This window comes from Biostraticola tofi, from assembly GCF_004343195.1.
Classification (GTDB): Bacteria; Pseudomonadota; Gammaproteobacteria; order Enterobacterales; family Enterobacteriaceae; genus Biostraticola; species Biostraticola tofi.
Genome location: NZ_SMCR01000008.1, coordinates 1 through 115,343 on the forward strand (window position 1 = coordinate 1; position 115,343 = coordinate 115,343).

The following is a 115,343-nucleotide window of genomic DNA, read 5'->3' on the forward strand; positions in this document are numbered from 1 at the left end:
GATGGCGGCAGTCAGGGTAGTTTTACCATGGTCAACGTGGCCGATAGTACCGACGTTAACGTGTGGTTTTGTGCGTTGAAACTTTTCTTTAGACACGGCTATATTCCTTACTCTTATGCTCTCCCCCATTGGAGAGAGCACGGGATATTAATTTTAAACCCTTAATGCTTATTTAGCTTTACGGGCTTCGATAATGGCCTGAGCAACGTTGTTCGGTGCTTCATTGTACTTCAGGAACTCCATGGAGTAAGAAGCACGGCCCTGAGTCTGTGAACGCAGATCAGTAGCATAACCAAACATTTCAGACAAGGGGACCTGCGCACGAACGGTTTTGCCGGTCGCGGTGTCTTCCATGCCGTCAATCATACCGCGACGACGGTTCAAGTCACCGATTACGTCACCCATGTAGTCTTCAGGCGTTTCAACTTCGACTTTCATGATTGGCTCCAGCAGAACTGGTTTCGCTTTCATGAAGCCTTCTTTAAACGCCATGGAACCTGCGATTTTGAACGCCATTTCAGAGGAGTCGACTTCGTGGTAAGAACCATCGAAGGCGGCAACGCGGACGTCAACAATCGGGTAACCGGCCAGAACACCGCTTTTCAGCTGTTCCTGAACGCCTTTATCCACCGCAGGGACGTATTCCTTAGGAACAACACCACCGACGATTTCATTGACGAATTCGTAACCTTTACCACCTGGTTCCATCGGTTCGATACGTAACCATACGTGACCGAACTGACCGCGACCACCGGACTGGCGAACAAATTTACCTTCCTGTTCGACCGTGTTGCGGATGGTTTCGCGATAAGCTACCTGCGGTTTACCTACGTTGGCTTCAACGTTGAATTCGCGACGCATACGGTCAACGAGGATTTCAAGGTGAAGTTCGCCCATGCCCGCGATGATAGTCTGGCCAGACTCTTCATCAGTCCATACACGGAAAGACGGATCTTCCTGTGCCAGACGGCCCAGAGCCAGACCCATTTTTTCCTGGTCAGCTTTGGTTTTCGGTTCAACGGCAACGGAGATAACCGGTTCAGGGAACTCCATACGCTCAAGGATAATCGGTTTGGCCTGGTCACACAGGGTATCACCTGTGGTTACGTCTTTCAGACCGATGGCTGCAGCGATATCGCCAGCACGAACTTCCTTGATTTCTTCACGTTTGTTGGCGTGCATCTGAACGATACGACCGAAACGCTCACGCTTGTCTTTCACGGAGTTCAGTACAGTATCGCCCGAATTTACCACACCTGAGTAAACGCGGAAGAAGGTCAGGTTACCAACGAACGGGTCGGTAGCAATTTTAAATGCCAGCGCGGAGAACGGCTCGTCGTCGCTTGAATGACGCTCAGCGTGAGTTTCGCCATCTTCCAGCACGCCATTGATAGACTCAACGTCCGTCGGCGCCGGCAGATACTCGATAACCGCATCCAGCATCGCCTGGACACCTTTGTTCTTGAATGCAGAACCACAGGTAACCAGGATGATTTCGTTATTCAGCACGCGCTGACGCAGACCCGCTTTGATTTCAAGCTCGGTCAGTTCTTCGCCGCCCAGGTATTTGTCCATCAGCTCTTCAGAAGCTTCCGCTGCGGACTCGACCAGGTGCTGATGCCATTTCTCAGCCAGTTCAGCAAGCTCAGCCGGGATCTCTTCATAAGTGAAGGAAATACCCTGATCCGCTTCGCTCCAGTTGATAGCTTTCATTTTCACCAGGTCGACAACGCCAGTGAATTTTTCTTCTGCGCCGATAGCCAGCTGAATCGGAACCGGGTTAGCGGCCAGACGGGTTTTCAGCTGCTCAACAACGCGCAGGTAGTTAGCGCCCATACGGTCCATTTTGTTAACGAACGCGATACGCGGAACTTTATACTTGTTGGCCTGACGCCATACGGTTTCAGACTGTGGTTGCACACCGCCTACCGCACAGTAAACCATGACCGCACCATCAAGAACACGCATGGAACGTTCTACTTCGATGGTGAAGTCAACGTGTCCCGGGGTGTCGATGATGTTGATGCGGTGGGCATCAAACTGTTTGCCCATGCCTGACCAGAAACAGGTGGTCGCGGCGGAGGTAATGGTAATACCACGTTCCTGCTCCTGCTCCATCCAGTCCATAGTGGCTGCGCCGTTATGGACTTCACCGATTTTATGGTTTACACCGGTGTAGAACAGAATACGTTCAGTAGTGGTAGTTTTACCGGCGTCGATGTGTGCACTGATACCGATATTACGATAGCGTGCAATAGGTGTTATACGAGCCATTTGTATCCTCGATTACTGGGGCGTTCGTTCAAATCTCGCTACCCAAGCGGGCAACTGTTGAAGCGCCCGCCTGGTTAGCATAACTACTGAAGGTAATTACCAGCGGTAGTGGGCGAACGCCTTGTTGGCATCTGCCATACGGTGAACGTCTTCACGTTTCTTAACAGCAGTACCTTTGTTCTCTGCTGCATCGGAAAGCTCGTTCGCCAGACGCAGAGCCATTGATTTATCACCGCGTTTACGAGCAGCTTCAACAATCCAGCGCATTGCCAGGGCATTACGACGGACCGGACGAACTTCTACTGGCACCTGATAAGTAGAACCACCGACACGGCGCGATTTGACTTCTACAGTCGGGCGCACGTTGTCCAGCGCTACTTCAAAAGCTTCCAGATGGCCTTTACCTGAACGCTGAGCCAGGGTCTCCAGCGCGGTATAGACGATTGCTTCTGCGGTAGATTTCTTACCATCTACCATCAGGATGTTGACAAATTTCGCCAACAGCTCAGATCCGAACTTAGGATCCGGCAGGATTTTACGTTGACCAATGACGCGACGACGTGGCATGGGATAACTCCGTTGTTAATTCAGGATTGTCCAAAACTCAATGAGTTCTTTGACATTAAAAGTAAAAATGTTTGGCCTTACTTAACGGAGAACCATTAAGCCTTTGGCTTCTTCACGCCGTACTTGGAGCGGCTCTGCTTACGGTCTTTAACACCTGAGCAGTCAAGCGCGCCACGAACGGTATGGTAACGCACACCGGGAAGGTCTTTTACACGACCGCCGCGGATAAGGATTACGGAGTGTTCCTGCAGGTTATGACCTTCACCGCCGATATAGGAGGTAACTTCAAAACCGTTAGTCAGGCGAACACGGCAAACTTTACGCAGTGCGGAGTTTGGTTTTTTCGGGGTGGTGGTATATACACGGGTACATACGCCACGTTTCTGCGGGCAGGCTTCCAGCGCCGGAACGTTGCTTTTTGCAACCTTCATGGTGCGTGGTTTGCGTACCAGCTGATTAATCGTTGCCATTCAATAAAGCTCCTGGTTTTTGCTTCGTAAACACGTAATAAATCGCCTCGTTATGCCGCAAGGCAAAGTACGAGGACGCAGAATTTTATGGCTCATAGGTGAGGGTGTCAAGAAATATACAATAATCCCGCATTACCAAGCCATTTGCTGACGGTGTTTTACCGTCAGCTCAACAAACTCATTATAGCTTACCAGCGCGACATTGTCTGAAAAATGAGCAGCCAATCCTCTGGCTTCTACATCGTTTTTGAGGGCATACAGGCCTAGCGGCGTCTGGCATAACTGCGCCAATGCCGCGCAATCCTTAAGCCCAGCCATGACACCATCCTGTATTAACAGCAGATCATCGCCCTCGGCGACAATGCGCAGGAGAGGCTCAAGACTGCATTGGAACGGGGAAAGACGTAAAGTATGAAGCATATGGGTCCCGACTCCGCTCAGAAAGTCACTATCCGGTCATAGCCGGACAACTGCTGCCGCCATTCGACAGGCGGCAGGATGCGGGCATCCAGCACCCATTGCGTTACCGAGGCCAGGCCGCGTTCTGCGAGCGATGCCGCACAAATATAGCATTGATCGATGTCATAAACGGGTAATACGCCGAAGGTGGCGATAAAATTGCGGGCGAGGATCTTTTCCGGCTGCTGCTCAGGCAACAGGCACAGAACGCCATCCGCGATAAAAAAGACGCCGATTTCATCGGTCAGAGCAGAGAAGGCCAGTACCGCATCCAGTCCTTCTCTGCCGGCGGCGATACCATGCGGCGCGTGGGTGAATACCACGGCGATCCGGTTCATGATGCTACCTTAAAACTGGACAAAGCGATCACTTTCAAGCAAAGACTGGGCCAGCGCGCCGAGACCACTCAGGGTAAATCCCGGCTGCAGGTTGTCGCCAACCAGTGACAGCGCCCGCGCTTGATGGCTATCAGTCACGCCGCGCCGCAGCGCCGCCGCCACGCAAATATGCAGTCCAATCTGATGGTCGTGGCCGAACTGCTGCCACTCGCGCACCATATCCACTTCATCGGTAGCCGGAGCGCTGAGTCGGTTGCCGTTAAGTACACCGTCCTGATAAAAGAAGACTTGATGGATGCAGTGACCGCAGTCCAGCAACGCCCTGGCGAACTGCAATGCGCTGGCTGACTGCTGTGACCCATAGGCAGGGCCGCTTACCATCAGGCAGTAGGATAAACTCACCGGTCCAGACCCAAAAAGTCACCGCTTTTAAACTGGCGGATGTACAGATAGACCGTGTGTTTGGAAATATTCAACCGATCGGCGACCTGATTGATGGCGTCTTTAATGTCGAAAATGCCCTTCTCATAAAGATTGAGTACGATCTGCCGGTTCTTGGCATTGTTGGTGACGCTGCGATCGGCATTGACCTCTTCAATAGTGAATTCAAGCGTCTGGGCTACCAGATCGTCTACCGAAGAAGCGAAATTGACCGAGGGTGGATTCTCCTGTGTCTCCGGCGGAATGAAGGTCTGCATAATTTGTGAAAAAGGCACATCCAGATTCATATTGATGCACAGCAGGCCAATGACCCTTTTTTCCCGGTTACGGATGGCAATCGTGACTGATTTCATCAGCACGCCGTTTTTAGCGCGGGTAAAATAGGCCCTTGAGACACTGGTATCTTCATCAGCCATATCATGGAGCATCCGCAGCGCCAGGTCTGAAATGGGTGATCCTACCTTGCGCCCGGTGTGTTCGCCGTTGGCAATCCTGATTGCGGAACACTTCAAATCTTCGAGGGAATGCAGCACGATTTCACAATGTTCGCCGATAAGCATCGCCAGGCCATCCACTACGGCCTCATAAGACTTGAGTATTTCGTGATCGACGGAACTGAACGGCCGTTCATCCATTAAATCAAGCTCGCTGAACTCATGGCTCGGAAGAGAACTAGACATGTGAGTTTACCACCCGTTAAACAGAGCCTGTCTCGACATGGTTGGGCAGACTCAGCTTCTAAATATATTATCTGGGCGCTAGTCTAGCAAATCAGAGAAAAAACTGTCCTGGTGTCAGGCCGGTTTTTTACAACCAGATCACTGTTCTGTCGAATAAAAGCAATATTAGCCCTAAATTAAGTGATGACATTCACATTTACCGCTTATGCGCTTTCCGGCGAATAGCCGTCAGCATCCGCCGGGAAAGCGAATAATTCCCTTTTTACCTCGCCATGAGCGGTGCGATTTACGTTAGTGTCCGCACCCTGGGGCCGGGTTATCGCCATCTTGTACTGCAGAGGCGAATGTCCCAGCACGCGCTTGAAAGCCGTGGAGAATGCACTTATCGATTCGTAGCCCAAGGACAATGCCAGCTGTGTAATCGGTTCAGCCGAATGTTCCAGCCGATCGCAGGCCAGCAACATACGCCAGCGGGTCAGATACTGCATTGGCGTCTCGCCCATCACCGCGCGAAAGCGCGTGGCAAACAGCGTCCGGGACATTCCGGCCTCTAAACCCAGCCCCTGTATTGTCCAGCGCCGAGCGGGTTCGGCGTGCATCATCTGCAGCGCACACCGCAAACGCTTATCCGCCAGCGCTGCCAGCCAGCCGGTCTCCAGCGTACTCGCATTGGCCAGATGGGACCGCAGCGCCTGCACCAGCATCATGTGCGCCAGATCCTGCACCAGCGCATGGGTGCCGGGCATTGCCTGGCGCAATTCCTGCCTCATCCGTTCAACGGCCCATTGCAGCGCGGCCTGTTCGGTTTGCCCGCTCAGGTGCACCACCGGCGGCAAAAGGCCCAGCAGCAATTCCGCCTGGTTATTGTTCACCGCAAAACGCGCGCCCGCCAGCGAGAAAGTCTTCCCGGTTCCCAGCACCACCGTACCGCCCGGGCCGGCCGCAGGAAATAGCGTGGAGGCATTGACTGCAGGCAACGACAGGTCGCTGGCCAGCCTGAATGGCCGCCCGCGAGGCAGCACGAAGGCATCTCCCTGTTGCAGGCGTATCGGCTGTTTAACGCCATCGACCGCCATCCAGCAAACGCCGGCAAGGATGCAGTAACATTTGATCTGGCCGTGCTGGTGAGCAAAGTCGACTGACCAATCGCCGCCAGCGATGAAGCCCGATGAAATCGTTGCTCGGGGACGCAACAGCGAAAGCAGGTCGGAAAGAGGATCCATGACACCACCGAACGATCGATAAAATAATAAGGACTATAAACGATGAATCGTTCAAACCGCAAGGATTGGGATCACAGCCTAGACGTCATCGCGGCCAGCAGACTCATCTTTATGTCGTGTGCGCCCGCTGAAATAAAAGCGGCCTCCGTTAACAGGAGGCCGCTGAGAGGCGACGTTGCCGTTTATCGGCAGTCATTCTCTGCCGGGGTGCCGCAAAAGGTTACTGATTGGTTTCGGCGGCAGCGGGTTTGCCGTCAGCAGGTTTTTCACTCTGCGCTGGCGTGGCTTTGATATCCAACAGTTCTACGTCAAATACCAGGGTAGAGTTGGCAGGGATGCCGGGCACGCCGGTTTTGCCATAGGCCTGTTCTGGCGGGATGACCAACTGAATCTTGCCGCCTTTCTTGATTTGCTTCAGGCCTTCGGTCCAGCCCGGAATAACGCCGTCAAGACGGAATGACAGCGGCTCGCCACGTTTGTAGGAGTTGTCGAATTCAGTACCGTCGGCCAGGGTGCCTTTATAGTTCACAACCACGGTGTCGCTGTCGGTCGGCGCTTTGCCAGTGCCGGCTTTCTCAACTTTGTACAGCACACCGTTTTCAGTTTTTTTCACGCCTTTCTGCTTGGCGTAGTCGGCGCGGTATTTATCACCCTTGGCGGCGTTTTCTTTGGCTTCCTGCTCCATTTTGGTCTGGGCAGCCTGCTTAACGCGGGCTTCAAAGCCCTGCAAGGTAGTCTCAATTTCCTGATCGGAAAGTTTGCTCTGATTGGCAAAGGCATCCTGGACACCTGAAATCAATTGGTTTTTATCCAGTTTGACGCCCAGTTTTTCCTGCTCTTTAAGCGAGTTATCCATGTAGCGGCCAAGAGAAGCGCCCAACGCATAAGCCGCCTGGTCTTCGCTGCTCTTAAATTTGTCCGAGCTTGCAGTGGCCGGTGCATTGGCCGGAGTCGTCGCTGCGGTACCCGCTGTGGCACTCTCCGCTGCCATAACCTGTGACGAAGCTAAGGTAAGCGCCATAGTGGTTGCTAGCAGCGTGATGTTAAACAGTGATTTCATCCATTTCTCCATATCCTGGGTTATCGCTTCCCAGATTCGATACCTAAATTAAGCAGACACTATAGCTGCGCGGGCAATCACAACACAATCTCTATACCTGTCGATTGAGTCTAACTGGGACTTTTTTTGCCACAAGAAGTTTCCTTTAAAAATTGATAGCGTTGCATATGCGTTTGGATTGCCTGGCGGATTATCGCTTAATACGCGCAATATCCATGATTTACGGGTAGAATTGCCCAAGAACAGCATCGGTTACATTAACCTAGGATAAAGATTGGCGATTTGTCTGAAAAGAGAGGTGAACACAATGGAACTTTCGGTACTCGAGCATCGATTAGATGAGTTGGAAGGCCGCTTGGCATTTCAGGAAGTAACCATAGAAGATCTCAACCAGACCCTGGTGGCGCATCAGCGAGATATCGGCAGGCTGCAGGAGCAGTTGCGCTTACTGTCGGAAAAACTGCGCAATCAGCAAAGCTCGATCATTGCGTCGCAATCTGAAGAAACCCCTCCCCCTCATTACTGAAAAAAGGGGCGCATCACTGCGCCCCTTGCTGTCTGATTAATGGCAACCACAACCGCCGCCGCCACAGCCGCCTTTCTTGTGCTCATGGTCGTGGTCATGGCCATGTCCGCCACAGCAACCGTCGCCGTGTTCATGATCATGGTCGTGATGATGATCATGCTCGCCATGCACATGGCCGTGCGCAAGTTCTTCAGCAGTGGCCTCGCGGATAGCCATAACCTCTACGTTAAAACGCAGGTTCTGGCCGGCCAGCATATGATTGCCGTCGACAACCACATGGTCGCCATCAACTTCGGTGATTTCGACCGGTACCTGGCCCTGATCGGTTTCCGCCAGGAAGCGCATGCCGACTTCCAGCTCATCCACACCCATAAAAACATCCTTGGGTACGCGCTGAACCAGGTTTTCGTCATATTGGCCATAGGCGTCATTGGCACCGACGCTGACATCGAATTTGTCGCCGACGGCTTTGCCGTCAAGGGCATTTTCCAAACCTGAAATCAGCGAGCCGTGACCATGCAGATAGTCCAACGGCGCGCTCACCGGAGACTCATCAACCAATACACCATCTTCTGTACGTACCTGGTAGGCCAGGCTGACCACCAGATCTTTTGCAACTTTCATGATATCTCCTACCGTTGGAAACGAAATTGGCGCAGATTCTAACGAAAAACCACGCCCTTGTATCCTTCAGCATAAAAAAATAGCGTCAATAACGCTACTCGGGATGGAAAATACCGATAATCTGATCCGGCGCCGGGTGCTTTTCACCGAGTGCGATAGACGTCTGGCGTTGGGTAAAGCCGCACGCCACACAGATGACACTTTCGATATTATTGTCCAGCCACACTGCCAGGGTATCGGCACTCTGGCAGGAGGGACAAACGGCACCGGCAATAAAACGCTTACGCTTTGCCGTCATAATTTTTATCTCCTGCATGTTCGTGCTCATCCCAGCCGTCCGGTTGCCGGCGCTCCGACTGCATCTCGCGCTGGAAAATATCTTCCAATTCCCGGCGCGCTTCCTTAAGACGGGATATATGGGCTACGTCACCCTGTAATTGTGGCATCAGCTCACGCAGCATACGCATATCCAGCCGGCGAAAATGCTGCTGGGCCCGATGTGCTTGATGGGGATGCATTCCCAATTCAAGCAGCGTTTTGCGTCCCAGCTCGAGCGCGCTGGAAAAGGTTTCACGCGAAAATTGCGTCACGCCGGCCAACAGCATCTCATGGGCTTCAACACGCCCGCGAGCCCGGGCCAGAATCCTGAGATGCGGAAAATGCTGCTGGCACAGACGCACGATAACCATATTATCCTCCGGCGTATTGGCGGCGATGACAATGGCTTTGGCTTTTTCCGCCCCCGCCGCCCGCAGCAGTTCCAGCTCGGTGGCATCACCGTAATAAACAGTATAGCCGTAACTTCGCATCAGGCTGACTACTGCAATATCACGTTCCAGCACCGTGATACGCATTTTATTCGCCATCAGCAAGCGGCCGATAACCTGTCCAAAGCGGCCAAACCCAACGATAATCGCCTGCGGTTCGTCGTCTTCGACATGGGGCGTTTCTTCGTCTTCATCCGGGGCGTTATAACGCCGCACCAGGATACGGTCAATCAATTGCATCAGCAGTGGCGTGGCCATCATCGACAGCGTGACCGTGACCAGCAGCAGTGACAGCATGTCCGGCGCCAGGATCTTCTGGGCGGCGGCGGCGGAAAACAGCACAAAGGCGAACTCTCCGCTCTGGCTCAGCACGCCGGCAAACTGCAGCCTGACGGAGCGGCGTAATCCCAGTCCCCGGGCCAGCGCATACAGCACCGTCCCTTTAACCGCCAGCAGGATAACCAGTCCTGCCAGGACGGTAAACAGATGGACATACAGAATGCCCAGGTTAAGCGCCATCCCAACCGAAATAAAGAACAAGCCGAGCAACAGCCCCTTGAAGGGTTCGATGGCGATCTCTAGCTCGTGGCGATACTCGCTTTCAGCCAGCAATACACCGGCGATAAAGGTGCCGAGCGCCATGGACAGCCCCAGCATATCCATGAACAGCGCAGACCCCAACACCAGCAATAAAGCGGCGGCGGTAAAAACCTCACGGACGTTGGCCAGGGCAATATAGCGAAAAAGGGGTCGCAGCAGATAGCGGCCGCCAACCAGCATAACAGCGAACGCAATGACTTTGAGACCGATACGCATCCAGTCACTGGGTTCCTGGCCGCCGCTGGCCAGCAGTGGTATCAGCGACAGTGCGGGTATGACCGCCATATCCTGAAACAGCAGCACCGAGAAGCCGAGCTGTCCACCCTCGTTACGGTTCATGCCCTTATCGCGCATCAGTTGCAGAGCCACCGCGGTAGAGGACATGGCCAGCCCGATACCGCCAATCAGCGCCGATTGCCAGGGGGCATGGGTCAGGTAGAGCAGTCCGCCAAGTATCGCAGCGGTGATCAATACCTGGGCGGCGCCGGCACCGAAAATCGAACGCCGCAGTTGCCAAAGTTTGGAGGGATTCAGCTCAAGGCCGATGATAAACATCAGAAACACGACGCCAAGCTCAGAGAAGTGCAGTATTTCATCCACATCGCGGATAAACCCCAACCCCCACGGACCGATGGCGATACCGGCTACCAGGTAACCAATGACCGCCCCGACGCCAAGCCGCCGGGCGATCGGTACGGCGACAACGGCGGCAAACAGAAAAAGCACCACGGCGGTAAGAAATGACGGACTGCTACTTTCCATGTGGCATTCCTTTATCCCGGGCAAAGGGGTTGCTCAGCCAGTGATGATATTCACCTGCATGCCATGCGAGCCGGTCCGGCTGCTGGCGCCGGGCCCAGTAGATAATCATCGGGGCGATCCACATCATGTGGCAAAGCGAGGCGGTGAGTTCAAAAGGGCGCAATATGTCTTCCATGCTGCATCTGCGGCTGCCGGTTACCGGGTACATTCTTTCAGGCTCGCCGGTGGTAATTACCGAACGCCAATATTTACCGGCCAGGGCACTGCCGCCGCTGCCGTTGGCGAAACCGCGCGCCAGCACCCGGTCCAGCCACTCCTTGAGCAGTGCCGGGCAACTATAGGTATACAATGGATGCTGGAAAACGATAATGTCGTGCTCGCGTAAAAGCTGCTGCTCAGCATGAACATCGATAAAGAAATCCGGATAATGCCAGTAAAGATCATGTACCGTAACATGCTCCAGCGAGTTAGCCGCACTGAGCAAGACCCGGTTGGCCACCGACGCCTGAGGTTCAGGATGGGCGTACAACAGTAAAATTTTCGGTGGTTGCGGGATCAATTCCCCTCCAAAGCGTCGTCAGGCCGCAGCATTTCCGCTACCATGCTCCGCAAAGTCAACGAGCAGGATGCAGAATCCTGCCTGGCATTTAACGATGATATTTTAACATACTCTTAAACGATGGCGCTTTATGATTGTCTTCTCCGCACTGCAAATTCGCCGCGGTACTCAAGTACTGCTGGATAATGCCACCGCCACGGTAAACCCTGGCCAGAAGGTAGGGTTGGTCGGTAAAAACGGCTGTGGCAAGTCCACCTTGCTGTCGCTGCTGAAAAATGAGCTCAGCGCCGATGCCGGCAGCGTCACCTTCCCGGGTAACTGGTCAATGGCCTGGGTCAATCAGGAGACCCCTGCTCTCGATGTGCCGGCTATTGAGTATGTTATCGACGGCGATCGCGAATATCGTCAGCTTGAGTCTGAATTACAGGCCGCCAATGAAAAAAATGATGGCCATGCCATCGCGGTGCTGCACGGAAAACTCGATATCATCGAAGCCTGGACCATCCGTCCGCGCGCCTCGAGCCTGCTGCATGGTCTCGGATTCAGCCAGGAACAGCTCGCCATGCCGGTGCGCGATTTCTCTGGCGGCTGGCGTATGCGGCTTAACCTGGCGCAGGCACTTATCTGCCGCTCGGATTTGCTGCTGCTTGATGAGCCGACCAATCATCTGGATCTCGACGCGGTCATCTGGCTGGAAAAATGGCTGAAAAGTTACAGCGGTACGCTTATCCTGATTTCCCATGACCGTGATTTTCTCGATCCGATAATCAATAAAATATTGCATATCGAGCAACAGGCATTAAACGAATATACAGGTAACTACTCCTCCTTTGAGCTGCAACGCACCACCAAGCTGGCGCAACAGCAATCGCTGTATCAGCATCAGCAGGAAAAAGTCGAGCACTTACAGAACTATATCGACCGGTTTCGCGCCAAGGCCAGCAAGGCCAAGCAGGCTCAAAGCCGGATAAAAATGCTGGAAAGGATGGAGCTTATCGCGCCTGCCCATGTGGATAATCCGTTTCAGTTCAGCTTTCGTCCCCCGGAAAGCCTGCCCAATCCGCTGCTGACCATGGAAAAAGTCTCTGCCGGCTATGGCGATCGGGTGATCCTGGATTCCATCAAGCTCAATCTGGTGCCGGGCTCGCGCATTGGACTTCTTGGCCGTAACGGCGCAGGCAAATCGACGCTGATAAAACTGCTGGCCGGTACGCTAGCGCCGAAGTCCGGTGTCGTTGCCCTGGCCAAGGGTATCAAGCTCGGCTACTTCGCCCAGCATCAATTGGAATTCCTGCGGGCCGACGAATCGCCCTTACAGCATATGAGCCGTCAGGCGCCTAAGGAATATGAGCAAGCATTGCGGGATTACCTGGGGGGGTTTGGTTTTCGCGGCGATAAGGTCACTGAGCGTACCGAGCGTTTTTCCGGGGGAGAAAAGGCCAGGCTGGTCCTGGCACTGATCGTCTGGCAGCGCCCCAATCTTTTGCTGCTGGATGAACCGACCAACCATCTGGATCTGGATATGCGTCAGGCGTTGACCGAGGCATTAATCGACTTTGATGGCGCGCTGGTGGTGGTCTCCCATGACCGGCATCTGCTGCGTTCAACTACCGATGAATTTTATCTGGTTCATGACGGCCGGGTTGAACAGTTTGATGGTGATGTGGAGGATTATCAGCAGTGGCTGCTCGATTATCAGCGCCAGCAGGCCCAGACCGAGGGCGGTGCGCTGGAAAATGCCGCCCCTTCGGCCAACAATGCACAATCCAGGAAAGATCAGAAGCGGCGCGAAGCCGAGTTGCGCAACCTGACCCAACCGCTGCGCAAAGCCATCACCGGGCATGAGAAGCTGATGGATAGTCTCGCTTCGGAGCTGGCGGCCATCGAGCAGACGTTGGCAGACTCAGCGCTCTATGATATCAGCCGCAAAGCCGATCTGACCCGCTGCCTGGCACAGCAGGCCGCAGTCAAAGCCAGGCTTCTGGAAGTGGAGCTGGCCTGGCTCGACGCTCAGGAACAGTTAGAGTCCCTGTCGCGGGATTTTGAAGCCAATGAATAAAGCGGGAGCACCCGCCAGGCACCGGCGGAGTTAGCGGCTGTGGCGGAGCTGGGCCGGCAGGCACCCAATAAGCGTCGGACCGGCCATGCTCTGCTCAATGCCAGATTAGCAGCACGCAGGCCGCCGTCAGCAGCCCCATGCTGACGTTAAACATTTTCCAGGCCCGCCGGCTTCGCAGCAACCGTCCTATCAGGGTGCCAAAGCCCAGCCAAATCGCCCCCGAGACAATATTTACCGACGCAATGCCGATGCTGATTGCCACCACTGACGCAACATAGGCATTGCCGCCAAGGCTGAAGCTGGCAACCGCGCCGAGAGCCATCAGCCAGGCTTTGGGGTTGAGGAACTGCAGCAGCCCCCCCTGATAGAAAGGAATCGGTTTAGGCGGCGGCGAGTCAGTATCCAATTGTTCATAAGCCGCGCTGGCGATTTTCCAGGCCAGCCATAGCAGATAGAGGCTGCCGGCGATTTTCAGCAAAAGGTGCAAGGCCGGATAGAGGTTAATCAGTCCACCCACGCCAAAAGCGACCAACAGCAGCATGCACTGCATGCCGAGCATAATCCCCAGCATCAGCGGCATTGAGCGCCAGAAGCCGAAATTAGCCGCCGAAGCGGTCAGCAGCATATTGTTTGGCCCGGGTGTGATGGCGGCGACCCACAGAAAACCCAGCATGGATAAAAAAAGACTCAATTCCATATGACAAATACTCTATAGACCCGGAAAGCGGATGGGGAACCTTACTGTCGGATCATTATTACACAACCAAATATCATTGAATATTCAACATCACTGACATCTTACGAGGGGGAGTATATTATTGCTGAACCCGTCATCGCTATCCCCTTCGATAGTGACTGATGCCATTGGCTGCAGGTGATAAATGGGAGGCAACACCGTGATTATTCCCTGGGAACAAATAGACCCTGAAACCCTTTCTCGGCTTATTGAATCTTTTGTGCTGCGCGAAGGCACCGATTATGGCGAGCACGAGAAAACCCTAGAACAGAAAGTAGAAGATGTTCGGCGTCAGCTGCGCTGCGGTGAGGCAGTACTGGTATGGTCAGAACTCACGGAAAGTATCAACATCATGCCGCGTGGACAGTTTCGGCCCGATTAAGGCCCCTGGCCCGGCCCGCACTGGATGTGATAACACTAAAAGCTTTTGCGTCATCGTCAAGACCGTCTGCCGGCGATGAAATAACAATCAAGTACAGGGTTAACATGTCAGCAAAACATCCGATCATCGCCGTTACCGGTTCTAGCGGTGCAGGGACAACAACCACCAGCCTGGCCTTTCGCAAGATATTTCAGCAGTTAGATATTCATGCCGCTGAACTGGAGGGCGACAGCTTCCACCATTTTACCCGCCCGGAAATGGATATGGCGATCCGCAAAGCGCGCGACCTGGGTCGCCATATCAGCTATTTCGGGCCCGATGCCAATAACTTCGGCTTGCTTGAAAGCACGTTTAACCAGTATGGGCAAACCGGACGCGGCCAATCACGCAAGTATCTGCATACCTATGATGAAGCGGTGCCCTACAACCAGATGCCGGGGACGTTCACCCCCTGGCAACCACTGCCTGAACCGACCGATGTGCTGTTTTATGAAGGACTGCACGGCGGCGTGGTCAACGACACCCATGATGTGGCGCAGCACGTTGATTTATTGGTAGGCGTGGTGCCGATTGTCAATCTGGAATGGATTCAGAAACTGGTGCGCGATACCGGCGAGCGCGGCCACTCCCGTGAAGCGGTGATGGACTCGGTGGTACGCTCGATGGAGGATTACATCAACTACATCACCCCGCAGTTCTCACGTACCCATATCAATTTCCAACGGGTGCCTACGGTTGATACCTCGAATCCGTTTGCCGCCAAGTCGATACCGACTTTGGACGAGAGTCTGGTGGTCATCCACTTTCGCGGCATGACTGATATAGATTTTCCCTATCTACTGGCAATGCTGCAGGGATCGTTTATTTCCAGTATCAATACGCTGGTGGTTCCCGGCGGGAAAATGGGACTGGCGATGGAGCTTATCATGGGACCGCTGGTACAAAAGCTGCTAGAAGGCAAACTCATCCGCTGACCGGAACTCCCCCCCGACCGGCGGCGCGGCTAATGAAGCCCCAGTGCTCCCCAGCACCGGGTTTTGGCGAATTTACGCCAGAATTTCAAAGCTGTGGGTGATATTGACCGACTTGCCCAGCATCAGGGATACCGAGCAGTATTTCTCTGCTGATAGCTGCACCGCCCGCTCAACGGATTTTTCCGTCAGGTCGTCCCCGCTGACAATGAAATGCAGGTTGATATCGGTAAACAGACGAGGTGCTTCGTCCCGGCGTGTCGAGGTCAGCTTTACTTCGCAATCGCGGACATTTTGCCGGCCTTTTTGCAATATCGATACAACGTCAATAGCGCTGCAACCGCCCGCTGCTATTAATACCATTTCCATTGGGCTCGGCGCTTTTTCGCCGGCATTGCCGTCCATCAGAAGTTGGTGGCCCGACGCCGACTCGCCGATAAAGGACAGACCTTCGACCCATTTAACCCGTGCCTGCATAATTAATAACTCCTTGATGAAAATCCATTGCAATCAGACTACATTTTTGCGGGAAAAGTGGCAATGTAATGGCACATACTTCATGCTGAAGCGAGACAACAGAAGACAGTCTCTTAAAGCTATGCTAAAAACAGGGTTGTATTGTCCTGATTGACAATGACAATAGAAATTGAGCGATAGGAACGTCACCCATATTGGACCCTAATATGTTCCCTTACGTCGCTTTGCCACCGGCGAAGTGAGAGTATAAAGTACCGCGCCGTAAAGGGAATACGATGTCCTGAGTCAATGGACAGCGATGACAAAAGAGGATAACAGCGAATGGTTCTCGGCAAACCGCAAACAGACCCGACTTTAGAATGGTTCCTGTCTCATTGCCATATTCACAAATATCCATCAAAGAGCACCCTTATCCACCAGGGTGAGAAAGCGGAGACGCTTTACTACATCGTGAAAGGCGCTGTGGCAGTGCTGATAAAAGACGAAGAAGGCAAGGAAATGATCCTCTCCTATCTCAACCAGGGAGATTTTATAGGTGAGCTGGGACTGTTCGAAGAAGGTCAGGAACGCAGCGCCTGGGTCCGGGCAAAAACTGCCTGTGAAGTGGCCGAAATTTCTTATAAAAAATTTCGTCAGCTGATACAGGTCAATCCCGACATTCTGATGCGCCTGTCCTCGCAGATGGCCAGTCGCCTGCAGGTCACCTCAGAAAAAGTCGGTAACCTGGCTTTCCTCGATGTGACCGGGCGCATTGCCCAGACGTTGCTAAACCTGGCCAAGCAGCCGGACGCCATGACTCATCCGGACGGCATGCAGATCAAAATAACCCGTCAGGAAATCGGCCAGATAGTCGGATGCTCCCGTGAAACGGTTGGCCGCATTCTTAAAATGCTGGAGGATCAGAATCTGATCTCCGCCCACGGTAAAACGATTGTCGTTTACGGCACCCGATAACGCCATCATTACGCCAGGCGTGGTCATCTGCACCACGCTTTTATCACGGCCGTTATGTGGCGACGACTGATCTACCACCCCGAAGTCAACTATGCCCTGCGCCAGACCATAGTGCTGTGCCTGCCGGTCGCCGTTGGTCTGCTGTTCGGCAGTCTGCAGCAGGGACTGCTGTTCTCATTGGTCCCCGCCTGCTGCAATATCGCCGGCCTGGATACCCTGCATAAGCGCTTTTTCAAACGTCTGTTAATCGGCGGCACGCTGTTTGCCCTCAGCAGCATACTGATACAGTGGCTGCTGCAGGTCCCGGTACCTCTGCCGATGATTTTGCTGGGACTGGCGCTGCTGTTCGGGGTCACCGGTGAAATCAGCCCTCTGCACGGTCGCCTGTTGCCAGCCTCGCTTATCGCCGCCATATTCACCCTCGGACTGACAGACCATGTGCCTGCCTGGGTTCCGCCGCTGCTGTATCTTGCCGGTACCGCCTGGTACGGGCTGTTTAACGCGCTTTGGTTCAGGCTGTGGAAAGAGCAACCGATGCGTGAATCCCTGAGTCTGCTGTATCGGGAACTGGCGGATTATATCGAAGCCAAATACAGCATGCTCACCCAGCATACCGATCCGGAAAGCGCCCTGCCGCCGCTGTTTGCCCGTCAGCAGAAAGTGATCGATTTGATTGCGCAGGTTTATCAGCAGTCCCATATGCTGTCAGCCAACCATCAGGACCAGTACAAGCGGCTGGTCAGATCTTTTCAGGTGGCGCTGGATTTGCAGGAGCATATTGCGGTAAGCCTTCATCAGCCGGATGAAGTGCAAAAGCTGGTTCAGGAAAGCCATGCCGAAGCGGTTATCCGCTACAACGCCCGCGTCATCGCCGCCAGGCTGCGGGTGCTGGCGGATGATATCCTCTATCACCGGGCTCCCTCGCGGTTTACCATGGCTCCCGCATTGTCCGCTTTGGGCAAGATTGCTCATCGTAATCCGGACAATCCGGTCGGCCACTTCTGTTATTACCACTTTAGCCGCATCGCACGGTTACTGCGTACCCAGCGCCCACTTTATCGCCGCGACATTATGGAAGATAACCAGCAGCGACTGCCTTTGTGGCCTGCGCTCAAAAGTTACTGCTCATTCAAATCGATGGCGCTGCGCAATGCCGGGCGGCTTGGCATCATGCTGGCCATCGGCAGCAGCCTGGGGCTGGTGTTCCATCTCCCCAAACCTTACTGGATCCTGATGACGGTGATGTTCGTCAGCCAGAATGGCTATAACGCTACACGGGTACGTATCCAGCATCGAGCGCTGGGTACCTTGGCTGGACTGGTGATCGCTGCCGCCACGCTGCGCCTGCAGGTTGCCGATGGGGTGATTCTACTGTGCATGCTGGTGGTAACCCTGGCCGCCTATCTGGTACTGCGTAAAAACTACGGTCTGGCCATGACCGGCATGACGGTGACCGCCGTCTATACCCTGCAGCTGTTGTCACTGAACGGGGCTCACTTTCTGGTGCCGCGGCTGGTGGATACGCTGATAGGATGCATGCTGGCATTTGGCGGCACGCTATGGCTCTGGCCCCAGTGGCAAAGCGGGCTGCTGCGCAAGAATGCTCATCAGGCACTGGAGCAAGATCAGAATGCCCTGCGGCGGCTGCTCTCGCCCGATACCACTGCGGCGCAACTGGCCTATGCCAGGATGCTGGCCAATCAGGCGCATAACGCGTTGTTTACCGCCCTCAGCCAGGCGATGCAGGAGCCCGGTTTCAATTCCCGCTATTTATCGGATATGCGCTTGTGGGTAACCCACAGCCAGTTCATCATCGAGCATATCAATGCCATGACCATCTTGGCTCGCGACCATTATATGCTGACCGCAATACGGGCCGCTGAGTATCTGATGTCCTGCGAGGTGGCGTTGCAAAGCTGCCAGCAAAGACTGGAATACGACGGGCCGAGCGGTGAAATGCCCCTGGCAGGCCTCAGCGTATCGGCTGAGGGAGCGGCTACGCCGATGGAGCGCCATTTACAGCGGATTCTGTTTCACCTGGGGGTGATGCATACCATCTCGTCGGTAGCCTGGCGGCAGAGGCCACACCACGGTCTATGGCTGTCCAGAAGACTGGGGGAAAGAAAAACGCCGGGCTGAAACAGTACCGGCATTCAGAGCGATGCCTGTTTTCAGACAGTTGGCGTGATGACTCGGGCAACTGCTTTTTCAAAGCGAGCCATGCCGGCGTCTATATCCTCGATATCGATAACCAGTGAGGGGGCGAAGCGCACCACGTTGGGACCGGCGTTTAACACCATCACACCTTCTGTGGCGGCGGCATGCAGGAATTCACGCGCTCGACTCTGATAGTTGGCAGTCAACTCGGCCCCTATCAGCAAACCAGAACCTCGAACGTCGGCGAAAACAGCATATTTGTCATTTATTGCGTTTAAGGCGGCATGGAAACGGTGGTGCCGTTCTTCTATGCCGGCCAAGACTTCCGGGGTATTAATCAGATCCAGGGCGGCCTCAGCCACCGCGCAGGCAAGTGGATTACCCCCATAAGTGGTGCCATGGGTGCCCACCGCCATTACCGAGGCAACGTCCTCAGTGGCCAGCATGGCGCTGACCGGGAAACCGCCGCCCAGCGCTTTGGCCGTGGTCAGGATATCCGGGGTGACGCCGTAATGCATATAGGTGAACAGCTTACCGGTACGGCCCATGCCGCACTGCACTTCGTCCATGACCAGCAGCGCCTGATGCTGGTCGCAAAGCTCACGCAGGCCCTGCATGAATTCAGGGGTAGCTGCGGTAATCCCCCCTTCACCTTGAATCGGCTCAACCACGATAGCGCAGGTGTGATCATCGATAACCGCTTTTACCGCAGCCAGATCGTTAAAGGGAACATGGACGATATCCGCTGGCTTGGGCCCGAAACCATCCGAATACTTGGGCTGGCCGCCTACTGAAACGGTGAACAGCGTACGTCCATGGAACGCATTGTGAAAAGCAATGATTTTGGTTTTGTAAGGGCTATGGCGGGTAACCGCATAATGCCGTGCCAGCTTAAAGGCCGCTTCGTTGGCTTCACCGCCGGAGTTGGCAAAAAAAACGCGATCGGCAAACGTCGCCTCTATCAGCTTGCTCGCCAGACGCAGTGCCGGTTCATTGGTGAAGACATTGCTGGTGTGCCACAGTGTCTGTCCCTGCTCTATCAATGCCGAGACCAGCGCCGGATGACAGTGACCCAAGGCAGTCACCGCAATTCCGCCGGCAAAATCAATATATTCCTTGCCCTGCTGATCCCAGACGCGGCTGCCCTTGCCTTTAACCGGGATGAAATTCGCCGGTGCATAAACGGGCAAAATAACCTGGTCAAATGTTTGCCTGGTGACTGCAGCTTGCTCTGTTTTCATAAATAATTATCTCTATGCGCAAAATTACTCAAGTGAAAGTTTAATCATAAAATATGCATAATTAATCATATTCATGCAAACGTTATTTGCTCTGCCCGACAAAAAGTTTTTTAGCGCTGGTGCAAAAAGTTGTTAAGCAGTAGCAGCCCATGCTGGCTGAGGATGCTTTCCGGATGGAACTGTACGCCCTCAAGTTTCAGACTTCGATGGCGGATGCCCATAATTTCATCATGTTGCTGTTGTTTCAAGCTCCATGCCGTGACTTCTAGACAATCAGGCAGGCTTTCAGGGTCAACGATCAGGGAATGATAACGGGTCACGGTGAAAGGGTTTTCCAGTCCGCTGAATACCCCTTTGCCGTCATGACCGACGGCAGATGTTTTGCCGTGCATCACCTGGCGGGCGCGTATGATCCGGGCACCAAATGCCTGGGCTATGGCCTGGTGTCCCAGGCAGACGCCAAGAATCGGAATCACGCCAGCGAAATGGCGGATAGCGTGGAGGGAAATACCCGCGTCATCTGGTGTCCCCGGGCCGGGTGAAATCACCAGCTGGGTCGGGGCCATTCGTTCGATAGCCTGGATATCCAGGGCGTCATGCCGCCTGACCTCAACCTCTGCTCCCAGCTGGCAGAAATACTGATAGAGGTTGTAGGTAAATGAATCATAATTGTCGATTATCAGCAGCATAAACAAATCATCATGTGATAAATATCCATTTTATCATCAGCGTATACCTTTTACGCGTCCCGCGGCTGCGGTTCTCTGACTGCCTGGCGAAAAATATCGGTCAGCAGGCTCAGGTCACCGAGGGCCCCCGCCCGGTTGGCTTCAAGCCATGCCTGACGATCTATCCCCTGCCAACTGATGTCAAAACCCGCATGGATGACCAGTTGCTCAAAGAAAATGCGCTGGGCACGGCCGTTACCCTCACGAAAAGGGTGGAGCATATGAATATCGGCATAATATTCCGCCAGACGAGGGCAGATTTGCTCAAGGGTCAGTCCCAGCAGATACTCCTCATCTTCCAGTCTCTGCATCACCGCATTGCCCTCCTTTTCCAGATAGGCGAAGTGGCAATAACCGGTGTCATCCTGAGAGATATCGACCAGCCGCAATTCGCCGGCCCAGTCAAAGATATCCTGGAACAACGTCCGATGGATGGCGCAAAGACGTGGCAACCCCATTGTAGGAGCGGCCAGTTCAATGGTTGAGGCCCGTAGTCTGCTGAAGGCAATTTCAGCTTCAATCAGGCGCTTGCTGTCGGTAATATTCAGTTTGTTGGCCAAAACCTGGCTGCCGGCAATCACATAAGGATCCAAATCATTTACCCGTTTATCGTTCATAGCGGGCCCTCAGCTGCTGGATCTGCTGCTCTGTTTCACTGGCATCCAGGGTTACCAGCGGCAGGTCATGGCCGTCCAGGCGCAGGCTTTCACGGTAATTCTCATTGCGGCGCGCAAGGAAATGTCGTTCCTTCTGCTTTTCGGTGATCTTTTTCATTGAGCTCCTCCACTTTGCCGTGCTTCAGGGCGAGAAATGGCGCGGTATAGTCTGAAGTATAATCAGCATTGGCGGTTTCGCAGGGAGCAATGAAGGGGGGGGGCAACAGCCAGAAGACAATGAAACGTGAGAAAGGCCGCAAAGCCTTTCTGGACGTTAGCAGAAGGAAGGCAGGCCAATCATCGGGCCTATCATTATCAGGGCATGATTTTCATCAGGGCATGATTTTCGCCGACAGGATGACGATAGGTTTTACCGGCACATTCTGATAAGGCCCCACATTTTTGGTAGGTACCTGGGCTATTTTGTCGACCACGTCGATGCCTTTGACAATCTTGCCGAACACCGCATAGCCAAAATCACGCTGCCCATGGTCAAGAAACGCGTTATCCGCTACGTTTAAAAAGAACTGGCTGGTGGCACTGTCTTTATCAGCGGTACGGGCCATGGAAATCGTGCCGCGTGTATTACGTAATCCATTGTCGGCTTCGTTTTTTATCGGCGGCCGGGTTTGCTTTTGTGACATATCTTCCGTGAAACCACCGCCCTGAACCATAAAGCCGGGTATGACGCGGTGAAAAATAGTGTTGTTATAAAAACCGCTGTTAACGTACTCGACAAAATTCTGGCTGGAAACCGGCGCTTTTTGATTATCCAGCGCTAATTCGATATTGCCGGCGGAGGTGGTCAGCAGAACATGGGTCTCCTGAGGTGCGGCAATGGCGGATGAAGACATCATGGCAAGGGCGACAACGGTCGCAGCGGTTGCCAATGTTCGTTTCAGCATGAAAGGATCCTTCTTTGAAAGATAAGTCGCAGGGAGCGATTAGATTCTAAAGAGCGTCTATGCCTAACGCTACCCATTTACCTATTTTTACGTAATTCAGCGCGGAAAACGCCTCTAGCCGCAAAATTGCTACCCGTTACACCATGACAAAATAAGCTAAACCGACATTACGTTTATGTCTTAATTTCGGAATACGCCGAAGGTAAACCATTACTTGCTCATAGGGCCATGATACCATTTGGGTTCGTTTGGGAAGAACTCATTTACCCTTTAACAGCAAAGGGTGAAGCGGTCATTTGTTTCTTTTGAACAGGCCTATTATGACTAACAGTAATCGACTGCGTTTAACATGGATCAGCTTTTTTTCATATGGACTAACTGGAGCTTTGGTTATTATCACCGGAATGGTGCTCAGTAATATTGCTGAATATTTTCAGTTGCCGGTTTCCAGCATGAGTAACACCTTTACCTTTCTGAACGCCGGCATTTTGATAGCCATTTTCCTCAATGCCTGGCTTATGGAAATAATTCCGCTTAAAAAGCAGTTGATCGCCGGCTTTGTGCTGATGCTGCTGGCAATAGCCGGACTGATGAGCGGCAATAACCTGGCCGTGTTCTCCCTGTCGATGTTCATATTGGGTGTGGTAAGCGGCATTACCATGTCGATAGGCACCTTCCTGATAACGTATTTGTATGAAGGGCGCCAGCGCGGATCCCGGCTGCTGTTCACCGATTCGTTCTTCAGCATGGCCGGCACGCTGTTTCCCATCCTGGCCGGCGTGCTGCTGGCACGGCATATTCAATGGTACTGGGTGTATGCCTGCATCGGCATCCTGTATGTGGCGATTTTTATCCTGACGCTGATATCCGATTTTCCGATTCTGGGTAAAAAACCGGGTACGGCGATGAACAAAGAGGCGCCAGTCAAAGAAAAATGGGGAATGGGGGCCCTGCTGCTGGCAATTGCCGCTCTGTGCTATATTCTCGGCCAGCTTGGCTTCATCGCCTGGGCCCCCCAGTACGTGACCGGCACCTTCGGCATGGATATCCAGCAGGCAGGAGGTTTGGTCGGCAATTTCTGGACCGCCTATATGGTCGGCATGTGGGTATTCAGCGCGGTATTGCGCTTTACCGATCTGCAGCGCATCGTGACGATCCTGGCGGGCTTGTCGGCAATCCTGATGTACCTGTTCCTGGCCTCCGGCGAGGCAACTCATCTGCACTACTATCTGCTGGCTCTGGGCTTTGTCTCCAGCGCAATCTATACCACTATCATTACCCTGGGCTCTCAGCAGACCCGCGTGACCTCGCCAAAGCTGGTCAACTTTATTCTGACCTGCGGCACCATCGGCACCATGCTGACTTTCGTGGTCACCAGTCCTATCGTGTCGACCTATGGCCCCAAAGCGGCGCTTTACACCGCCAACGGACTCTACCTGACGGTGTTTGTTCTATGCCTGCTGCTGGGTTTCGTCACCCGACATCGCCAGCATAGCCTCTAAGTCCCTTCCCTGCCCGCTGACTCCTTGCGAGAGATGGGCAGGGTTCCCCTGCTTTCCATGAATGGCCGACTCAAAATGGTGGATAGCTGCCGCCTATGATGTGCCTGAAGCGATCACTGTCAGCCAGTTGAATATCTTCACGCTTTAACCCGATATCTTTTAATTGACTGTCATTGAGCGCCAGCAGCAGGTTTTTGTTCTTTCGAAAGGCGCGCCAGGCTGAAAGCCGGTTGAGCCATAGCGTCAGAAAAAAAAGCCTGGGTTTATTTTGCTGCTCCAGGCTGCAGGTCTGCCGTAGCGTATCGATACCGTTCAAAGGCGGATTTTTCATGATAGTTCCTCATCAATTAGGGTTTAACCATCATGTAACATTCAACCGGCTACCGTACAGATTCAGAAAAGAATAATTTTCTCCATACAGATTGCCCAATTCAGCTCTGTACTGCTACTATATCCGCCAATCTGTATTGTTTTTTTCTTGAACCGCGTATGGGGGCAGTATGACGCGCTATTACCGGCTGGCCGATATAATCGGCGAACGCATAGAGCAGGGCCTGTACCAGTGCGGTCAGCGGCTTCCTTCGGTGCGATCCCTTAGTCAGGAACATGAAGTCAGTATCAGCACCGTGCAGCAGGCTTACCGGGTATTGGAACAGCGTCAACTGGTCGAGCCCCGGCCCAAATCAGGCTATTTTGTCAGTCAGAAACACGACCTTCCTGCCTTGCCCGCCATGTGCCGCCATGCTCAGCGACCAGTGGAGATTTCCCAGTGGGATTTGGTGCTTAATCAGCTTCAGGGCCGGGCACAGGGCGTCACCCAGCACATGGGCATGGGCATTCCGGATGTGACGGTACCCAGCCTGAAGCCGCTGACAAAATATCTGAGCCGTATCGCGCTTAATACCGATCTGAGCAGCCTGAACTATGATGAAATCAGCGGTTCTCTCAGCCTGCGCGAACAGATTTCACGCCTGCTGGTGGACAGCGGCAGCCATATCTCCCCGGACGGTATCATGGTGACCACCGGCTGCCATGAGGCACTGTCGATAGCCATTCATGCGCTTTGCCAGCCGGGGGATATTATCGCGGTTGATTCGCCCAGTTTTCACGGTGTAACCCAAATCCTGAAGGGATTTGGCATGAAGGCGCTGGAGATCCCGACCGATCCGCTGACTGGCATCAGCCTGGATGCCCTGTCCCTGGCGCTGGAACAGTGGCCGATTAAAGCCATACAGCTAACGCCAAACTGTAATAATCCCCTGGGTTACATCATGCCGGATGCGCATAAACAGGCCCTGCTGACACTGGCGCAGCGCTATGACACACCGATTATTGAAGACGATGTGTATGCTGACCTGGCTTACCACTATCCGCGCCCCAGGACCATCATGTCATTTGACGAGGACGGACGGGTATTGCTTTGCAGCTCGTTCTCAAAGACGCTGGCACCGGGGCTGCGGGTTGGCTGGATAGCACCTGGTCGCTATATGGATCAGGTGATACATATGAAATACATCGGCACCGGCGCTACTGCTACCCAGCCGCAGCTGGCGGTAGCGGAGTTTATCCGGCGCGGCGATTACCATAAGCATCTGCGTGCCGTCCGCACCCGTTACCAGTTGAATCGCGACATTATGACCGACTGGATTTGTGCCTATTTCCCGAAGGCATCAAGGGTCAGCCGCCCGCAGGGCGGTTTTGTGCTGTGGATAGAAATGCCCGAACGTTTTGATAGCCTGCGTCTCAATCGGCAATTGGAGGGAAGCGGCATCAAGGTGGCCGTCGGGCCGGTATTTTCCGCTTCGGGAAAATACCGCAACTGTATCCGTATCAGCTATGCCCGCCCGCTCACCGCTGAGGTCGAAGCGGCGATAAAGCACATCGGTAAGTTGATGCAGCAACAGATGGACGAATTCACTGCCTGAAACTGACTTTTTCGGCTTTTTCCAGATAGATCATCGATTGACTGGGCGGCGTTTCGCTAATAAGCCGACCTTGGCGAATCACATAACGTGGCGCCGTCTGCCGCCTTACGGCATCAAAACCATTTTCTGCCGGTAGTATCACCAGATTGGCTTCATGGCCGCTTTTGATGCCGTAATGTTCCAGGTTCATGGTTTTGGCACTGTTAGAGGTAATCAGATTCAGCCCTTGGTTTATTTGCTCGTAGCCCATCAACTGGCAGACATGCAGTCCCATATGCAGTACCTGGAGCATATTGCCGGTGCCTAGCGGATACCAGGGGTCGAAGACGTCATCGTGACCAAAGCAGACGTTGATACCGGCTTCCAGCATCTCTTTTACCCGTGTCACGCCGCGGCGTTTGGGATAATCGTCAAACCTGCCTTGCAGATGGATATTGACCAGCGGATTGGCGACAAAGTTGATGCCCGATAATTTCAGCAGTCGGAACAGCCGGGCGGTATAGGCTCCATTATAGGAATGCATCGCTGTGGTATGGCTTGCGGTTACTCTGGCGCCAAGACCATCGCGATGAGCCAGGGCGGCGACCGTTTCGACAAAACGTGATTGTTCGTCATCAATTTCATCGCAATGCACGTCAATCAAACGTTGGTATTTATCGGCCAGCGCAAATGCCTTGTGAAGTGATTCGATGCCGTACTCACGGGTGAACTCGAAATGCGGAATAGCCCCCACCACATCTGCGCCCATCCTCAGCGCTTCTTCCAGCAGGGCCTCTCCTTGAGGATAGGAAAGAATGCCCTCCTGGGGAAAGGCCACCAGTTGCAATTCGACCCAGGGAGCAACCTCCCGTTTCACTTCAAGCATTGCCTTCAGGGCGGTCAGCGACGGATCGGAGACATCCACATGGCTGCGCACGTGCTGAATGCCATTGGCGATTTGCCATTTCAGCGTCTGCCAGGCCCGAGCCTTGACATCTTCAACCGTCAGGCTGGCCTTTCTCTCTGCCCAGCGGGCAATCCCTTCAAACAGAGTACCGGATTGATTCCAATGGGGATCGCCGGCGGTCTGAGTGGTATCAAGATGAATATGAGGCTCAACAAAGGGCGGTACCGCCAGCCCGCCGCCCCCATCCAAGACTTCGGGGCTGTCGGGCTGCCCCTGGTTCTGCGGCGCCAGCTGGCGGATTTTGCCGTTCTCTATAGTTATCTGCCATAAACCTTCCCGCCACGGCAGGCGGACATGGGTGATAGTTTGCAGGGGTGGCTTGGGCACGGATTACCTCGCTGTGTCATGGTCATGATTAATCCATAGCGTAAAGGCGCTGGAATAACAACCGGCAATCTTAAAAAGCGATGCTTCCAGGCCTTAAAGAGGTTAAAAAAAAACAGGGCGTCAGGCCATTACGCCTGACGCCCTGTTTGACAGTGCACGATAGCAGCCAAGGCGGTTATCAGCAGCGGGCGACCATCCCCACGGCATCATAAACCCTGGCCAGGGTGGCAGCGGCGCGCTGCCCGGCTTTGTCCGCCCCGTCGCGCAATACCTGATGCAGGAAAGCTTCATCGTTGCGCAGCTGATGATAGCGCGCCTGGAAATCGACCAGCATAGCTGACACCGCATCAGCGACTTCGGTCTTCAGATGGCCGTACATTTTGCCTTCGAATTCGCGCTCCAGCTGTGCGATAGGTTTACCGTTTACCCCGCTCAGTATATCCAGCAGATTGGAAACGCCCGGCTTGTTGGCGGTATCGTAGCGCACCATCGGCGGCTCTTCTGAATCGGTAACCGCACGCTTAAGCTTTTTGACTACCGATTTTGGGTCTTCCAGCAGAGTGATGACATTATTGCGGTTATCATCCGACTTGGACATTTTCTTGTTCGGCTCAAGCAGCGACATGATGCGGGCGCCGGACTTGGGAATAAATGGCTCAGGGATGGTAAAAATCGGGCCATAGAGACTGTTGAAGCGCTGGGCGATATCGCGGGAAAGTTCAAGATGCTGTTTCTGGTCTTCGCCAACCGGCACTTGCTGGGTTTGATAGAGTAAAATATCGGCAGCCATTAATACCGGATAATCGAACAGCCCGGCATTGATGTTCTCCGCATAACGGGAGGATTTATCCTTGAACTGCGTCATGCGGCTGAGTTCGCCAAAATAGGTGTAGCAATTTAGCAACCAGCCGAGCTGGGTATGCTCCGGAACATGAGACTGGACGAAAATGGTGCTTTTTTCCGGGTCGATGCCGCATGCCAGATAAAGGGCCACCAGGTCCAGCGTCGCTTTGCGCAGTTTTTGTGCATCCTGACGGACGGTGATTGCGTGCAGATCGACGATGCAGTAGATACAGTCATAGTCGTTTTGCATATTCACCCACTGACGCAGCGCACCCATGTAATTGCCGATGGTCAATTCACCTGATGGCTGCGCGCCGCTGAAAACGATGGGCTTACTCATGTTATACGTCCTGATTAGCTAAAGATGACAACCCGAGAATGGGCAGAAGATCGGTAAAACGATCGAGGACATAGTCTGGTTCACTCAATGCGATCGCTTCGCCATAGTTATAGCCATAGGTCAGACCGACCGACGGGCAACCGGCCGACCTGGCGGCCATGATATCATTACGTGAATCACCGACGAACAGCAACTGATCGACATACAGCCCCAATGTGCCAAGCACCAGATACAGCGGCGCCGGATGCGGCTTCTTCGCCACCACATCATCACCGCCGATAATCAATGAAAAATAGCGGTCGATATTCAACGATGCCAGCAGCGGAGCGACAAACGGGGTTGGCTTATTGGTGACTACCGCCATCGGCAGGTGCAGGCTCGCCAGTTGCGCCAGCGTCCGTTCAACGCCTGGGAATAGGGTGCTGCCGGCGTCCACCGTATCGGCATAATGCCGGTCAAAGCGCTGGCGGGTCTGCAACTGCTGTTGCGGGTCTGGCTCGACGCCAGCCCAGGCGAGGGCGCGCTCGACCAAAATATCGGCACCGTTGCCTATCCAGGTAGACACTCTTTGCTGGCCTGGAGCCGGGAAGCCCAGTTCGGTCAGGGTCAGGTCCATGGCACGGCTGAGACCGGGTGCGCTGTCTATCAGAGTGCCGTCGAGATCAAATGCCAGACCGCGTATCGTTTCAAGATTGGCCATTGGCGACTCCTGCCAGTTCACGCTTCATGTCGCTTATCACCGATTGATAGTTTTCATGACCAAAAATGGCTGAACCGGCGACAAACATATCCGCGCCGGCGGCGGCGATAGCGCCGATATTGTCTACCTTGACCCCGCCGTCGATTTCCAGGCGAATATCCAGGCCGCTGTCGTCGATAATACGGCGCGCCTGACGGAGTTTGTCCAGCGTGCCGGGAATAAACGACTGGCCACCAAAGCCGGGATTGACCGACATCAGCAATATGACGTCGATTTTATCCAGTACGTAGTCGAGATAGTTGAGCGACGTGGCCGGATTAAACACCAGGCCGGCTTTACAGCCATGATCGCGTATCAGTTGCAGGGAGCGGTCCACATGTGCAGAGGCTTCGGGATGAAAGGTAATATAGCTGGCCCCTGCCGCGGCGAAATCCGGGATCAGGCGGTCAACTGGCTTGACCATCAGATGAACGTCTATCGGTGCGGTGATGCCATAATCGCGCAGGGCTTTTAATACCATCGGCCCCATAGTGAGGTTGGGCACGTAGTGGTTGTCCATGACATCAAAATGCACCACGTCACCGCCGGCTGCCAGGACTCGGGCGGTATCCTCACCCAGGCGGGCAAAATCGGCCGAGAGGATGGAGGGGGCTATCAAGAAATTTTTCATCCGCTGCTCCAGTGATTAGTGTGTAAAGTTCAGCTATCGGTTTTTCCGGGATAGTGAAAAAGCGCCAGCAGTTCGTTGACGCTGCTGCGGCCCAGGGTATTGCGGCTGATGGTGCGGCGCACCTTGACCTCATGCAGTTGCGCCTGCCGGTACCATTGGCGGGTTTCAGGCGTATCATGATTGGAAATCAGTACCGGTACCTGGGCAGCGCCGCTGGCCAGCTGGTAGGCCTGGACTGCCAGATCCTGCTGCTCCACTTGGCTGAAACTGTTGGTATGGTAAGCCGTGAAATTTGCCGTTGCCGAAAGCGGTACATAAGGCGGATCGCAATAGACCACTGAACCTGATGGCGCATTGGACAACGTCTTGCTGTAGGGTTCACAGACGAAAATTGCCCGTTGCGCCTTGTCCGCAAACCGATACAGTTCGGTTTCCGGAAAATAAGGTTTTTTGTAGCGGCCGAAGGGAACGTTGAACTCCCCTCTCAGATTGTAGCGGCACAGCCCATTGTAGCAATGGCGATTGAGATAGAGAAACAACAGCGCGCGGCGGTAATCATCGGTGCAGAGATTGAACTCGGTACGATAAAGATAGAACACATGCGCCTGGTTGGCTTCATCATCAAACAACAGGCGGGCATCGCGGATAAACTCTAGGTGCCGCTCTTTTACGATCCCATAGAGGTTGATGAGATCGCGGTTGATATCAGCAAGAATATAGCGATCATAGTCGGTATTGAGGAACACCGATCCGGCGCCGACAAAGGGCTCGATAAGGCAATCCCCCGCCGGCAGATGGCGGCGGATGTCCTCAATCAGCGGGTACTTGCCGCCAGCCCATTTTAAAAACGCGCGGTTCTTCTTCATGCCTTCAACTGTTACTCACACACTTTTTTGAGCCGCGAATTGTACCCTGTTTAATTAAACACATCAGTGCTTAATTCAGAGACTATTTATTCTGGTCTTGTTTTACCTGGCCCACCTGCCGCGCCCACGGTTTTTTAGCCTGCACATCTGCCGGCAGTTGCGCTACCGCGCTTTTTGCCTGCGAGGCGGTCGGGTAAACGCCGCTGACCAGGACATACCACGGCCTGCCGTCGCGACGGGTTTCGTACACCCAGTACTGGCTCAACTGCTGTTTTTTCGCATAGGCATTCAGAGTAGCCGGCTGCGATGCGCTGCTGAGCTGCAAAGTATAGTAGCCTGAAGGCGCTGATTGTACTGCGCCGCCAGCGCTGGCTGTTGCTGATGATGCGCCAGCAGCTGGCACCGTCGGAGCAGCAGCGGCGGCCCGGTTGGCCGGAGCTTTGGCTGCCGGTGCGGCAGCACTGGCTGAGCGGCTGTTGCCGTTAGTCGCGCTCGGCACCATCGTTGTCGGCCGGTTCGATTTCGGCGTGGTGCTGGCAGGGGCCTTGTGAGCCGATTCTCTGGCTGAAGGCGCCACGGTCGCAGGTGCGGTAGGCAAAGTCGATGAGGCGCCCTGACGCGTCATTTGCGAGGACATGCCATTAACCCGGTCGCCCTGCTGAGAAAGCGCGTCGGTCATATTACCTGGTAATTCAATACGCTGCTGGCCGCTCGGCGTCGTTATTGGCGGTGCCTGGGTAGGACTGGAAGCGACCGGCGGCGCGCTGAGCTCCTGTGGCTGGGAAGGTTGGCCGTTGCTGCCGTTGACGGTGTTAGGCATGCCGGCATCAGGCACCGCACCGGGCGCGGTTAGCGCGCCGGACTGAGGAGCGTCCGGTGTCGGTGTGACGCTGTTGCCGCCCTCAGTGGTCTCGCCGGATAAGTTGATATTTTTCTCGCCGCCGGCCGCGTTGGTCGGCTGGCGTGGATCGCCCGAAGGCGTCGGCGATTTCAGCGCCGAACCGATACTGATAACCAGCAGCAGCAGTACCAGAATGCCGATACCGATCATCAGATGCTGCCTGGACATGGCCACCTTGGGTACCGACGGCCCTTTACGCTGACGGGGGGCGCGGCGATCGCTGCTGTCCGGTCTCAGTTCGTCTTCCGATTTGAACTCATCCATATATCACTCTCCGACCCAGAGAAGCATCCCCGCGTCATTTTGACGCCGGGACGGTTAAGGTAACAATGCATCCGGTCGCTGCCATATCCTGTGGATAGTCAAGGCTAGACGGACAGATTCAGTCTTGGCAGTCCGCGATAGACGCCAAAACGATGTTATTTTCGATGCCGGTGCGGACTTCGGCGCTGCCCAGGCCGAGCGGCAATACCAGTCTGAGCTTGCCGGACAACACTTTCTTGTCGCGCATCATATGCGGCAGATAATCTTCAGGGGCCATCTGTTCCGGCCCGCTCACCGGCAGACCGGCGCGCAACAGCAATTTTCGGGTCCTGGCCAGATCCTCGTCAGAGAACTGCCCTAGACGACGTGCCGCATTGGCCGCCATCACCATACCGGCCGCCACCGCTTCGCCATGTAGCCAGTTGCCGTAGCCCATGTGAGTCTCGATGGCATGACCATAGGTATGACCCAGGTTCAGTAGCGCACGCAGTCCATGTTCGCGCTCATCGGCAGCGACAACCTGCGCTTTCAGTTCGCAGCAGCGGCGGATGCAGTAGGCCAGCGCGCCGGGATCCAGCGACAGCAGTTCATCAAGATGGTCTTCAAGCCAGACAAAAAAATCATAATCCAGGATGATGCCGTACTTAATCACTTCAGCAAGCCCCGAGGCCAGTTCATTCGCCGGCAGCGTTTTCAGGCTGTCGATGTCGATGACCACGGAAGCAGGCTGATAGAAGGCGCCGATCATGTTTTTGCCGAGCGGATGGTTTACGGCCGTCTTGCCGCCGACCGAAGAATCGACCTGGGACAGCAGAGTAGTGGGAGCCTGAATAAAACGGACGCCGCGCTGGTAGCTGGCGGCGGCAAAACCGACCAAATCACCAATAACGCCTCCGCCCAGCGCAATCAAGGTGGTATCTCGGCCGTGAGGCTTTTGCAGCAACGCCGTGAACACCTGATCGAGCACCGCCAGCGACTTGTGCTGTTCGCCATCCGGCAGGATCACCTGATCAACTATCACCCCGGCCTGCTCAAGCACGGAACGGACCGGCTCCAGGTAAAGAGAAGCCAGCGTATCGTTAGTTACCAGCATCGCCAGGTCGCCACGTTGAAGCGGCATGAAAGAAGCCGGGTTGCTGAATAACCCGGCTGCTATGGTGATTGGGTAGCTGCGCTCCCCTAGTGTAACGGTAATGCTATCCATGGGGCGCTCAATGACCTTTTAGGCATCTCATCACAGGCTAGATCAATTGCTTTCCAGCATATTAATAATTTGGTTAGCAACTACTTTAGCACTTTGTTCGTCGGTACGGATGGTGACATCCGCAATTTCTTCATACAAAGGATTGCGTTCACGCGCCAGCGCTTCCAGAACTTCACGCGGCGGAGCTTCAACCTGCAGCAAGGGACGTTTTTTGTCGCGCTGGGTTCGAGCCAGCTGTTTTTCAATGGTGGTTTCAAGATAGACAACCACACCGCGGGCTGAAAGGCGGTTACGAGTTTCGCGAGATTTTACCGAGCCACCGCCGGTTGCCAGCACGATGCCCTGTTTTTCGGTCAGTTCGTTGATGACCTTTTCTTCACGATCGCGGAATCCATCTTCGCCTTCCACGTCGAATACCCAGCCTACGTCTGCCCCGGTGCGCCGCTCAATCTCTTGATCAGAATCGAAAAATTCCATATTAAGTTGTTGAGCCAACTGCCGCCCAATAGTGCTTTTGCCGGCACCCATAGGCCCAACCAGAAAGATATTGCGTTTCTCTGCCATGTTTTTCGGTATTACTAGATTATTCGTTAATGACAACCCGCCCCGCCAATCAAATTAGCGGCGGGACCTAAACTGAAACCTCATGAGCGATAGTGCGAGAATCAGACGAAAATTATCTCAACACTACGGGTAGTTTGGCAACCGATTAAATCGATGCTCACACCGCAAGAAAGAATTCCGATCTGTGGACCGAAATTACAGAATGACGCAAAACCAGCGATGCTCAATGGGTTACCCTTGTAAGCGAAATCGGACACAGCGTCAAATTGATCGCGAAAAAAACGCATAAATTGTTGCTTGAATGGCTATTTTGCCCGATTTGCTGCTGGGGACAGTTTATCCTGATATCCGATTGGGTGTAATAAAAATAACTAATTCACGCTGTTTATATTGATTGCGCTCTCTTTTGAACAAATGTCCGATGATCGGAATATCAGCCAAAAGCGGAATTTTATCCTTTGTTTGTTGTTTTTGATGCTGAAAAACACCACCTAAAACCACGGTTTCACCATCGGAAAGCGTTACTTGTGTCCTTATTTCTTCCTTATCAATGGAAACACTTTCATTTTCGCCTTGTTTCATCAGCCGCCCGGGTACGTTCTGGCTCAGGCTGAGATCCAGGGTTATCCTGCCGTTGCGCAGCATCCTTGGGGTCACTTCCATACTGAGTACCGCTTCCTTGAACTGGATTGAAGCGCCTCGGCTGCGGCCGCTCGATACCTGGTAGGGAATTTCGGTGCCCTGCTTGATGCTGGCTTTCTGCATATGAGAGGTATAAAGGCGCGGGCTTGCCAGAATATCGACTTTGTTTTCCTGCTCAAGGGCGGTGAGTTCGAGTTCCAGTACCCGGCCTCCCAGGCGAGCCAGCCGGAAACCTGAGCGGGCATAATGTTCGCCGAGCGGCAGATGCAGAGACATCATATCCAGGCGCCCGCCTGCGCCTGACGGATAGCTCCAGTTAACGCCGATTTCGCGCAGATTATCCCGGCTGATGGTCACGATATGCGCAGTGATCATCACCTGATCGAGATGCTGATCCCAGATATCTATCCAATCCTGCAGGCTGTCCAGGGCTTCAGCGGTATCTCGCAGCACCAGTGAATTGGTGCGTGGATCCGCCATCACATTCCCCCGCGGGGTCATCAGATCTTTTTTCTGCAGACGGATATTCTTAGCCACCTCGCGGGCATCAGCATATTGGAGAGTAACCAGGCGATTGGATAAAGGCCCGCCGGCGTGAGGTGGCGATTCAACCTCGGTTGCTGGCGGCGATGCAGCCGGTGGGGATAATGTTTCACCGACCCCGGCCGTTGAAGCTGGCATAAAGGGATCGCGGTCGGCTGCGGCAGCCGATGACAGGCCGGCGGCCCAGCAAATGGGCAGCAGCAGGATGATGGCGCCAGCGTTACTCATACGGCAGGCCTTCCGCTGTCGGCACCGACCGGGCTGCGCTCGGCGGCATCAGCACCGTCATGGTTATCTGTAGCCTGCCCTGGTGGGCCGATGCCGTCAGAGAATCAATTGGCATGCAGGCGGCCGGACCCGCCAGGTTGTTCAACACCCGCAGCAGTCCGGCAAAATCGGTGGTAAGCGTTAACGTCCGGCGAACGGCTCCCTGCGCTGTCCCTGGACCGCCTTCCGTATGGCTGCGCCAGGCGATATGTCCAGCCCCGTCGTCCATGACGGAGGTAAATGCGCCCGGATCATCGGTCAACTGCTGACATCGGTTGCCCTGCAGCAGCGCCATCGAGTCTTCATCAGCGGTATGCATCGGCTTCAGCGCCTGTGATGCAAGGAGGTTTTCGCGGCGGCCGATTTGCCGCTGTAGCTGCAGGTTAGCCTGGTGAGCAGGCCGCAGCTCCAGCAGGAACACCGCGGCTGACAGCAACAGAAACACAGCGACCTGAAGCGCCGGCGACTGCCAGCCATGAGCGCCGAGAACGCGTGCGACGCCGGTTTCAATTACGCTCATCGCCGCCTCCATGGAGTGGCCAGTAGAGATCGAGCTTGAATAGATAGCTGCCGTCCTGCTGGCGGATTATTTCCTGCCACTTGAGCGCGGTAAAAAGCGGGCTGGCCGCTAGCCGCCGGTGGGCGAGGCTAAAATCATCCTGAGCTGTCCCCCGGCCGCTCAGCCTTAAGCATCCGTCACGCTGGCTCAACCCTGTCAGCCACAGTCCTGGCGGCAGCAGCTGTGGCAGCTTGGCGGCAATGCGTAGATAGTGACGGTTGTTATCTTTTATTGCCCGATAATCCGCCGGCGCGCCGGGGATCGGCAGGCGCAGTTCTGCGGCGGCAAGCTCATGAAGTCGGCGGTCGACATCTGCCAGACGTCGGCTGAGCGCGGAGCGCTCCTGACGCAGTCCATAAGCCTGCACAGCGCCAAATGCGGCGACAAGACTGATTTGTGCCGCCAACATTCCCCAGAATAACAGCCGTCGGCGACGCTTCAGTCGCTTTCGCCACGGCAGAATATTAACCATATACATCAGCAGTCATCCTGGCGCAGCGCCAGACCGCAGGCGAGAGAAAAAGCGCCTGGCATCTGCGGCAAAGGCCGACAGGATTGTTTAAATACGCTAAACGGCGACCAGCGGCTTATGCCGACAGGCAGCGGTCCGCACTCCCGTCCGCTGAGGTAGGTTTTACTGTTGGCCTGCAGAGCGGTCGGCAAATTTTCGGCCATCCAGTGCAGCGCGGCGTTAACATCCGGCGCCTGAGTCGCCTCGATGAAACCCGACTCCATCGGATAATCCGCCGGCGACGCCCACAACCAGCCGGCGCCATCGCGATGCAGCAGCCAGCGGTCAGGCTTGAGGCCGGCGAGAGATGCCATGCGGCGCAGGGAACAGCCGGCGGTTTCCCACACCTCTGGCAACAGGTCTGCATCCAGCAATCCCTGGTGCCAGAGGCTGACATCCTGCTTACGCGCTGCGGTTATCAGCATCGTTTGCGGCAGCAGCGGATCACGACGGTAATCGAGGGTCAATGGGCCGCCGGCTTCAGGAAAGAGACGCGTTGACTGCCCGCTGAGATACCAGCCTAGCGCAGGTTCAGCCAGGCGCTTATCCGGCAGGCTGATGCGTTTCTGGAAAACAGTCAGGCCCGAGAAACAGACCCTGAGTGAAATACGCCGGCGCAGCGTCCCGCAGCACCGCTGCAGCAGACGGCATACTTTTGGCGGCATCGGCCGACCGGCCGGCATTTCCGGCAGAGGGTGCTGCTGCCACTGAATCAGTTCCCATGCCTGACGCAAAGGCCGCGCCACCACCACATGCAATGCCCGATTCTCCAGCGCCAATCCAACCTGCAGGGCGCAAAATGCCATAATGAGTGATCTCCTTATCCGACTTAGCTTAAAAGTACGTATCCAACGTGCAGGCTAACCTTTATACTATCGCGCGGTTGTTTATAAACTGCCCAAATGACATTGAATGGGAAATCTCAGGTGAAGTTCGTAAAATTTTTATTAATGTTTGCAGTGAGTTGCATTTTGCTGGGCGCGGCGATGATATTTGGCATGTACAAATACATCGAACCGCAATTACCCGATGTGGCTACGCTGAAAGACATTCGTTTACAGACCCCTATGCAGGTCTACAGCGCCGACGGTGAACTGATAGCCCAGTACGGCGAGAAGCGTCGCATCCCGTTAAAGCTTGAACAAATGCCGCCGGAGCTGGTCCACGCTTTTGTCGCGACCGAAGACAGCCGTTTCTATGAACACCATGGTGTCGATCCGGTGGGGATCCTGCGCGCATCCTCTATTGCACTGATGTCAGGGCATGCGTCCCAGGGCGCCAGCACCATCACCCAGCAATTGGCACGCAACTTCTTCCTCAGTCCGGAACGCACCCTTATCCGTAAAATCAAGGAAGCCTTCCTGGCGGTACGGATCGAGCAATTGCTGACCAAAGATGAAATCCTCGAGCTTTACCTCAATAAAATTTACCTCGGTTACCGCGCCTATGGTGTGGGTGCTGCCGCACAGGTCTATTTCGGCAAGAATGTCGAGGATCTTACACTGAGCGAAATGGCAGTGATCGCCGGGCTGCCCAAAGCCCCCTCCGTGCTCAACCCGCTCAGCTCTCACAGCCGGTCGCTGGCTCGACGCAACCTTGTCCTGAGCCGGATGCTGGATGAAAACTACATCACCCGCGCACAGTATGATGAGGCGCGCAGCCAGACGCTGGTGGCAAATTACCACGCCCCCGAAATCACGTTCTCAGCGCCCTACGTGTCGGAAATGGTGCGTCAGGATATGATCAAGCGTTATGGCGAGAATGCCTATACCGATGGCTACAAAGTCTATACCACCATTACGCGCAGGCTGCAGCAGGCGGCCCAGGAGTCGGTGCGCAACAATGTGTTCGCCTATGATATGCGCCATGGTTACCGCGGCCCTTCCGAGGTGCTGTGGAAAGTCGGCGAAAGCGCCTGGAGCCAAGACAGGATCATCGAATCGTTGAAAAAACTGCCGGTCTATGGCCCATTGATGCCGGCAGTGGTCACCCAGACCGATACCGACCATGCCGTGGCTATGCTGGCGGACGGCAGCAACATCAGCATGCCGATGGCGGGCATGCGCTGGGCGCGGCCGTTCAAGAGCGATACCCAGCAGGGGCCGACGCCCAGGAAAGTGACCGACGTGGTGCTGGCAGGCCAGCAGATCTGGGTACGTAAAGAAAACGAAACCTGGTTACTGAGCCAGGTACCGGACGTCAATTCGGCGCTTATCTCAATCAGCCCTAACGATGGCGCCGTGAAAGCACTGGTCGGCGGTTTTGATTTCAACCAGAGCAAGTTCAACCGAATTACCCAGGCGCTGCGCCAGGTCGGCTCCAATATCAAGCCCTTCCTGTATACGGCGGCAATGGATAAAGGGCTGACGCTCGCCACCACCCTTAATGATGTCCCTATTTCACGCTGGGATGCAGGCGCTGGCTCAGACTGGCGTCCCAAGAACTCACCGCCCACCTACGATGGGCCGATACGTCTGCGCCAGGGGCTGGGCCAGTCCAAAAACGTGGTAATGGTGCGCGCCATGCGCGCCATGGGCGTCGACTATGCCGCAGAGTATCTCCAGCGCTTCGGTTTTCCGGCTCAGAACATTGTCCATACCGAATCGCTGGCGCTGGGTTCAGCCTCGTTTACCCCGCTGCAGCTGGTGAGGGGCTATGCGGTACTGGCGAATGGCGGCTATCTGGTCGATCCGTACCTTATCACCAGGATCACCGATGAAGCAGGCAATGCGCTGTTTGAAGCCAAACCCAAAGTGGTTTGCAGCACCTGTAACCTGCCGGTGATTTACGGAGAAACCAATAAGGCGGCCGCATTGTCCGATGACAGCATGGAGAATGTCGCCGTATCCCGTCAGCCGGAAAACGGCGCGCCGCCGATGCCGCGGCTTGAAAATGTCGCTCCGCCGCAGGTCGCGCCTGACGGAGAGCACCACTATGCTCCACACGTCATCAATTCAGGACTGGCATTCCTTATCCATGACGCGCTGAATTCCAACATATTCGGCGAACCTGGCTGGATGGGCACCGGCTGGCGCGCCGGGCGGGATCTGAAACGCCGCGATATTGGCGGTAAAACAGGTACCACCAACAGCTCCAAGGATGCCTGGTTCTCCGGCTATGGCCCCGATACGGTGACCACTGTTTGGATTGGATTCGATGACCATCGCCGGAATCTGGGCCGCGCTTCGGCATCCGGCGCTATTGAAGATCAAATCTCCGGTGGCGAGGGCGGTGCCAAGAGCGCCCAGCCGGCATGGGATGATTTCATGAAAGTCGCGCTGGAGGGGATCCCTGAACAAAAAGTGACGCCACCGGAAGGCATTATCACCGTCAATATAGACAAAAGTTCAGGCAAACTTTCGGATGGCGGCGGCAACAGCCGGGCGGAATATTTCATCAGTGGTACCGAGCCAAAAGACCGAGTGGTGCATGAAGTAGGGACCACGCTGATGGACAATGGCCAGAGTCAGGAACTGTTCTGACCAAGGCGTGCCAGGGGAGCCGGTCTCCCCTTCGGCACCGCCGTCCGATGATGCCGGCGTTTACCCGCGGTTCAACCATTGATGCGCCAGGAACAGCGCGCTGACGTTGCGAGCCTCATTAAAATCGGGCTCGTTCAGCAACGCCAGCATATCGGCCACCGGCCAGCGGATCTGAGGCAGCGGTTCTGGTTCGTCTCCCTGCAGCCGCTTGGGGTAGAGTTCACGGGCCACCACCACGTTCATTTTGCTGGAAAAATACGAAGGCGCCATGGTCAGCTTGGAAAGCGTATCCATCCGGCCGGCACCAAACCCCGCCTCCTCCATCAATTCCCGATTGGCGGCCTGAAGCACCGTTTCCCCCGGATCTATCAATCCCTTAGGGAAGCCCAGTTCGTAATCTTCAATGCCCACCGCATATTCATAAATCAGCACCAGATGGTCATCGATAATCGGTACGATTAAAACAGCTTCGCGACCGGACGGCTGCATCCGTTCATAGAGCCGCCTTGCACCATTACTGAATTCAAGGTCAACTGATTCGACAGTGAAAAGCCGTGACTTCGCGATGGCTTCAACATTGTGTATTTTAGGTTTTTGCAGGTGTTTAGCCATAAGTAATCCCGAAGAAAGCCAGCACGGGTAACAGCATAACCGCCCGACTGGAGAAACAACAGGAGAAGCATAAACGCAGTCGCTTATTCGATCGGCGAATTAAAGAATAAAATAGGAAAATACCGATATATGCCTGCGCCGAGGATTGTTAATCTAGTTTAAGGGTTAAAATCGTAATTGAATGTGTCGCCCTTTTCGGGATATTCTAGTTAAATCAGTCGGTTCCTGATAGTTGTACATTCAGTTCTGTATATAAAAGTGGTTTTTCGCGTATCGATGGGGATGGCATGAGCGCAATAGTGGTTGTATTGGCCGTACTGTTTACCTGCGCTATTGGCTATGCGGGATACCGGGTATATAGAAAGCCGCGCATCATAGCTTCGATCAAACGGGTAGATTCCCTGCATCCGGTTCCCCGCAAACTGTCAAACGATGAACGTGCCGCTATCGAGCGCTATTTTCAGGTTAATAAATACCTGCAGCAGACCTCTCCTCAGGCGACGCCTCTACCAGAGTCCGGATCGCTGGCGCTGACCGCCCAAAGCGATAATATCTACGCAGTCACCCATGCCATCACCCGTTACGGCCTGGCTTCAGATGCGCCGCATAAATGGCGTTACTTTCTCGATAGCACCGAGGTACATCTGCCCCCGCTTTGGGAGCAATACATTGCTGACGACAACTATGTCGAACTGATTAAAACCGACAGCATACCGCTGGTCATTTCCCTGAACGGCCATTCCCTGGTGGACTATCTTTACGCCGCACCGCTGGTGGCGCCAAGTGCGCCGCAGCTGATGCCGAACTCATCGATGCGCGAGCAGGAAAACGAGCAGGTAGAGCTGCTTGATATCCGCAAGGAAACGCCCCAGGAACACGCGGTTAATCGCACTGCCGGCATCCGCGAAGCCGCCCTGTTCAGCCTGGTGCTGATACTGATGTTCCTCAGCCTGCTGGCGCCGGTAAGCGTGGTGCCCTGGCTTGCCGCCGCAGCAGTGATTTTTGCTGTCTGGGGCGGATGGCATCTTTTCCGCCGGCCTTCCGAGCGATCGCGCCAGGATATTCACTGCCTGCGCGGCACGCCCAAGCGCTGGGGTCTGTTCGGCGAATCGGACCAGGGCCGAATGAGCAGCGTTTCTCTCGGTATTATTGATCTTATCTATCCGCCACACTGGCAGCCATTTATCGATGCCGATCTGGGCAAAAAAACCGACGTCGACATTTACGTCAACCGGCAGGTAGTCAGACAAGGCCGTTTCCTGTCGTTGCATCATGAAATGATCAATTTCCCGGTACAGCGTTACCTGAAGAACTTAATACTGCTTTGCAGCTCAGCGCTGGTGCTTTGCCTGCTGCAGGCTTATGTACCGCTGGCTTTGCCGTTGAAGCTGAGCATGGCCTGGCTGCAGGGCGCGCAGCACGTCCAGGCCATCGATGTCGATACCATGGAAAAGGCTGACCTGCGTATCGGCGATGCGCTTAATGCCAAGGGCAACGGTATGTGCCTGGTGGACTCGGGGCCGCCAAACGGCCCCGGAACACCATTTATGCCGTTTGACTGCTCTGGTATCTACTGGAATAAAGCCGCCCCACTCCCTCTGCCAGACTCCGATACGGTGGAGAAAGCCGAAGCCCTGCTGACGACCGCCAAACTGCAACTGCATCCGGTTCAATCCACCGATGGAAAAATCAATCCGGGCCTGGCCAGCGCCATTCAGAAATCCGGTATGACCCTGCTGGACAACTTTTCAGATATTGTGCTTAAAACCGATGCGTTATGTCATGATGAAGGGGACTGCCTTCGGTTGAAGAGCGCACTGGTCAATCTGGCCAACGGCAAAAACTGGCCGGCAATCGTCAAGCGCGCCCATAACGGCTCGCTGCGGGGAATCAATGTCCTGCTGCGTCCCGTCAGCGCCGCCAATCTCGAGAACCTGATCGCCAACGCCACCTCCTCTTTTATCGTCAGCGAAACCCGAAGCGCCATCAATACGCTGAACAGCCCCTCCCCGGGCGGGTTCCTGATTCGCAGTGACGAAGGCAATACCCTGGTGAATCATCCCCAGCCGTCGGGTTCGCTGTATGACTACAGCGGGATTGAACAATGGCGCGAACTGCAGCGCCGGTCATCCATGCTGCTGCATACGCCGTTTCAGGCTCAGGGTATCATCACCCACCTCGGCACCGATGCCAACGGCACCCGCCACATCTCGTTACGCAGCGAACCCGACATGGTGACCATATGGCGCTTTATCGGCACCAGCCTGCTGCTGCTGGTGGTGGTGGTCAGTATTGTGGTCAATGGCGTATTGCTGATAAAACGACTGCGCAAAAGTCGCCACCGTACGCGTGATATCCAGCGCTACTATGAAAGCTGTTTCAATCCGGACCTGCCCGAAGCCCGACTGAAGTAACCGCTCTCGGCGCCCCTTACCGCCTGATTTATGCTACCCTGTCAGCATGCACTGGCCCTCGGGCCGACCCCGCGTACGCAAACGTCCAACAGCCATACACCCTTTCTGGAGTTATCATGCCATCAGCCGTCGACTGGCGTAACATTGATACCGTCATACTGGATATGGACGGTACCTTGCTGAATTGGCGTTCGACAGCCATTTCTGGCTGACGCTGGTGCCGCAGGCGCTCAGCCAGCAACGTGATGTTCCCCTTGAGCGCGCCCGCGAGCTTATCCATGACGAGTATCTGTCGGTACGCCACACCCTGAACTGGTATTGCTTTGATTACTGGAGCCAGCGCCTGGGACTGGATATCCGCCGGATGACCGCTGAACTGGGGCATACAGTGCGCCTGCGCGAGGATACCCTGCCCTTTCTGGCGGCCCTCAGGCAGCACGGACGGCGCACACTGCTGCTGACCAACGCCCATCCTGACGGGCTGGCGGTAAAAATGACGCACACCAGACTCGACCAGCACCTTGATATAATACTTTCTACCCATACATTTGGTTATCCGAAGGAAGATCAGCGTCTGTGGCGGCAGGTCCGGCAGCAGACCGGTTTTGATCCAGAGCGGACCCTGTTTATTGATGACAATGAAGCCATTCTCGATGCGGCCACTGCCTTTGGCATACGCTATTGCCTTGGCGTGAGTAATCCTGACTCAACCGTCAACGCTCAGGTCTTCCAGCGACACAGCGCGCTTGATGATTATCGTACGCTGCTGCCGGCACTGGCTCTGGCCTTCACCGCAGCGGTAACATCGGAGGGGTAATGAAAAACAGCGATAAAGATCAGGAGCAGGCTCTCAGGCTCGACAAATGGCTTTGGGCCGCCCGATTTTACAAGACTCGTGCCATCGCCCGCGAGATGATTGAAGGCGGTAAAGTCCATTACAACGGTCAGCGTACCAAACCAGGAAAAGTCGTAGAAACCGGTGCCCGGCTTACGCTTCGCCAGGGCAACGAAGAACGCACAGTGGAAGTGCTGGCGCTAACGGCACAGCGACGGCCGGCAAAAGATGCGCAACTGCTCTACAGTGAAACGGCCGAAAGCATTGTAAAACGGGAAAAAGTGGCGGTGGCTAGAAAAATGAATGCGCTGACCATGCCCCATCCAGACCGGCGTCCGGATAAAAAAGAGCGCCGTAATCTTATCAAATTTAAACATGGCGAATCGGAAGAATGATCCTCCGGTCGCCCCGTCAGAGAGAAAGCTATGACTATTCGTGACCAGTTACACCGTTATCTGTTTGAAAATTATGCCGTGCGCGGTGAACTGGTTTCACTGTACGACACCTATCGGCAGGTATTGGGGCAGCATGATTACCCGGCGCCGGTCAAGTCGCTGCTGGGCGAAATGCTGGTCGCCACCAGCCTGCTTACCGCAACGCTTAAGTTTGATGGAGAAATCACCGTGCAGCTGCAGGGCGATGGCCCGCTGCGCCTGGCGGTGATAAACGGCGATGATAAGCAGAACATGCGCGGCGTGGCGCGCATCAACGGCGACATCGCCGATGATAGCAGCCTGCATGAGATGGTCGGCAAAGGCTATCTGGTGATTACGCTGACGCCGAAGGAAGGTGAACGTTATCAGGGCGTGGTTGGGCTGGAAGGGGATTCGCTGGCGGAATGCATTGAAAACTATTTTATGCAGTCCGAACAGTTGCCGACCCGTCTGTTTATCCGCACCGGTATGCTTGATGAGCAGGTCGCCGCTGCCGGCATGCTGCTGCAGGTTCTGCCTGCCCAAGAGACCAGCCCTGACGACTTCGATCATCTGGTACAGCTGACCGCCACCGTCAAAGGCGAGGAACTCTTCGCCCTGCCGGCCAACGACGTGCTTTATCGTCTTTATCATCAGGATGAGGTTACGCTTTATCCCCCGCAACCGGTACAGTTCCTCTGTACCTGTTCGCGCCAGCGCTGCGCTGATGCACTGATGACGCTGTCAGAGCAGGATCTGCAGGAAATGCTGACTGAAGATGATGTCATTTCAATGAAGTGTGACTTTTGCGGTACCAGCTACAGCTTCAATGCGGCGGAAGTCGCCGAAATAAAACAGTATGGCGCGGACGATAATACTACCGTGCATTGATTCAAATAGAGCAATAAGGTGCCCATAACGTCAGTGAATGGGCACTTTTTTTTATTTCTAACATCTGCAAAAAAATCCCTGCGCCAGCTCTCATATCGGATTAAATCCCCCCTTAAGTAAGTTAATTCATGACGGACTTCCCAGCTAAATAAGGGATAATGCCTAGACTCTTAGCCAGAACTTATTTGCAAACTAAGGAGCAGTGCCATGGCAAGTAACGGTATTACTTCGCATGATTTGCTCGGTTACGGAATTACCGACAGCAGCGAAATTATCTACAACCCAGACTACGCGCTATTATTCCAGGAAGAGACCGCGCCTTCCCTGGAAGGATTCGAGAGGGGCACCGTCACCCAATCCGGCGCCGTAGCGGTGGACACCGGTATTTTTACCGGGCGCTCTCCAAAAGATAAATATATCGTCCGTGATGACCTTACGCGCGATACCCTGTGGTGGTCTGATCAGGGCAAAGGCAACAACGATAATCATCCGCTGAGCCAGGAAACCTGGTCTGAACTGAAGCGTCTGGTCGCACATCAGCTGTCAGGCAAGCGCCTGTTTGTGGTCGATGCCTTTTGTGGCGCCAACCCCGACAGCCGGCTGAAAGTGCGCTTCATTACGGAAGTGGCCTGGCAGGCGCATTTTGTCAAAAACATGTTCATCACGCCCAGCGATGGGGAACTGGCCGGCTTCACGCCGGACTTCGTGGTGATGAACGGGTCCAAGTGCACCAACCCGCGCTGGCAGGAACACGGGCTCAACTCGGAGAACTTCGTCGCCTTCAATCTTACCGAAGGGGTTCAGCTGATCGGCGGAACCTGGTATGGCGGCGAGATGAAAAAAGGGCTGTTCTCGGTGATGAACTACCTGCTGCCCCTTAAAGGCATTGCCTCCATGCACTGCTCCGCCAACGTCGGCAATGATGACGATGTGGCGGTATTCTTCGGCTTATCCGGCACCGGTAAAACCACACTGTCGACCGATCCTCATCGGCGTCTTATCGGCGATGATGAGCACGGCTGGGACGATGACGGGGTATTCAATTTTGAGGGCGGATGCTATGCCAAGACCATTCGCCTGTCAGAGGCGGCGGAACCGGAGATTTTCAAAGCCATCAGGCGAGATGCCCTGCTCGAAAACGTGGTGGTGCGGGCTGACGGCAGCGTTGATTATGACGACGGCAGCAAAACCGAAAATACCCGCGTTTCCTATCCGATCCATCACATCGATAATATCGTCAAGCCGGTGTCTAAAGCAGGCCACGCCTCGCGGGTTATTTTCCTGACAGCGGATGCCTTCGGCGTTTTACCGCCGGTAGCCTGCCTGTCGGTGGAACAGGCCCAATATCACTTCCTGTCAGGCTTTACCGCCAAGCTGGCCGGCACCGAACGCGGCGTTACCACCCCGCTGCCGACCTTTTCGGCCTGCTTCGGCGCCGCTTTCCTGTCCCTCCACCCGACCCAGTATGCGCAAGTGCTGGCCAAGCGGATGAACAGCGCCGGTGCCAGGGCTTACCTGGTCAATACTGGCTGGAATGGAAGCGGCAAGCGTATTTCCCTGAAGGATACCCGAGCCATCATCAATGCAATCCTCAGCGGTGAAATTGACGATGCCCCGGCCGTTACGCTGCCGATATTCAACCTGCAGATACCCACCGGGCTTTCAGGGGTAGACAGCCAGATCCTCGATCCACGCCTGACTTACCCGTCAGCGGCACAGTGGCAGGAGAAGGCGCAAGACCTTGCCAAGCGCTTTATCAACAACTTTGATAAGTATACCGACACCCCGGCTGGACAGGCGCTGGTGCAAGCGGGTCCGGTGCGTTGAGTTTCTGTCCGGGTCCTGCAGAGCCCGCTCCCGCCCTGGCGCATGACCGCCTGGTTAAATCGGCGGCTTAACGCTCGGCAGCTGCCTGGTCAGAGTGTGACCGCGGGTGCGGCGGCGGGCGATACGGGCATAGGCAGATAGGCACGGATACGCAGTCCGCCACGGCTGCTGGTACCTATTTCCAGCGAGCCCGAATGGGCATCGATAATGCGTTGCACAATGGCCAGTCCCAGGCCGGTGCCGCTGGTACTGCGGGCACTGTCGCCGCGAACAAAAGGCTGGAACAGATACTGCAACTGCTCAGGGTCGATACCCGGACCGTCATCCTCCACCTCGAACCACACCCGGTGCATATCCTTGCCGCTGTTGACTTTTATCCATCCGTTGCCGTACCTGGCGGCATTAACCACCATGTTCAGGGCGGCGCGCTTGATGGACAGCGGGTTCGCATCGACCGTCAGTACACCTTCGGCAATGTCGGTATCGATCTCACGCTCGTAGCCGCTTTCAGCAGCGACCACTTCGGTGAGGATGGCGTTAAGATCCGCCATTTCGGTCTGCATTTCCTGGCCGGTGCGCAGATAATCCAGGAATTGCTCGATAATGGCGTTGCACTCTTCGATATCTTTATTGATTGACTCGGACAGATAGCCGTCTTGGGCACTCATCATTTCGGTCGCCAGCCGGATACGCGTCAATGGGGTGCGCAGATCATGACTGACGCCGGCCATTAACAGGGTACGATCGTCCGCCAGCATTTTTACCCCTGAGGTCATCTGGTTAAACGCCCGAGTAACCGAGCGCACCTCCGACGCGCCGTATTCACGCAGCGGCGGCGGAATAATACCTTTGCCGACCTGCAGCGCCGCATGTTCCAAATCGACCAACGGTCGGTTCTGCAGACGAATAAACAGCCAGGCGCCACCGATAGCCAGCAGCATGATTGCCAGGGTATAGCGGAACAGTGGCGAAAAATCGCCTTGGTGGATTTCAGTCAACGGAATGCGCACCCAGATATCCGGAGATAGCCAGGTCTTGAGCCATACCACCGGTGAATTCTTCGTCATTTCGACGCGAACATCGGTTTCGCCGCCCAGCTGCTGGGCCATCTGCTGACTGAGGAATTCGTAATGCTGGGCCCAGCGCAGGCCGCTTTCTTCGGCGGCCGCGTTGGTATAAAGGGAAATACCGAGTTCACGGTAAATTTCACGACGAAAAGCCGGCGGAACTTCCAGCAGCGTACCGTCTTCGAGCTGCAGCCGGTCGGTCATCAGCATTCTGACCTCATAGGCCAGCACTTTATTGAACTGCTGCAGGCTGGGCAGTATGGCGAAATTAAGCACCACCAAATAGGTCGTTACCAGGCTGACAAACAGCAAGGTAACGATCAATAGCAAACTTCGCGCAAACGAACTGCGCGGAGATATGCGCCATCGCCTCATGCTTTACTGCCGTCCGGTACGAATACGTAACCCAGGCCCCATACGGTCTGAATATAACGCGGATGGGCCGGATCTTCCTCCACCATGCGGCGCAGGCGGGAAATCTGGACGTCGATGGATCGTTCCATGGCGCTGTATTCCCGGCCGCGGGCAAGGTTCATCAGCTTGTCGCGAGATAACGGCTCGCGGGGATGGCTGACCAATGCCTTGAGCACAGCGAACTCACCGCTGGTTAACGGCATCGGCTCATCTTCGCGGAACATTTCGCGAGTCCCAAGATTCAGCTTGAATTTGCCAAAGGCAATGATGGCCTCTTCCTGGGAAGGCGCGCCGGGCAGTTCATTGGCCTGACGACGCAGTACCGCACGAATACGTGCCAGCAGCTCACGAGGGTTGAACGGCTTGGGGATGTAGTCATCAGCGCCGATTTCCAGGCCAACGATACGGTCGACTTCCTCACCCTTGGCGGTGACCATGATAATCGGCATCGGATTGCTCTGGCTGCGCAGACGGCGACAAATCGACAGGCCATCTTCGCCAGGCAGCATCAGATCAAGGACCATCAAATGAAATGATTCGCGCGTTAGCAGGCGGTCCATCTGTTCGGCATTGGCGACGCTTCTGACCTGGAAGCCCTGTTCGGTCAGGTAACGCTCCAATAACGCCCGTAAACGCATGTCATCGTCCACCACCAGAATTTTATAATTTTCTTGCATTGATTCTCTCCTGAAGGCGATACGCCCCTAATGGGTATTGTTCAAAAAGGTGTGTAACACTGACAGCGGTTTCAGATGTATATTCTTAGTGAAATTGTTACAAAGCATATGAAAATACGTGTTTCTCAACACTTCTCTCTATTTTTATCTCTGATGATACCATTAGCTGGGTAAATGAAACGCCACTCATCGGCTAATTCTCATTATTAAAAATATTATTAACAGTCAATTAATCTGTTTCTATCGGACCCGTGTAGGAAATGGCCGTAACGTACCAGGTTTTCAATCCATCGGGCGTCTGCACCTGCGCCTCCTCATCTTTGGCCTTTTTCAATAAGGCGCGCGCCATGGGTGAATCGATTGAAATATGCCCTTTGTGCCGGTAGATTTCATCCGGCCCGACAATCCGAAATGATTTTATCTCTCCCTGCTCATTTTCGATCTCTACCCAGGCGCCAAAAAACACCCGCCCTTCCTGCTGCGGGGAATAATCAACAATCCTGGCTTCCTTCAGCACCTTGCGTAAATAACGAACCCGACGGTCAATTTCACGCAGTATTTTTTTATTATAATGATAATCAGCATTCTCACTGCGGTCGCCAAGGCTGGCAGCCCAGGAGACCTTTTCAGTGATCTCCGGCCGGTAGCGCTTCCAGAGATGGTCAAGTTCATCCTGCAGTTCCTGATAGCCCTGGCGCGTAAGCAAGTTGGTTTTCATTATGCGGGTCATTGAGTCCGTGGTGTTTAATAGGAAAATATACCATAGACCGTTCTTAGGCACAGGGGTCGCGTGCCGGTTTACCCCTGCCCTCGGCTGGCATTTTATCGCCGCAATACGTATAACTGTCCTCTGCCCCAGTAACCTCTAACTGATGACCAGAAAACAGAATGATGAATGAGCCAATGAACCGCCTGATCGCCGGTGAACTGAAAGCCCGTCCTGAGCAGGTAGACGCCGCCATACGCCTGCTGGACGAAGGCAACACCGTCCCGTTTATTTCCCGCTACCGTAAAGAAGTTACCGGCGGTCTGGATGATACCCAGTTGCGTCAGTTGGAAACCCGCCTCGGTTATCTGCGTGAACTGGAAGAACGCCGACAGACTATTCTGAAATCCATCGACGAGCAGGGAAAACTGACGGCAGAACTGTCCGGCGCCATTAACGGTACGCTGAGCAAGACTGAGCTGGAAGATTTATATCTGCCGTTCAAGCCTAAACGCCGCACCCGTGGGCAAATTGCCATTGAAGCCGGGCTCGAACCTCTGGCGCAGTCATTATGGCAGGACCCCTCCCAACTGCCGGAAACACTGGCGGCCCAGTACGTGGATGCGGATAAGGGCATCGCCGATACCAAAGCAGCGCTGGACGGGGCCCGCTACATCCTTATGGAACGTTTTTCAGAAGATGCCGCCCTGCTGTCCAAGGTGCGTGATTATCTGTGGAAAAATGCTCACTTGGTCGCGCGGGTCATTCCCGGCAAGGAAGAAGAAGGTGCTAAATTCCGCGATTACTTCGCCCACCAGGAGCCCTTGTCACAGGTGCCATCCCACCGGGCGCTGGCGATGTTTCGCGGTCGCAATGAGGGTATTTTGCAATTGGCCCTCAATGCGGATCCCCACCATGATGAACCGCCTAAGGAAAGCTATTGCGAGCAAATGATCAGTGATCATCTTCAAGTTCGCTTCAATCAGGCACCGGCAGATGCCTGGCGTAAGGCGGTCATTAACTGGACCTGGCGCATCAAGATCCTGCTACATCTGGAAACCGAGCTGATGGGCAGCATCCGCGAAAAAGCGGAAGAAGAAGCAATCAATGTGTTCGCCCGTAACATGCATGACCTGCTGATGGCCGCACCGGCCGGCCTGCGCGCCACCATGGGGCTGGATCCGGGGCTGCGTACCGGGGTAAAAGTGGCGGTGGTCGATGCGACCGGCAAACTGGTCGCCTATGACCAGATTTATCCCCATACCGGCCAGACGGCAAAAGCGGCAGCGACAGTGGCAGCCTTGTGCGTCAAGCATCAGGTAGAGCTGGTAGCAATCGGTAACGGTACCGCTTCCCGTGAGACGGAACGCTTCTTCGCCGAGGTACAAAAACAATACCCAGCGGTCAACGCTCAGAAGGTGATTGTCAGCGAAGCCGGAGCCTCGGTGTATTCAGCCTCGGAGCTGGCGGCGCAGGAGTTTCCTGATTTGGATGTATCGATTCGCGGCGCGGTCTCTATCGCACGTCGACTACAGGATCCGCTGGCGGAGCTGGTGAAGATTGATCCCAAATCCATCGGTGTCGGCCAGTATCAGCATGACGTCAGCCAAAGCCAACTGGCGAAAAAGCTAGATACCGTGGTCGAGGACTGCGTTAACGCCGTCGGCGTTGATTTGAATACCGCCTCGGTGCCGCTACTGGTGCGCGTTGCCGGCCTGACGCGAATGATGGCGCAGAATATCGTTAACTGGCGTGATGAAAACGGTCGCTTTGTTGAACGCAGCCAGTTGCTCAAGATAGGTCGACTGGGTCCAAAGGCCTTTGAACAATGCGCCGGCTTCTTGCGCATCAACCAGGGTCGTAATCCGCTGGATGCGTCAACGGTGCATCCGGAAAGCTATCCGGTAGTGGAACGTATCCTGCAGGCCACCACCTCTACGCTTGAACAGCTGATGGGCAACTCAACCACGCTGCGCTCGCTGGATGCCGCCCGCTTTACCGATGAGCGGGTCGGCCTGCCGACGGTAAACGATATTATCCGCGAGCTGGAAAAACCGGGACGAGACCCGCGCCCTGAGTTCAAAACCGCCACCTTCGCCGAAGGCGTTGAACACCTGCAGGACCTTACGCTTGGGATGATCCTGGAAGGAACGGTGACCAACGTCACCAACTTTGGCGCCTTTGTCGATATTGGCGTTCACCAGGACGGTCTGGTCCATATCTCTTCCCTGTCCGACAAATTTATCGATGACCCGCATAAAGTGGTCAAAGCGGGCGATATCGTGAAGGTCAAAGTGATGGACGTGGATTTGGCCCGTAAGCGTATCGCACTGACCATGCGCCTGGATGAGCAACCGGGCGAAACCAGCGCACGCCGCTCAGACCGGGATAACAGCGACAGGCCGCGAAATAACCCGGGCCGACCTACGCCGCGGTCAGGTCAGAGCAAAGGCCGCCAAAACAGTCAGGCACCTGCCGGCAACAGCGCCTTCGGCGATGCATTGGCCGCGGCGTTTGGCAAGAAAAGCTGATTCACCCCAGCGGCGGCCCTCGGTCGCCGCTTTTGCCGCAAAAAAATAGCCCGCACCATACTCGTTGAAATCAATGCGCTTTTATCATTGCTGCCCCTTCACCGCCGCTCATATTCGGACAACACTGTTTGCGCTTTCAGGTTCAATGGCTACATTGTCAACAGGGCTTGAATGCCACGGTCATGGGATCACGGATATCGTCACATCAACAAGGTGCAATGATGGAAGCCATTAGCCGATTACTCGAAGAGATTTACGCCTCGTCGCTCAGCCAGGTGCAGCTCGACACCATCAAAAGCAAAATCAGCTTCGCCAAATCCACCCATCAGCAGCCGCGCAAAACACACTGGGATCAGCAGGACATTGTCCTTATCACCTATGCCGACCAGTTTATGGAGGCTGAAAAACCGACCCTTGAAACCCTGACCACCTTCTTTGAAAGCCGGCTATCGGATACTTTCAGTCTGGTGCATCTGCTGCCGTTTTACCCCTATTCATCCGATGATGGTTTTTCAGTGATCGATTACCATCAGGTGAACCCGATTGTCGGCAGTTGGCAGCATATCAGCCGCCTTAATGCCTCTACCCGGCTGATGTTTGATTTTGTCTGTAACCATATTTCCGCTCACAGCAAATGGTTGAAAGGCTATGTAGAGCAGCAGACCGACTTTGAACACTATTTCATCGCCTTGCCGCCATCGACCGATTTAAGTTCGGTTACCCGGCCGCGCACATCGCCGCTGCTGACGCCGTTTGTGATGAAAGATGAAGGCACTCGCTATCTGTGGAGTACTTTCAGCGCTGATCAAATCGATCTTAATTTCGCCAACCCCGAAGTGTTGATCAGCATGATTGGCGTGTTGCTCCATTACCTGACGCAGGGTGCCGACTATATCCGGCTGGATGCGGTAGGCTATATGTGGAAAGAGCTGGGCACCCGTTGTATCCACTTACCTAAAACCCATCTGCTGGTGAAACTGTTCCGCGCTATCGTTGACGAAGTAGCGCCCGGCACCGTCATTATTACCGAAACCAATGTGCCCCATAAAGACAATATCAGCTATTTCGGCAATGGCGGTGATGAAGCCCAGATGGTCTATCAATTTCCTTTACCGCCTCTGGTACTGCACGCGATTCACAATGCCAATAGCCGGGCCCTGCGCCACTGGGCGTCCTCACTGGAAACCGGTAATGGCACCACCACCTTCTTCAACTTTCTGGCTTCACACGATGGCGTGGGAATGAATCCGCTGCGCGGCATTCTTCCGGAAGTTGAAATCACCAGCCTGGTGCGTGATTTGGAAGCGGAAGGTGCCCTGGTTTCCTATAAACAGAATACCGACGGCACCACCAGCCCTTACGAAATCAACGTCACCTATATGGATGCGCTTAACCGGCGCCAGGATACCGATGCTGTCCGCCGTAAACGCTTCATCCTGGCCCATGCCATCCTGCTGGCGTTTCCCGGCGTACCGGCGGTTTATATCCAGAGCATTTTGGGATCGCGTAATGATTATGAAGGAGTGAAAGCCGCGGGCTATAACCGGGCAGTCAACCGGGAAAAATACCCGCTTAAAGCCATCAATGAGGCTCTGGACGACACCACTGGCTTGCGCGGACAGGTGTTTAATGATCTCAGCGCATTGATCCAGTGCCGAAGGCGGCAGCCGGCATTTCATCCCGATGCGTCGATGGAGATACTGGAATGGGACAATGCGCTGTTCGCCTTCTGGCGGCACAGCGATAATCAGCGCTTGCTGTGTATCTTTAATCTGGGTGAGAAACCCGCCAGCCCGGTATTGCCGCCAGGTCATTTCCGGGAGGTGGCCAGCGGCACAAAACTGACCGGGGGAGCCCCGATCAGTCTGGCCTCGTGGGCGTTCTGCTGGCTCGAACGCCTGGAGTAACCCCGTCCGGGGTTAGCGCAACTTATTTATAGACATCCGCAGTCGCGCTGAATCTCCCGTGCTGACGCCCGGCAATCACCACAAAATAACGGCCGCCTTGCTCATCCGCTTTTTGGGATAACACCTTTTTGGCGTCCATCGGCGACGTTGTTTCAGCGGTGGTATTTACGCTGGCGATTTTTTGATAGCCCTTTTCTTTCGCTTCAATCTCGCTGATTTCCTGTGCCGCCATCACATTGGCGGCAAGGGTGCCGGTAAGCAACGCTGCGGTTAACAAAGACAGTTTATTCATCCCAATTACCTCTCTTATCAATTTCAGCCACCGATGGCGGGCCATTCCACATCAAGCCGCACCAGGCGTGCTGTGTGGAATAATTATGGAAGAAGAGCCGGCGTTGGCTATGGCGCAAGGGGTATTAAGATATGTACCGCCGGAAAACGGCGGTAGGCAACAGTGCAGTTAACGGGTGAGAAAATCCATGACCTGCTGGCAGAAAGGCTCCGGATGGGAAATAAAAGGCGCATGGGCAGCCTTGGGGAATATATGGCTGTGGCTGCGAGGCCATTCCTTATCCAGCAGCGGTACCACGCTGCGCGGGACCAGCCCGTCCAGATAGCCATACAGACGCAACAGCGGTACTTTCAGGTCAATGAGCTCTTGACGAAGATCGGCGGTACGCAATATGTTCAGGCCGCCGGTCAATACCTCAACGTCCGGCAGAGGCTGCGCCAGTACCACGTTTTTTAGCCAGCGCGCATCCTGGCGCGCCGTTTCGGTACCCAGCGTTTGCAGGCCGAGAAAGCGCTCTACCGTTCGCTGAAAATCCTGATGCAGCTGGTGGCCAAATCCGCTCAGCACTTCCGGTTTGATACCTGGCCAGTCTGCCTCGGCGCAGAATCGGGGAGAGGACGCTACGGTTATCAGCCGGTCTACCCGCTGGGGTGATGTCAGGGCGATGCGGCTTGCCACTAGCCCGCCCAATGACCAGCCGATCCAGACGGCATGTGCGGGCGCAGCAGCCAGGACTTCCCGCGCCATCTGGGCCAGGGTCAGCGCACCGAATCCATGGCTGCGTCCGTAGCCGGGCAGGTCCACCAGGTGCAATCGGTAATGCGGCGCCAGTCGCGGCACTACCGTGGTCCATACTTCGGCATTCAAGCCCCATCCGTGGAGCAGCACAACATCGCGATCTCCGCTGCCCATCTGATGCCAATAGAGTGACGTCATCGGTTATGGTCTCTGCAATTATGTAACGGGAGGATAGAGGAATGCTCCAGTGTAAACCCTCGGCGGCCCCTGAGGAATACGCCTATGTTAAACAGCAGCAACTGTTGGGGAATACGCCTATGTTAAGCATCTGCAACCGTTGGGGAAGTACGCCCAGGTTAAGCATCTGCAACCGTTGGGGAAGTACGCCCAGGTTAAGCATCTGCAACCGTTGGGGAAGTACGCTCAGGTTAATCATCTGCAACCGTTGGGGAAGTATGCCCAGGTTAAGCATCTGCAACCGTTGGGGAAGTATGCCTGGCTTCGCCATTAGCGCCGCCCCAGGATCAAGCTGATGTTAACCCTCGGCGCACTCTGCTGGCTATGCCGCATGCCGGTGTGGTTCTGTCATCATGGCGTCTGCCGCACCTGCGTGACGCAGCTGTTGCTCACGCGACCCATCCACTGTCCGGTATGCGGGCTGCCGGCAGGCACCCGGTCCCAACCCTGTGGCCGCTGCCTGCTGAATCCGCCGCTGTGGCATGCGTTGCATTATGTAACGGATTACCAGCCGCCGCTCACCAGTCTGGTAAAAAAACTGAAATACCACGGCGATACCGGTCTAGGGAGAGTGCTGGCGCGGCTGATGCTGCTTAGCTGGCTAGCTGAGCGTCGACAAACAGCCCAGAGAAAGCCCGATATGATACTAAACGTGCCATTGCATGGTTACCGCCACTGGCGTAGAGGCTATAATCAGACTGAACTGCTCGCTTCCCCGCTGGCACGCTGGCTTGGAGTGGAATACCATGACGATATCCTGTTGCGTCATCGTCCTGCCATTCCTCAGCAGATGCTTAATGCCCGCGCTCGGCAATCCAACCTGCAGGGGGCCTTCAGCTGCAGCCCGGACGTCGCCGGCAGGCATGTGGCTCTGGTGGATGACGTCGTCACCACCGGCAGCACAGTGAAAGAACTGACCCGCCTGCTGCTGGCGCAACAGGCTGACACCGTCGAGGTGTGGTGCGTTTGCCGCACCTTGTAGTCGGTAAGGGAAAGGGCGTATTATAACCGACTAGAACAGTCAACTATTGAGTAAATGTCATGATCCGTATTACCGATGCTGCCCAGGAACACTTTGCTAAATTGCTGGCCAATCAGGAAGACGGCACCCAAATTCGCGTATTTGTGATAAATCCAGGTACGCCGACCGCAGAGTGCGGTGTGTCCTATTGCCCGCCGGATGCCATTGAAGCTACCGACACCGAACTGAAATTCGATAAAATTTCCGCGTATGTTGATGAGCTGAGCGCCCCTTACCTGCTGGACGCGGAAATCGATTTTGTCACCGATAAGCTTGGCTCCCAGCTAACGCTGAAAGCGCCCAACGCCAAGATGCGTAAAGTCACCGACGACGCGCCGCTAATCGAACGCGTCGAGTATGTACTGCAGTCGCAGATCAACCCGCAGCTTGCCGGCCACGGCGGCCAGGTCACGCTGATGGAAATCACCGATGACAACCTGGCCATCCTGCAGTTCGGCGGCGGCTGTAACGGCTGCTCCATGGTCGACTTCACCCTCAAGGAAGGTATTGAAAAAGAATTGCTGGAAAAATTCCCTGAGCTCAAGGGCGTGCGCGATCTTACCGAGCATCAGCGCGGCGAACACTCCTACTACTGATGGTTAGCCGATTTACCCTGGCTGGCGGTTTTCTGTGCCGGGCCAGACATAGCGCTGCACCCCGGCGTGTGGCGTTGCGTTTGGTGGCTCATCGCTTGCGGGCGTTGGCAGCAGCCTGTTGCCGACAGTGGTTTACGGCGGTTAACAACTTCGCTACCTGCTCATCGGCAAATATCTCTTCAATCTTCCTGGAGAGCTTACGCCGCCAATTGGGATATTCATCGGTGGTGCCAGGCACATTGACCGGCTGGCTCATTTCCAGCCAGTCTTCCGGCTGCAGGCCCAACAGGGTGGAACGGCTCAGGGCGATATAGCGATGCAGCGCCAGATTGAGTTCCGGCGACCAGTCTAGCTCATCAGCCCGCGTGCCGGCATCTGCGTCAAGACAGCGACTGCGAATTAATTGATCCAGCAATGCCTGAATGTCCTGCCGCCGATCATTCAGCAGCGACGGGAAGATTTCTTCGCTGGGATAAAGCCCGAGCCGTTGCCCTAATTTCAGGTCTTCGCTTAACCAGAATCCTCTCAAGGTCGCCAGATCGTGAGTGGTCAGAGTGGCCATTGCCTGGAGCAAATAGCTATCAGGCGTGTGGAAACCGCCGTCTTTATCTCGCTCGAAAAACAGCACTTTATAGGAGTAAATACCTGCCTCCTGCAGCTGACCGGTGATTTCAGGCGGTACGGTGCCCAGATCTTCGCCAATCACCATACAGCGCTGACGCTGGCTTTCGAGGGCCAGCACCCCGAGCAAGTCCTGCAGCGGGTATTCCACATAAGCGCCCTGTCCAGCATCCCGGTGGCCAGGTATCCACCAAAGCCGCAGCAACGACATGACATGATCGATTCGCAACGCGCCGCAGTGTCGCATGTTGGCGCGCAGCATGTCGATAAACGGGCCATAGGCGCGCTTTATCAGCACATTGGGATCCTGCGGCGGCAGTCCCCAGTTCTGTCCCTGCGGTCCCAATCGGTCCGGCGGCGCTCCGACAGAAGCGGTCAGGCAGTACAGCTCTCTGTCGCTCCAGGTTTCTACGCCACCCTCACCGACCCCGACCGCCAGATCGCGATAAATGCCGATCGGCATGTCCAGTCGGCGACTGAGCCTGAAACAGGCATCAAACTGCCGGGACGCCAGCCATTGCAGCCATTGATAGAAAGCGATTCGCTCAGGATAGCGACGGCAGAAGTCATTCACCGCTTCGCCGTCGGGATCCTGGTAGGCGGACGGCCACTGCTGCCATCGCTCCAGGGTCTCTTCCTGCCGGTCGTTCAGATATTCATGCAGCGCATCGAACAGTGCCTGCAGACGCAGCTTTTCGCCGCCGGCCTGGACGAAAGCGCGAAATGCCGCCACCCGAGAACAGTCATCCGTCCGCTGCCTGAACTGGTTCCAGGCATGATTCAGCGCGGTCAGTTTAAACGCCATTACGCCGGGATAGTCCACCAGCGCTGATTGGCGCAGCTCCGCCAGGCGGGACTTGGTTTCCGGCATTGACCACCAGCGCTGGGCCTGCTGGCTTTGCACAAAATCATCAACGGCCCCCACATCGATATAAATGACGTTCAGCCAGTGCCTGGATGACGGACTATAGGGACTGGCCCACTGCGGCAGCGCCGGATAGAGGGCATGGATCGGATTAAGGCCGACAAAAGCGCCCTGGTGCTTACCGGTGCCTTCAATCAATAGCGCCAGATCGCCAAAATCACCAATACCCCAGTTACGCTCAGAACGCAGGGTGTAGAGCTGGATGCAGCACCCCCAGAGCTTGCCGCCGGCAGCGACCTCTGGTGGCTCATAACAACGGCCAGGAGCGCGAATAAGCTGGCATTCCCACTGCTGGCCTTCCTGGATCAGCACCAGTTGGTGATAGCCGTCAGGCAGTCCCGAAGGCAGGGTCAGAGCGCTGCCCTTCACCTGGCCCTGATGTCGGCGCCCCGCCTCTTCAATAAGCGTCCAGTGACCGTTAACTGCCTTGGTCAGCGTCAACCTGGGCGAGTCGGTGCCGCGCAATACCCATACCGGAGGCAAAGGCCCGTTCCGATCCTTATCTTTGGCCAGCCCGGCCATGGCCGCCAGCAGTTGCTGCTTTGTCTCGGCTCCGAGGGTTTTCTCCTGCCCCCAGGCATCGGTATATTTCAGTTTGATACCGGCCCGGGCGGCGGTTCTGTCCAGTTCCTGAGGATCCATTACCGCTCCTTAACGTCTGGCTTGCCAAATGTGCTGTTGATAATCTCTGATTGAACGGTCAGAGCTGAAAAAACCGACGCGCGCGGTATTGAGTATGGCGCTGCGAGTCCAATCATCGGGGCGGCGGTAAAGCGCATCTACCTGCTGCTGGGCTGAGCAATAGGAGGCGAAGTCAGCCAACACCAGATAGGGATCTCCGCCCTGTTGAAGGCTTTGCAGCAACAAGTCGAATGCCTGCTTGTCTTTATCGCTGTAGCGACCGCTGCCAAGCTCGTTCAGCAGGCCTTTCAGCGCCTTGTCCTTTTTAAGCACATCCGCCGGTTGGTAGCGGGAAGCCAGCAAGGCCTTCACCTGTTCAACCGTATGACCGAAAATAAAGATATGATCGTCCCCGACCTGCTCGGCGATTTCAACGTTGGCGCCGTCCAGGGTACCGATGGTCAGCGCGCCATTAAGCGACAGCTTCATATTGCCGGTGCCGGAAGCTTCTTTACCGGCGGTGGAAATCTGCTCCGATAGATCCGCCGCCGGGATCATCCATTCAGCGACGGTGACCCGGTAGTCCGGTAGGAACACCACTTGGAGCCGATCACTGATTTTTTTATCGTTATTGATTTTCTCTGCCAACTGATTGATGGCAAAAATGATATTTTTCGCCAGCGCATATCCCGGCGCGGCTTTGGCACCGAACAGAAAGACACGCGGCACAATATCCAGGCTCGGATTATCTCTTAACTGGCGATACAGCGACAAGATATGCAGCAGGTTGAGGTGCTGGCGTTTATATTCGTGTAAGCGCTTGATTTGCACATCAAACAGCGCCTCAGGATTAATGGTGATAGCCGTCAACGTTTTAACTTTTGCAGCCAGCTTCAGCTTATTATCGAATTTAATTTGCCTGAACCGGTCGCGAAATGCGGCGTCATCGGCAAACGGCTCCAGCTGCCTGAGATTTTCAAGGCGGGTAATCCAGCTTTTACCGATGGTATCGTCAATCAACCTGGCCAGGGCCGGATTACATTGCTTGAGCCAGCGGCGCGGCGTAATGCCATTGGTGACGTTGTGAAATTTCTCTGGCCACAGCGCATAATATTGCGGAAACAGATCGGACTTCACCAGATCCGAATGGAGCGCGGCCACGCCGTTCACCGCAAAGCCGCAGACCACGCACAGGTTAGCCATACGCACCTGTTTATCATAATGTACCGCCACCTTGGCCCAGACCGCTTCATCATCGGGCCAGTGCTGCTGCACCAGGATTTTGAATTCGGCATTGATTCGCCTGATGATGGCGAAATGACGCGGCAGTAGAGTACGCATCAGCTTTTCGTGCCAGCATTCCAGCGCTTCAGGCATCAGCGTATGGTTGGTATAGGCGAAGGTTCGGCAGGTAATCTTCCAGGCCTCTTCCCAGCTTAGTTGATGCTCATCAATCAGCAGCCGCAGCAGTTCCGGGATGGCGATAGCCGGGTGGGTATCGTTGAGCTGTATAACCTCATGGTCCGGCAGGCTGTGAATAGTGCGTCCCGCCAGGTGATGGCGGCGCAGAATATCAGCCATCGCACAGGCGCACTGAAAGTACTGCTGCATAAGTCGCAGTTGCTTGCCTTCCTGGTGATTGTCGTTCGGATAAAGCACTTTGGTCAGTTTAGCGGCATCAATACCCGCCTGCTCTGCCTTGAGGAATCGTCCATCGTTAAACTTTTGCAGATTAAAAGGATGGGGATGAGTGGCCTGCCATAAGCGCAGTGGCAGGACGACCCCATTGTCGTAACCGACCACCGGCAAATCCCAGGCTTCACCCTGCAGCAGATAGGCCGGCTGCCAAACCGTATCGCCCCGATCATTTTTATGCAGTTTCCCGCCAAGACCGACCTGTACCGTCAATGACGGATTGCGGCGAAACCAGGGATAGATCTCACGGTGCCAGTTATCAGGCGTTTCGTCTTGTCGGCCGTCGGTAAAACGCTGGCGGAACAGCCCATACTGATAATTCAGCCCATAGCCGATCGCTGACTGGCCAACGGTTGCCATGGAATCCATATAGCATGCAGCCAGACGACCCAGGCCGCCGTTGCCCAGCGCCGGGTCGATTTCCTGTTCCAGGATATCGGTCAGGCTGATGTGGTAGCCGGCCAGTATTTTTTGGACGGTGTCGTACCAGCCCAGATTTATCAGGTTATTGCCGGTCAGGCGACCGATGAGGAATTCCATGGAAAGGTAATTGACGTGGCGCGGGTTGTTCTTCAGCGCCTGTGGCAACGGCCGGGCCAAAATCAATTCATTGGCGGCACCGCTTACCACCTGCCACCACTGCCAGGAGGTCATTTCTTCTGCACGGCTCAACCCCAGGCGCTGCCATTGACGATCCAGGGCCGCCTGGAATGCAGCTTTATCAAGTTTGATTTTCGGCATAAAACGTCTCTATCCTGTTTGAAATAAGTTAAGCAATGCCGTTGGCACAGTTAAAAAGCGCAATAGGTATAGATGTTATCCCGGGAATGTTGCCAACGCAGACGCTCAACCGACAGCAGGTGGGCAAGCCTTTCGCTGCGAAGTCAGAATGATGTGGGATGATTGCCCGTGACTTTCAAAGAATAGTCAACCCAGATAAAAAAGGGAGAAATGAAACGTAAATTTCGTTAGCCGCAACAGGGCAGTTCAGGGGTAACCCGCCCAGGCCGAATCAGCAGAGTTCCAGTTTGACCTCATACTGTTCAATAATGCTCATCACGCTCGGAGGCGGCTGCATATCGGTAAATAAATAATCGATAAGCGACATATTGCCCAGATTGACCATGGCGTTGCGACCAAATTTAGAATGGTCGGTAACCAGCATCACGCAGCGCGAATTCTCGATGATCGCCCGCTTGGTGCGGACTTCGTGATAATCAAACTCCAGCAGCGAGCCATCCAGATCGATGCCGCTGATGCCCAGGATGCCGTAGTCCAGCCTGAACTGGGAGATGAAATCAAGCGTCGCCTCGCCCATGATCCCGCCATCGCGGGTGCGCACTTCGCCACCGGCCAGTATCAGCCGGAAATCCTCCTTGGCGGTGAGCAGCGTGGCCACGTTCAGGTTATTAGTGACGACCCGCAGATCCCGGTGATTCATCAACGCGTGGGCCACCGCCTCAGGCGTGGTGCCGATATCGATAAACAGGGTGGCGCCATCGGGGATTTGGCTGGCGACGCGGGCGGCGATACGGGCTTTTTCATCCGACAGCATCACCTTGCGGTCATGGTAAGCGGCATTGACCGAGCTGGACGGCAGGGCCGCGCCGCCATGATGGCGATGAATGCGGTTCTGTTCAGCCAGCTCATTCAGATCACGGCGGATGGTTTGCGGGCTGACGGCGAAATGATCCACCAGCTCTTCCGTACTGACGTATCCCTGCCGCTGTACCAGTTCAATGATGGCGTCATGGCGCTGCGTTTGCTTCACGTAAAGCCCTCTGCTTACAAAAAATGATGAGATTAACGCCGGTCATCGGCCGACCCGATGCCTGGAGTCCCAGAAAGCCATCAGCAGGCCGACCACTAGCCCAGCCACATGGGCAGCGTTGGCGATGGCGATACCGAAAATATCGAAATAACCTGCAATCAGCCACAGCAGGGCAAAAATGATCAATCCGCGCGGCAGATTGAGTGGGCTGTCCGGATGCTGTTCACCGTACCACCAGACGTAGCCCATCAACGCATAAACCACGCCGGAAAGCCCGCCGAAAAATACGCCGCTGAAATGATACTGCACCACGCCGCTCAATACCGCCGAAAGAACGGTAAGCAGCAACAGTCTGCCGGTGCCGCGAAATTTTTCCATCGCGCCGCCCAGATACCACCACCACATCAGGTTAAACAGGATATGCAATAAGGAAAAATGCAGCAGCACATGGCTGAACCAGCGCCAGACCTGGACATACTGCTCAGGACCGGCCGGATAAGCCAGCCAATACATCACCTGATCGTCGCCGAGCAGCGCCATCAAGATGAATACCAGTACACAGGCAGCCGTCAGCACCAGGGTCAGCGGGCCTGCTTTGGCGCGCAGCCCGCTGAATCCGCCGCCGGTCGCGTAGCGAAATTCATGGTTGGCGGTAGAACCGGTACGCCAGCTGGCGGCCAGATAGCGGGGATGCATTGGATCGAGCAGGAAAATCTCCAGCGCCTGCTCGGTTTGCGCCAGTTGATCCTCGTCTTTCAGCCACAGCTCGGCGGCCTGGCCCTGCTGAACCAGCTCCAGGGTGACGCCCTGAGTCTTCATATAGTCGATAAACGCCTGCGCCAGGCGAGGATTAGATAAGGCGGTAACTCGTATCATGGCAGGAAATAAGCCCTATCAGTGGGGTGATAAAACACTGTCCGGGATGACGGCTTGGGTCGTGGTAAGCCAACGCCTGCCTGCCTTTTCCGGGGCATCCCTGTCGGCGGTCAGATGCTGATGTCGACATCCAGCGGATAGTTTTTTGTCCAGTCTTCGAACCCGCCGTCAATACTGTATGTAGCGTCAAAACCTTGCTGCAGCAAATATTGGGCGGCACTTTTACTGCTGTTGCCATGATAGCACATCACCATAATGGGGCGTTGCTCCTCCCTCCGGGCGATCAAGGCCGGCAGCGATTCGTTGGTTAAGTGAACGGCGCCCGGTACATGACCGGCGGCAAAACTTTGCGGATCGCGGATATCGACCAGCACGGCGGTATCGTCCTTCCAGAATTGGTGCGCCTGTTCAACGCTGATTGTTTCGAATTGATGCATAAATCAAGGCAGCCTCTGTAATATGACACGTTTTTCCCTGCGCGGGCGGGCTCAGTTTATCAAGCTGCCGGCCAGCGTCTAGCCCTTTCGTGACAGCCGATTCTGGGGCCGCACCTTTTAACCGTTTCTGGAACACACGCCATGGTTGCCTGATGCGCTACTCTATTTATAAGCGGTACTGGAACAGGCGGTACGCTAAAAATGTTATCTATATCACGCCTAATTGTAATTTATAGGTTAATCCATGGCGCGCATGATTGTTTTCGACTACTATTATGAGCGAAAACGAACATTAAAGCATTCATGAGCATGTGGAGGAAGGTACAGTGGAAACCAAAGACCTGATCGTGATAGGCGGCGGAATAAACGGAGCCGGTATCGCTGCGGATGCTGCCGGACGCGGATTGTCGGTGCTGATGCTCGAAGCGCAGGATCTGGCCTGCGCGACCTCCTCCGCCAGCTCCAAATTAATCCACGGCGGCCTGCGCTACTTGGAACATTACGAATTCCGCCTGGTAAGCGAGGCGCTGGCAGAACGAGAAGTGTTGCTAAAAATGGCACCGCATATCGCTTTTCCAATGCGCTTCCGACTGCCCCACCGGCCTCATCTTCGTCCGGCCTGGATGATAAGGGTCGGCCTGTTTATGTACGATCACTTGGGTAAGCGCACCAGCCTGCCGTCAAGTAAAGGATTGCGTTTCGGCGCGGATTCGATATTAAAACCTTCGATCACACGCGGTTTCGAATATTCGGATTGCTGGGTAGACGATGCCCGCTTAGTGGTGCTCAATGCTCAGGAAGTGGTTGCCAAGGGCGGTGAGGTGCGCACCCGTACCCGCGTTACTCGCGCCTGGCGCGAAAATGGCTTGTGGCAGGTAGAGGCAGAAGATGGACTGACCGGTGAGACGCTGCGCTGGCAGGCCAAAGGCCTGGCGAATGCTACCGGCCCCTGGGTGAAACAGTTTATCGACGACAGCCTGCATTTGCCGTCCCAGTATGGTATCCGGTTAATCAAAGGCAGCCATATCGTGGTGCCCAGAGTCCACACCGGCCAGCATGCCTATATTCTGCAAAATGAAGATCACCGTATTGTGTTCGTTATTCCGTGGATGGACAAATATTCGATCATCGGTACCACCGACGTCGAGTATCACGGCGCCCCCCACGACGTGAAAATTGATGATAAAGAAATCAGCTATTTGCTGAATGTCTATAACGCCCACTTTACCAAGCCGCTGGCCGAGCAGGATATTGTCTGGTCATACTCCGGCGTGCGGCCGCTGTGCGACGATGAATCCGATTCTCCCCAGGCGGTTACCCGCGACTATACCCTGTCGGTGACCGATGACCAGGGCAAGGCCCCATTGCTATCGGTATTTGGCGGCAAGCTGACCACTTATCGTAAACTGGCGGAACATGCGCTGGAAAAACTGGCCAAATACTACCCCGATGCCGGGCCCGCCTGGACCCGGGGCGCGGTGCTACCGGGCGGCGATTTGCCCGGCGATAGGGATGACTATGCAGCCAGACTGCGCCGCAAATATCCCTGGCTTGCCGAGAGCATGGCGCGCCGCTACAGTCGCACTTATGGCACCCATGCCGAATTGATACTGGCAGGCACCACCGGTATTGCCAGCCTTGGCGAGGACTTCGGTCATGATTTCTACGAGGCGGAGCTGCGGTATCTGGTGGATCAAGAGTGGGTGGTGTCGCTTGAAGATGCCATCTGGCGCCGCACTAAGCTGGGAATGGAGCTGGATGCAACCGCCTGCGCGCGCATCACCGCCTGGCTGAGCTGCCATCAAAGCAATCATCACCGCTCGCTATCGCTGGCATCCTGACAGAAAGGCCCGAGCAAGCTCGGGCCTTTTTATTCCCAGGCCGGGCCGGTGGTGCCCTTAAAGCCTTATCGGCTTGACTTTCCAAATCTCATCAGCATATTCCTGGATGGTGCGGTCGGATGAGAAATAGCCCATGCTGGCGATATTGCTGACCGCGCGTTTGGTCCACTCCTCACGTTGACGATATAGCGCATCCACTTTATCCTGCGTATCCACATAGCTGCGGTAATCCGCCAGCAGCTGGTAATGATCCCCCAGATTAACCAGGCTATCGAACAGATTGCTGTAGCGATTGGATTCGCCCGGGCTGAAAACGCCGGTCGCTATCTGGGTCAGCGCCAGGTGCAGCTCCGGATCCTGCTCATAATACTGATGAGGATTGTAGCCGCCGACCCGCAGCGCCTCTACCTGTTCGGCGGTATTGCCGAAAATGAAGATATTTTCCTCCCCCATATGCTGGCGCATTTCAATATTGGCCCCATCGAGGGTACCGATGGTCAGGGCGCCGTTCAGGGCGAATTTCATATTGCTGGTGCCCGAGGCCTCGGTACCGGCCAGGGAAATCTGCTCTGACAGATCGGCCGCCGGGATAATCAGCTGCGCCAGACTGACGCTATAGTTGGGGATGAACACCACCTTCAGCCGATTTCTCATCAGCGGATCGTTATTGACCACCGCCGCCACATCATTAATCAGATGGATAACCTGCTTGGCAATATAGTAGGCGGACGCCGCCTTGCCGGCGAATATATTCACCCTGGGCACCCAGTCGGCGTCGGGATTGGCCTTGATCCGATTATAACGGGTGATGATATGCAGCACATTGAGCAACTGCCGCTTATATTCATGGATGCGCTTAATCTGCACATCGAACAAGGCGGCGGGACTGACCACAACATTCAGTTTGGTGGCCAGATACCTCGCCAGGTTCTGTTTATTGGTGAACTTGGCCTGCTGCACGCTGTTGATAAATGTCGGGTAGTCCCGATGACCGGTGATTTCGCCCAGCTGGCTTAAATCGGTACGCCAGGTCTGGCCAATCGTCTCATCCAGCACCGCCGACAGCGCCGGGTTGGCCAGCGCCAGCCAGCGCCTGGGGGTGACGCCATTGGTTTTATTGCAAAACCGGTCCGGATAGATACGGGCAAAATCGGCAAACAGCGATTGCACCATCAGGTCTGAATGCAACTCCGATACGCCATTGACCTTATGGCTGGCGATGACTGCCAGCCAGGCCATACGCACCATGCGGCCATTGTGTTCATCGATAATCGACACGCGAGCCAGCAGGCCGCTGTCGTCAGGAAAAGCGGCCTGGACGCCGGTCAGGAAATGATCGTTTATTTCAAAAATGATCTGCAGATGGCGCGGCAGGATCTTGCCCAGCATCTCTACCGGCCAGGTTTCCAGGGCCTCAGACATCAGGGTATGGTTGGTGTAGGAGAACACTTGGCATACCACCTTCCACGCTTCCAGCCAGCTGAATTGATGCTCATCGATCACTACCCGCATCAGTTCGGGGATCGCCAGTACCGGATGGGTATCGTTAAGATGTATGGCTATTTTGTCAGTCAGGTTTTCATAGGTCTGATGCATCAGCCAGTGGCGGTGCAGAATATCCTGCACCGTGGCGGAGACTAAAAAGTATTCCTGGCGCAGCCGCAGCTCGCGGCCAGAATAAGTGGAATCGTCCGGATAGAGCACCCGGGAGACGTTTTCGGAGTAGTTTTTATCTTCCACTGCGGCAAAATAGTCGCCCTGGTTGAATTTACCCAGATTGATTTCATTACTGGCCTGCGCGCTCCATAGCCTCAGGGTGTTGGTAGCATCGGTATCATAGCCGGGGATAATCTGGTCATACGCGCAGGCCAGCACTTCCTCGGTCTCCAGCCAGTGGGTTTTGGCCCCCTCCTGCTGTACCCGGCCGCCAAAACGGACTTTGTAGCGGGTACCGTGGCGGGGAAACTCCCAGGCATTGCCATATTCCAGCCAGTAGTCCGGTGATTCAGCTTGCTGGCCAGCAATGATGTTCTGTTTGAACATTCCGTATTCATAACGAATGCCATAGCCGCGGCCCGGCAGCGCCATGGTCGCCATGGAATCCAGAAAGCAGGCGGCCAGCCTGCCAAGCCCGCCGTTGCCCAGTCCCGGATCGTTCTCTTCCTGCAGCAGTTCGTCAAGGCTCAGCCCCATCCCATCCAGCGCTGCCCGCGTATCCTCATAAATCCCTATCGCCAGCAGCGCGTTAGACAAGGTTCTGCCCAACAGGAACTCCATCGACAGGTAGTAGACCTGACGTACATCCTGCGACAACTGCGCACGATTCGAACGCAGCCAGCGCTCCACCATCCGGTCCCTGACCGCCAGCAACGTCGCATTCAGCCACTCGTGTTTATTGGCGATAGCAGGGTCTTTACCGATGGTGAACATCAGTTTATAGGCGATGGAATGCTTCAGCGCTTCGACGCTGAGCGTGGGTGAAGCATATAGGATTGGAGCGCTCATCACAGTCATTCCCGGTTAGACACTTGATTACAGGCGCTGGTAAAGCGCCTGGTAAGCTCTGGCGGCAACACGCCAGCTAAAGTCCAGGCCCATCGCCTGGCGCTGCACATAGCGCCACAGCGATGGACGGGACCACAGCACAAATGCCCGGCGTATCGCCCGTTGTAATCCGGCCGCGGTCGCATCTTCGAATACAAAGCCGCTCGCGGTGCCATCGGAGAGATTCTCCAGCGAACTGTCGGTCACTGTATCGGCCAATCCGCCGGTGCGGCGAACCAACGGCAGGGTGCCGTACTTCAGCCCGTATAACTGCGTCAGGCCGCAGGGTTCGAAACGGCTAGGCACCATAAGCACGTCCGCCCCGCCGATAATCCGATGGGAGAAGGCTTCATGGTAGCCCAGCTGTACGCCGACCTGGCTGGGGTATTCCGCCGCTGCCGCCAGGAACCCCTGCTGCAGCGTGACATCGCCCGCGCCCAGCAGCGTCAACTGTCCGCCCTGTTCAAGCAGATCCGGCAACACTTCCAGCACCAGATCCAGTCCCTTTTGGCTGGTCAGCCGACTGACTACCGCAAACAGCGGCACTTTATCATCGACCGTCAGGCCCATTGCCGTCTGGAGGTGGCGTTTGTTTTCCGCCTTGGCCTCCAGCACATCGCGGTTGTAGCGCTTGGCCAGCATTCCGTCGTGGGTTGGATTCCAGATGGCATCATCGACGCCGTTAAGGATACCCGACAGGCGGCCCTGGGCGCTGAGCGATGCCAGCAGCCCTTCCATGCCGTAGCCATAAGCGGGCTGGGTTATCTCACGCGCATAGGTCGGACTGACGGTGGTCACGTGATCGGCATAGAACAGACCGGCTTTCAGATAGGATATCTGACCAAAAAATTCCATGCCATAGGTCTGGAAAAAGTCTTCCGGCAGCCCGAGCTCTGGCAGGTGACGGGCGGAAAACAGCCCCTGATAGGCCAGGTTGTGCACGGTAAAGATCGATTTTGCCGGCCGGCCTTTGGCCGCCAGATAGGCGCAGGTCAGGCCCGCATGCCAGTCATGGGCCTGAATAATATCCGGGTGCCAGCTGCGGTCCAACCCGCTGGCCATTTCGCTGCCCACCCAGCCCAATAGCGCAAAGCGCAGATAGTTATCCATGTAGGCATACATATCCTGATCGTGGTAGGGGCTGCCGGGACGATCATACAGGTCAGGGACATCAATCAGATAAATTCCAACGCCGTTAAACCTGCCGTACAACAGGGTCACATGACGTGAAAGTGCGTCAAATTCATTGATTACGCGCGTCTCGGGAATGCCCTTCAGCAAGTCTGGAAATGCCGGCAGCAGTACCCGCACATCATCGCCTTCGGCTATTTGTGCCGCCGGCAGCGCCCCGACTACATCCGCCAGTCCCCCGGTTTTCAATAAAGGGAACAGTTCAGAACAAACATGTAAAACCTGCATCATCGCTCCTTTGGTGGCTTATTACTTTTAGTGACCCCTAACGGTCTTCCCTTAGCTAAGTTTTGCCAACATGCTGCGTGTTACCAATACGATCCCTTCCTCTGAGCGATGGAATCGTTTCCTGTCATCTTCCTCGTTTTCCCCGATAACCATGCCTTCCGGTAGATGACAGGCGCGATCGATGATGCAGCGTTTTAAACGGCAGGATCGACCGACAATCACGTCCGGCAATAGTATTGCGTCCTCGACAGAGCAGAAGGAATTCACCCTGACGCGAGGGAAAAGTACGGAATGCGAAATATGGGTTCCGGAAAGAATACAGCCGCCCGAAACCAGAGAATTCAGGGTTACACCATGATTACCGGCGCGATCCTGAACAAATTTTGCCGGCGGCAACGGCTCCATATGAGTGCGTATCGGCCAGTCCTGATCGTACATATTGAGTTCCGGCGTCACCGATGCGAGATCCAGATTGGCCCGCCAGTAGGCGTCAAGCGTGCCGACATCCCGCCAGTAGGGCTTGGCCGATTCGTCTTCAGCGGCGGTAACGCAGGACAGCGTAAAGGGATGCGCCCAGGCCTCGCCGTTGGCCGTCACCTTGGGAATGATATCTTTGCCGAAGTCATGACTTGAGTTCTCGCAGGCCATGTCTTCCTCCAACAATTCAAACAGATAGTCGGCGTCAAAAATGTAAATACCCATGCTGGCCAGTGACTGATTGGTCTGGCCCGGCATCAGCGGCGGCTCGGCCGGTTTTTCGACAAAACTCAGTACCCGATAGTTTTCGTCCACCGCTATGACACCAAAATCCCTTGCTTCGGCGCGACTGACCGGCAGACAAGCCACCGTACAGCGCGATTGCTTTTCGACGTGATCGATAAGCATCCGTGAGTAGTCCATCTTATAGATATGATCGCCCGCCAGTATCACCACGTATTTGGCACGGTAGCGGCGGATGATATCCAGGTTCTGCGACACGGCATCGGCGGTGCCGCGATACCAGTTTTCAGTGGCAAACCGCTGCTGGGCCGGCAATAAATCGACAAACTCGTTCATTTCCTCGTTGAGGAAAGACCAGCCGCGCTGGATATGCTGCACCAGCGTATGGGACTGGTATTGGGTAATGACGCCGATCCGGCGGATGCCGGAATTAAGGCAATTGGATAAGGCAAAATCGATGATGCGAAATTTTCCGCCAAAGTGTACCGCCGGTTTAGCGCGGGTAGCGGTCAAATCCCTGAGCCGAGAACCTCGCCCGCCCGCCAGAATGAGCGCCACCGATTGAATCGGCAGTTGCCTTGCCAGCATGACCGGATCCCGGTGTTCAAACCTCACCATGGCATATTCCTTTTTGTTGTTTTACCAGCACCATGACAGAGCGGGCCGCGACGCTTGATTCAGCCAAAGGCTGCGGGCTGTCGGCAGGGCTAAAAGGCGCGGTTATTCGCCATTCGCCAGCAGGCAAAATGCTGTGATAAGGCGCTGCATCGCCATTGATAAGCACCAGATAGCGGCCGGACAGCAGTACCTGCAGTTGGCGTTTGTTCTGTTGCCAGTCGGTGGGGCTCATGGGTTTGCCGGCATCATTCAACCACTGTACGGCCGCGTCATCTGCCGACTGCCAACGGTGGTCATCGCTGAGGGCCGCGATTTCACTGCGCAGCCGGATAAGCGCGGTCGTGAAGGCGTGCAGCGCTGGGTCGGCGCTCGCCCAGTCCAGCCAGGTCAGTTCATTATCCTGGCAAAAGGCGTTATTGTTGCCCTGCTGGCTATGACCGAACTCATCACCGGCCAGCAGCATCGGCGTACCCTGAGAGAGCAGTAAGCTGGCCAGTAACGCCCGCTGGCTGACGCGGCGGCGGCCCTGAACAGCCGCATCCGCATCCAGGCCTTCATGGCCGTGATTCCAGCTGTAGTTCTGTTGGGCGCCGTCGCGATTCTGCTCGCCGTTATCATGGTTGTGCCTGGTATCGAAGCTGACCAGGTCCTGCAGGGTGAATCCGTCATGGGCGGTGACCATATTGATCGAGGCATGCGGCGGCCGATCCGGGTAGATATCGCCAGATGCGGCAAAACGAGTGGCAAACTCACCGGGCTGGATATCGCCGCGCAACCAAAAACGGCGGATCTGGTCGCGGAAACGATCATTCCACTCCGCCAATGGCGCAGGAAAATGTCCAACCTGATAACCTGCCGGACCGATATCCCAAGGTTCAGCGATAAGTTTGATGCCGGACAATATCGGGCAAGCGCCGATGGCGGCAAGCAGCGGCGCCCGCGGGTCGAAGTCCGGCGTTCGCCCGAGGACGGTTGCCAGATCAAAGCGGAAACCGTCCACATGGCAGGCCTGGACCCAGAAGCGCAGGCAATCCAGTATCTGTTCCGTCACGTCAGGATGGTTAAGCCGCAGGGTATTGCCGCAACCGGTCCAATTCTGATAGCCGCCGCGGTCATCCAGCCAGTACCAGCTGCGGTTATCTATCGCCCGCAGCGACAGCACCGGTCCGTCCAGATCCAGTTCGGCGCTGTGGTTGAATACCACATCCAGAATCACCTCAATGCCGGCCTGGTGCAGCGCCCTGACCATATCGCGGAATTCGTTCAGCGGGGTGCGGCCGTCAATGCCCGACGCATATGAGGCCTCAACCGCATAGGGAGCTAGCACGTTATAGCCCCAATAATTACGCAGTCCAAGCCGCTGCAGCCTGGGCTCATCGGCATGCTGCTGTACCGGCAACAATTCCAGCGCGGTGATACCCAGTTGCCTGAGATAATCAATCATTACTGGATGGCCGATAGCGGCATAGGTGCCGCGCAGGTCGGCCGGGATCTGCGGATGCAAGCGCGTCAGGCCCCGCACATGGGCTTCGTAAATCACCGTTTTTCCCCAAGGCGTCGCCGGGGCGATATCCTGCTGCCAGTCATAACGCTCATCGACCACGATGCTTTTGGGTACCCGCGCCGAGCTGTCGGACTGGCTGGGCGTCGGTTGCCCATCATAAAGCTCCGGTTCATCGCCGACCCGGCCGTCAACCGCACGACCGCTCGGATCAATGACCCGTTTAGCCGGATTGAAACGATGTCCGGCCTCAGGCTGAAAGGGACCGTGCAGCCGATAGCCATAGCGCAGACCGGGACGGGCATCGGGCAGATAGCCGTGCCAGTAGTTTCCGCTACGCACAGGCAGATCACACTGCATCTCCCGCCCCTGGTCATCAAACAGGCACAGCACTACCCGATCGGCATGCTCAGACATCAGGCTGAAATTAACGCCTTTGCCATCAAAGCTGGCCCCAAGGGGTAAAGGTGAACCTGCCGCAAGCCGGGTCATCTAGCCCTCCCTGACCAGGAACAGCGTTGCCAATGGAGGCAGCGTCAGTTGAACGGAATGTTCCCGTTGGTGGCTGGGATGGGGCTGGCTGTGGATTTCACCGCCATTGCCGGTATTACTGCCGTTGTAATAGCTCGAGTCGGTATTCAGAATTTCGCGCCAGCGGCCGGAATGAGGGATGCCGATACGATAGCCAGGACGCGGAACCGGCGTAAAGTTGCTGACCACCATGATTTCATTGCCGTCATTATCCCGGCGCAGAAAAGCGAAGACCGAATTTTCGCTGTCATCGGCTACCAGCCACTCAAAGCCGTTATAGCTGCAGTCTTGCTGATAAAGCGGCGCATACTGCCGATAACAGGCATTCAGGTCACGCACCAAACGCTGCACTCCGCTGTGTGGGCCTGCGGCGTCGTCCAGCAGATGCCAGTCAAGACTGCGATCATGATCCCATTCACGGCGTTGAGCGAATTCGTTGCCCATAAACAGCAGCTTCTTGCCCGGATGACCCCACATAAAGCCATAGTAGGCGCGAAGATTGGCGAACTTCTGCCAGTCGTCGCCGGGCATGCGCCCGAGAATTGAATGCTTGCCGTGGACAACTTCGTCATGGGATAGCGGCAGCACAAAGTTCTCGCTGTAGGCATACACCATACTGAAAGTCATCTGGTTGTGGTGGTATCTGCGGTGTACCGGATCAAGCTGCATATATTTCAGGGTGTCGTTCATCCAGCCCATATTCCATTTGTAATGGAATCCCAGGCCGCCATTTTCCGGTGGCGAAGTTACCCCGGAAAAAGAGGTCGATTCTTCGGCAATGGTGACTGAACCATCACGCTGGGTACCGACGGTATGGTTGGTATAACGCAGGAAAGCTATCGCTTCCAGGTTTTCATTGCCGCCATAATGGTTGGGGATCCACTCCCCGGCAGGCCGGCTATAGTCTCGATAAATCATTGAGGCCACAGCGTCTACGCGCAATCCGTCAATGCCATAACGTTCCAGCCAGAACAGCGCATTCCCGGCCAGATAATTACGCACTTCATTGCGCCCGTAGTTATAGATAAGGGTGTTCCAGTCCTGGTGAAGGCCTTCACGGGGGTCGGCATATTCATAAAGTGAGCTGCCGTCGAATTTGGCCAGCCCGAACTCATCGCTGGGGAAATGCCCTGGCACCCAGTCCAGCAACACATTGATGCCGGCTCGATGGGCCGCCTGGATAAGCGCACGAAAGTCTTCTGGGGTTCCGAAACGGCGCGTGGGCGCATAGATCCCGAGCGGCTGGTAGCCCCAACTGCCATCAAAAGGATGTTCATTGATCGGCAGCAGCTCTATATGGGTAAAGCCCATATGCTGCACATAGCCTATCAGCTGATCGGCCAGCTCTTGATAGCTGAGCCAGTAGTTATTGTCCGCGTGACGCCGCCAGGACCCCAGATGCACTTCATAAATAGAAATCGGCTTATCCAGCGCATTGGCATGGCTTCGCTCGGCGTCAGGCTCGACGATAGCCGGAATGCCGCGGGTCAGCGAAGCGGTCTCCGGACGCATCTGTGCCTCGAAGGCATAGGGGTCGGCTTTCAGCCGAGTATCGCCATGGCAATCGATAATTTCGTATTTATACAGCTGGCCCGTGGTTACGGCGGGCAGGAACAATTCCCAGATGCCGTTTTCACGGCGCTGGCGCATCGGATGACGCCGGCCATCCCAGAAATTAAACTCACCAACCACTGACACCCGCTGGGCGTTGGGTGCCCAGACGGCAAATCGAATCCCCGCGATGCCGTCCAGCATCTCAGGATGGGCGCCAAGACGTTCATAAGGACGCAGATGGGTTCCTTCAGCCAGCAGCCAGCTGTCCACATCTTGTAATAGCGGACCGAACCGGTAAGGATCTTCTATGACATAAGTCTGCTCGTGCCAGGTAACGGCCAATTGGTAAAGAAAAGGTTTTTTGCGCCGGCCGACAACCGCAGAAAAAAAACCTCTTTGATCGACGCAAATTAAATCTGTGACCTTGCGCCCATTTTTTGCATCTATTAATGTCACTGCGCTGGCATCAGGTAATAAAGCCCGGACAACCAAACCTTCGGCGGTATTATGCATGCCGAGCAATGAAAAGGGATCGGCATAGCGTCCTGAGATTAACGCTGAAATGACCTCATGGTCGGGAAATCCTGACATGGCACTATTCCTTTTCTTACTCCATGAAATAAAAGAATATCTATAAAATAAAACGCTCTCTTGCCTGAATACGCAGCCCGAATCGCCTGCTTGAGATAGCGGCGTCAGCTATCCCGCCGTTTTCAGGCAGGAGGCATTTGCGTGTTCAGAAATCCATAGGAAAGGCTATTACACTATGCGTGTAATTGTGGGCCTTACAATAATAAGCATAGTCAAAGGTTCAAAGTAAAGATTAACCAGCATCAACTAATTTTTTATTTTTCAAAGGAAAGAAGGGACCCTTTTGCGCGCAAAAATAAATTCTTTTTATTAATCATTAAAATAAAAACAGTCGCTGCTTAAAGGAAGGGTAACCGAAAGTGTAAGGGGTTCTGACAGAATGTGATTAATAGCACAATTAATCACTTAATTATTCTGAAAGCGGGTTGATGGTGAAAGGATTTGACCCGAGACCGGTCTGGCATGCACTGATAAGAAAACGCGGTTTGCTGCAGCAGACAGGACATATGCCTACGGCCGCCTAAACGGCCAGCCGCAAGTGCTGCCCGCAACAGCGGGCAGGTATAACGCCTATCAGTCCACCAGCAGGCGCATCATGCGTCGCAAGGGTTCAGCCGCGCCCCACAGCAGCTGGTCACCGACGGTGAAGGCTGACAGATATTCCGGCCCCATAGTGAGTTTGCGCAGACGTCCGACCGGGGTTTTCAGAGTGCCGGTAACCGCCGCCGGCGTCAGCTCGCGCATCGATAGTTCACGGTCATTAGGCACCACGTTTACCCACTCATTATGGGCTGCCAGCAGTTGGTGGATATCTTCAAGTCCAACATCCTGTTTCAGCTTGATGGTAAAAGCCTGGCTGTGGCAGCGCAGAGCGCCGACGCGCACGCAAAGACCATCTACCGGAATCACCCGTTGGCTGTTAAGGATTTTATTGGTTTCAGCCTGGCCTTTCCACTCTTCGCGGCTCTGGCCGTTATCAAGCTGCTTGTCGATCCAGGGGATCAGGCTGCCGGCCAGCGGCACACCGAAATTATCAGTCGGCAGGGTGCCGCTGCGGGTCAGTGCCGTCACTTTACGTTCAATATCCAGAATGGCTGATGCCGGATTCTGCAGCTCAGCCGCCACGCCGCCATGCAGCATGCCCATTTGAACCAGTAGCTCGCGCATATGGCGGGCACCGCCGCCGGAGGCCGCCTGGTAGGTTGCGACAGACACCCAGTCCACCAGATTATGGGCGAATAGGCCGCCCAGTGACATCAGCATCAGGCTCACGGTACAGTTGCCGCCGACAAACGTCTTGATGCCATTTTCCAGGCCTTGTTTGATAACGGCATGGTTGACCGGATCGAGGATGATGATGGCATCGTCTTTCATGCGCAGCGAAGATGCGGCATCAATCCAGTAACCCTGCCAACCGGCGGCGCGCAGCTTGGGATAAATTTCGTTAGTATAATCCCCACCCTGGCAGGTAATGATAATATCCAGGGCGCTGAGCGCCGCCAGATCCCCGGCATCCTGCAGCGTCCCGTGCTGGCCATTGACTACCGGCGCGGCCTGGCCATGCTGGGAAGTAGAAAAGAATACCGGACGGATGGCGTCAAAATCACGTTCTTCGTTCATGCGTTGCATGAGCACCGAACCGACCATACCGCGCCAGCCAATAAAACCTACGTTTTTCATGATTACTGTGTCCTGCCATGGAGGGTGACATTAAGGGGCGAATAATTACTCTGTTCCCACCTTACAAAAATAGGCGGAAAAGCCGCAAGTGAAATTATTCGATAACCGACTGTTTTTCAGCAATAGCGCTAATGATCCGGCATAAAGCGGGTTCAATGCAGCAATTTGGCAACAATGAATGGGGAAAGTATGACTGAAATGATCTCAGCAACGGTATTGCTGTTTCTGATAATGGATCCATTGGGCAACCTGCCGATCTTTATGTCGGTGCTGAAACATATCGAGCCCAGACGTCGGCGCATTATTGTGATTCGCGAAATGTTGATCGCCTTGCTGCTAATGCTGATTTTCCTGTTTGCCGGCGAACGTATTCTCAGCTTTCTTAATCTACGGACTGAAACCGTATCGATTTCAGGCGGCATCATTCTGTTTCTGATCGCCATCAAAATGATATTCCCTACCCAGGAGGGCAGCAGCAGTGGACTGCCGGCCGGCGAAGAGCCTTTTCTGGTGCCGCTGGCAATCCCCCTGGTCGCCGGCCCTTCCATTCTGGCGACGCTGATGCTGCTTTCCCACCAGTATCCGAACCAGGTAGACCACCTGGTGTTCGCCCTGATGATTGCCTGGGGACTGTCGGTCATCATCCTGATGCTGTCCGGCCTGTTCCTGCGTCTGTTGGGCGATAAGGGGGTCAGTGCGCTCGAGCGGCTGATGGGCTTGCTGCTGGTGATGATCGCCACCCAGATGTTCCTGGATGGCGTGCGGGCCTACCTGAAAATATGATGTCAGGAGATTGCCAGCAGCCAGTGTGGCAGCGATAGCGGTAAGGAAACCTGTCCCTGTTGAAAAAGCGGGGTTACCGCAGTTTTGCCCTTCTTCCGCGCCGCTCGGCGCGGAAGAAGGGGACGATTAAATCACTATATTAAGCAGCAGGCAGCCAATCAGGCCGCAGACCGAAATAATGGTTTCCAGCGCCGACCAGGATTTAATGGTTTCCATGATGGTCAGGTTGAAATACTCCTTGAACAGCCAGAAACCCGGATCATTAACGTGCGAGAAAATCACGCTGCCTGAGCCGACCGCCAATACCATCAGTTCAGGACTGACGCCGGTTGTGGCAATCAGCGGCGCGGCGATGCCGCCGGCAGTGATGGCGGCAACAGTGGCCGAACCCAGCGCGATACGCAAGATAGCGGCAATGGACCAGGCCAGCAGCAGAGGTGAAACCGCACTGCCTTCCATCAGGGCGGCAATATATTTTTCAACGCCGCTGTCGACCAGCACCTGCTTGAATGCACCGCCACCGCCGATAATCAGCAGCATCATGGCGATGATTTTGATCGAGTCGGTGATAGTCCCCATCACTTCGTCCATGCTGCGACCGCGATTAAGACCAAAAGTGAAGATAGCAATCAGCACCGCAATCAACGTGGCGATCACCGGATCACCGAAGAACTCGGCATAGGCCAGTACCGGATGACCGGTAGGCAGCACCATTTCCGCCACGGCGCGGATCGCCATCAGTACCACCGGCACCAGAGAGGTCCAGACGCTAACGCTGAAGCTGGGCATTTCCTGCTCGGTAAAGGTCTTGGGGTTATAAAGACCTTCAGGCACCGGCTTGTCGATACCTTTCAGAAAACGGGAATACACTGGGCCTGCCAGAATGACGGTCGGAATTGCCAGGATAGTGCCGAACAGCAGGGTTTTACCCATATCCGCCTGGAAGATAGTGGCGATCGCCGTGGGTCCCGGATGAGGAGGCAGGAAACCGTGGGTCACCGACAGCGCGGCCGCCATCGGCACCCCGACATACAGCAGAGGAATACGGGCTGAAGCGGCGATGCTGAACACCAGCGGCAGCATCAGGACGAAACCGACTTCATAGAACAGGGCAAAACCCACGGTAAAACCGGTGAGGACCACCGCCCACTGTATATGCTGTCTGCCAAATTTTTCAATCAGCGTAGTGGCAATGCGCTGTGCCCCGCCGCAGTCCGCCAGCATTTTGCCCAGCATGGCGCCGAAACCCATTATCAGCGCCAGACTGCCGAGCGTGCCGCCTACACCTGCCTTGATTGAGCCGATAACCTTGTTGACCGGCATACCCTGCATGAAGCCAACTGCCAAGGCAACCAGGATCAATGCTATAAAACCATTCAATTTGAAACGAATCATCAGCAGGAGCAGCAGCGCTACGCCTATTGCTACAATTATGAGCGGCATGATAAGTAATCCATAAAAAACCGGAATGACGGAGCGGTTTGCTACCGGAGGATAGCTATCCTATTTAGTTTGGCAAAGAAATCGCTTTTTCGCCTGCTTAAGTGAAAACAGATAGCTCTGCAAATGTTACCGGTATCATGATACCGGTAACATTGCCCGTTGCAGAGGGGCCGGGTGAGGGAAATTGCTATTTTGAGAGGCTGATCATATTTGTAGATAAATTAATCGTAGCTTTACAAACGTTAAATACTGTCTCCAGGCAGTATTTGAAAGCCAACATCAGTTTTAGCACCCGGCACCGGCAAGCCACGAAGGCGCGCCAGCAGCCGCTCGGCGCTGATACGGCCCATTTCTTCGCGCGGGGTTAGTACGCTGGCAAGCCTGGGATGCATGACCTGCGCAATATCATGCCCGTGAAAACCTGCCACCGCCATATCCTGTGGGATACGCAGCCCCTGGCGCTGGCATTCAAAGATGGCGCCGATTGCCAGGTCATCATTGGTGCAGACAATGCCGTTAATCGCGGGATATTCCTGCTGGGCGCGTCGGGTCAGTTCGGCGCCGGTGGAATAAGAGGATGACTCGGCAACCATCATACTGTGGGCGATAAGGCCGTTATCGCGCATCGCCTGCTGGTAACCCTGCTGCTTGATCAGAGTCCGTTCATCCAGCCGAGCGCCGAAATAGACCACATGGGGATGCCCGCGGTCGATAATCGCCTGGGTCATCTGCCTGGCCGCTGCGTAATTATCAAAACCAACCGCCATATCCAGGCAGGGGGAGACACTGTCCATGATCTCAACCACCGGAATGCCGGCCACTTCAATCATCTTCAAGGTGCGGGGAGTGTGGCTGCGTTCAGCCAGGATCAGGCCATCGATATTGTATGAGAGCAACGAGGTCAGACGCAGTTCTTCAGTCTGCTGCTGATAACCATAATGAGCCAGCATGGTCTGATAGCCGTTGGCGTCAGTCACCTGTTCAATGCCGCGCAGTACTTCGGCAAACACCTGATTGGTCAGTGAAGGCAGTAGCACGCCGATGGCGCGGCTGGTCGCATTGGACAGGATATCGGGAGCACGGTTAGGAATGTATCCCAGATCGTCGAGCGCAACGGCGATTTTCTGCTGCAGGGCTTCCGAGACCAGTGCCGGATTACGTAAATAACGACTGACCGTCATTTTGGTGACGCCCACCCTGTCGGCTACATCCTGCAGCCCCGGTCTTTTCTTCTTTATTATTGACATGTTAACCCCGTCCGGTAATGGCCGGAGTTTAGCAAAAAAACTGCCGCCGGGGGTGTTTTTCCAGCGGCGGTGGGTGATGATAGCCTGATGATGCCAAAGGGGGCCTATCTCCAGTGACGTCAAGGCAATAAGCATGCGGCCACAAGCATGCGGCCCCGGCCCTCACACCGGCGGCAGATCGAACAGCAATACCTCACTGTCTGCGGTGGCCTGCAGGGTGACCGCAGGCTCATCCCATATTGCCAGAGCATCACTGGTCGATGCCAGCTGGCCATTAACCTTGACTTCGCCGCGCACCACCTGGATCCATAGGCGACGGCCAGGCGCTGGTTGATAACCCTCTTCCTGACCTGCCGACATGGCCCAGCGGGACAGCGTCATATCCTGAAAGACTTTGAGCGAACCTTCTCTGGCGTCCGGCGACAGCACCAGTTGCCGTCCCTGCAGCACATCGAAACGGCGCTGTTCGTAACGCGGCGCCAGTCCGGTCTGCTGCGGGATAATCCAGATCTGATAGAGATGCAGCTCGCTGTCATCACGGCCATTGTATTCGGAGTGGCGTACGCCGGTGCCGGCGCTCATGATTTGGAACTCACCGGCCTGGATCTGTTCTTTGTTGCCCATGCTGTCCTGATGTTCGACCGTTCCGGACAGCACGTATGTCAGTATTTCCATATCTTTATGGGGATGGGTACCAAAACCTTTTCCTGCAGCAATGCGGTCTTCATTGATGACCCGCAGGGCGGAAAACCCCATAAAGTCAGCATCATAATAATCAGCAAACGAAAAAGTGTGCCAGCTATCCAGCCAACCATGGTTGGCGTGACCACGGTCTTTGGCAGAGCGTAGATAAATCATGTTCAAGTCTCCTCAACGTTTTTTCTAGTCTAGCTCTGGGCCAGGAATAAGATAGCGTAAAAAACTCACCCCACGATTCAAATTATTCGAATGAGTTGTCAGCCGTAAATAGACCCGACTATCGGTGATTTGCCGATCTCGGCGTTATGGCAAAAGGGGGATCTAACTAGACAGAACGGACTATAATCAGGTTTTCGACCCGGCAAGGAAAAAAAAATGTTTGAAGGATTTTCACAGCAAAAAGTCACTCTTTCCAATGCTGTCTTGAATGTCCGCCATGGCGGTAATGGCCCGCCAGTATTGTTGCTACACGGGCATCCGCGCACCCATGCTACCTGGTCGAAAGTAGCCCCGATACTTGCTAAATCCTTTACGGTAATTTGTCCAGATCTTCGTGGGTTCGGTCAGTCTTCTAAACCCCAGGATTTGCCTGATCACGCGAATTCATCCAAAAGAGCGAAGGCAAAAGATTGCATAGAGCTGATGCTTTATTTTGGCTTTGAACGTTTTGCATTGGTCGGGCACGACAGGGGAAGTTATACGGCTTACCGCGCAGCTTTGGATTATCCTGACAGAATTTCACAATTAGCGGTGCTTGATTGCGTTCCAATTCTTGAAGCGCTTGAACGATGTGATGAACGGTTCGCCCGACAGTGGTACCACTGGTTTTTCTTCGCTCAAGCAGAAAAACCAGAGCGAGCCATTCTGGCAGATCCCGATGCCTGGTACGGAGAACGGCCCGATAACATGGGCGATGAAGAGTATGAAGATTATCGGCGAGCCATACATTCACCTGAAACGGTCCATACAATGCTGGAAGATTATCGTGCTGGATTATCCATAGATAGGCTGCATGAGGAAGAAGACCGCAGGAACAATCGCAAAATAGCGTGCCCGGTGTTGTGCTTGTGGTCTGAACAGGATGATTTAGCTGAGTTGTACGCTGATATCCCCGCCATCTGGAAAAACTGGGCTCATGACCTGCGTAGCGGAACCCTAAACAGTGGTCATCATATGGCAGAGCAAGCCCCTGAAGCACTCGCTGCCAAATTGAGCTTGTTCCTGAGTCGCCCCTGAAAACTCAAAAAACCTTTCTACGATCCTCACAGCAAAAAAAAAGCCAGCACCCAAGCTGGCTGAAATAATACTGGAAGCAATGTGAGCAATGTCGTGCCTTCACGCCAAGAATCTCCCGAGAAAGCCCTCAGCGGAACGCAAGGCAATAATAATCATTATCATTCGCACTTGTAAAGCACTTTTTATTCGCCGCCTAGATACATCTGCCGCAGGAAGCGCGGAACTGACTGCTGTTCATTAGTGCCGATGACTTCAAGCTCTGGCAATAAGTCTTTCAGACGCTGATGCGAATTGCTCATCAGGCAGCCCTTGCCGGCCATGGCCAGCATCTCTTTGTCGTTCATGCCGTCGCCGAAGGAAATGCATTCGGCCAGGGTAAAGCCCAGCAGTTTAGCCACCTGATCCAGCGCATGTCCCTTTGATACGCCGCCGGCCATCACTTCGAGGCACACCGGCAGCGAGAAACTGACGTTAACCCGATCGCCCCAGCGTGCGTTCAGGGCCGCTTCCAATTCAAGCAGTCGCTGGTGATTATCGCTGGTAAAGTAGACCTTGCAGATGCCGTCGGTTTCTAGCAGCCCGGGCTGGTAAATCTGGTAATGGAATTTTGATTCGCGGAAAAAATCTTGTTGATCAAGACGATCGCGATTCATATACCAGTCGTCGTTCCGATAGACGTTGGTCAGGATCTGCGGATCTTGATGCACCAGACCAAACAAATCGGCGGCGATATCTTCATCCAGGTTATGGGAAAAAATAAGATCGCCCTGGGCATTATGGACGCGGGCGCCGTTGGAGGTGATCATATAGGCGCTAATACCCAGATTATCGCGAATTTGGGAAACGTCGATGTGGTGTCGGCCGGTCGCAAACACAAAATGGACGTTGCGCGCGGTCAGCAGACGCAGGGTTTCCTTGGTATAAGGCGTAAGAGTATGGTCCGGCGCAAGCAGGGTGCCATCAAGATCGGAAGCGACAACTGAATACATAATACTTATTAAACCTCTGACGTTGAGCGACGACGTTAGACGCCGTCAGCATGAGTGATACCGCGCGAAAAAGTCGGTGATCATGTTCAATGCATCGGCACGCAGGCTGTCTTTTTCAAACAAAATTTCATGCCGCGCGCCTGGCAGGCAGACCGGCTGATTGCCTTCACAAGGATGACCCGCCGCGGCCATGGCGCGACAAAATGCCCCATGGCTGCGGTTATCGACCACTTTGTCCTCGCCAGCTTGCAGTAGCATGACAGGTGTTGTGAGCGTAGCCGCATTATCCATAACGCCCTGGCTGGCAATCAGTCCTTCACGTACCCAATGATAGGTCGGGCCACCGACTCTGAGTGTCGGCTCATCGGCGTACAGGCGTAGACTGCGTTGATAACGCTGCCGGCTATGGGTCAGTAGGTTGGCCCTGAACGGACTGGGATGCCAGGCACCGGTGCCGACAGCGTAAGTATCGCGCAGCCTGGGGCGCCCTTCAGCCCATTCAAGCACCCGCCAAGCCAGCCAGGATGGCATCGGCAGCCGGATGCCGAACATCGGCGCGCACAGCACCGCCGCATCGCAGCAATCGGGTTCGCGGGCCAGAAACAGCGCCAGGATAGCGCCGCCCATTGAGTGCGCCAGCGCAAAACGGCATCGGTAACGGTCCCGCGGAACGTAGCGCTGCCAGAACAGCGAAAAATCCCGGACATAATCGTCAAAATGCTGCACGTGGCCCCGATGGCTGTCTTCCAGCAACCGGCCGGACCGCCCCTGGCCCCGGTGATCCATAATCAGCACGTCATAGCCGCAATGATAGAGGTCATAGGCGACCTCCTGGTATTTAACGTAACTTTCAATCCGCCCGGTACTGATGACCACCACTTTGTCATGGGCAGGTGAACAGAGCCGGACAAAGCCGATCGGCAACCCATTGACGCCGATGAATTCGCCTTCTTCCCGCTGACGCCAGAAGTCCAGTAAAGGGCCGGTAGCAAAGGCGGAGAATTGCTGTTCCCGCTTTTGCCAGCTTTGTCTGAATACTGATAACACCTGTGCTGCTCCTGACGTCTTACGGGGGTGAACCACGGGCCGGACACCGGGAAAATTCGCCGGCAGATAGGAATGATGAGGTACCGCGCTCAGTTGTGGCGCATATCCTGACTTAGGAGTATTGTGACACAAAAAGCGCTTTTCAGGGAGTACAATTAATGACCTGGCACTGGTGGCTGGCCTACTTTGTCACAACGACCATATTGAGCATTTCCCCCGGTTCTGGGGCTATCAACACCATGAGCACCGGTATCAGCTATGGCGCAAGAGGCGCCGTGGCGTCGATTGCCGGCCTGCAGGTCGGCCTGGCGAGTCATATCATGTTGGTCGGCATCGGGCTCGGTACGCTGTTTACCCAGTCGGTACTGGCGTTTGAAATCCTGAAATGGCTCGGCGTGGCCTATCTTATCTGGCTGGGTATCCAGCAATGGCGCTCCGGATCCGGGCTGGTGCTGAACGCGCAAGCAGGCGGCGTATCGCGGCGCAGGCTGTTTAAGCGCGCGATACTGGTTAACCTGACCAATCCCAAAAGCATCGTGTTCCTGGCCGCGCTGTTTCCGCAGTTCATCATTGCCGGCGAGCCCCAGGTCATTCAGTACCTGGTGCTGGGCATCACCACGCTGGTGGTTGATCTGGTGGTAATGATTGGCTATGCCAACTTGGCGACCCATGTCTCAAAATGGCTGAAGGGGCCGCGCCAGATGAAGCTGCTGAACCGTATTTTTGGCTCATTGTTCATTATGGTTAGCGCGCTGCTGGCCACCGCCAAATAGGATGTTCAGCGCACCGGCAGGATGTCGTCATCCACCAGGTGTTCGCGAATAACCGACAGAAAAGGCATACCGAAGCGGTCCAGCTTCCGATTACCCACGCCATTGACCCGCAGCATGTCATTGGCGGTGACCGGGAGCTGCTCAGCCATCTCCAGTAACGTTGCATCGTTGAAGACCACATAAGGTGGTACGTTCGCTTCATCAGCCAGGGATTTACGCAATTTTCGCAGCTTGGCAAACAAATGGCGATCATAGTTACCCACGTGCGCTTTGGGCGCCGCACGGGCTTTCAGGTTGGTCACGCGCGGTTCCGCCAGCAGCAGCGGCACTTCGCCGCGCAGCACCGGCCGCGCTGATTCAGTCAGCTGCAAGGCGGAATGCTGGGTAATATTCTGGTTGACCAGCCCCAGATGAATCAGCTGGCGTAGTACGCTTATCCAGTGTTCGTTCGAGCGCTCCCGGCCAATACCGTATACCGGCAGTTTATCATGGCCGTTTTCGCGGATTCGCTGGCTGTTGGCGCCACGCAGCACCTCGACGATATAGGCCATGCCGAAGCGCTGGCCGACGCGATAAACGCAGGACAGGGCTTTGCGCGCCTCTTCGAGCCCGTCATAGCGCTTGGGGGGATCCAGGCAGATATCGCAGTTGCCGCAGGGTTGCTGGCGTCCTTCACCGAAATAGTTCAGCAACACCAGCCGGCGGCAGGTCTGGGCTTCGGCAAACGCCCCCATGGCGTTCAGTTTATGGCGTTCTATATCCTGCTGCTCGCCCGGCGGTTTCTCTTCAAGACAGCGGCGCAGCCAGGCCATATCGGCCGGATCGTAAAACAGCACCGCTTCGGCCGGCAGGCCGTCCCGACCGGCGCGGCCGGTTTCTTGGTAGTAGGACTCAATGGTGCGTGGTATATCGAAATGCAGCACAAACCGCACATTGGGTTTGTTGATGCCCATGCCGAAGGCCACCGTCGCCACCACCACCTGCAGGTCATCGCGCTGGAAGGCTTCCTGCACCTGGGCGCGTACGCCGTTCTCAAGCCCGGCATGATAGGCGCCTACGCTTACGCCGCGGCTCTGCAGCCGGGCGCTGATATCTTCCACTTTGGCGCGGCTGTTGCAGTAAATAATGCCGCTTTTGCCACGCTGGCTTTGAACAAAATGCCAAAGCTGATCGAACGGCTTGTATTTTTCCACCAGGGTATAGCGAATATTGGGCCGATCGAAACTGCTTACCTGAATCAGCGGATCATGGAGATCCAGCAACCGGACGATGTCTTCGCGGGTCGCGTTGTCGGCGGTCGCGGTCAGGGCGATAAAGGGCAGGCCGGGGAAGTGGCGCTTGATGTGGCCAAGCGTACGGTATTCAGGCCTGAAGTCGTGTCCCCACTGGGAAATACAGTGAGCCTCATCGACCGCAATCATCGCCGGACGCCACTGCTGGAGCTGTTCCAGCATGTTATCCATCATCAGCCGTTCTGGCGCGATATACAGCATCCTGATGCTGCCGTCGCGGCAGCCGGCCATGATGTCATGCTGCTGCTCACGGGTCTGGGTCGAATTCAGGCATGCGGCGGCAACGCCGTTGGCCAGGAGCTGGTCGACCTGATCTTTCATCAGCGAGATAAGCGGAGAAACCACCAGCGTCAGTCCGTCCATCACCAGCGCTGGAATCTGGTAGCAGAGAGACTTTCCGCCGCCGGTAGGCATGACCACCAGGCAGTCGCGACCGCTGATGACCGTGTTAATGATTGCTTGCTGACCCGGCCGGAACTGCTGATAGCCGAAGGTGTCCTGCAGCACTTGCTGAGCCTGCGTTTCCTGCTCTGTTACCGCCGCCGTTGACACATCATCCCCAATTTGGTTTATGCCGGCGCCTGCTTTCCGGCACCGGTAATAGTTAACACCTTACATCATGTCGTTGAGCATAAAGCCGACACCGACACGGGTCTGGCGGTGATCATAATCGATAAGTGACTCGCCGTAGCCGCTGAACACCTGGGTGTAGAACCGCACATGCTTGGAAACCGGATAACTCCAGCCCAGTTCGGCGCCGCCGTAGCCGCTGTTCCAATTATAGCGACCTTCAACGCTGAACACGCTCTCGCCCCAGGTATAGCCTACCTTCAGCCGATTATGGCCCATGTAGCGGGTGATATCCTCATTGTTGTCGCCGCTGCCCAGCTTGAGCCAGGGTTTGACTTCCACCTGCCAGTTGCCATTCTGCGCCATCAGTCGGGTGTAAGCACGGTTCCAGCTGCGTGATGTCGGATCGGAGCGTCCGTTGGATTGATGGTTCAGGCCCACTTCCACATCGCGCAGGGTCCAGCCGGCAAAATTATAATCTGTCGCCCAGCCGAGGAATACCTGTGGTTCATAGTTTGTTTCACGAAACGGTGAAGATTCGCCTTTATTAGACATCTGCCACCAGGAGCGCTGAGTATAAGAAGCCCCCAGCACCGAGTTCTCCCCCGCGATACCGCGCCATAGCGGAAAACCAAGACTCAGTTGGAAAGCCACCTCATCTTTCTTGGCATTCTCGGCCCAGTCATATGACCGGATGGCCTCTTTATTGATATCGCTGGTATAGGTATAAAGCAGGTAATTGCTTTCATACGGATAGAGCGTGAATGGATTGTCATGCTCCTGAAGCAGGTTCGCTATGATACTGCCTTTTATCGCGGGTGCATCGTGAATTTTTTCAATCGTTGCTTCCTGCGCATGCACTAATACCGTTGATCCGATGAAGAGCGCTACAGCCCCGCCAAGTGTACGCATAAATTTATCTCCGAAAGCGCGCAACCCATGAACACATATATGCAAAGCGAATCATTTTACACACTATCGGTGTTTTTATTTAAAAAAATACTCATTACCCGCACGCTTGGCTAACGGAGGCAGGGCTGGAAAGTTACCGTTTACAAGCATAATATCAACATATTGTTAACCACGGTGCGCCGACTGCGGGCACCACTGGGATCCTTTATGTCGTCAACGCCTCTTACACCGCAGGACGCCCGGCGTCTTATCGGCTGAGGATGCTTATCGCCGCCGATTACCTTATACTCTCGCGCCTGTTTGCGCACAACCAACCGGTCATGGAATACGATGAATACCACCCGCCAGGGCGTGCTTTGCGCGCTCGGAGCTTATCTTATATGGGGCCTGGCTCCCGCCTATTTCAAACTTATCCAGCAGGTTCCGGCCGGCGAAATACTGACCCACCGTATTATCTGGTCAGTTTTTTTCATGCTGGCGCTGATTACCCTGAGTGATAAATGGCGGCAGGTAGCTGCGTTGTGCCGTAAGCCGAAAGTCCTGCTGGCCCTGGCGCTGACCTCGGTATTGATCGGCAGTAACTGGCTGTTGTATATCTGGGCGGTAAACAATCACCATATGCTGGAAGCCAGCCTGGGCTATTTCATCAACCCGCTGGTGAATATCCTGCTGGGCATGCTGTTTCTGGGCGAGCGCTTTCGCCGGCTGCAGTGGGCGGCAGTGGTACTGGCGGTGCTCGGCGTACTGGTGCAGCTGTGGAAATTCGGCTCCCTGCCGCTTATCGCCCTGGGACTTGCCGCCACCTTTGCCCTGTATGGCCTACTGCGTAAAAAACTCGGCGTAGACCCACAAACCGGCATGCTGGTAGAAACCCTGTGGCTGCTGCCCTTTGCCGCCGTCTATCTGTTTATTTTTGCCGACAGCCCGACCAGCCATATGTCGGCCAATCCCTGGCAGTTGAACACATTGCTGATAGCGGCAGGGATTATCACCACCATTCCGCTGCTGCTGTTTACCGCTGCCGCTAACCGCCTGCAGCTGTCGACGCTGGGCTTTTTCCAGTATCTTGGCCCAACGCTGATGTTCATCTTGGCAACGGTATTCTATGGTGAAGCTATGACCGAAGATAAACTGTTCACTTTCGGCTTTATCTGGCTGGCGCTGGCGGTATTTATCGCCGATGCCCTGCTGTACACGCGCAAATCACGCCGCATGCGCCGCAGCCCGACGTGAGATAAAACGGGCCATCGCCGGCCCCAGCAGCAGTATGGTAAACAGCCGCAGGCTTTGCAGCGCCATCACAAAGCCGATATTGACCTGGGCGCCCGCCGCAATGATCGCTGCCGTATCCAGCCCGCCAGGGCTGGTTGCCAGATACGCGGTCAGCAGGTCGACCGGCAATACCAGCGTCAATCCCCAGGCCATCATGCCGCAAATCGCCATCAGCCCGATAATCGACGCCAGCATCTGCGGCAAGGTTTTCAGCGCCAGCAGCACAATGGATCGCGTAAAGCGCAGCCCGACGCTCCAGCCGATAAAAGTATACGCCAGCGCCAGCAGCCATTCGGGCACCTGCATCGTCAGCGTACCGCTCACGTGCAGGGCGGCGCCGGCGATCATCGGCCCCAGCATGGCGCCCGCGGGTATCCGCAGTTTACGGCCCAGCCAGGCCCCCACCGTTGCGACCGCCAGGGTTGCCGCAAAACGGTCGTCAAGCGCCGGCCACCAGTTTACCGCCGGTCCGGCGATCTGCTCCGGCAGGATCAGATGGGCCACCAGCGCGGCGGCGGCGGCCACCAGCAGCACCCGCAGGTACTGCATGAATGCCACCAGCCGGACATCGGCGCCGAACTCTTCTGACATGGCGACCATCGCCGAGGCGCCGCCGGGCGAAGAACCCCATGCCCCGGTAGGGCCGGGTAACGCACTGAACCTGACCAGCAGCCAGCCGGCAAGCCCGCTGGCCAGCAGGGTGACCAGTTGCACCAGCAATATCGTCGGCCAGTCGGCAATCAGTACGCCAAATATCGCGGGCGATAGCGTCAGCGCCACCATGCAGCCCAGCATCGCCTGGCAGGCGATAAAGATCCTGGGGGAGACGGTAATGGTGGCACCGAGCAGCGCCATCACCACCCCGACCAGCATTGGACCGAGCAACAGGGCCGCCGGTACGTGATAAGCCTGCAGAAAAAAACCCAGGCCCAGAGAGCAGGCAATCAGAATCAGCCACTGCAGCGGCGCGGAGAGGGATTTCATATAGGGTCAATTTCAGGATGAACGGGCCATATACCCCGTTTTATCATATTCCCCGCCCAGATGAGACCAGGAATATTGCCGTAAGGCAATATTCCTGCCAGTGACCCTGGCCGGTGGGGCGGAACGTGCGGCCGTGAGCGACGGCCAGCTGTCGGCGTCAGAGCCAGTTACGACGTTTGAAATACAAATAGGGTGCGATGCCGGCCAGGATCATCAGGGCGATGGCCCCTGGGTAGCCAAAGGACCATTTCAGCTCAGGCATGAATTGAAAGTTCATGCCATAGCTGGAGGCCACCAGGGTCGGCGGCAGGAACACCACCGACACCACCGAGAAGATCTTGATGATGCGGTTCTGCTCGATGTTGATGAAACCCATCGCCGCCTGCATCAGGAAGTTGACCTTCTGAAAAAGCGATTCATTGTGCGGCAGCAGGGACTCGATGTCGCGCAGCACTTCCCGCGCCTGCTCCAGCTGGCCTGAGGGCAGCCTGGCCTTGCGTACCAGGAAATTCAGCGCCCGCTGGGTATCCATCAGGCACAGACGTACCTTCCAGCCGACGTCTTCCAGCTCAGCCAGGGTTGAAAGCGCTTCATCATATTCATCGCCCTGATGACCTTCCATGATCACCAGGCTGAGCGATTCCAAATCGCTGTAGATATTTTCTATTTCGTCCGCCAGCTGTTCGATTTTGGTCTCGAACAGATCAAGCAGCAGCTCATAGGCATTGCCGTCGGTCAGGGTCTGGCTGCGCGAGCGCATCCGATAAAGCCGAAAGGCCGGCAGCTCACGTTCACGCAGGGTGTAGAGCCGTCCGTCACGAATGGTGAACGCCACGGTGGCATTCCCGGCGTGATCACCCGCGTCGGCATAGAAAAAAAAGGAGTGGATATGCAGGCCGTCTTCATCTTCGAAAAAACGCGCTGAAGCCTCGATATCCTCCAGTTCGATCCGGGTCGCCAGGCTTTGCCCGAGCTCATCCATAACCCGGCCGCGCTCATCGTCGCCGGGTTCGATAAGATCAACCCATACCGAACCGGCCAGGTTGTCGATTTCATCCGACTCGTAACGATATAAGCGGCAATTATCCAGTTTAAATGCGTTAAGCATACGCTATGTCTTCCTAAGCGGTGACAATCGGGAAACGCATTAGATCACGGAAACTGGAGGTGAGAACGTCACCGACAAGTTTCAGACCATTACAGATCTGACTCGGCGCGACACAACAGATGAGGTCGCTGATAAGCCCTAAGGCCATCAGCGGAAGGATAGCTTTAGGGGTTATACCTGATAATCAGATTATCGAGCCAGTATCTACTGGGGGTGTCCAAAGCGAGATCCTCTTTCAAAATAGTGCGCGCATGTTACGCCCAGATGAAAAACAAAGTCAATATTCGTTCTGAGCCAATATGCTGCAAATTTGTACCTATGAGGCCGCTCACTTGAACGGCTTCGGTTTCAGGCCGTTTCGAGGCGGGCGTAGGCGGCGACCAGCCATTTGATGCCCTGCCCCTGGAATGCTATCTGCAGCCGGCTGTGCTCACCGCTGCCTTCCAGGTTGATAACCGTTCCCTCACCGAACTTGGGATGGCGGACCCGCTGTCCCAGGCTGAAACCACTGTCATTCTCACTGATCGGCGCACCGATTTGGCGCTGGTTCATCGGCCTGCTGATGCTGGCGCGCAGCCTGACTTCTTCTACGCAGTCAGGCGGCAGTTCGCCGACAAAGCGCGATGGCCGGTGAAATGCTTCCTTACCATAAAGACGGCGGGTTTCGGCATAGGTGATGGTCAGTTTTTCCATGGCGCGGGTCACGCCGACGTACGCCAGCCGGCGCTCTTCTTCCAGCCGGCCGCCTTCGTCCAGCGACATCTGGCTGGGGAACATGCCCTCTTCCATGCCGACGATAAAGACCTGAGGAAACTCCAGGCCTTTGGCCGAGTGCAGGGTCATCAGCTGTACCGCATCCTGATAGGCATCAGCCTGGCCTTCGCCGGCCTCCAGCGCCGCATGGGACAAAAACGCCTGCAGCGGCAGCAAATCCTGATCTTCATCCTGATAGCTGTACTGACGCGCCGCCGTCACCAGCTCCTCAAGGTTTTCGATGCGGGCCTGGCCCTTCTCGCCCTGCTCCTGTTCGAACATCGCCCACAGGCCCGAGTTTTTGATGACCCGGTCGGTCTGTACATGCAGCGGCAAGTCGGCCGTCTCGGTCGCCAGCGCATCGATAAGATCGATAAAGCGCTGCATCGCCGACGCCGCCCGACCGGCCAGCACCCGCTCCTGCAACAGTCCGCGCGTCGCCTGCCACAGGGTTTGCTGTCGATCGCGCGCCGCCTGGCGGACCACGTCCAGGGTGCGATCGCCGATGCCGCGAGTAGGGGTATTCACCACCCGCTCAAAAGCGGCATCGTCATTGCGGTTGGCAATCAGCCGGAGATAGGACATGGCGTCCTTGATTTCCAGCCGCTCGAAGAATCGCATGCCGCCATAGATGCGGTACGGCATGCTTTGCTGCAGCAGCGCCTCTTCCAGGACCCGTGACTGGGCGTTGCTGCGGTAAAGGATGGCGCAGTCCTTGAGCGAACCGCCTTTTTCCTGCCATACCTTGATGCGGTTGACCACAAAACGAGCTTCATCCAGCTCGTTGAAAGCGCAATAGAGCGAAATCGGTTCGCCATCGGCGCCATCGGTCCACAGGTTTTTCCCCAGCCGGCCGCCATTGTTGGCAATCAACGCGTTCGCCGCTTTGAGGATATTGCTGGTGGACCGGTAGTTCTGCTCCAGTCGAATGGTCTGGGAACCGGGAAAATCATTCAGGAAACGCTGAATATTTTCGACCTGGGCCCCGCGCCAGCCGTAGATCGACTGATCATCATCGCCAACGATCATCACGTTGCCGCTGTCGCCGGCCAGCATGCGTATCCAGGCGTACTGGATCTGGTTGGTGTCCTGGAACTCATCCACCAGTATATGGGAAAAGCGCTCGCGGTAATGCCTGAGGATATGGGGTTTATTCAGCCACAGTTCATGGGCGCGCAGCAACAGTTCAGCGAAATCCACCAGGCCGGCCCGATCGCAGGCTTCCTGATAGGCCTGGTAGATACGCTGCCAGGTAGCCTCCACCGGATTGCCATAGCTTTCCACATGCTGCGGACGCAGGCCTTCATCCTTTTTACCGCCGATATACCACATCGCCTGCCGGGGCGGCCATTGCTTTTCATCCAGATTGAGGGCGCGGATAAGCCGCTTGAGCAGCCGAAGCTGATCTTCGCTGTCCAATATCTGAAAATCCTGCGGCAGGTTGGCATCCAGGTGATGGGCGCGCAGCAAGCGGTGCGCCAGACCATGAAACGTTCCAATCCACATACCGCCCTGCCCGGCCGTCCCGAGTAAATGCTCAATGCGGTGACGCATTTCGGCGGCGGCTTTGTTGGTAAACGTCACCGCCATGATTGAATAGGGCGAGCTGTTTTCGACCGTTAACAGCCAGGCGATACGATGTACCAGGACCCGGGTTTTGCCGCTGCCGGCGCCGGCCAGTACCAGTAGATTGCCGCGCGGGGCCGCTACGGCCTCGCGTTGCTTGTCATTCAGGCCCACAAGCAGGTCAGAAACGTCCATAAAAAGCCTTATTTCGCCAAAAAGGAGCCAGTGACCAACCACTGGTGATATATACAGATATTTAGATTATAACAAGCCTGACAGAGATGCCAACCTGGAAATCTCAATATGCGGCAATAGGCGTGCGTCCCGGGCCAACCGCAGATTACCCTGCCGGTCGTTGATCCAACAGGCCTGCATGCCGCAGCGAATGGCACCGGTGACGTCGGCGTCCAGATCATCGCCCACGTGGAGAATATCGCTTAGCGGCAGTCCAAGCCGCTGGGCCGCCAGGTGGTAAAGGTCGTGGAACGGCTTGGCCCGACCATCAGGACCGGCACGCAGCACAAAGCTGAAATAGTCGCCCAGGCCGCAGGCCGCCGGATCGGCATTGCCATTGGTAATGGCCACCAGCGGCCAGCGGGAGGCCAGCGCTTTCAGCGTCTGATGGGTCTCGGCAGGTACGCTGATATCGCTGCGCCAACGGGCAAAGTCGGCCATGGCCTTATCGGCCCCCTGGCGGGCCGCCTGCCCATCCAGACCGTAGCTGTTCAGCAGCCGCTCGAGAGAACAATGGCGCCAGCGGGTAACATCATGATAAATATCGGGCTGCTGCAGGCGAAGCTCGGCCCGGGCGCGGTGCAAATCCTCTTTGCTGATAGCGGCCAGCGCCGGGTGGTACTGCTGCAGAAAAAGTACCGATTGTTGCTCGGTACGGGCAATGACCGGACGATTATCATACAAGGTATCATCCAAATCGAAGGTTAACGCACGAAGCGATCGCAAAGGGCGGTAAAAATGCATCAGGATTTTCCCCGTTTTGATCGTGGATGAGCAGCATCGTACACCAAGGCCAGATGCTGGAAATCAAGATGGGTATAGATCTGAGTGGTAGAGAGGTTGGCGTGACCGAGCAATTCCTGTACCGCGCGCAGATCGCCGCTGGACTCCAGCATATGGGTCGCGAAAGAATGACGCAGTTTGTGGGGATGAACATGACTGCTAATGCCCTGCTGTACTCCCCACTGGGCGAAACGTTTCTGCACATTGCGCATTGAAATGCGTTGACCGGTTTTGGCGACAAACAGGGCATTATCCTGCGGGGCGAACGCCGGCCGTAACGACAGCCATTTGCCCAGCCAGGTGACCGCGCCCCCGCCTATCGGCAGCTTGCGCTCTTTATTGCCCTTACCGATAACCCGCACTTCTCCTTCGCCGATCTCCAGGTGGTTGCAATCCAGATTGACCAGTTCGGCCAGGCGCAGTCCGGCACCGTACATCAGTTCAAGCATCGCCCGATCGCGTACCGCCAGCGGATCATCGATATCAATATCCAGCAGCCGATCGACTTCGTCCACATCCATGTTTTTGGGCAGATGCCGGCCGCTGCGCGGGGCGGCGACGCCCTTGGCGGGATTGGCTTTCAACTCACCGCTTTCCACCATCCAGTTAAGGAAACTGCGTAGCGCCGACAGACGCTGGGCCAGGCTGGCGGTCTTTAACCCCTGGCGTTTGCTGCGTGCGGACAGAGTGCGGACGTGGGCGGTATCGAGCTGGCTCCAGTCGGTGACGCCCAGTTCATCGGCGATGCTGACCAGCACTTCCAGCTGATGGGCATAGCTGCCGAGGGTTAACGGACTGAGCTGTCGTTCCACGCGCAGATGGCGCAGAAAGGCTTCGACCGGTGCCTGCAGCGGCGATGCCCCGCTGGTCATGCCCGACTCACCCAGCGCTCAAGCAGGCCGGGCAGCAGGATAGCGAGTTGTTGCAACAGCACGGTTCCCTGGCCATCCTGATAGTGCTGGCTGTCGCGGCTGCTGAAAATCAGCACGCCCAGATCGCCGTGATCGCCCAGCATCGATAGCGCCACTGATCCCACCTGTCTGGCCTGCGGCAGCAATTGCAGCAGTTCAGGCCCATTGAGTTTGCCCAGATAATGGTTTTGCTGCCCCAGTCGCTGGATGCGCAGCGGTTCAAACTGGCTGCGTGACAGCCCCAGATGATAAAAATCAGAGGGCGCGCCCAGGCGCCATTTATCGGTAAACAGTCGCACATCGGCGCCGGCCAGGCCGAGGCCGCGGGCCCATGACTGCAGGCTGTCCAGCAGCGCTCTCAGGCTGCGGGCCGCCGCCAGGTCCGATTGCAGGCGCAGCAACCGGTAAAACAGCGGCTCATTGATGCTGGCCTGTGCCATCAGTTGGGTAATATCTTCCTCAAGCTGACGAATATGGCTACGCTGGCGTCCGAGTTGCCATTCCACCAGGGATACCGCGCCCTGTACCGGATGAGGAACTCTCATTTGCTCGACCTGGCGGGCGTTGCGAATAAAAAAATCCGGGTTATCCAGCAAAAACCGCGCGACCGTTTCATCGTCCAGCAAGGCTGCTGCTTGCGACTGCTCTGGGACCTGTTTCATAGATGAATAAATCCGTCGTAAACATGGGTGGCCGGACCGGTCATATAGAGCGCATGCCCCGGCCCTTTCCAACTGATTTCCAGCCGGCCGCCGGGCAGGTCGACCAACACCTGTTCAGCCAGCAACGCCTGCTGTATTCCTATCGCGACCGCCGCACAGGCGCCGCTGCCGCAGGCCTGGGTTTCACCAGCGCCGCGTTCATATACCCGCAGGCGGATGTGTTCGCGGCTGACCACCTGCATGAAGCCGATATTGGCCCGGTCCGGGAAGCGATCATGATTCTCCATCAGGGGTCCGAGCGATTCGACCGGTGCAATGGCGACATCCTCAACCTGGATCACGCAATGGGGATTGCCCATCGACACCACGCCGCAGAGCACGGTTTTTTCCGCCACGCGCATGATGTAGGTTTTTTCTGCCTTGGTGGCTCGAAAGGGCACCAGCTGCGGCTCGAATTCCGGTACGCCCATATTCACCCGTACCAGCTCATCATCGGTAATGCTGAGCACCATGCGGCCGGTCTGGGTACTGACGTGAATCTCACGTTTGTTGGTCAGGTTTTTCATTCTGACGAAACGCGCAAAACAGCGGGCGCCATTGCCACATTGGGCAACCTCGCTGCCGTCGGCATTGAAGATACGATAGTGGAAATCCAGTTCAGGATCGTAAGGGGGTTCAACCACCAGCAACTGATCGAAGCCGATGCCGCAATGACGATCGGACAGGCGCCTTATCATCTCCGGCGAGAAGTAGACATTTTGCGTCACGGCGTCGACGACCATGAAGTCGTTTCCCAGACCGTGCATTTTGGAGAACTGCATATCTCACTCCGCTGAGTGGCCGCGCGGGCAGCATAGCGCTTCGCCCGGCCAGTTGCGATAATATCGCGATTACGGCTGTACGGTACCGGTGGTGCGGCGATTGCCGCTGCCGGGTTCAGCGGACTGTACCGGCGTCTGGGTGGCCGTTTCAGACGTCGTCAGTTGGGGTTTGTCTGCCGCTTTTTCTTCCGGTGGAAAATAGAGCGGTCCTTTCAGGCCGCAGCCGTACAGTCCTAGTAACAGCATCGCCAGCGTAATGCGGCGCAATGGGATTTTCATGGGTCAATAGCCTGTCATTGCTCATTCTCAGGGCTCTATCATCGCAGTTGGATCATGAAAAGCAACTGGAATCGACAATCAACCCAATCTGATGAGATGAAAGCCGCTGGCGGAAAGCGGCGGGGTCCTGCCCCCCCCGGCGGATGCAGACGCGCCGCAAATCAGTTGATGCGCGCCTGTTGCGGCTGCGATACGCCTTTATCATAGGCGGTAGCACACAGATGCGACAATACACTGTTACGGAACGGCACCACCTGAGTACGTCCATCCAGCTGTACGATCTGATAGAACTGCGGCAAATTGAAATTGATGAAACTGGAGCCGTAGGTAAAGCGGTCATGGGAAGAGGAGTAGAACCGGCTTACGTCGCGCACCAGTTCTTCCCGGCTGCCCTCACAGTGATGATAGGCTTCAACCCGGTTGGTTTCATCGAGAATATAAATGGTGAAACCCTGATCCTCGGTGCTGTCCTCGAAGAAGAACTGGATGATCCCTTCGCTGGCAAAACCATCCACCACCGGCGGCAGGCTGACCTGCTCTGTTTCCATTTTAATGGACAAACCATGGAGCTTGTTATGGGAAATGGCGCCATAAAACTCGATGGCGTTTTCCAGCTTCTGCACCGAAACACTGAGGCGTTCAAAAAACAGTCCCCAGGTCTGGCCAGCCACACGCACCGCTTTAAAGCGGGCGGGATCCTGACGGGTACTGGACAGCCGCAATTCAATACATTCAGAAACCAGTTGCTGCACCCGGGTACGAATCAGGCCACGCAGATGCTGGCTGTAACAGAATACCTCCACCGTATCCGGCGGAGAAGCATCCTGATGCATTTTACCCAGGATGGTTTTCAACGCTTCCAGCACCGCCTGCTCGCCGCTGAAATGCAGGGTGCGCACTTCGTTCCACGAGTTGCGGTACAGCAGGTCGATACTGCCGACCAGGCATTGCTGCTGCTGACCGAAGCTGAACACATCCAGCTTGCGGAAATCAAAATGCACCACCTGGTTACGGAAAGCCGCCGTCGGGTCATGCTCAAGATTGACAATAATGGCCAGATGGCGGATTTCGCAAGGGCTGTACAGCGCTTTGGGCGTCGGCGCCGGCACCCGCAGCGGGAAATGTCGCGATACATCACTGATAAGCTCGCGCAGCTTGGCGATATCGCAGCTGTCGCTGCCTTTGATATGCAACTGGGTCTTCTCGGTCAGCAGACCGTTAAACCAGGCCCAGGCCACCAGCTTGTTCAGGTAGCGGTTATATTCCAGCGGCTGGTGGCTGATGATTGATTCCATCGACGGCGACTGATTATACAGATACCAGCCGGTCCGATTGGCCCGCCCCTGAGGGACATGGATGAACGTCAGGTTCTGTTCGGACAAATCGGGGGAAATCTGCGGATTAATCAGCGTCACTTTGCCCGGCAGCGCTTCGAACGCCGCGTACAGCTTCCGTGTCAGCACGCCGATATCCTGAGGACTGGCGCTGACGCTCAGATTATTGCGGCGGGCAAAGCGGATAAGGTTCCGATAGCTCTGCATCATGGCATCGAGCAATTCGTTGTGGGCATCGCGGACCTGGCCGATTTTCCAGTTGGCGCGGTCGTCGAGCATACTGAGACGATCTGCATCCCAGCCCCACTCCTTAACCTGCTGATTCAGTATTTCACGCCGCCACATCACCCCGACTGAAGCCTGGGACAGCTTCTCGCACACTTTGAGATAAAAACAGCGGCGAACCAGATCCAGCCGGGTAGCGTCGTTAATCTGGGTCAGATAGTCGGTTACCCGTTCCAGCATCATGCAATAGGGGTCAAGCCCATAAGAGACGATTTCGCCGTTATGCAGCCGCTGCTTGATATTCATCGCCAGTAGTTGGGTATTGGGGTATTCCCACGAATAGGCTTCCAGCAGCAGCGTTTTGAGCACCGCCTTATAAGGCGAATCGATGCTTTTATACAGCTGCCACAGGCTGGCGCCGAAATACTCTTCGGCCGACAGCGTGCCGAGGCCGCCAAGATCAAGCCATTCATTCGGCGTCAGCGCGCCGCGGGCGTACAGCGACATCACGAATTCGTCATAGTGCTCTTCTTCATCAAGCGGCACCATGTTCCACAGGATGCGCTTGCCGGCCATGCGTACCGCGGTGCGGTAGAATTCGTCCAGCAGTAGAATATGCTGGGTAGAGCCGCAGTCTTCATCGCCCAGACTGCCGCTTTCGTTATGACGGAAGCGATTTTCATCGATCAGGAAAAAGTTGACCTCAACACCCTGCGCGGCCGCCCATTTTTCCAACAGCGAGCATTTACGCTGCAATTGAGCGCGCTCTTCATTATCGAGCCATGACTGGTGACAGACCCACAGGTCAAGGTCGGAATTGGCATTCTGCCCAATAGAGGAGGTGCTGCCCATCGAGTAAAGGCCGGTGATCGGCTGCTCGCCGCTGGCCGGCGACGCGACAACGGCACCCGATTGCTGGTGGAGTTCGGCCAGCCAGGCGGTTTGCTGTTCGTCAGGGACGTAAAAACAGATGCCGCTGGGAACGTTACCATCGAGGTAACCCGGAAGCATAGGGTGGTGATAATGTAATAGAGTCGGCAGCAGACTGTAAACGTGTTGGAACTCCGGTCCCATCGCCGCCAATGCCCGATCAACACGCAGTTGATTGATCGCATCCAGTCTCTGTTTCAATGTCTCGATATAGAAGTACAAGACGTCTCGCCTGATTGTCCCGGTGCCTGAAAGCCCATTTCCCTGCTCAGCCAATGTGAAGAATTAAAAAATGATTGGCCGCCGATTGCTGGAAACGTGATCAATTTAACACCTTGCTGTTTGACCGTAAAGAAAGTTAAGCTACCTGCTGAGTATAGCACTTTCCCTTATTGTCGCCTTCGATTCCCAATCCCCCCCATTTTCCGCTGGCTACCGCTCCCTTTTTAGCATCACCTGACAGTGGTTTACTATCAGTGGTAGGATAGTCAAAGAATTCGCCATAACGGTAATTACGCATGCAAGACAACCTGGTAAGAATCGCCACCCGGCAAAGCCCGCTGGCCCTTTGGCAAGCGCATTATGTGCAGCGCCATCTGAAGCGCCATCATCCTGGGCTGCAGGTGGTACTGGTGCCGCTAATCACCAAGGGCGATGTTTTACTGGATACGCCGCTGGCAAAAGTGGGCGGAAAAGGGCTCTTCGTCAAAGAGCTTGAACGGGCCATTCAGGATAATCGCGCCGATATCGCGGTGCATTCCATGAAGGATGTGCCGGTCGATTTCCCTGAGGGATTGGGTCTGGTGACCATCTGTGAGCGCGAGGATCCGCGTGATGCATTTGTCAGTAACCTTTATACCCATCCTGATGAAATGCCGGCCGGCAGTATCGTCGGCACGTCGAGCCTGCGTCGCCAGTGCCAGTTGCGTGAGCGCCGGCCGGATTTGGTGGTACGCGACCTGCGCGGCAATGTGGGGACCCGTCTCGGGAAACTGGACAACGGCGAATACGATGCGGTGATCCTGGCAGTGGCAGGACTGACGCGCCTGGGGCTGGACGACCGCATCCGCCTGGCGCTGGATCCCACCGATTCCTTACCGGCAGTCGGACAGGGGGCGGTCGGCATTGAATGCCGGCTGGATGACCTGCGTATCCGTCAACTGCTGGCCCCACTGAATCATACTGAGACGGCATTAAGGGTACGCTCGGAACGGGCGATGAACGCCCGGCTTGAAGGCGGTTGCCAGGTGCCGATCGGCAGCTATGCTGAAATCATCGGCGATCACCTCTGGCTACGCGCACTGGTCGGCGCGCCGGACGGCAGCCGGGTTATCCGGGCCGAACAGCGCGCCCCGCTGGCCGACGCCGAAGCGCTCGGTGTGGCCCTGGCCGACAGATTGCTGGACCAAGGCGCGCGCCAGATTCTTGATGACGTGTATCGGAACAGTCCAGAGCAATGAGTATCCTGGTGACCCGCCCCTCTCCGGCCGGCGAACAGCTGGTCGGCCGCTTGCGGGCGATGGGCCGGTCGGCCTGGCATCTGCCGCTGATTGATGTCGCTCCCGGACGCGAGCTGGCAGAGCTGCCGGCCCGACTGGCAGCCTGCCGGCCCGGCGATATGGTGTTCCTGGTCTCGCGTCACGCAATCAGTTACGCCGATGCCTGGCTGAACCGCCATGGCGGCCACTGGCCCGCTTCTCTGCGTTATTACGCGGTTGGCCGCACCAGCGGACTGCTGATGCATCAGGTCAGCGGACGGCCGGTCGAGTGGCCCGCCGAAGGCCAGACCAGCGAGGATGTGCTGCTGCTGCCCTCGCTCAGCGCTGTCGCCGGCAGGCGTGCGCTGATCCTGCGCGGCAACGGCGGCCGGGAAGTTTTAAAACAAACATTGCAGCAAAGACAGGTAAGTGTCTGCTATTGTGAATGCTATCAGCGCAGGCCGGTTTTTTATGAAGGTGATGAACAAAGTCGCCGGTTCATTCAATTAGGTGTTAATACGATTGTCATTACCAGCGGCGAAATGCTGCAGCAATTCTATACTTTAATTCCTGAATACTTTCGGACTTCATGGCTGCTGGGTTGTCGGCTGGTGGTAATAAGTGAACGGCTGGCGATGCTTGGGCGCCAATTAGGCTGGACGGATATCGTCGTAGCTAACGCGGCAGACAATGATGCGCTTATGCGCGTACTGCTCTAATTTCAATGACGGGATAGATCAACATGACGGAACACATACCTCCAACGACTCCGCCGGAAGACGCGTCCAGCAAAAATCAGACTCCCCCGGCCGCCGCTGCCGGCAACGGATCGACGACAGTGAAACCCAGCCTGGAAAAGCCGGTCGGTCATTCCGGTGGTAGTGGCGCCTCCGGGAGTGCCGCAGCGGCGAAATCGGCCGATAAAACATCCGTCAGTCTTATCCTCGCCGTAGCCGCCATTATTCTCGCCATTTTACTGGCGGGCTGGCTTTATTTGAGCCTGGGCCGCCAGGTCAAACAGCAGGCCGTCGCCAACAGCGAGCTGCAGGCAAGTCTTGATTCACTTAATCAATCTTTGCAGCAGCAGCAGCAGCAGTCCAGTAGCTCGTTCGATGAGCAGGGAAAAGCGCTGGACAGCGCTCGCCGACAGCAGGACGCCCAGCAACGCCAGTTGAGTGAACTGCAGGACAAAGTCGCCACCATTTCTGGAACCGACGCCAAAACCTGGCTGCTCGCCCAGGCTGACTTCCTGGTCAAAATGGCCGGCCGCAAATTATGGAGCGATCAGGATATCGTCACCGCCGCCGCATTGCTGAAAAGCGCTGACGCCAGTCTGGCCGACATGAACGATCCCAGCCTGATGAATGTCCGCCGCGCCATCACCGAGGATGTCGGCGACTTGTCATCAGTGGCTCAGGTTGATTTCGACGGCATTATCCTTAAAGTCAACCTGCTCTCCAACCAGGTGGATAACTTGCGTCTGGCCGACAGCAATAACGATGACTCGCCAATGGACAGCGACAGCAGCGAGCTGTCCGCATCGGTGCGTGAATGGCGTCAGAACCTCAGTAAAAGCTGGCACAATTTCATGAATGATTTTATCACCATTCGCCGCCGCGATAGCCATGCCGAACCGCTGCTGGCGCCCAATCAGGATATCTATCTGCGCGAGAATATCCGTTCCCGCCTGCTGGTTGCCGCCCAGGCAGTACCCCGCCATCAGAATGAAGTCTACCAGCAGTCGCTGGAAACGATCTCCACCTGGGTACGCGCCTATTTTGATCCTGATGATGCGACGACCCGCGCCTTCCTGGCCGATGTCGATGAGCTTAGCCAGCAAAGCATCAGCCTGGATGTGCCGGACCAGTTACGCAGCCAGCCACTGCTGGAAAAGCTGATGCAGACCCGGGTACGCAACCTGCTGTCTCAGCAGCCGCAGCCGGCAGAGCCGGTGACGCCATCCCAACAGCCGTCACCATCACAGCAGCCACCGCAGCCGGCCGCCGCCAACCAGGGGGAATAAACGATGCTACGCGTATTGTCACTGTTCATCCTGTTGATTGCCGGGATTGTTATCGGCCCGATCGTCGCCGGACATCAAGGCTATGTCCTGATCCAGACCGACAACTATAACGTGGAAACCAGCGTCACCGGCCTGGCGATTATTCTGGTGCTGGCGGTAGTTATTCTTTTTATTATCGAATGGCTGCTGCGCCGCCTGATGACGGCCGGCAGCCACACCCGTCGTTGGTTTCACGGCCGCAAAAATCACCGCGCCCGCAAACACACCCGTGCGGCGCTGATGAAACTGGCCGAAGGCGACTATCGCCAGGTCGAAAAATTGATGGCCCGCGACGCCCGCCATGCGGATCAGCCGGTGGTTAACTATCTGCTGGCGGCAGAAGCCGCCCAGCAGCGAGGCGACGATATCCGCAGCAACCAGTATCTGGAGCATGCGGCGGAAGCGGCGGAAGATGACCAGCTGCCGGTGGATATCACCCGGGTGCGTATCCAGCTGGCTCGCCATGAAGATCATGCCGCCCGCCATGGCGTGGACCGCCTGCTGGAAATGGCACCGCGTCATCCGGAAGTGCTTCGGCTGGCCGAGCAGGCGTTTACCCGCACTCACGGCTGGCAGGCGCTGCTCGATATCCTGCCGGCAATGCGCAAAACCCAGATCTATGACGAAAGCCGGATCCAGGAACTGGAACGGATAGCCTACAGTGGCCTGATGGATCAGATCATGGAAAACCAGGGTAGCGAGGGTCTTAATAGCTGGTGGCAGGGCCAGAGCCGCAAGGTACGTAATGACGCGCGGCTGCAGGTTGCGCTGGCTGAACATCTTATCTTGTGCAATGACCACGACACCGCTCAGAAGATTGTGGTCAAGAGCCTCAAGCATCACCAGGATGAGTCCCTGCTGCTGTTATTGCCGCGCTTGAAGAGCGGCGACCCTGAAACGCTTGAAAAAGCGCTTCGGCAGCAGATAAAACAACATGGCGCCACGCCGCTGTCGAACAGCACCATGGGGCAATTGCTAATGAAACGGGCCGAGTGGCAGACGGCCAGCGACTATTTTCGCGCCGCGCTTAAACAGCGTCCCGATGCCCATGACTTTGCCTGGCTGGCCGACGTGCTGGACCGCCTGCATAAACCCGAGGAATCCGCCGAGATGCGCCGGGAGGGCCTGATGCTGACGCTTGCCCCCCCTGCTGCCGCCGCTTCGGTGACGCCGACACCGGCGGCCCCGCTGAATAAAATGTAGCCTGTACTGTGCCCGCTGCCCGAGGGTGTGTAGCCTGTACTGTGCCCGCTGCCTGAGGGGCTGCAGTGTAGCCTGTACTGTGCCCGCTGCCTGGGGGGCTGCGGTGTAGCCTGTACTGTGCCCGCTGCCTGAGGGGGCTGCGGGATGTTTACCTTGGCGGTTACGTAACCGGTAAACAGGCAGACCCGTAAAAGTGACCACCGGGAGATCCGTTGTGATTAAATTACTGGCTATTTCCGGCTATCGCTCCTTGCGCAATCTGGTGATGGAACTGGGCCAGGTCACGGTGATTACCGGCGCCAACGGTACCGGCAAATCAAGCATTTATCGCGCCCTCAACCTGCTGGCCGATATCGCCCAGAACCGCATCATTCCCTCGCTTGCCGCCGATGGCGGACTTCAGTCCACGCTGTGGGCCGGGCCTGAAACATTCGCCCGGTCGGTGAAACAGGGTCAGTACCCGGTGCAGGGTACCGGATCGCGTAGAGCGCCCATCAGTCTGAAGCTCGGCTTTTCCAGCGACACCTTTGGTTATGCCATCGATTTAGGTCTGCCAATTATCGAAAAGGAAGTGACGCTGTTTTCACGGGATCCCCATATCAAAGCCGAGGCGGTCTGGCATGGGGAACGGTTGAGCGGCCACAGCCTGCTGGCCGAACGCCGCGGACCGGCGGTCCAGGTGCGTGACAGTGCAGGCATCTGGCAGCAGCCTTTTCATTCCCTGGCGGTGTTTGACAGCATGATGACGCACTGCATCGATCCGCAGAATGCGCCCGAACTGCTGATGATGCGCGAAAGGATGCGCAACTGGCGATTTTACGATCACCTGCGTACCGATAAAGACGCTCCGGCCCGTAAACCGCAAATCGGCACCCAGACGCCGTCGCTGGCCAGCGACGGGGCTTCCCTGGCGGCCGCTATCCAGACTATTCGGGAGATAGGTTTCAGTGAGGATCTAGATGAAGCTATCGACGATGCCTTCCCCGGCGCCCGACTCAGCGTAATTGAAAACCAGGGCTACCTGGAGCTGCAAATGGAACAGCCTGGGCTGCTGCGCCCGCTTAAAAGCGCTGAGCTGTCAGACGGCACATTGCGATTCCTGTTGCTGGCGGCGGCCCTGCTTTCTCCCCGTCCACCTGAGCTGATGATCTTGAATGAGCCTGAAACCAGCCTGCACCCTGAGCTGCTACCGGCATTAGCCCGGCTTATCTGTAAAGCATCCGACCGAAGCCAGATCATTATTGTATCCCATGCCAGCGCATTGGTATCCGCACTGGGCAGCGGGGCAGACATCACGCCGGTTACCCTTTACAAACAGCTGGGCGAGACATTGATTGACAACAGCACCTCGCCGCCCTGGCAATGGCCATCCCGTTAGGTCCTGCATCGCCCAGGATCCACCGCCGGGATTGCAGGATAATATTTCCTATTTCAGGGTGTTTTGATGTACCTTGCTGACAGGCAGAACCGCCGAATGGAGCAAGACTACCCTATGAAATGGACCATCCTGTTAGCCAGCGTCTGGGTGCTGGCCTTACCGCTGACAAGCCAGGCCTCATCCGATGGGCTATGCGGATTTTCTGATGATGAATGCGGCGTATCCGCCTTGCCATACCTTCAGCCCGCTAATGACACCCGCGTCAATCTACTGCTGCTGCTGGCAAGCCAGAAAGACCTGACGCTGCCGGTGCCACAGCCGATTCCGGTTGAATCGCGCTCAATGGTCAACCCGTTTACCGCTTACCGTGTTATGGGCCTCAGTGCGCTGGATAGCGATCAGCCAGGGGGGGCAGGCAGTACATCCGAAGAGGATGAGGATGCTGCGCTGGCCGTCGACGGCAATGCCGATCGCCGGGCGGTCCCCCTCCCCGAGGTTTACCGGCTGGCCAGCCAGCTTAACCTGCCGACAGATATCCTCGAATCCCTGCGCCAGCCCCAGAGTCAACGCGAAGGCCGGCAGATATCCAATGATACCGATTCAGTCTCGCTGTTTTTGCAGCAACTGATCGATGACAGCGCCTTGTCTGCCCCACAGCGGACCACGCTTGCCCAAACTCGGCTGGTGATGATGTCTGGTGTCTATGACCACGAACAGTTATCCCAAATGCTGTCGTCCCTGCCCAATGATGGCCCGGCGGCGGATTTTAAACACTATCTGCTGAATGCGGCGGCCTTTTACCATGGTGATTTTGACCGGGCCAGCCAGGGATTCGAGGCATTGAAAGCTTCATCCCAGCCCTGGGTTGCCGAAACCGCCAGCTACATGCTGATCCGTCTGGCGATCAACAAATCGGTGGTCAATGCACTGGACGAATATAATATGTTTGATATGGCCAAGGCCGACCGCGTCACCGCCGCTCTTGCCTTAACCCGTATCAATGATTATCTCAAACAGTACCCCAAAGGCGCCTATGCTTCTTCCGCCGCCGGCCTGGTGCGCCGCGTTAACTGGATACTGGGCGATGCCGCAGCCCTGGACCTGAATTTCCAGCAGGCGTTTAACGCGATTGACAATGTCAACCAACTGCAGATCCTGGCTGATGAGGTCGATAATAAGCTGCTGGAAAACCCCGCGTTTCTGGTTGGCAACGCTACCCTGATGCTGGTGCAGGATCTGAAACGCTTGCGCAGTGACAAAGGCTGGAATGCTTTCGGACCGCTGTCCGGTCAGGATGTGGCCGACCAGCTGTCACTGTTCGACCAGGTCGGACGGCAGGATTATTCAGCCTATCTGCAGCTGGCCAGGCAATTCTATATCGACAAGGACTATCCCGCCGTATTGTCAGCGGTAACGGCCTATAAAGGCAAAGATCTCAGTAATGTCATTGACTTCAGTCAGCAGGTATTGCGCGGCCAGGCAATGGAAAAACAGCAGGCCTTCAGCGATGCCGAACAACACTGGCGTCATTTGCTGACGCTGAAAACCAGCTATACCCAGCAGCAATACCTGCAGTATGCCCTGGCGCTTAATCTGGCCTACAGCGGGCACCCGGAAAAAATCTTCGCCAAGGATAGCCCGGTGACCAATCTGCGTTTTCGTTCCAGCGTGCTGAAATTCTCCGCCAATGCCCAGGTGCTGCGCCAGCAGAGTCAATCCGGCCCCAGCGCGGAAGAACGGACCATCGCCCTGCATACGCTGCTGACCAAAGAGCTGACGCACGGACTGTTCAGCGACTTCCTGCAAGACGCCGAGCTGCGGGCTTCTATTCCGGCACAAAGCAAAACCGACGATGACAATAACAGCAACGACGATGCGCTGACGGTATTCAACTGGGACGGCAGCACAACCGAAAGCGGCTATCAATGCCCGGCGCTTGAGGCGACGGTGCAGACCTTGCAAACGAACCCCAATGACGCCAGGGCGATGAACTGCCTGGGCGAGTTCTTTCTGCGTACCGACAATGACGTCTACCAGGACTGGGATGAGCTGTATACCCTGAGCGCGCTCGCCAGCGCCCCCACCACTTTTGAGGGTAAAACCTGGAGTCGGCTGGATGGATACATGGCAGTGATTAATGATGCCAAAGCGCCGGCGGAAGACCGCAGTTATGCGTTGTATCGCGCCATTAACTGCTATGCGCCCAGCGGCAATAATGATTGCGGCACCCAGCAGATAAGCAAAGCCCAGCGCAAAGCCTGGTTCAGGCAACTGAAATCCGACTATAAAGGCAGCCAGTGGGCAAAACAGCTCAACTACTACTGGTAATCGTCTGTCTGCTGCTGTCGACCTTGCCGGCGACAGCGGCGGTTACGCTCTCTGAGACACAGGCCGAACAGGTCGAGGCATCCCGCTATCGGGCTTATTGGCTATGGGCGGCGGTGCGCCCCCAACAGGTGCTTCATCGCGCCGAGACCCTTTATCTGCACCAGGGAGAGTTTGCCCGGCGTCAGGGCAAATCCGTATTCCTGCGCCAGGGACTGCCGCCCAGCCGGCTTAAGGTGCGACAACTGTGGCTGTCTTTCAGGTTCAGTAGCCTCGATACACCGGCAGCCGCTGCCCAGCAGATGTTCAGGCTGCGCCAATCATGGATTGACGCGGGCAATCCGGCTACCGGTATCCAGATAGATTTTGACGCCCACAGCTACCAACTGGCCAATTACGTGCGCTTTTTACAGCAATTGCGCCGGATGTTGCCCAAGGAGTGCGGGCTGAGTATTACCGGTCTGCTGGACTGGGCTAAAACCGGCGATATCAATACGCTAAACCGTCTGCACGCGGTGGTCGACGAATTGGTGGTGCAGACTTATCAGGGCCGGCAAACGGTACCGGGCTATGGCGCCTACCTGCCGGCGCTGCTGCATCTCAGAGTGCCGTTTCGTATCGGCCTGGTGCAGCAGGGCCATTGGGACCGTCGCTGGGAGCAACGCTTGGCAGCCTCCCGCTGGTATCGCGGCGCGGTGGTGTTCCTGGTCAATCCGGCGCATCGCCGGCAAACGTTATAATCTATTTAACCGGTATAGCCAGGCAGGCTAATATCAGCGAGGCAAATAGCGCAGACTACGGCTTTACCCGATCTCTTATTCTCCACCTTTCAGCGTCGTACCTTACCTCTCAGCCTCGTGCCGCAGTTGTGACATGACCTGCTTATGATGCTCGGGACCGAGCCAGCTGAATTCGGTCAGCATGGCGGCGGCGACCTGCTGCACGGCGTCGATCAGCAACAGCACCGCCGGCCGGATCGGCTTGCCCTGCGGGGTAACGATACCGAAATAATAAGGGATATCGATGTCCAGCTCGCGCACCGCCACGCCGGCCACCGGCACGCCATAGGCGGTGATCGGCTCAACGATAGCAACCCCCAGCCCGGCGCGCACGCAGGACAGAATATTGACTGACGAGTTGGTCTCTACCGCATGCTTCAGGTTGAGATGGCTGTTTTTCAGCGACCGCTCAAACCGATGCCGTAACCGGTAAGGATGATAGGGGCTGATAAGCGGCCGATCGGCCAACGACGCCAGACTGACTGGATTGTCCGCCGCCAGCGGATCATCCTGGTTGACCACCAGCACGCAGCGTGACTTGCCGATCCCATGCAGCGTTACGCCGCTGTGCTCCAGCGGCAGACTGCAAATGCCTATCTCGGCGACGCCATTTATCACCGCATGCATGGTCTGCTCAGCCGAATCATTTAGCAAATGGACCGGCTGATCGGTGTTTACCCGTTTTAACGCTGCGGGCACCAGGCCTGAAGCCATGGCCGAAGTACAGGCGATAATCAGCGGGCTTTGCTCTTCCCGGCCGATTTCCAGGGCTCGCTGATTGATCTGATGCAAGGCTATCAATGCATGCTCGACATATTCATGCAGGCGCAACGCCTGACTGGTCGGGCGGATCCGCGGACCGCTGCGGGTGAACAGCGAATAACCGATTGCCATTTCCAGCTCCTGGATCATTCGAGTCACACTGGGCTGGGATCGGTTCAGGGCACGGGCCGCCGCTGTTACGCCACCGTGTTTGATAACCGATGAAAATGCTTCCAGTTGGCGAATGTCCATATCACTGAGGGCAGGTAATTTGCTCATGATGCTTTTTCTGTGCCTCTGGCAGTGTCAACGGCCCAACGTTAGCACAGATTTGAGCTAACGCCAGGCCTGGTGCAACAAGAAACCCCGGTGTTGGTGCAACAGTCATCGCTTGCATTTTGTGCATAAGCTAATCATGATTAATTATTATAAATACGAATCAATACTAGATCATAATGTGATTTATGGATAGTAGGATTATCCTGCCATCTACCCCAAGCCGTCGCCCGGATTATCACGAGGAAAGCCCATGACAGCCAGAGATCCAAACCATAACCCGGGGCTGGCTGCCCTTGAGCAGCGTCTGGCTGAAGAAATGAATTTGCTGGAGTTACCGGCGAAACCTTGGCGGGTCAGTCGCCAACAGGTTAAGCCGCCCATCCTGGATGTGGCCATTATCGGTGCAGGGCTGTGTGGCCTGACGGCGGCGGCGGCGCTCAAGCTGCAGGGGATCGACAATGTACTTTGCCTGGATCGGGCGCCGGCCGGCCGGGAAGGTCCGTGGCTGACTTATGCTCGAATGGCAACGCTGCGCACCCGTAAAGAAGCGGCCGGCCCGGCGCTCGGCATACCTTCGCTGACTTTCCGCGCCTGGTTTGAGGCCTGCTACGGTCGTCAGGCCTGGTTTGCGATGCCGTTGATTCCGCGCCAGCGCTTTATGGAGTATCTGGTTTGGTACCGCCAGGTACTGGCGCTGCCGGTGATTAATGACGCCACGGTGACACGGGTTGAACCGCAGGCCAATGGATTGATTGACATTTATTGGCGTTCGCCTGTCGGCGAAGCACGGCGAGTCGCGCGGCGGGTGGTGATTGCCACCGGCCTGGATGGACTGGGCGCGCCGCAGTTGCCTTCGCTGGCTGCAGGGCTGCCGGCAAGCCTGATGGCCCACGGGGCGGATGATATTGCCATGCCGTTGCTGGCGGGCAAACGAGTGGCGGTCGTCGGCGCCGGCGCGTCGGCGATGGATAATGCCGCCGCAGCGCTGGAGGCAGGCGCTGCACGAGTGGATATTTTTATTCGTCGTGAGAGCATCCCGCGCATTGATAAATTCACCGGCATCGGTAGCCAGGGCATGGTACAGGGCTACATTGGGCTGCCGGATGAGCTTAAATGGACGCTAATGTTCGAAGGCGAGCAGGCACAGATCCCCCCGCCGCGACACAGCGTACTGCGGGTATCGGCCCATAGCCGCGCATATTTCCATCTGAACAGCCCACTGCTGTCCCTGCGCCCTTGCACTGATGCTGATGCTGGTGCTGATATCAATGCTGGTGCTGATATTAATGCTGGTGCTGATATCAATGCTGGTGCTGATATCAATGCTGGTGCTGATATCAATGCTGATGCTGATATCAATGCTGGTGCTGATATCAATGCTGATGCTGATATCTATGCTAAAGCGCGTACTCACGCCAGTACCCGCGCGGATGTCAGCACGCATGCAGGTGCAATAGAGGTTACCACCGCCAAAGGTCGCTGGCTGGCGGATTTCATCATTTTTGCCACCGGGTTCAAAGTGGATTTCGACGCCCGGCCTGAGTTCTCCCCGCTGCGGGATAGAATTCGCCTGTGGCGGCACAGTTATCAGCCGCCGGCCGGACAGCAGCACTCCGGTCTGGCGAATTCGCCATACCTGGGCGAACACTTCGAACTGCTGCCGCGCCCCGGACGGGAAGCCCAGGATGCGGTTATCAGCAATCTGTACTGCTTCGCTTATCCGGCGGTGATGTCCCACGGCAAAATAACCAGCGGTATTCCTTCGATCAGTGAAGGCGCCCTTCGGCTGGCGCGCGGCATTACCCGTTCATTATTTGTTGAAGACGGCCAATACTACCTGGACCGCTTCCGCGCCTACGATACGCCGGAATTGCTCGGCGATGAATGGCGTGACGCCGACCAGCAACAGGAGTTTTTTAGTGTCTGATAACGCTTTACGTCCGCTGCACATTTTCTATGGCATGTCATCCCCCTGGGCCTATCTGGGCAGCAACCGGGCGCTGTCTATTGCCCGGCAGGCCGGCGTGCCGGTCGTTTTGCGGCCGATCCGCATTATCGAGCCCAACGGCGGTATTCCCTTACGTACCCGCCCCAAAGCGCGCCAGGATTACCACCGGGTCGAACTCAGCCGCTGGAGCGAATTTCTTGCTATCCCGCTTAATCTGACGCCGCGTTATTACCCGTGTCGCAGCATTGAACCTGCGGCGCAGGCGGTTATTGCCGCTCAGCGCGCCGGACTGGACGCGCCGGCATTTTCTTTTGCCATTCAACGGGCTCTGTGGGCGGAAGACCGTGATATTGCTTCGGTAGCAGTGCTGCAAGAGCTGGCCCACCTGACGCTGGGCAGCGCCGGCAGCGAATTGATGCGCCAGCCACCGGCGGCTGAAGTGGTCGGGGAATGGCAGGACAATCTGGCCGAAGCCGAACGGCGCGGCATTTTTGGTACCCCAACCTATGTGGTGGATGATGAGCTGTTCTGGGGACAGGATCGTCTTGATTTTGTCGCCCGGGCTTTAGCCGCTCAGCGCTCTGCCTATGCTGAATCTTCTGGAGAAAAGTCATGAACGCCAACCTGCTACATCAGCAGTCGATTGTTATCGATGGCCTGCAAACCTGTGACTGGAGCCGGTCAATCTTCGAAGAAATGCGCGCTGGCGGCGTTACCGCCGTCAACTGCGCTTCGCTGTTATGGGAAAATTTTCACGAAGGCATCGGCTATGTCGCGCAATGGAAGCGCTTTTTGCGCGAGAATGACGATCTCATCCGTCCGGTGCGCAGCGTAGCGGATATTCATGCCGCCAAACGGGAAAACCGCACCGGTATTATTATCGGCTGGCAAAATACCTCGCCGCTGGAAGACAAGCTGGAGTACCTGGAGATTTTCAAAGATTTGGGGGTCAACATGATGCAGTTGACCTACAACACCCAGAACTACTCCGGCGCCGGCTATCTGGAAGAGCGCGACAGCGGCCTGACCGGATTCGGCCGTGAAGTACTGGCAGAAATGAACCGCGTCGGCGTGCTGTGCGATTTAAGCCACGTCGGTGAAACCACCGCCGCCGATGTCATTAACCTGTCGCGCGCACCGGTATGTATTTCCCATGTGCTGCCCCGTGCGCTTAAAGATGTCAAGCGCAATAAACCAGATGAACTGCTGCTGGGCTGCGCCCGTCAAGGCGGTTTAATCGGCATCAGCCTGTTCGCGCCCGGCCTGAAGGCCGGCAACGAGGCCACGGTAGATGATTACCTAGATGCCATGAGCTATGTTATTGAACTGGTGGGTGAAGATCATGTGGGCATCGGTACCGACTTTTCACAGGACCGCCCCCGTCCAGGTCCCTGGCTGCTGTGGGCCAATCGCGATAAAGGTAGCGCCCGTAAGCTGACCGAATTTGGTTCGGTAAAAATCAGCAAGCCGCAGGGCATCGCGCGTATCCGCGAATTCCCTCATCTGACCGAACGTATGATCGCCCGGGGCTGGAGTCACCGCTTGATTGCTAAATTGCTGGGCGGAAACTGGCTACGAGTGATGGAAACCGCCTGGCAACCCGCCGGCCACTGATCCTGGAGAGACAACAATGACAACCCGCATTCTTAGCCACCGCCCCTTCATCGGCTGCCTTCTAGCCGGGCTGCTGGCCGGCAGTGGCGTTCCGGCGCTGGCGGCCGAAACCGGCACCGTCAACATAGTCGGTTTTTCAGGGGTGTTTGCCGATAACTACCAAAAATTCGTTATCGATCCGTTTGTCGCTAAACACCCCGGTATTACCGTTAATTATCAGCCCAGTAAGAACTCCGCCGAATCGCTGGCGCTGTTGACCCTGCAGCGCGGCGCTCCCCGAGTGGATGTGGCGCTGATTGATGTGTCGGTGGCGATCCGCGCCAATAAGCAGGGGTTGTTCGCCCCGCTGGACGCCGAAAAGGTGCCCAATCTCGCCCAAAGTCCCGACTGGGCGCGGCTGGACCAGGACCGTAGCGTGGCCTTCTCGCAGGATAACCTGGCGATTTTATACAACACCGACGCGGTAAAGCAGCCTCCCACCAGCTGGAACGACCTGACCAACGCTAAATACAAGGGCAAAATCGCCGCTCCCCTGGCCGATACCCGCGGCGTGACGCTAATTCCGATCCTGGCGAGATTGCATGAGGCTGATTATAAAAAAGATATCGAACCGGCAATGGAGACGCTTAAGCAAATAGCGCCCAACGTATCCACCTGGGAACCGGCACCGGACTGCTATGGGGTTATCCAGAGCGGTGAAGCGGATCTGGCTATCTGCTGGAACGGCCGTGCCCAGTACCTGCACGACCTGCAGGGAGGCAAAATCGGTATTGCGCTGCCTGAAGAGGGCAGTATCGGACAAATCAATACCATCAGCCTGGTGAAGGGGTCTAAAAATAGCGAAGCGGCGCAGGACTTTATCAACTACGCCTTGAGCAGCGAGGCGCAGGGGGCGTTTGCCGAGAAAAGTTTTTATGCCCCGGTCAATGCCAGCGTGAAACTGACCGATGCGGTGGCGGCGCGTATTTATGGCAGCCCGCAGGCGCAGGCTAAACAGATGAACCTGGACTGGCCGTGGGTTTCGACCCAGTATTCTGCCTGGATCCAGCGTATACGCCGCGATGTTATCGCCGCCAATTGATAGAGAGTAAATGGGAAGGCTATGTCTGATTTTCACGTAGGGGTAAGCGGTCTGGTCAAAGTCTATCCGGGCGCCACGGCACCGGCGGTGGATAATGTCACTTTTTCGCTGCCGCGCGGCGAAATGCTGGCACTGCTCGGGCCTTCTGGCTGCGGCAAGACCACCATTCTGCGTATGATTGCCGGCCTGGTAGACCCGACTGCCGGCGAAATCGTGCTTAATGGTCGCTCGATAGCCGCCATTCCGGTACATAAACGCAATATCGGCATGGTATTCCAGGCCTATGCGCTGTTCCCCCATATGAGCATCGCCGAAAATATCGCCTTTGGCCTGGAGATGCGCGGCGTCGATCGCAGCGAGCGCGACCAGCGGGTCCGGCGGGCGCTGGACCTGGTCAAACTGTCAGGGCTGGGCGAACGGAGAGTCAGTCAGTTATCCGGCGGCCAGCAGCAGCGCGCCGCCATCGCGCGGTCGCTGGTGATCGACCCCGAACTGCTGCTATTTGATGAACCGCTGTCCAACCTTGATGCCAAGCTGCGTGATGAAATGCGCGACGAAATCCGCGATATCCAGGCCCGGACCGGCGTCACCGCCATCTTTGTCACCCATGATCAGGAGGAGGCGCTGTCGATGGCCGATCGGCTGGTGGTCATGTCCAATGGCAAAGTGGAGCAGATCGGCACGCCGGGTGATATTTTCGACCGGCCGGCCACCGGGTTCGTCGCCCGCTTTATCGGCTCGGGCAACTTCTTTCCGGCCCGGGTCAGCGATAAACCGGGCCTGCTT

The 115,343-nt window shown here is 55.8% G+C and carries 102 protein-coding genes and 2 pseudogenes (1 of these 104 running past the window's edge); 35 read left to right on the forward strand and 69 right to left on the reverse strand.

Annotated features, from left to right (window positions below):
• The 10 genes from EDC52_RS15045 to fkpA form a co-directional block, all read right to left on the reverse strand.
• A partial coding sequence (locus EDC52_RS15045) for a GTP-binding protein (RefSeq protein WP_230468069.1) occupies positions 1 to 96 on the reverse strand: 96 nt, incomplete at its 3' end.
• Between the two features lie 72 nt (positions 97 to 168).
• Positions 169 to 2,274, reverse strand: a complete 2,106-nt coding sequence (gene fusA / locus EDC52_RS15050) for an elongation factor G (protein WP_131866329.1) — start codon at positions 2,272 to 2,274, stop codon at positions 169 to 171.
• 96 nt (positions 2,275 to 2,370) lie between these two features.
• Complete coding sequence (gene rpsG, locus EDC52_RS15055) at positions 2,371 to 2,841, reverse strand: 30S ribosomal protein S7 (RefSeq protein ID WP_011412093.1); 471 nt, start codon at positions 2,839 to 2,841, stop codon at positions 2,371 to 2,373.
• Positions 2,842 to 2,936: 95 nt separating this feature from the next.
• Positions 2,937 to 3,311: a 30S ribosomal protein S12 gene (gene rpsL, locus EDC52_RS15060; protein ID WP_131866331.1), complete on the reverse strand. Its 375-nt coding sequence runs from the start codon at positions 3,309 to 3,311 to the stop codon at positions 2,937 to 2,939.
• 132 nt (positions 3,312 to 3,443) lie between these two features.
• Complete coding sequence (tusB, locus tag EDC52_RS15065; protein ID WP_131866333.1) at positions 3,444 to 3,731, reverse strand: sulfurtransferase complex subunit TusB; 288 nt, start codon at positions 3,729 to 3,731, stop codon at positions 3,444 to 3,446.
• A gap of 17 nt (positions 3,732 to 3,748) precedes the next feature.
• Positions 3,749 to 4,108 carry a sulfurtransferase complex subunit TusC gene (gene tusC / locus EDC52_RS15070; RefSeq protein WP_131866335.1) on the reverse strand — a complete coding sequence of 120 codons (360 nt, stop codon included), beginning with the start codon at positions 4,106 to 4,108 and terminating at the stop codon, positions 3,749 to 3,751.
• A 9-nt stretch (positions 4,109 to 4,117) separates the two neighbouring features.
• Positions 4,118 to 4,510 (reverse strand): sulfurtransferase complex subunit TusD, encoded by a 393-nt coding sequence (gene tusD, locus EDC52_RS15075; protein ID WP_268990377.1) that lies wholly within the window; start codon positions 4,508 to 4,510, stop codon positions 4,118 to 4,120.
• Positions 4,507 to 5,229: a helix-turn-helix transcriptional regulator gene (locus EDC52_RS15080; protein ID WP_131866337.1), complete on the reverse strand. Its 723-nt coding sequence runs from the start codon at positions 5,227 to 5,229 to the stop codon at positions 4,507 to 4,509. Before EDC52_RS15080 ends, tusD begins: the two co-directional genes overlap by 4 nt.
• 203 nt (positions 5,230 to 5,432) lie before the next feature.
• A complete protein-coding gene (locus EDC52_RS15085; protein WP_131866339.1) occupies positions 5,433 to 6,452 on the reverse strand; it encodes an AraC family transcriptional regulator in 1,020 nt (339 codons plus the stop codon).
• 220 nt (positions 6,453 to 6,672) lie between these two features.
• Positions 6,673 to 7,512 (reverse strand): FKBP-type peptidyl-prolyl cis-trans isomerase, encoded by an 840-nt coding sequence (gene fkpA, locus EDC52_RS15090; protein WP_131866341.1) that lies wholly within the window; start codon positions 7,510 to 7,512, stop codon positions 6,673 to 6,675.
• A 307-nt stretch (positions 7,513 to 7,819) separates the two neighbouring features.
• Here fkpA and EDC52_RS15095 point away from each other — a divergent pair, with 307 nt between their 5' ends.
• A complete protein-coding gene (locus tag EDC52_RS15095) occupies positions 7,820 to 8,038 on the forward strand; it encodes a protein SlyX (RefSeq protein ID WP_131866343.1) in 219 nt (72 codons plus the stop codon).
• A 36-nt stretch (positions 8,039 to 8,074) separates the two neighbouring features.
• Here the strand turns inward: EDC52_RS15095 and slyD are convergent, their stop codons facing one another.
• The 4 genes from slyD to kefG all read right to left on the reverse strand — a co-directional run bounded on the left by slyD (position 8,075) and on the right by kefG (position 11,347).
• Positions 8,075 to 8,662, reverse strand: a complete 588-nt coding sequence (gene slyD / locus EDC52_RS15100) for a peptidylprolyl isomerase (protein ID WP_131866345.1) — start codon at positions 8,660 to 8,662, stop codon at positions 8,075 to 8,077.
• A 94-nt stretch (positions 8,663 to 8,756) separates the two neighbouring features.
• Complete coding sequence (locus EDC52_RS15105; RefSeq protein ID WP_131866346.1) at positions 8,757 to 8,960, reverse strand: YheV family putative zinc ribbon protein; 204 nt, start codon at positions 8,958 to 8,960, stop codon at positions 8,757 to 8,759.
• A complete protein-coding gene (kefB, locus tag EDC52_RS15110) occupies positions 8,944 to 10,791 on the reverse strand; it encodes a glutathione-regulated potassium-efflux system protein KefB (RefSeq protein WP_131866348.1) in 1,848 nt (615 codons plus the stop codon). The genes EDC52_RS15105 and kefB overlap by 17 nt, the downstream gene beginning before the upstream one ends.
• Positions 10,781 to 11,347 carry a glutathione-regulated potassium-efflux system ancillary protein KefG gene (kefG, locus tag EDC52_RS15115; RefSeq protein ID WP_165911737.1) on the reverse strand — a complete coding sequence of 189 codons (567 nt, stop codon included), beginning with the start codon at positions 11,345 to 11,347 and terminating at the stop codon, positions 10,781 to 10,783. The genes kefB and kefG overlap by 11 nt, the downstream gene beginning before the upstream one ends.
• Before the next feature lie 133 nt (positions 11,348 to 11,480).
• On the opposite strand from kefG, the gene EDC52_RS15120 reads away from it, so the two are divergent.
• Entirely contained in the window at positions 11,481 to 13,409 is a 1,929-nt protein-coding gene (locus tag EDC52_RS15120) for an ABC transporter ATP-binding protein (RefSeq protein WP_131866352.1), read from the forward strand.
• A 94-nt stretch (positions 13,410 to 13,503) separates the two neighbouring features.
• Here EDC52_RS15120 and EDC52_RS15125 read toward each other — a convergent pair whose 3' ends face one another.
• Positions 13,504 to 14,106, reverse strand: a complete 603-nt coding sequence (locus tag EDC52_RS15125; protein WP_131866354.1) for a LysE family translocator — start codon at positions 14,104 to 14,106, stop codon at positions 13,504 to 13,506.
• Between the two features lie 199 nt (positions 14,107 to 14,305).
• On the opposite strand from EDC52_RS15125, the gene EDC52_RS15130 reads away from it, so the two are divergent.
• Entirely contained in the window at positions 14,306 to 14,527 is a 222-nt protein-coding gene (locus tag EDC52_RS15130; RefSeq protein ID WP_131866579.1) for a YheU family protein, read from the forward strand.
• A 104-nt stretch (positions 14,528 to 14,631) separates the two neighbouring features.
• Positions 14,632 to 15,501 carry a phosphoribulokinase gene (locus EDC52_RS15135; RefSeq protein WP_131866356.1) on the forward strand — a complete coding sequence of 290 codons (870 nt, stop codon included), beginning with the start codon at positions 14,632 to 14,634 and terminating at the stop codon, positions 15,499 to 15,501.
• Positions 15,502 to 15,573: 72 nt separating this feature from the next.
• Here EDC52_RS15135 and EDC52_RS15140 read toward each other — a convergent pair whose 3' ends face one another.
• Entirely contained in the window at positions 15,574 to 15,975 is a 402-nt protein-coding gene (locus tag EDC52_RS15140; protein WP_131866358.1) for an OsmC family protein, read from the reverse strand.
• 321 nt (positions 15,976 to 16,296) lie between these two features.
• On the opposite strand from EDC52_RS15140, the gene crp reads away from it, so the two are divergent.
• Complete coding sequence (gene crp / locus EDC52_RS15145) at positions 16,297 to 16,929, forward strand: cAMP-activated global transcriptional regulator CRP (protein WP_131866360.1); 633 nt, start codon at positions 16,297 to 16,299, stop codon at positions 16,927 to 16,929.
• A 54-nt stretch (positions 16,930 to 16,983) separates the two neighbouring features.
• Positions 16,984 to 19,068 (forward strand): YccS/YhfK family putative transporter, encoded by a 2,085-nt coding sequence (locus EDC52_RS15150; RefSeq protein ID WP_131866362.1) that lies wholly within the window; start codon positions 16,984 to 16,986, stop codon positions 19,066 to 19,068.
• Positions 19,069 to 19,100: 32 nt separating this feature from the next.
• Here EDC52_RS15150 and argD read toward each other — a convergent pair whose 3' ends face one another.
• From argD to ppiA, 5 genes are all read right to left on the reverse strand, one after another.
• Positions 19,101 to 20,327: a bifunctional acetylornithine/succinyldiaminopimelate transaminase gene (gene argD / locus EDC52_RS15155; RefSeq protein WP_131866364.1), complete on the reverse strand. Its 1,227-nt coding sequence runs from the start codon at positions 20,325 to 20,327 to the stop codon at positions 19,101 to 19,103.
• A gap of 110 nt (positions 20,328 to 20,437) precedes the next feature.
• Positions 20,438 to 21,016: an anthranilate synthase component II gene (locus EDC52_RS15160; RefSeq protein WP_131866366.1), complete on the reverse strand. Its 579-nt coding sequence runs from the start codon at positions 21,014 to 21,016 to the stop codon at positions 20,438 to 20,440.
• 50 nt (positions 21,017 to 21,066) lie between these two features.
• Positions 21,067 to 21,672, reverse strand: a complete 606-nt coding sequence (locus EDC52_RS15165) for a putative adenosine monophosphate-protein transferase Fic (RefSeq protein ID WP_131866368.1) — start codon at positions 21,670 to 21,672, stop codon at positions 21,067 to 21,069.
• A complete protein-coding gene (locus EDC52_RS15170) occupies positions 21,662 to 21,829 on the reverse strand; it encodes a YhfG family protein (protein ID WP_131866370.1) in 168 nt (55 codons plus the stop codon). Before EDC52_RS15170 ends, EDC52_RS15165 begins: the two co-directional genes overlap by 11 nt.
• A 214-nt stretch (positions 21,830 to 22,043) precedes the next feature.
• The gene (gene ppiA, locus EDC52_RS15175; RefSeq protein WP_131866372.1) at positions 22,044 to 22,616 is read right to left on the reverse strand and encodes a peptidylprolyl isomerase A; all 573 of its coding nucleotides are present in this window, start codon (positions 22,614 to 22,616) and stop codon (positions 22,044 to 22,046) included.
• Between the two features lie 320 nt (positions 22,617 to 22,936).
• Between ppiA and tsgA the strand changes: the two genes are divergently transcribed.
• On the forward strand, positions 22,937 to 24,118 hold the full coding sequence (gene tsgA / locus EDC52_RS15180) for an MFS transporter TsgA (RefSeq protein ID WP_131866374.1): 1,182 nt from the start codon (positions 22,937 to 22,939) through the stop codon (positions 24,116 to 24,118).
• Positions 24,119 to 24,188: 70 nt separating this feature from the next.
• On the opposite strand, the gene EDC52_RS15185 is transcribed toward tsgA, so the two are convergent.
• On the reverse strand, positions 24,189 to 24,449 hold the full coding sequence (locus EDC52_RS15185; RefSeq protein ID WP_131866376.1) for a DUF1127 domain-containing protein: 261 nt from the start codon (positions 24,447 to 24,449) through the stop codon (positions 24,189 to 24,191).
• A 169-nt stretch (positions 24,450 to 24,618) separates the two neighbouring features.
• On the opposite strand from EDC52_RS15185, the gene EDC52_RS15190 reads away from it, so the two are divergent.
• Complete coding sequence (locus EDC52_RS15190) at positions 24,619 to 26,043, forward strand: aminotransferase-like domain-containing protein (RefSeq protein WP_131866378.1); 1,425 nt, start codon at positions 24,619 to 24,621, stop codon at positions 26,041 to 26,043.
• Here EDC52_RS15190 and EDC52_RS15195 read toward each other — a convergent pair.
• From EDC52_RS15195 to EDC52_RS15250, 12 genes are all read right to left on the reverse strand, one after another.
• Positions 26,033 to 27,316 (reverse strand): cytosine deaminase, encoded by a 1,284-nt coding sequence (locus EDC52_RS15195; protein WP_131866380.1) that lies wholly within the window; start codon positions 27,314 to 27,316, stop codon positions 26,033 to 26,035. The two genes, EDC52_RS15190 and EDC52_RS15195, sit on opposite strands and share 11 nt — an antisense overlap.
• 178 nt (positions 27,317 to 27,494) lie before the next feature.
• Positions 27,495 to 28,499, reverse strand: coding sequence for a tryptophan--tRNA ligase (gene trpS / locus EDC52_RS15200; protein ID WP_131866382.1), 1,005 nt, complete (start codon positions 28,497 to 28,499; stop codon positions 27,495 to 27,497).
• A 1-nt stretch (position 28,500) separates the two neighbouring features.
• Positions 28,501 to 29,199, reverse strand: a complete 699-nt coding sequence (locus EDC52_RS15205) for a phosphoglycolate phosphatase (protein WP_131866384.1) — start codon at positions 29,197 to 29,199, stop codon at positions 28,501 to 28,503.
• The gene (gene rpe / locus EDC52_RS15210) at positions 29,186 to 29,869 is read right to left on the reverse strand and encodes a ribulose-phosphate 3-epimerase (protein WP_131866386.1); all 684 of its coding nucleotides are present in this window, start codon (positions 29,867 to 29,869) and stop codon (positions 29,186 to 29,188) included. Before rpe ends, EDC52_RS15205 begins: the two co-directional genes overlap by 14 nt.
• A 29-nt stretch (positions 29,870 to 29,898) precedes the next feature.
• Positions 29,899 to 30,735, reverse strand: coding sequence for an adenine-specific DNA-methyltransferase (gene dam, locus EDC52_RS15215; RefSeq protein WP_131866388.1), 837 nt, complete (start codon positions 30,733 to 30,735; stop codon positions 29,899 to 29,901).
• A gap of 82 nt (positions 30,736 to 30,817) precedes the next feature.
• Complete coding sequence (locus EDC52_RS15220; RefSeq protein WP_131866390.1) at positions 30,818 to 31,900, reverse strand: SPOR domain-containing protein; 1,083 nt, start codon at positions 31,898 to 31,900, stop codon at positions 30,818 to 30,820.
• Between the two features lie 118 nt (positions 31,901 to 32,018).
• Positions 32,019 to 33,104 (reverse strand): 3-dehydroquinate synthase, encoded by a 1,086-nt coding sequence (gene aroB / locus EDC52_RS15225; RefSeq protein WP_131866392.1) that lies wholly within the window; start codon positions 33,102 to 33,104, stop codon positions 32,019 to 32,021.
• A 42-nt stretch (positions 33,105 to 33,146) separates the two neighbouring features.
• A complete protein-coding gene (gene aroK, locus EDC52_RS15230; RefSeq protein WP_131866394.1) occupies positions 33,147 to 33,668 on the reverse strand; it encodes a shikimate kinase AroK in 522 nt (173 codons plus the stop codon).
• A gap of 336 nt (positions 33,669 to 34,004) precedes the next feature.
• Positions 34,005 to 35,081, reverse strand: a complete 1,077-nt coding sequence (locus tag EDC52_RS15235; protein ID WP_131866396.1) for a secretin N-terminal domain-containing protein — start codon at positions 35,079 to 35,081, stop codon at positions 34,005 to 34,007.
• Positions 35,074 to 35,640, reverse strand: coding sequence for a hypothetical protein (locus EDC52_RS15240; protein ID WP_131866398.1), 567 nt, complete (start codon positions 35,638 to 35,640; stop codon positions 35,074 to 35,076). Before EDC52_RS15240 ends, EDC52_RS15235 begins: the two co-directional genes overlap by 8 nt.
• Entirely contained in the window at positions 35,627 to 36,157 is a 531-nt protein-coding gene (locus tag EDC52_RS15245) for a PilN domain-containing protein (RefSeq protein ID WP_131866400.1), read from the reverse strand. The genes EDC52_RS15240 and EDC52_RS15245 overlap by 14 nt, the downstream gene beginning before the upstream one ends.
• Positions 36,157 to 36,996 carry a hypothetical protein gene (locus EDC52_RS15250; RefSeq protein ID WP_131866402.1) on the reverse strand — a complete coding sequence of 280 codons (840 nt, stop codon included), beginning with the start codon at positions 36,994 to 36,996 and terminating at the stop codon, positions 36,157 to 36,159. Before EDC52_RS15250 ends, EDC52_RS15245 begins: the two co-directional genes overlap by 1 nt.
• A gap of 120 nt (positions 36,997 to 37,116) precedes the next feature.
• Between EDC52_RS15250 and mrcA the strand changes: the two genes are divergently transcribed.
• A complete protein-coding gene (mrcA, locus tag EDC52_RS15255) occupies positions 37,117 to 39,672 on the forward strand; it encodes a peptidoglycan glycosyltransferase/peptidoglycan DD-transpeptidase MrcA (RefSeq protein WP_131866404.1) in 2,556 nt (851 codons plus the stop codon).
• 60 nt (positions 39,673 to 39,732) lie between these two features.
• On the opposite strand, the gene nudE is transcribed toward mrcA, so the two are convergent.
• Positions 39,733 to 40,284 carry an ADP compounds hydrolase NudE gene (nudE, locus tag EDC52_RS15260; RefSeq protein ID WP_131866406.1) on the reverse strand — a complete coding sequence of 184 codons (552 nt, stop codon included), beginning with the start codon at positions 40,282 to 40,284 and terminating at the stop codon, positions 39,733 to 39,735.
• Between the two features lie 287 nt (positions 40,285 to 40,571).
• Here nudE and EDC52_RS15265 point away from each other — a divergent pair, with 287 nt between their 5' ends.
• The 5 genes and pseudogenes from EDC52_RS15265 to pckA all read left to right on the forward strand — a co-directional run bounded on the left by EDC52_RS15265 (position 40,572) and on the right by pckA (position 46,664).
• On the forward strand, positions 40,572 to 42,698 hold the full coding sequence (locus tag EDC52_RS15265) for an IgaA/UmoB family intracellular growth attenuator (protein WP_131866408.1): 2,127 nt from the start codon (positions 40,572 to 40,574) through the stop codon (positions 42,696 to 42,698).
• Between the two features lie 116 nt (positions 42,699 to 42,814).
• Positions 42,815 to 43,515, forward strand: a pseudogene (gene yrfG / locus EDC52_RS15270) (GMP/IMP nucleotidase).
• Positions 43,515 to 43,928, forward strand: coding sequence for a ribosome-associated heat shock protein Hsp15 (hslR, locus tag EDC52_RS15275; protein ID WP_131866410.1), 414 nt, complete (start codon positions 43,515 to 43,517; stop codon positions 43,926 to 43,928). The pseudogene yrfG and the gene hslR overlap by 1 nt, the downstream one beginning before the upstream one ends.
• Before the next feature lie 30 nt (positions 43,929 to 43,958).
• Positions 43,959 to 44,837, forward strand: a complete 879-nt coding sequence (hslO, locus tag EDC52_RS15280) for an Hsp33 family molecular chaperone HslO (protein WP_131866412.1) — start codon at positions 43,959 to 43,961, stop codon at positions 44,835 to 44,837.
• A gap of 207 nt (positions 44,838 to 45,044) precedes the next feature.
• Positions 45,045 to 46,664, forward strand: coding sequence for a phosphoenolpyruvate carboxykinase (ATP) (pckA, locus tag EDC52_RS15285; RefSeq protein WP_131866414.1), 1,620 nt, complete (start codon positions 45,045 to 45,047; stop codon positions 46,662 to 46,664).
• 89 nt (positions 46,665 to 46,753) lie between these two features.
• Here the strand turns inward: pckA and envZ are convergent, their stop codons facing one another.
• The 3 genes from envZ to greB form a co-directional block, all read right to left on the reverse strand.
• Entirely contained in the window at positions 46,754 to 48,106 is a 1,353-nt protein-coding gene (envZ, locus tag EDC52_RS15290; protein WP_131866416.1) for a two-component system sensor histidine kinase EnvZ, read from the reverse strand.
• Complete coding sequence (gene ompR, locus EDC52_RS15295; protein ID WP_003853014.1) at positions 48,103 to 48,822, reverse strand: osmolarity response regulator transcription factor OmpR; 720 nt, start codon at positions 48,820 to 48,822, stop codon at positions 48,103 to 48,105. The genes envZ and ompR overlap by 4 nt, the downstream gene beginning before the upstream one ends.
• 229 nt (positions 48,823 to 49,051) lie before the next feature.
• Positions 49,052 to 49,540, reverse strand: a complete 489-nt coding sequence (greB, locus tag EDC52_RS15300) for a transcription elongation factor GreB (RefSeq protein ID WP_131866418.1) — start codon at positions 49,538 to 49,540, stop codon at positions 49,052 to 49,054.
• 173 nt (positions 49,541 to 49,713) lie between these two features.
• Here greB and EDC52_RS15305 point away from each other — a divergent pair, with 173 nt between their 5' ends.
• Positions 49,714 to 52,059, forward strand: a complete 2,346-nt coding sequence (locus EDC52_RS15305; protein ID WP_131866580.1) for a Tex family protein — start codon at positions 49,714 to 49,716, stop codon at positions 52,057 to 52,059.
• Positions 52,060 to 52,280: 221 nt separating this feature from the next.
• On the forward strand, positions 52,281 to 53,966 hold the full coding sequence (locus EDC52_RS15310; RefSeq protein WP_131866582.1) for an alpha-amylase family glycosyl hydrolase: 1,686 nt from the start codon (positions 52,281 to 52,283) through the stop codon (positions 53,964 to 53,966).
• 22 nt (positions 53,967 to 53,988) lie between these two features.
• On the opposite strand, the gene EDC52_RS15315 is transcribed toward EDC52_RS15310, so the two are convergent.
• From EDC52_RS15315 to EDC52_RS15325, 3 genes are all read right to left on the reverse strand, one after another.
• The gene (locus tag EDC52_RS15315) at positions 53,989 to 54,198 is read right to left on the reverse strand and encodes a YdgH/BhsA/McbA family protein (RefSeq protein ID WP_407924222.1); all 210 of its coding nucleotides are present in this window, start codon (positions 54,196 to 54,198) and stop codon (positions 53,989 to 53,991) included.
• Positions 54,199 to 54,426: 228 nt separating this feature from the next.
• The gene (bioH, locus tag EDC52_RS15320) at positions 54,427 to 55,194 is read right to left on the reverse strand and encodes a pimeloyl-ACP methyl ester esterase BioH (protein WP_131866422.1); all 768 of its coding nucleotides are present in this window, start codon (positions 55,192 to 55,194) and stop codon (positions 54,427 to 54,429) included.
• Between the two features lie 82 nt (positions 55,195 to 55,276).
• Positions 55,277 to 55,504: a hypothetical protein gene (locus EDC52_RS15325; protein ID WP_131866424.1), complete on the reverse strand. Its 228-nt coding sequence runs from the start codon at positions 55,502 to 55,504 to the stop codon at positions 55,277 to 55,279.
• 24 nt (positions 55,505 to 55,528) lie between these two features.
• Here EDC52_RS15325 and gntX point away from each other — a divergent pair, with 24 nt between their 5' ends.
• Together gntX and nfuA are read left to right on the forward strand one after the other, a co-directional pair.
• The gene (gntX, locus tag EDC52_RS15330) at positions 55,529 to 56,215 is read left to right on the forward strand and encodes a DNA utilization protein GntX (RefSeq protein WP_131866426.1); all 687 of its coding nucleotides are present in this window, start codon (positions 55,529 to 55,531) and stop codon (positions 56,213 to 56,215) included.
• A 59-nt stretch (positions 56,216 to 56,274) separates the two neighbouring features.
• Positions 56,275 to 56,850 carry a Fe-S biogenesis protein NfuA gene (gene nfuA, locus EDC52_RS15335; protein WP_131866428.1) on the forward strand — a complete coding sequence of 192 codons (576 nt, stop codon included), beginning with the start codon at positions 56,275 to 56,277 and terminating at the stop codon, positions 56,848 to 56,850.
• 88 nt (positions 56,851 to 56,938) lie between these two features.
• Here nfuA and malQ read toward each other — a convergent pair whose 3' ends face one another.
• The 5 genes from malQ to glpE form a co-directional block, all read right to left on the reverse strand.
• Positions 56,939 to 59,038, reverse strand: a complete 2,100-nt coding sequence (gene malQ, locus EDC52_RS15340) for a 4-alpha-glucanotransferase (protein WP_131866430.1) — start codon at positions 59,036 to 59,038, stop codon at positions 56,939 to 56,941.
• Between the two features lie 9 nt (positions 59,039 to 59,047).
• The gene (malP, locus tag EDC52_RS15345; RefSeq protein ID WP_131866432.1) at positions 59,048 to 61,453 is read right to left on the reverse strand and encodes a maltodextrin phosphorylase; all 2,406 of its coding nucleotides are present in this window, start codon (positions 61,451 to 61,453) and stop codon (positions 59,048 to 59,050) included.
• 271 nt (positions 61,454 to 61,724) lie between these two features.
• On the reverse strand, positions 61,725 to 62,483 hold the full coding sequence (locus tag EDC52_RS15350) for a DeoR/GlpR family transcriptional regulator (protein ID WP_131866434.1): 759 nt from the start codon (positions 62,481 to 62,483) through the stop codon (positions 61,725 to 61,727).
• A 42-nt stretch (positions 62,484 to 62,525) separates the two neighbouring features.
• Complete coding sequence (gene glpG / locus EDC52_RS15355) at positions 62,526 to 63,359, reverse strand: rhomboid family intramembrane serine protease GlpG (RefSeq protein ID WP_131866436.1); 834 nt, start codon at positions 63,357 to 63,359, stop codon at positions 62,526 to 62,528.
• Positions 63,360 to 63,469: 110 nt separating this feature from the next.
• Positions 63,470 to 63,796 (reverse strand): thiosulfate sulfurtransferase GlpE, encoded by a 327-nt coding sequence (gene glpE, locus EDC52_RS15360; protein ID WP_131866438.1) that lies wholly within the window; start codon positions 63,794 to 63,796, stop codon positions 63,470 to 63,472.
• Between the two features lie 326 nt (positions 63,797 to 64,122).
• Here glpE and glpD point away from each other — a divergent pair, with 326 nt between their 5' ends.
• The gene (gene glpD / locus EDC52_RS15365) at positions 64,123 to 65,637 is read left to right on the forward strand and encodes a glycerol-3-phosphate dehydrogenase (protein ID WP_131866440.1); all 1,515 of its coding nucleotides are present in this window, start codon (positions 64,123 to 64,125) and stop codon (positions 65,635 to 65,637) included.
• Positions 65,638 to 65,694: 57 nt separating this feature from the next.
• On the opposite strand, the gene glgP is transcribed toward glpD, so the two are convergent.
• The 6 genes from glgP to asd form a co-directional block, all read right to left on the reverse strand.
• Complete coding sequence (gene glgP, locus EDC52_RS15370) at positions 65,695 to 68,142, reverse strand: glycogen phosphorylase (protein WP_131866441.1); 2,448 nt, start codon at positions 68,140 to 68,142, stop codon at positions 65,695 to 65,697.
• A 27-nt stretch (positions 68,143 to 68,169) separates the two neighbouring features.
• Positions 68,170 to 69,600, reverse strand: coding sequence for a glycogen synthase GlgA (gene glgA, locus EDC52_RS15375; RefSeq protein WP_131866584.1), 1,431 nt, complete (start codon positions 69,598 to 69,600; stop codon positions 68,170 to 68,172).
• 51 nt (positions 69,601 to 69,651) lie between these two features.
• The gene (gene glgC / locus EDC52_RS15380) at positions 69,652 to 70,938 is read right to left on the reverse strand and encodes a glucose-1-phosphate adenylyltransferase (RefSeq protein ID WP_131866443.1); all 1,287 of its coding nucleotides are present in this window, start codon (positions 70,936 to 70,938) and stop codon (positions 69,652 to 69,654) included.
• Positions 70,925 to 72,931: a glycogen debranching protein GlgX gene (gene glgX / locus EDC52_RS15385; protein ID WP_131866445.1), complete on the reverse strand. Its 2,007-nt coding sequence runs from the start codon at positions 72,929 to 72,931 to the stop codon at positions 70,925 to 70,927. The genes glgC and glgX overlap by 14 nt, the downstream gene beginning before the upstream one ends.
• A complete protein-coding gene (gene glgB, locus EDC52_RS15390; RefSeq protein ID WP_131866446.1) occupies positions 72,932 to 75,115 on the reverse strand; it encodes a 1,4-alpha-glucan branching protein GlgB in 2,184 nt (727 codons plus the stop codon).
• 573 nt (positions 75,116 to 75,688) lie between these two features.
• Positions 75,689 to 76,795 carry an aspartate-semialdehyde dehydrogenase gene (gene asd / locus EDC52_RS15395; protein ID WP_131866448.1) on the reverse strand — a complete coding sequence of 369 codons (1,107 nt, stop codon included), beginning with the start codon at positions 76,793 to 76,795 and terminating at the stop codon, positions 75,689 to 75,691.
• 189 nt (positions 76,796 to 76,984) lie between these two features.
• Here asd and EDC52_RS15400 point away from each other — a divergent pair, with 189 nt between their 5' ends.
• A complete protein-coding gene (locus EDC52_RS15400; protein ID WP_131866450.1) occupies positions 76,985 to 77,578 on the forward strand; it encodes a YhgN family NAAT transporter in 594 nt (197 codons plus the stop codon).
• A 126-nt stretch (positions 77,579 to 77,704) separates the two neighbouring features.
• Here EDC52_RS15400 and gntT read toward each other — a convergent pair whose 3' ends face one another.
• From gntT to EDC52_RS15415, 3 genes are all read right to left on the reverse strand, one after another.
• Positions 77,705 to 79,021 (reverse strand): gluconate transporter, encoded by a 1,317-nt coding sequence (gene gntT, locus EDC52_RS15405; protein WP_131866452.1) that lies wholly within the window; start codon positions 79,019 to 79,021, stop codon positions 77,705 to 77,707.
• Between the two features lie 242 nt (positions 79,022 to 79,263).
• Positions 79,264 to 80,259: a gluconate operon transcriptional repressor GntR gene (gene gntR, locus EDC52_RS15410; protein WP_131866586.1), complete on the reverse strand. Its 996-nt coding sequence runs from the start codon at positions 80,257 to 80,259 to the stop codon at positions 79,264 to 79,266.
• A 171-nt stretch (positions 80,260 to 80,430) separates the two neighbouring features.
• The gene (locus EDC52_RS15415; protein ID WP_131866454.1) at positions 80,431 to 81,126 is read right to left on the reverse strand and encodes a pirin family protein; all 696 of its coding nucleotides are present in this window, start codon (positions 81,124 to 81,126) and stop codon (positions 80,431 to 80,433) included.
• Positions 81,127 to 81,342: 216 nt separating this feature from the next.
• Here EDC52_RS15415 and EDC52_RS15420 point away from each other — a divergent pair, with 216 nt between their 5' ends.
• The gene (locus EDC52_RS15420) at positions 81,343 to 82,203 is read left to right on the forward strand and encodes an alpha/beta fold hydrolase (RefSeq protein ID WP_131866456.1); all 861 of its coding nucleotides are present in this window, start codon (positions 81,343 to 81,345) and stop codon (positions 82,201 to 82,203) included.
• 182 nt (positions 82,204 to 82,385) lie between these two features.
• On the opposite strand, the gene yigL is transcribed toward EDC52_RS15420, so the two are convergent.
• Both yigL and pldB read right to left on the reverse strand, forming a co-directional pair.
• Positions 82,386 to 83,192: a sugar/pyridoxal phosphate phosphatase YigL gene (yigL, locus tag EDC52_RS15425; RefSeq protein WP_131866458.1), complete on the reverse strand. Its 807-nt coding sequence runs from the start codon at positions 83,190 to 83,192 to the stop codon at positions 82,386 to 82,388.
• 45 nt (positions 83,193 to 83,237) lie between these two features.
• Positions 83,238 to 84,239, reverse strand: a complete 1,002-nt coding sequence (pldB, locus tag EDC52_RS15430; RefSeq protein ID WP_131866460.1) for a lysophospholipase L2 — start codon at positions 84,237 to 84,239, stop codon at positions 83,238 to 83,240.
• 158 nt (positions 84,240 to 84,397) lie between these two features.
• Between pldB and rhtB the strand changes: the two genes are divergently transcribed.
• The gene (rhtB, locus tag EDC52_RS15435; protein ID WP_131866462.1) at positions 84,398 to 85,012 is read left to right on the forward strand and encodes a homoserine/homoserine lactone efflux protein; all 615 of its coding nucleotides are present in this window, start codon (positions 84,398 to 84,400) and stop codon (positions 85,010 to 85,012) included.
• Between the two features lie 5 nt (positions 85,013 to 85,017).
• Here rhtB and recQ read toward each other — a convergent pair whose 3' ends face one another.
• Together recQ and pldA are read right to left on the reverse strand one after the other, a co-directional pair.
• Entirely contained in the window at positions 85,018 to 86,856 is a 1,839-nt protein-coding gene (gene recQ / locus EDC52_RS15440; protein ID WP_131866464.1) for an ATP-dependent DNA helicase RecQ, read from the reverse strand.
• A gap of 60 nt (positions 86,857 to 86,916) precedes the next feature.
• The gene (gene pldA, locus EDC52_RS15445) at positions 86,917 to 87,786 is read right to left on the reverse strand and encodes a phospholipase A (protein ID WP_131866466.1); all 870 of its coding nucleotides are present in this window, start codon (positions 87,784 to 87,786) and stop codon (positions 86,917 to 86,919) included.
• Positions 87,787 to 88,116: 330 nt separating this feature from the next.
• Here pldA and rarD point away from each other — a divergent pair, with 330 nt between their 5' ends.
• Positions 88,117 to 89,019 (forward strand): EamA family transporter RarD, encoded by a 903-nt coding sequence (gene rarD, locus EDC52_RS15450; RefSeq protein WP_131866468.1) that lies wholly within the window; start codon positions 88,117 to 88,119, stop codon positions 89,017 to 89,019.
• Here the strand turns inward: rarD and EDC52_RS15455 are convergent.
• From EDC52_RS15455 to EDC52_RS15495, 9 genes are all read right to left on the reverse strand, one after another.
• Positions 88,990 to 90,042, reverse strand: a complete 1,053-nt coding sequence (locus tag EDC52_RS15455) for an AbrB family transcriptional regulator (protein WP_131866470.1) — start codon at positions 90,040 to 90,042, stop codon at positions 88,990 to 88,992. The two genes, rarD and EDC52_RS15455, sit on opposite strands and share 30 nt — an antisense overlap.
• Positions 90,043 to 90,199: 157 nt before the next feature.
• A complete protein-coding gene (gene corA, locus EDC52_RS15460) occupies positions 90,200 to 91,150 on the reverse strand; it encodes a magnesium/cobalt transporter CorA (RefSeq protein WP_131866472.1) in 951 nt (316 codons plus the stop codon).
• Positions 91,151 to 91,498: 348 nt separating this feature from the next.
• Positions 91,499 to 93,664 (reverse strand): DNA helicase II, encoded by a 2,166-nt coding sequence (gene uvrD, locus EDC52_RS15465; protein ID WP_131866474.1) that lies wholly within the window; start codon positions 93,662 to 93,664, stop codon positions 91,499 to 91,501.
• 66 nt (positions 93,665 to 93,730) lie between these two features.
• Positions 93,731 to 94,447: a 5-amino-6-(5-phospho-D-ribitylamino)uracil phosphatase YigB gene (yigB, locus tag EDC52_RS15470; protein WP_131866476.1), complete on the reverse strand. Its 717-nt coding sequence runs from the start codon at positions 94,445 to 94,447 to the stop codon at positions 93,731 to 93,733.
• Entirely contained in the window at positions 94,447 to 95,358 is a 912-nt protein-coding gene (gene xerC, locus EDC52_RS15475) for a tyrosine recombinase XerC (protein ID WP_131866478.1), read from the reverse strand. The genes yigB and xerC overlap by 1 nt, the downstream gene beginning before the upstream one ends.
• The gene (locus tag EDC52_RS15480) at positions 95,355 to 96,059 is read right to left on the reverse strand and encodes a DUF484 domain-containing protein (RefSeq protein WP_131866480.1); all 705 of its coding nucleotides are present in this window, start codon (positions 96,057 to 96,059) and stop codon (positions 95,355 to 95,357) included. The genes xerC and EDC52_RS15480 overlap by 4 nt, the downstream gene beginning before the upstream one ends.
• The gene (gene dapF, locus EDC52_RS15485) at positions 96,056 to 96,880 is read right to left on the reverse strand and encodes a diaminopimelate epimerase (RefSeq protein ID WP_131866482.1); all 825 of its coding nucleotides are present in this window, start codon (positions 96,878 to 96,880) and stop codon (positions 96,056 to 96,058) included. The genes EDC52_RS15480 and dapF overlap by 4 nt, the downstream gene beginning before the upstream one ends.
• Before the next feature lie 69 nt (positions 96,881 to 96,949).
• Entirely contained in the window at positions 96,950 to 97,159 is a 210-nt protein-coding gene (gene lptM / locus EDC52_RS15490; protein ID WP_131866484.1) for an LPS translocon maturation chaperone LptM, read from the reverse strand.
• A 161-nt stretch (positions 97,160 to 97,320) separates the two neighbouring features.
• Positions 97,321 to 99,870, reverse strand: a complete 2,550-nt coding sequence (locus EDC52_RS15495; protein ID WP_131866486.1) for a class I adenylate cyclase — start codon at positions 99,868 to 99,870, stop codon at positions 97,321 to 97,323.
• A 296-nt stretch (positions 99,871 to 100,166) separates the two neighbouring features.
• On the opposite strand from EDC52_RS15495, the gene hemC reads away from it, so the two are divergent.
• The 7 genes and pseudogenes from hemC to EDC52_RS15530 all read left to right on the forward strand — a co-directional run bounded on the left by hemC (position 100,167) and on the right by EDC52_RS15530 (position 108,834).
• Complete coding sequence (hemC, locus tag EDC52_RS15500; RefSeq protein WP_131866488.1) at positions 100,167 to 101,108, forward strand: hydroxymethylbilane synthase; 942 nt, start codon at positions 100,167 to 100,169, stop codon at positions 101,106 to 101,108.
• Positions 101,105 to 101,845, forward strand: a complete 741-nt coding sequence (gene hemD / locus EDC52_RS15505; protein ID WP_131866490.1) for a uroporphyrinogen-III synthase — start codon at positions 101,105 to 101,107, stop codon at positions 101,843 to 101,845. The genes hemC and hemD overlap by 4 nt, the downstream gene beginning before the upstream one ends.
• 185 nt (positions 101,846 to 102,030) lie before the next feature.
• A pseudogene (hemX, locus tag EDC52_RS15510) lies at positions 102,031 to 103,149 on the forward strand (uroporphyrinogen-III C-methyltransferase); the annotation flags it as partial.
• Between the two features lie 3 nt (positions 103,150 to 103,152).
• Positions 103,153 to 104,391, forward strand: a complete 1,239-nt coding sequence (hemY, locus tag EDC52_RS15515) for a protoheme IX biogenesis protein HemY (RefSeq protein ID WP_131866492.1) — start codon at positions 103,153 to 103,155, stop codon at positions 104,389 to 104,391.
• Positions 104,392 to 104,605: 214 nt separating this feature from the next.
• Complete coding sequence (locus EDC52_RS15520; RefSeq protein ID WP_131866494.1) at positions 104,606 to 105,769, forward strand: AAA family ATPase; 1,164 nt, start codon at positions 104,606 to 104,608, stop codon at positions 105,767 to 105,769.
• 114 nt (positions 105,770 to 105,883) lie between these two features.
• Positions 105,884 to 108,097 carry a hypothetical protein gene (locus EDC52_RS15525; protein ID WP_131866496.1) on the forward strand — a complete coding sequence of 738 codons (2,214 nt, stop codon included), beginning with the start codon at positions 105,884 to 105,886 and terminating at the stop codon, positions 108,095 to 108,097.
• Entirely contained in the window at positions 108,067 to 108,834 is a 768-nt protein-coding gene (locus tag EDC52_RS15530; RefSeq protein ID WP_131866498.1) for a DUF3142 domain-containing protein, read from the forward strand. Before EDC52_RS15525 ends, EDC52_RS15530 begins: the two co-directional genes overlap by 31 nt.
• A 102-nt stretch (positions 108,835 to 108,936) precedes the next feature.
• Here the strand turns inward: EDC52_RS15530 and EDC52_RS15535 are convergent, their stop codons facing one another.
• Positions 108,937 to 109,914, reverse strand: coding sequence for a LysR family transcriptional regulator (locus EDC52_RS15535; RefSeq protein ID WP_131866500.1), 978 nt, complete (start codon positions 109,912 to 109,914; stop codon positions 108,937 to 108,939).
• Between the two features lie 250 nt (positions 109,915 to 110,164).
• Between EDC52_RS15535 and EDC52_RS20110 the strand changes: the two genes are divergently transcribed.
• The 5 genes in view from EDC52_RS20110 to EDC52_RS15560 are tightly spaced (at most 21 nt apart) and all read left to right on the forward strand, a layout consistent with a single transcriptional unit that may run on beyond the window.
• Entirely contained in the window at positions 110,165 to 111,841 is a 1,677-nt protein-coding gene (locus tag EDC52_RS20110) for an NAD(P)-binding domain-containing protein (protein WP_230468067.1), read from the forward strand.
• Entirely contained in the window at positions 111,834 to 112,478 is a 645-nt protein-coding gene (locus EDC52_RS15545) for a 2-hydroxychromene-2-carboxylate isomerase (protein WP_230468068.1), read from the forward strand. Before EDC52_RS20110 ends, EDC52_RS15545 begins: the two co-directional genes overlap by 8 nt.
• On the forward strand, positions 112,475 to 113,476 hold the full coding sequence (locus EDC52_RS15550; RefSeq protein ID WP_131866504.1) for a dipeptidase: 1,002 nt from the start codon (positions 112,475 to 112,477) through the stop codon (positions 113,474 to 113,476). The genes EDC52_RS15545 and EDC52_RS15550 overlap by 4 nt, the downstream gene beginning before the upstream one ends.
• Before the next feature lie 16 nt (positions 113,477 to 113,492).
• Complete coding sequence (locus EDC52_RS15555) at positions 113,493 to 114,557, forward strand: ABC transporter substrate-binding protein (protein ID WP_131866506.1); 1,065 nt, start codon at positions 113,493 to 113,495, stop codon at positions 114,555 to 114,557.
• Positions 114,558 to 114,578: 21 nt separating this feature from the next.
• Positions 114,579 to 115,343, forward strand: partial view of an ABC transporter ATP-binding protein gene (locus tag EDC52_RS15560; RefSeq protein WP_131866508.1) — the 5' portion only. It continues 303 nt past the right edge of the window; the window shows 765 of its 1,068 coding nt (coding positions 1-765); the start codon lies at positions 114,579 to 114,581; its stop codon lies beyond the right edge, outside the window.

Coding starts and splice junctions, on each gene's coding strand:
- EDC52_RS15310 (WP_131866582.1), top strand. CDS start 52,281: ATGGAAGCCATTAGCCGATTACTCGAAGAGATTTACGCCTCGTCGCTC.
- dapF (WP_131866482.1), bottom strand. CDS start 96,880: ATGCAGTTCTCCAAAATGCACGGTCTGGGAAACGACTTCATGGTCGTC.
- EDC52_RS15250 (WP_131866402.1), bottom strand. CDS start 36,996: ATGGCATTTTGCGCCCTGCAGGTTGGATTGGCGCTGGAGAATCGGGCA.
- EDC52_RS15265 (WP_131866408.1), top strand. CDS start 40,572: ATGAGCGCAATAGTGGTTGTATTGGCCGTACTGTTTACCTGCGCTATT.
- gntX (WP_131866426.1), top strand. CDS start 55,529: ATGTTAACCCTCGGCGCACTCTGCTGGCTATGCCGCATGCCGGTGTGG.
- EDC52_RS15190 (WP_131866378.1), top strand. CDS start 24,619: ATGACGCGCTATTACCGGCTGGCCGATATAATCGGCGAACGCATAGAG.
- trpS (WP_131866382.1), bottom strand. CDS start 28,499: ATGAGTAAGCCCATCGTTTTCAGCGGCGCGCAGCCATCAGGTGAATTG.
- EDC52_RS15550 (WP_131866504.1), top strand. CDS start 112,475: ATGAACGCCAACCTGCTACATCAGCAGTCGATTGTTATCGATGGCCTG.
- EDC52_RS15400 (WP_131866450.1), top strand. CDS start 76,985: ATGACTGAAATGATCTCAGCAACGGTATTGCTGTTTCTGATAATGGAT.
- pldA (WP_131866466.1), bottom strand. CDS start 87,786: ATGCGTACACTTGGCGGGGCTGTAGCGCTCTTCATCGGATCAACGGTA.
- EDC52_RS15420 (WP_131866456.1), top strand. CDS start 81,343: ATGTTTGAAGGATTTTCACAGCAAAAAGTCACTCTTTCCAATGCTGTC.
- EDC52_RS15535 (WP_131866500.1), bottom strand. CDS start 109,914: ATGAGCAAATTACCTGCCCTCAGTGATATGGACATTCGCCAACTGGAA.
- rhtB (WP_131866462.1), top strand. CDS start 84,398: ATGACCTGGCACTGGTGGCTGGCCTACTTTGTCACAACGACCATATTG.
- ompR (WP_003853014.1), bottom strand. CDS start 48,822: ATGCAAGAAAATTATAAAATTCTGGTGGTGGACGATGACATGCGTTTA.
- EDC52_RS15245 (WP_131866400.1), bottom strand. CDS start 36,157: ATGTATATGGTTAATATTCTGCCGTGGCGAAAGCGACTGAAGCGTCGC.
- EDC52_RS15315 (WP_407924222.1), bottom strand. CDS start 54,198: ATGGCGGCACAGGAAATCAGCGAGATTGAAGCGAAAGAAAAGGGCTAT.
- hslR (WP_131866410.1), top strand. CDS start 43,515: ATGAAAAACAGCGATAAAGATCAGGAGCAGGCTCTCAGGCTCGACAAA.
- EDC52_RS15205 (WP_131866384.1), bottom strand. CDS start 29,199: ATGGCCAATCTTGAAACGATACGCGGTCTGGCATTTGATCTCGACGGC.
- envZ (WP_131866416.1), bottom strand. CDS start 48,106: ATGAGGCGATGGCGCATATCTCCGCGCAGTTCGTTTGCGCGAAGTTTG.
- EDC52_RS15305 (WP_131866580.1), top strand. CDS start 49,714: ATGAATGAGCCAATGAACCGCCTGATCGCCGGTGAACTGAAAGCCCGT.
- bioH (WP_131866422.1), bottom strand. CDS start 55,194: ATGACGTCACTCTATTGGCATCAGATGGGCAGCGGAGATCGCGATGTT.
- EDC52_RS15150 (WP_131866362.1), top strand. CDS start 16,984: ATGTGGCGACGACTGATCTACCACCCCGAAGTCAACTATGCCCTGCGC.
- EDC52_RS15135 (WP_131866356.1), top strand. CDS start 14,632: ATGTCAGCAAAACATCCGATCATCGCCGTTACCGGTTCTAGCGGTGCA.
- pckA (WP_131866414.1), top strand. CDS start 45,045: ATGGCAAGTAACGGTATTACTTCGCATGATTTGCTCGGTTACGGAATT.
- EDC52_RS15235 (WP_131866396.1), bottom strand. CDS start 35,081: ATGAGTAACGCTGGCGCCATCATCCTGCTGCTGCCCATTTGCTGGGCC.
- gntT (WP_131866452.1), bottom strand. CDS start 79,021: ATGCCGCTCATAATTGTAGCAATAGGCGTAGCGCTGCTGCTCCTGCTG.
- EDC52_RS15120 (WP_131866352.1), top strand. CDS start 11,481: ATGATTGTCTTCTCCGCACTGCAAATTCGCCGCGGTACTCAAGTACTG.
- glgC (WP_131866443.1), bottom strand. CDS start 70,938: ATGGTGAGGTTTGAACACCGGGATCCGGTCATGCTGGCAAGGCAACTG.
- fkpA (WP_131866341.1), bottom strand. CDS start 7,512: ATGAAATCACTGTTTAACATCACGCTGCTAGCAACCACTATGGCGCTT.
- EDC52_RS15240 (WP_131866398.1), bottom strand. CDS start 35,640: ATGAGCGTAATTGAAACCGGCGTCGCACGCGTTCTCGGCGCTCATGGC.
- slyD (WP_131866345.1), bottom strand. CDS start 8,662: ATGAAAGTTGCAAAAGATCTGGTGGTCAGCCTGGCCTACCAGGTACGT.
- yigB (WP_131866476.1), bottom strand. CDS start 94,447: ATGCATTTTTACCGCCCTTTGCGATCGCTTCGTGCGTTAACCTTCGAT.
- corA (WP_131866472.1), bottom strand. CDS start 91,150: ATGCTTAACGCATTTAAACTGGATAATTGCCGCTTATATCGTTACGAG.
- asd (WP_131866448.1), bottom strand. CDS start 76,795: ATGAAAAACGTAGGTTTTATTGGCTGGCGCGGTATGGTCGGTTCGGTG.
- malP (WP_131866432.1), bottom strand. CDS start 61,453: ATGCCGAAAATCAAACTTGATAAAGCTGCATTCCAGGCGGCCCTGGAT.
- xerC (WP_131866478.1), bottom strand. CDS start 95,358: ATGACCAGCGGGGCATCGCCGCTGCAGGCACCGGTCGAAGCCTTTCTG.
- EDC52_RS15415 (WP_131866454.1), bottom strand. CDS start 81,126: ATGATTTATCTACGCTCTGCCAAAGACCGTGGTCACGCCAACCATGGT.
- hemY (WP_131866492.1), top strand. CDS start 103,153: ATGCTACGCGTATTGTCACTGTTCATCCTGTTGATTGCCGGGATTGTT.
- malQ (WP_131866430.1), bottom strand. CDS start 59,038: ATGGATCCTCAGGAACTGGACAGAACCGCCGCCCGGGCCGGTATCAAA.
- argD (WP_131866364.1), bottom strand. CDS start 20,327: ATGAAAACAGAGCAAGCTGCAGTCACCAGGCAAACATTTGACCAGGTT.
- EDC52_RS15080 (WP_131866337.1), bottom strand. CDS start 5,229: ATGTCTAGTTCTCTTCCGAGCCATGAGTTCAGCGAGCTTGATTTAATG.
- glgP (WP_131866441.1), bottom strand. CDS start 68,142: ATGAGCGCTCCAATCCTATATGCTTCACCCACGCTCAGCGTCGAAGCG.
- EDC52_RS15140 (WP_131866358.1), bottom strand. CDS start 15,975: ATGCAGGCACGGGTTAAATGGGTCGAAGGTCTGTCCTTTATCGGCGAG.
- uvrD (WP_131866474.1), bottom strand. CDS start 93,664: ATGGACGTTTCTGACCTGCTTGTGGGCCTGAATGACAAGCAACGCGAG.
- EDC52_RS15160 (WP_131866366.1), bottom strand. CDS start 21,016: ATGCTGCTGATAATCGACAATTATGATTCATTTACCTACAACCTCTAT.
- aroK (WP_131866394.1), bottom strand. CDS start 33,668: ATGGCAGAGAAACGCAATATCTTTCTGGTTGGGCCTATGGGTGCCGGC.
- EDC52_RS15105 (WP_131866346.1), bottom strand. CDS start 8,960: ATGACGGCAAAGCGTAAGCGTTTTATTGCCGGTGCCGTTTGTCCCTCC.
- glgX (WP_131866445.1), bottom strand. CDS start 72,931: ATGACCCGGCTTGCGGCAGGTTCACCTTTACCCCTTGGGGCCAGCTTT.
- fusA (WP_131866329.1), bottom strand. CDS start 2,274: ATGGCTCGTATAACACCTATTGCACGCTATCGTAATATCGGTATCAGT.
- EDC52_RS15220 (WP_131866390.1), bottom strand. CDS start 31,900: ATGGATGAGTTCAAATCGGAAGACGAACTGAGACCGGACAGCAGCGAT.
- rarD (WP_131866468.1), top strand. CDS start 88,117: ATGAATACCACCCGCCAGGGCGTGCTTTGCGCGCTCGGAGCTTATCTT.
- lptM (WP_131866484.1), bottom strand. CDS start 97,159: ATGAAAATCCCATTGCGCCGCATTACGCTGGCGATGCTGTTACTAGGA.
- aroB (WP_131866392.1), bottom strand. CDS start 33,104: ATGGATAGCATTACCGTTACACTAGGGGAGCGCAGCTACCCAATCACC.
- kefB (WP_131866348.1), bottom strand. CDS start 10,791: ATGGAAAGTAGCAGTCCGTCATTTCTTACCGCCGTGGTGCTTTTTCTG.
- rpsG (WP_011412093.1), bottom strand. CDS start 2,841: ATGCCACGTCGTCGCGTCATTGGTCAACGTAAAATCCTGCCGGATCCT.
- nudE (WP_131866406.1), bottom strand. CDS start 40,284: ATGGCTAAACACCTGCAAAAACCTAAAATACACAATGTTGAAGCCATC.
- crp (WP_131866360.1), top strand. CDS start 16,297: ATGGTTCTCGGCAAACCGCAAACAGACCCGACTTTAGAATGGTTCCTG.
- greB (WP_131866418.1), bottom strand. CDS start 49,540: ATGAAAACCAACTTGCTTACGCGCCAGGGCTATCAGGAACTGCAGGAT.
- rpe (WP_131866386.1), bottom strand. CDS start 29,869: ATGAAAAATTTCTTGATAGCCCCCTCCATCCTCTCGGCCGATTTTGCC.
- EDC52_RS15095 (WP_131866343.1), top strand. CDS start 7,820: ATGGAACTTTCGGTACTCGAGCATCGATTAGATGAGTTGGAAGGCCGC.
- EDC52_RS15325 (WP_131866424.1), bottom strand. CDS start 55,504: ATGGCGAAGCCAGGCATACTTCCCCAACGGTTGCAGATGCTTAACCTG.
- glgB (WP_131866446.1), bottom strand. CDS start 75,115: ATGTCAGGATTTCCCGACCATGAGGTCATTTCAGCGTTAATCTCAGGA.
- hemD (WP_131866490.1), top strand. CDS start 101,105: ATGAGTATCCTGGTGACCCGCCCCTCTCCGGCCGGCGAACAGCTGGTC.
- hslO (WP_131866412.1), top strand. CDS start 43,959: ATGACTATTCGTGACCAGTTACACCGTTATCTGTTTGAAAATTATGCC.
- EDC52_RS15125 (WP_131866354.1), bottom strand. CDS start 14,106: ATGGAATTGAGTCTTTTTTTATCCATGCTGGGTTTTCTGTGGGTCGCC.
- dam (WP_131866388.1), bottom strand. CDS start 30,735: ATGAAGAAGAACCGCGCGTTTTTAAAATGGGCTGGCGGCAAGTACCCG.
- hemC (WP_131866488.1), top strand. CDS start 100,167: ATGCAAGACAACCTGGTAAGAATCGCCACCCGGCAAAGCCCGCTGGCC.
- glgA (WP_131866584.1), bottom strand. CDS start 69,600: ATGCAGGTTTTACATGTTTGTTCTGAACTGTTCCCTTTATTGAAAACC.
- EDC52_RS15185 (WP_131866376.1), bottom strand. CDS start 24,449: ATGAAAAATCCGCCTTTGAACGGTATCGATACGCTACGGCAGACCTGC.
- ppiA (WP_131866372.1), bottom strand. CDS start 22,616: ATGCTGAAACGAACATTGGCAACCGCTGCGACCGTTGTCGCCCTTGCC.
- yigL (WP_131866458.1), bottom strand. CDS start 83,192: ATGTATTCAGTTGTCGCTTCCGATCTTGATGGCACCCTGCTTGCGCCG.
- EDC52_RS15480 (WP_131866480.1), bottom strand. CDS start 96,059: ATGAAACAGGTCCCAGAGCAGTCGCAAGCAGCAGCCTTGCTGGACGAT.
- EDC52_RS15525 (WP_131866496.1), top strand. CDS start 105,884: ATGAAATGGACCATCCTGTTAGCCAGCGTCTGGGTGCTGGCCTTACCG.
- nfuA (WP_131866428.1), top strand. CDS start 56,275: ATGATCCGTATTACCGATGCTGCCCAGGAACACTTTGCTAAATTGCTG.
- tusC (WP_131866335.1), bottom strand. CDS start 4,108: ATGAACCGGATCGCCGTGGTATTCACCCACGCGCCGCATGGTATCGCC.
- EDC52_RS15085 (WP_131866339.1), bottom strand. CDS start 6,452: ATGGATCCTCTTTCCGACCTGCTTTCGCTGTTGCGTCCCCGAGCAACG.
- EDC52_RS15170 (WP_131866370.1), bottom strand. CDS start 21,829: ATGAAAAAGATCACCGAAAAGCAGAAGGAACGACATTTCCTTGCGCGC.
- tusB (WP_131866333.1), bottom strand. CDS start 3,731: ATGCTTCATACTTTACGTCTTTCCCCGTTCCAATGCAGTCTTGAGCCT.
- tsgA (WP_131866374.1), top strand. CDS start 22,937: ATGACTAACAGTAATCGACTGCGTTTAACATGGATCAGCTTTTTTTCA.
- glpG (WP_131866436.1), bottom strand. CDS start 63,359: ATGATACGAGTTACCGCCTTATCTAATCCTCGCCTGGCGCAGGCGTTT.
- EDC52_RS15555 (WP_131866506.1), top strand. CDS start 113,493: ATGACAACCCGCATTCTTAGCCACCGCCCCTTCATCGGCTGCCTTCTA.
- rpsL (WP_131866331.1), bottom strand. CDS start 3,311: ATGGCAACGATTAATCAGCTGGTACGCAAACCACGCACCATGAAGGTT.
- glpE (WP_131866438.1), bottom strand. CDS start 63,796: ATGCATCAATTCGAAACAATCAGCGTTGAACAGGCGCACCAATTCTGG.
- EDC52_RS15455 (WP_131866470.1), bottom strand. CDS start 90,042: ATGAAATCCCTCTCCGCGCCGCTGCAGTGGCTGATTCTGATTGCCTGC.
- EDC52_RS20110 (WP_230468067.1), top strand. CDS start 110,165: ATGACAGCCAGAGATCCAAACCATAACCCGGGGCTGGCTGCCCTTGAG.
- EDC52_RS15165 (WP_131866368.1), bottom strand. CDS start 21,672: ATGAACGATAAACGGGTAAATGATTTGGATCCTTATGTGATTGCCGGC.